This is a genomic window from Streptococcus porci DSM 23759 (genome assembly GCF_000423765.1).
In the GTDB taxonomy this organism is placed as follows: Bacteria; Bacillota; Bacilli; order Lactobacillales; family Streptococcaceae; genus Streptococcus; species Streptococcus porci.
Map to the genome: position 1 here is coordinate 171,832 of NZ_AUIP01000001.1, position 97,451 is coordinate 269,282.

The window sequence follows — 97,451 nt, forward strand, 5'->3', positions numbered from 1 at the left end:
TTCAATACTGCGGATGCTTTTTCACAATTTTCTAATGTTGGTTTGAACACTAAGCACTTAGGTAAAATTATCGAAGGGAGTACTGAAACAAAGTTTGGGCAGGTTGAAAAATACCATGCTGTGACCGTTGAAGTGACTAATTCAAACTATCCTCAGGTCAAATACGCAACTTTTTTGGTGAGTGTCAAACAAATTGAGGAGTCCACGCAACGTTCATGCACCATAATCATCACTGTTATGATTATATTTTGGTTTATCTCAATCGGCGCAAGTGTCTATTTAGCTCACTGGTCTCGCAAGCCTATTGTTGAAAATTATGAAAAACAAAAGAGTTTTGTCGAAAATGCCAGTCACGAATTGCGGACACCTCTTGCTGTTTTACAAAATCGGTTAGAATCTCTTTTCAGGAAACCTGAGTCAACCGTTATGGAGAATAGCGAAAATATTGCTTCAAGTCTAGAAGAAGTTCGCAATATGCGGATTTTGACGACCAATCTTCTCAATTTGGCGCGTCGAGATGATGGGCTATATTTAGAAATGACGGACATCAATCCAGAATTTTTTTCTGATATTTTTAGCAATTATCAGATGATAGCGGATGAAGCGAACAAGGGTTTTGTCGGAAAAAATTTGGTAAATCGACGAATCAGGTCTGATAAAACATTGCTTAAGCAGTTGATGACCATTCTTTTTGACAACGCGGTCAAGTACACAGGCGATGACGGAAAGATTGATTTTGAAGTTAGAACGACGGAAAGACACCTTTTTATCCGTGTGGCTGACAATGGCTTTGGTATTAATGATGAGAATAAAAAGAAAGTTTTTGACCGTTTTTATCGGGTTGATAAGGCCAGAACGCGACAAAAAGGAGGTTTTGGTCTCGGACTTTCGTTAGCCAAACAAATTATTGATTCACTTGGAGGACAGATTACCATCAAAGATAACAAGCCTCAAGGAACAATTTTTGAAGTTAGACTATAAAAAGGCAACGCACTAAATAAGCGTTGCCTTTTTGACTGAATTTAGCCTCTTACTGACCTAGAGGATGAAAGTTTTACTTGATGACTGAAGTTTAAATCAATAACGTAATCTGCCTCTACCAGCCTTTCCTCAAACAGATATCTAGGATAAACACTGTTTCAGCAGATTTTTGAGAGTGTTGAGAATCTTTTTAGATAAGATGGTTTCCTTGAGATACTGATACTAGTCATCAAGGGATTAAAAAACGACCACAAGGGGTCGTGCGAATTAGCCAAGTTTAGCTGCAAGACGAGCTTTATCACGGCTAGCTTTGTTTTTATGAATCAAACCTTTAGTTTCGGCTTTGTCAATGCTTGAAGAAGCAGCACGGAAAAGCTCTTCAGTTGGGTTTGCTTCGAATGCCTTGATAGCAGTACGCATAGCTGATTTTTGAGCTGAGTTTTTAGCGTTTTCTTGAACGTTTTTCTCAGCGCGTTTGATAGCTGATTTAATGTTTGCCAATGTTCTTACCTCCATTTTTACTAACTTCCTTATTATATAGAAAAAGCAGTCATTTGGCAAGCTAAAATTACTTTTTCAGGTAAATTTCATCAATTTTATGATTCTTAGACTTATGTAAAATAAGCTCTGCACGATTTCTAGTTGGCTCGATATATTTTTCAAGATTGACTAGATTGATGGTTTTCCAAATATTTTTAGAAAAAGCTAGCGCTTCTTTAGCTGACCATTTGGTAAACTTGTGGTAATAGTTGCTAGTATCTTTCTCTGCCAAAGCCAGCAGAGCTTGAAAACGTTCCAAGTACCAATTTTCGATGTATTTACTGTCTGCATCAATATAGATAGAAAAATCAAAATAATCGCTCATGTAGAGACGTTCATTTTGCGGATTCTGAAAAACATTAATCCCTTCGACAATCAAAAAGTCAGGCGCAGACAAGGTCTGTAACTTATCTGGAACGATATCATAAATCTCATGAGAATAGACAGGAATAGAAGCGTCAGCTCCATTTTTCATAGCATCCAAGAAATTAATGAGAAGTTCCATATTATAGCTCTCTGGAAAGCCTTTTTTATCTAAAATATTGCGTGCAATGAGTGTTGCATTTGGATAGAGAAAACCATCAGTCGTGACCAACTCAACACGACTGTCCTTATAGGTACGAGTCAGAAGTAACTGCAAGAGGCGACTAGTTGTTGATTTTCCAACAGCAACTGAACCCGAGATACCGATGATAAAGGGACGTTTTCCCACATATTTTTGCAGGAAAATCCCTTTTGAAAAGGCCAGATTTTCTTGATTGTGTTTGTAAATTTGGATAAGGCTAATCAGTGGAAGATAAACATCAATCACATCTTGAATGTTGATTTTATCGTTTAAAGATTTGATGCTCTCTAGTTCTTCTTCCGTTAAAAGCGGAGCAGTAGTTTGATGGAGTTCCTGCCATCGGCTTCGAGAAATTTTTTCAAAATTAATAAATTCATTTGTCATAGTGATATTATAGCATTTTTCACGTTTAATCCGAGCTTTAACTATGTATTTTCGATAAAAATCGAACAACTTTTATAGATCAAAGAAGAACATCGTAAATGACAGGATAAATGTTCGGAAATTGCTAAAACAGAATAAATTTGGGAAGATTGCAACCGTTTACTGGGTGTGATATAATTAGAATCCGGGCTGAAAAGAAACTGAAGTAAGAGTTTCTATTGCCCTGTTTGAATGGAGAAGATATGGCTAATATGTACTATACAGAAAATCCAGATAGCGCTCACGACTTGCATGAACTGAGAGTGACGCTTTTAGGTGAGTCCTTTTCATTTATGACTGACTCAGGAGTATTTTCAAAAAAAATGATTGATTATGGAAGCCAGTTTCTTCTTAACTGCTTAGCATTTGAGTACGGTGATAGCCTTTTAGATGTTGGTTGTGGCTATGGACCTCTAGGAATTGCTCTTAGCAAGGTTCAAGGCGTTTCAGCGACGATGGTGGATATCAATAATCGTGCTTTAGATTTGGCAAAACAAAATGCAGCTAAGAATGGTGTTGCGCCAGCTATTTTTCAATCAAATCTTTATGAAAATGTGGAGGGGGCTTTTAATCACATCATCTCAAATCCTCCTATTCGTGCTGGTAAGGCGGTGGTTCATGAAGTTCTACAAGGAGCTTATGAGCACTTGGTAGATGGCGGTGACTTAACCATCGTTATCCAGAAAAAGCAAGGCGCACCCTCTGCAAAAGCCAAGATGGAGGATGTTTTTGGAAACTGTGAGGTTGTCAAAAAGGACAAAGGTTACTATATCCTTAGAAGCATAAAAGAAGGAAATTAAAGACACCTAAGAAATATGATAGGTATGTTTTGAAGAAAGGAGCTGTTGATAAATGATGAGAACTGTCGATTTAATTCAGAAAAAAAGAGATGGCTTGGAACTCACCACTGAGGAAATCCAGTGGTTAATTGCTGAATATACGAAAGGGGTTGTTCCTGATTATCAAATGGCGGCTTTTGCGATGGCGGTTTATTTCCGTGGCATGAGCATGAGAGAAACTCGGGATTTAACCATGAGTATGGTTGCTTCTGGTGAGCAAATTGATCTGTCTGCAATTCCGGGAATTAAGACAGACAAGCACTCCACGGGTGGTGTTGGCGATAAGGTTACTTTGATTTTAGCACCGCTAGTAGCTTCTTTTGGTGTGCCAGTGGCTAAGATGAGTGGTCGTGGCTTGGGTCACACAGGTGGTACTCTTGATAAATTAGAATCAATCAAAGGATATCAAATCGAGCGTACTCAAGAAGAATTTATCAAGCAAGTACAAGATATTGGTCTGGCGGTCATCGGCCAGTCTGATAACATGGTCAAGGCTGATAAACTTCTCTACGCTCTGCGTGATGTGACTGCAACCGTAGATATTATTCCTTTAATCGCTAGCTCTGTCATGTCTAAGAAAATCGCAGCAGGTGCAGACAGCATCTTGTTAGATGTCACGGTAGGTGATGGTGCCTTCATGAAAACTCTCGAAGATGCGGAAAAATTGTCTGAGACCATGGTTGCACTTGGCAGTGAAGTAGGTCGTAAAACCATTGCAGTCATTACAAACATGAGTCAACCAGTTGGACGGGCAATAGGAAATCGTTTAGAAGTTCTTGAAGCGATTGAAATCATGCAAGGCAAGGGTCGCAAGGATGTCACCCATTTTATCTGCGAATTAGCCCAAATCATGCTGAAACTAGCAGGTCTTGATAAGTCTTTGGATGAAATTCACGACGCCTTGGTTAATGGCAGAGCTCTACAAAAATTTGAAGACATGGTTGTAGCACAAGGTGGTGATTTAGAGGATCTGTATCGTCCATCCAGCGCAGCTTTTATCACAGAAGTGAAGGCCGAAAAAGAAGGCTATATCACGGCTTTGCCAGCCCTGGAATTTGGACTTTTCGCTATGAGACTGGGAGCAGGTCGAGCTGTAAAAACCGACTCTTTAGATTATGAAACAGGAATAGTGTTCGATAAAAAGGTCGGAGATGCTGTGAAAATCGGTGAAACGATTGGAAAAATTTACACAAACGAAATTTTGTGTGATGAAATGCTTACAGAATTTCAAAAAAATGTTAAAATAGATGATGAACGGGTTGAGTCACAAGAAATTCTAAAAATTATTAGTTAGTTACGAGGAAACATAATGTCTATTAACAAATATATTGACCATACTCTATTAAAACCAGAAAGCACTCAAGAACAAATTGATCAGTTATTGAAAGAAGCAAAAGAATACGATTTTGCTAGTGTTTGTGTCAATCCAACTTGGGTAAAATATTCAGCTCAAGCGCTTGCTGAATCAGATGTTAATGTTTGTACTGTAGTTGGTTTTCCCTTGGGGGCAACAACTTCGGCGGTAAAAGCCTTTGAGACAAGAGACGCTATTGCAAACGGTGCCGATGAGATTGATATGGTCATCAACATCGGAGCCTTGAAAACCGGCAACCTTGAACTTGTTGAAGAAGATATTCGTTCGGTGGTTGAAGCAGCGAATGGAAAACTGGTTAAAGTCATCATTGAGGCCTGCCTATTGACATACGAGGAGAAAGTAACGGCTTGCCAACTGTCAGTTAAAGCGGGAGCTGATTTTGTCAAGACATCAACTGGTTTTTCAACAGGTGGTGCGACAGTAGCGGATGTGGCTCTTATGCGTCAAACTGTTGGCCCAGATATTGGTGTCAAAGCAGCCGGTGGAGCACGCTCTCTAGCAGATGCAAAAGCTTTTATTGAAGCAGGAGCAACTCGACTTGGAACTTCATCTGGTGTTGCTATCATCAAAGGAGAGAAAGTCAATGGAGGCTACTAATCTAGTTGAGTTGGCTATTGAAGCGAGCAATCGAGCTTACGTGCCCTATTCGCATTTTCCAATCGGCGCAGCTCTTTTGACCGCAGATGGGACAGTCTATACAGGCTGTAATATTGAAAATGCTAGCTTCGGTTTAACAAACTGCGGGGAACGAACGGCTATTTTTAAAGCCGTATCAGATGGACATCTCAAATTATCTGAAATTGCTATCTATGGCCAAACATCCAAGCCTGTATCACCTTGTGGCGCATGCCGACAAGTTATGGCAGAGTTCTTTGAACCAACTGCCAAGGTGACCTTAATTGCTAAAAATGGTCAGACGGTCGAGACGACGGTCGGGGAGTTATTACCATACTCTTTTACAGATTTGACCTAATCTGTGTCTAACCTTCGGGTTACTTTATCATTTTAACTTGCAACTCTGTTGCATAAAATAATTTAGGGGGGTTCATAAACATGAACAAGAAATTTGTTGGACTTAGTCTAGCTACTGTTGCAGCACTATCTCTTGCTGCTTGTGGAAGTCGTACAGCTAAAAAAGATGCTGATTCTTCAGCGGATGCTAAAACAAGCGTAAAAGCTGCTATTGTTACCGACATCGGTGGTGTTGATGACCGTTCGTTTAACCAATCAGCTTGGGAAGGTCTTCAAGAGTGGGGTAATGCCGCTGGTCTTTCTAAAGGTAACGGTTATGACTATTTCCAATCACAAAGTGAATCAGACTATATTACGAACCTTGATTCTGCAGTTTCAGGTGGTTACAACCTAGTATTTGGTATTGGTTTTGCTTTGGAATCTGCGATTAAAGAAGTAGCTCCTAATAACACTGATACTAAATATGTTATTGTAGATAGTGTTGTCGCTGACCAAGATAACGTTGCTAGTGTTGGATTTGCGGATCACGAAGCTTCATACCTTGCAGGTGTAGCAGCAGCTAAATCAACTAAAACTAAAAAAGTTGGTTTCGTAGGCGGTATGGAAGGTGAAGTTATTGACCGTTTTGAAGCAGGTTTCGTAGCAGGTGTTAAATCTGTTGATAAATCAATCAAGATTGATGTTCAATACGCAGGTTCATTTGGAGACGCAGCCAAAGGTCAAACAATCGCTGCAGCACAATATGCAGCGGGTGCAGATGTCATCTTCCACGCATCAGGTGGTACAGGTAACGGTGTCTTTGCAGCAGCAAAAGCTGAAAACGAAACTCGTAAAGAAGCTGACAAAGTTTGGGTAATCGGTGTTGACCGTGACCAATCAGCAGAGGGTGCGTACACTTCAAAAGACGGTAAAGAGTCTAACTTTGTGTTGGCATCTACGTTGAAACAAGTTGGCGCTGCCGTTAAAGATATTGCAACTAAGGTAGCAGATGGTAAATTCCCTGGTGGCGAAATTGTCCGTTATACACTTGCTGATAAAGGTGTAGAATTGGCTGAAACTAACCTTTCAGAAGATGCTTCTAAAGCCGTAGCTGACGCTAAAAAAGCAATTCTTGATGGTAAAGTTGAAATACCAGAAAAACCTTAATTATAGTTCGAATAAGAATTCACATTCCGAAGAGGCGGCTGGCATCGGTCGCCCTTTTTTGGGAAAACTGGGAGATTTTCTCTCAGTAAAGCCTATCAATCTTGGTAGGTTTTACTGACAAAAAATGACAGTTTGAAAGGAATAGACTATGACACAGGATTATGTCATCGAGATGCGAGACATAACAAAGCGATTTGGTGAATTTGTTGCAAATGACCAAATCAACTTGAATGTCAAAAAAGGTGAAATCCATGCTCTTCTTGGCGAGAATGGTGCTGGTAAATCAACCCTTATGAATATGTTGGCAGGTCTCTTAGAGCCAACCAGTGGTGAGATTGTAATTAACGGTCAAACTGTTTCTATTGAGTCTCCGTCAAAGGCTTCTCAACTCGGAATCGGTATGGTGCACCAACACTTTATGTTGGTTGATGCTTTTACAGTTACTGAAAATATTATTTTAGGTAGCGAGACAACCAATCCAGCGGGCATGATTGATTTGAAAAGGGCTGCGGAGGAGATTACAGCCCTTTCTCAAAAATATGGACTAGATGTTGACCCTGCTGCAAAAGTCGCTGATATTTCGGTCGGCGCACAACAACGTGTTGAAATTTTGAAGACTCTCTATCGTGGTGCAGATCTTCTTATTTTTGATGAACCAACAGCGGTGTTGACTCCTGATGAAATTGCAGAGCTGCTAAAAATCATGAAAGTTTTGGTGTCTGAAGGAAAATCCATCATTCTGATTACTCATAAACTTGACGAAATTCGTGCAGTTTCAGATCGTGTAACGGTTATCCGACGTGGAAAATCCATCAAGACAGTTGAAGTCGCAGGTGCAACAAATGATGATCTGGCTGAATGGATGGTTGGACGCTCCGTTTCTTTCAAAACAGAAAAAATTGCACCAAATCCAAAAGAAGTTATCCTGTCCATAGAAAATCTTGTTGTCAATGAAAACCGAGGTATTCCAGCTGTTAAAAATCTTTCTCTTGAAGTTAGGGCAGGTGAGATTGTTGGTATTGCTGGGATTGATGGTAATGGTCAAAGCGAACTTATTCAAGCTATCACCGGACTCCGAAAAGCTAAATCTGGTAAGATTACCATTAAGGGTGAGGATGTCACGCACTACTCACCGCGTAAGATTACAGAGCTCAGCGTTGGACACGTACCCGAGGATCGCCATCGTTATGGTATGATTTTGGATATGACTGTGGCTGAAAATTTTGCCCTTCAGACTTACTATAAAGAGCCGATTTCTAAAAACGGCATTTTGAATTACTCTAAGATCAATGAAAAAGCTCGCCAACTCATGGCTGAGTTTGACGTTCGTGGTGCTGGAGAGCTCATCCCTGGAAAATCCCTTTCAGGGGGGAACCAGCAAAAGGCTGTTATTGCCCGTGAAATTGATCGAGATCCCGACTTATTGATTGTTAGCCAACCAACACGTGGACTAGACGTTGGAGCGATTGAATACATCCGTAAACGCTTGATTGCTGAGCGTGATAAAGGAAAAGCGGTTCTTGTCGTCAGCTTTGAGCTTGATGAAATTCTTGATGTATCAGACCGTATCGCTGTTATTCATGACGGAAGTATTCACGGCATTGTGTTGCCGGCTGAAACAAGTAAACAAGAACTTGGTAAGCTTATGGCTGGTGGCCATCTCAAGTAAGAAAGGAAATCAATATGCTAAAAAAATATGAAAGTATCCTGATTCCCTTGATGGCAGTCTTCTCTGGTCTGCTACTTGGGGCAGTGATTATGTTAGTCTTCGGCTATGACCCAATTTGGGGTTACGAAGAGCTCCTCTACACCGCTTTCGGATCTGTAAAGAGTGTCGGAGAAATTTTCCGAGCAGTGGCTCCGTTAGTCTTTACTGCACTTGGTTTTGCTGTGGCAAGTCGTGCAGGCTTCTTTAACGTTGGTCTATCAGGTCAAGCACTGGTAGGTTGGGTGTTTGCTGGTTGGTTTGCCCTAGCAAATCCTGATATGCCACGTCCTCTCTTAATTTTGGCAACTGTTGTTATCGCCATGATTGCTGGAGGAATTGCTGGCGCTATTCCAGGATTCTTAAGAGCATTTCTTGGGACCAGTGAAGTTATCGTAACCATTATGATGAACTACATCCTGCTCTATTTTTCAAACCATATTATCCGTGAGGTCTTTGCGGATGAATTGATGAAAAATACTGACTCAAGCATCAATGTTTCTGCCAATGCTTCCTACCAAACCGAATGGCTGCGAGCTCTAACAGATAATTCTCGTATGAATATTGGTATCTTCTTTGCCATCATTGCAGTTTTTGTTATCTGGTTTTTGTTTGCCAAAACGACTCTTGGATTTGAAATTCGTGCAGCAGGTCTTAACCCAACAGCTGCTGACTATGCTGGTATGAGTACAAAACGCACAATCGTTATGTCAATGATTATCTCTGGTGCTCTTGCTGGACTGGGAGGAGCAGTACAGGGACTTGGAACATTCCAGAATGTCTATATCCAGTCAGCTAACCTAGACATTGGTTTCAACGGGATGTCAGTTGCTCTCCTAGCATCGAATTCACCACTGGGAATTCCATTTGCGGCCTTCTTGTTTGGTGCCCTTTCAGTTGGATCATCAGGTATGGTTCGTGCCCAAATTCCACCAGAGTTGGTAAATGTTGTGACGGCTTCAATCATCTTTTTCATCGGTGTGAAATTCATTTTTGAGCAGCTATTAAAATCTAAACGTTTTGCGAAAGGAGATAAATAAGATGAGTTTAAACTTGTTAGCTTTACTAATTTCGCAGATGTTGATTTATTCTGCACCGCTTATTTTCACCAGTCTTGGAGGAGTTTTTTCGGAACGTGCGGGTATCGTAAACGTTGGTCTTGAAGGAACTATGGTTATTGGAGCTTTTGCGGGCGTCGTTTTCAATCTCGAGTTTGCACAGCAGTTCGGTAGTATAACTCCACTACTAGCTGTCTTAGTCGGCGGTATTGTAGGAATTCTCTTTCAAATGATTCACGCAACAGCAACCATTATCTTCCGTGCAGACCATGTGGTGTCTGGTACCGTGCTTAATCTTTTGGCGCCAGCTTTCTCAGTTTTCTTGGTAAAAGTTATCTATGGTAAAGGGCAAACGGACTCTATCCGTCAGTCATTTGGTAAGTTTTCATTTCCAGGTTTGGAAAAAATTCCAGTTCTTGGAGAGCTTTTCTTCAAGAACACTAGTTTGATGGGCTATGTTGCTATCGTAACAGCCTTTGTGGCTTGGTTTGTTCTTTATAAGACTCGCTTTGGTCTTCGCCTGCGCTCCGTCGGAGAACACCCACAAGCAGCAGATACACTTGGAATCAACGTCTATAAAATGCGTTTTGCTGGTGTCATGATCGCTGGATTCCTTGGAGGAATAGGAGGAGCCGTAAGCGCCCAATCTGTTAACATCAATTTCTCAGCAACGACAATCGTTGGTTCAGGATTTATTTCTCTTGCCGCAGTTATCTTTGGTAAGTGGAACCCACTTGGTGCGATGCTTGCTAGCCTTTTCTTTGGATTATCTCAAAGTTTGGCAGTTATCGGAGGGCAGTTGCCAGGATTGCAAAATATTCCAACTGTCTATCTTCAAATGGCACCTTATTTGATTACAGTAGTTGCCCTTGCTGCTTTCTTTGGAAAAGCAGTCGCTCCTAAGGCAGATGGTGTTAACTATATCAAGTCTAAATAATAAGAGGATGAGATTAACAAGAAGTTAATCTCATTTTTGTATAACAGATAATACAATGATATCGTGTTAAAAATGAGCTTCAGAGAGTTTTTAAACTTTACTATATAACAGTGAGCAAATTATTAGAAAGCGCTTTTGTTTTATGTTAAAATGACTAAGTAAACAAAATTTATTTTTTTGAAAGAGGATTTTACTATGTCTAAAATCGTTGTTATTGGTGCAAACCACGCAGGTACTGCCGCAATTAAAACTATGTTGACGAATTACGGTGATGCTAATGAAATCGTTGTTTTTGACCAGAACTCAAACATTTCTTTCCTAGGCTGTGGTATGGCACTGTGGATTGGTGAGCAAATTGCTGGTCCAGAAGGACTATTCTACTCAGACAAAGCAGAGTTGGAAAGCCTTGGAGCTAAAGTTTACATGGAATCACCAGTTGAGTCTGTTGACTACGACAAAAAAGAAGTAACAGCTATTGTCAATGGTGAGAAACACGTTGAAAGCTACGACAAACTTCTTTTTGCGACAGGTTCACAACCAATCTTGCCTCCAATCAAGGGAGCCGAGATCAAAGAGGGTTCACTTGAATTTGAAGCGACTTTAGAAAATCTTCAATTTGTAAAACTTTACCAAAACTCAGCTGATGTTATTGAAAAATTGAAAAATAAAGACATCAACCGTGTTGCAGTAGTAGGAGCAGGTTATATCGGTGTTGAGCTTGCTGAAGCTTTCCAACGTAAAGGTAAAGAAGTTGTTCTTATCGATGTTGTTGATACTTGCTTGGCAGGTTACTACGATAGAGATTTGACAGACCTTATGTCTAAAAATCTTGAAGAACATGGTATCCAACTTGCTTTTGGTGAGACTGTTAAAGAAGTTGCTGGTAACGGTAAGGTTGAAAAAATCATCACTGACAAGAACGAATATGATGTGGACATGGTAATCCTTGCCGTTGGTTTCCGTCCAAACACAGCTCTTGCGAATGGTCAAATCGAGCTTTTCCGCAATGGCGCTTTCCTTGTAAATAAACGTCAACAAACATCAAATCCAGATGTTTACGCTATCGGTGACTGTGCGACAATCTATGATAACGCAACTCGCGACACAAGCTATATCGCACTTGCTTCAAACGCAGTACGCACTGGCATCGTAGCAGCTCACAACATTTGTGGTACGGATCTTGAAGGTATCGGTGTACAAGGATCAAATGGTATCTCAATTTATGGACTTCACATGGTATCAACTGGTTTGACACTTGAAAAAGCAAAACGTCTTGGTTTTGATGCAGCTGTAACTGAGTATACTGACAATCAAAAGCCAGAATTTATTGAACATGGTAACTTCCCAGTGACCATCAAGATTGTTTATGATAAAGAGTCACGCCGTATCCTTGGTGCTCAAATGGTAGCACGTGAAGATATCTCAATGGGCATCCACATGTTCTCACTTGCTATTCAAGAAGGGGTGACAATTGAGAAACTTGCTTTGACAGATATCTTCTTCTTACCACACTTCAATAAGCCATACAACTATATCACAATGGCAGCACTTAGTGCAAAGGATTAAAAATGTCTGTAATCCTATTTTTAACCCTACCTTGCCAATTAGATAACTAGGCTATTCTAGTAGAAATTTTAAATCACCTCTAAGAAACTAGTAAGAAGGGGAACAGTCTAGTTGACTCTTTTAGGTTATTATTTAAATACTAGAAAGAATTGCTAGTATTTAGGCATTTATGTCAATACAAAAGTAATCAATGAAAAAAGCTGAACAGACATTCAGCTTTTTTTGCGGTTTAGGTAAAGAATATATAGAATTGCGAGAAAGTAGATGGAGAGAGAATAGTAGTGTGTCGTAGGTTTTCCAATTCCAATAACAAGCATCATTATTGGATAGCTTAATATTAAGGCTAGGCTTACTAAAAGATATTGAATACTATCTGTTGAAATAGCTTTCCAATCATGCCGCGTCATACCGAGTAAGGGAGTGAATAGTATCACGGAACTTGGAGTCTCTTTCATCAGAAAAGCCACAACATATAGAATAGTCATGAGTAGTAGAACGACATAAAATAATCTCTTACTAATAATTTTAGTAATCGGCTCTTTTTTCATCTCTAAAACCTCCAATTAATATAACATTATAATACAAAAATAGGTCATGTCAAGAAGAAAAGGAGATTCCATTATGGAAATCCCCTTTATACTGTTCTCAGACAAAATTAATTTTTGCAGGCTGCTGCAAACTCTTCTTTAGCAAATGCTTCATCAATGATTGCTTTCAATTCAGCCGCAGATGCTTGCATTTTTTGCAATTCCGCATCGCTAAGTGGGATATTGACTGGACGTACGATACCGTGTGCACCGATAATTGCTGGCTGTCCAACAAAGACATCTTCAACACCAGTGTATTGACCTGCTTGGAAGACTGACAATGGAAGCACCGCTTTTTCATCGTCAAAAATAGCTTTTGTGATACGAGCAAGGGCTACTGCGATACCGTAGTAGGTTGCACCTTTTTTATTAATGATTGAGTAAGCTGCGTCACGAACTGAGATAAAGAGATCAACAAGACCTTGTTCATCAATGTCGCGGTTTGCTTGAAGCCAGTCATAAAGTTTAACACCGGCAACGTTAGCGTGTGACCAAACTGCAAATTCTGAGTCGCCGTGTTCACCCATGATGTAAGCGTGAACTGAACGTGCATCAACCCCAATTTTATCAGCAAGTGCTTGACGGAAACGAGCTGAGTCAAGTGAAGTACCTGAACCGATAACGCGTTCTTTAGGGAAGCCTGAGAATTTCCAAGTTGAGTAAGTCAATACATCAACTGGGTTAGCTGCAACGAGGAAAATTCCGTTGAAACCTGACTCAACGATAGAAGTAACAACTTCTTTGTTAATACGCAAGTTTTTTTCAACCAAGTCAAGACGAGTTTCACCTGGTTTTTGTGGCGCACCAGCTGTCAAGACAACAAGGTCAGCGTCGTGGCAATCAGCATAGTCAGCTGCATAGATTTTTTTCGGTGAAGTGAAAGCCAATGCGTGAGAGAGGTCTTCTGCATCACCTTGAGTTTTTTCTTTAAAAATATCAATGATTCCAAGCTCTTGACCAATATTTTGTGTTACCAAAGCAAAAGCGTAAGATGATCCAACGGCACCATCACCGACAAGGATAACTTTTTTGTGTTGTTTAGTTGCAGTCATGTCTAAACATCTCCTTATTTTTTCTTCTGGGACATTCCCATACACCAATTATTTTATCACGTTCTCTGTAGTTTGTCACGGAAGAAAGGCTAAAAATGAAAATTGCTTACAGAAAGCGATGCCAATACTGAATTTTCAGGAAATTTATGATATAATAATAAAGACTTTTGGAAAGAAAAGAGGCATTTTTTCAAATGCAAGATAGAAATTTAGTAGATGTTAATTTGACTAGTGAGATGAAGACTTCCTTCATTGATTATGCTATGTCAGTTATCGTTTCACGGGCTTTACCAGATGTTCGTGATGGTTTGAAGCCAGTGCATCGCCGTATTCTTTATGGGATGAATGAGCTGGGTGTGACACCAGATAAACCACACAAGAAATCTGCCCGTATCACCGGTGATGTTATGGGTAAATACCACCCACATGGCGATAGTTCAATCTATGAAGCTATGGTTCGTATGGCTCAGTGGTGGTCTTATCGTCACATGCTTGTTGATGGGCATGGAAACTTTGGTTCCATGGATGGAGATGGTGCTGCAGCCCAGCGTTATACTGAGGCGCGGATGTCAAAAATTGCTCTGGAAATGCTACGTGACATCAATAAAAATACCGTTGACTTTCAAGATAACTACGACGGTTCAGAGCGTGAGCCACTAGTTCTCCCAGCACGTTTTCCAAATCTTTTGGTCAATGGCGCGACTGGTATTGCGGTTGGTATGGCGACCAATATTCCACCTCATAATTTGGGGGAATCTATTGATGCTGTGAAATTGGTTATGGACAATCCTGAGGTGACTACACGTGACCTGATGGAAGTCTTACCTGGTCCTGACTTCCCAACAGGTGCCCTTGTGATGGGGAAATCAGGTATTCATCGTGCCTATGAAACTGGGAAAGGCTCAATCGTCTTACGTTCTCGTACAGAAATTGAGCTAACTAAGACTGGCCGTGAGCGTATTGTGGTAACGGAGTTCCCTTACGGTGTCAATAAGACAAAGGTGCATGAGCACATTGTCCGTCTTGCTCAGGAAAAACGTATTGAGGGAATTACCGCAGTCCGTGATGAATCTAGCCGTGAAGGGGTTCGTTTTGTTATCGAGGTTCGCCGTGATGCATCAGCTAACGTTATCCTGAATAATCTCTTTAAACTAACTAGCCTACAAACTAACTTCAGTTTCAATATGCTAGCTATTGAGAAGGGAGTTCCAAAAATCCTCTCTCTTCGCCAAATCATCGATAATTACATTGAGCACCAAAAAGAGGTTATTGTTCGTCGTACTCGCTTTGATAAGGAAAAAGCAGAAGCTCGTGCTCACATTTTGGAAGGATTGCTGATTGCTCTCGATCATTTAGATGAGGTCATTGCTATCATCCGAGGCAGTCAGACGGACTCAGAAGCGCAGGCTGAGCTCATGTCACGTTTTGACTTATCAGAACGTCAAAGTCAGGCCATTCTTGATATGCGCCTGCGCCGTTTGACAGGACTGGAACGTGACAAGATTCAGTCTGAATACGATGACTTATTGAACTTGATTGCTGATTTGGCTGATATTTTGGCTAAACCTGAGCGCGTTGTGACTATTATCAAGGAAGAACTTGATGAGACCAAGCGTAAATATGCGGATGACCGTCGTACTGAACTGATGGTTGGAGAAGTGCTAACACTTGAAGATGAGGACTTGATTGAGGAAGAAGATGTCCTTATCACCCTTTCAAATAAGGGTTATATCAAGCGTTTGGCTCAGGATGAGTTCCGTGCTCAAAAACGTGGCGGACGTGGTGTACAAGGTACGGGTGTTAATGATGATGACTTTGTTAAGGACCTGGTATCGACTTCAACCCATGATCATCTCTTCTTCTTTACAAACTTTGGTCGTGTTTATCGTCTCAAGGCATATGAAATTCCAGAATACGGGCGAACTGCCAAGGGACTTCCGATTGTTAATTTGTTAAAACTTGATGAGGGTGAAACGATTCAAACAGTCATTAACTTGACCAAGGAAGATTTTCAAGGTAAACATTTCTTCTTCACAACTCGACAAGGGATAGTTAAGAGAACTAACGTTGCCGAATTTGCCAACATTCGTCAAAATGGCCTGCGCGCTCTTAATTTGAGAGAGGAAGATCAGCTGATTAATGTTATTTTGACAAGTGGAGAGGACGATATTATTATCGGTACTAGGACTGGTTATTCTGTCCGATTCCGAGAGGATAGCGTGCGCGGCATGAGCCGTGTTGCGACTGGCGTTAAAGGAATTACCCTTAGAGATGGAGATATCGTTGTTGCTGCCTCTGCCATTTCTCAAGACCAAGAAGTCCTAGTCATCACTGAAAAAGGATATGGAAAGCGTACTGCTGCTAGCGAATACCCAACTAAAGGTCGTGGTGGTAAAGGTATCAAGACTGCCAATATCACAGAGAAAAACGGTCCTCTTGCGGGGCTTCTGACGGTGTCTGGTGATGAGGATATTATGATTATCACTGACACAGGGATCATCATCCGGACTAGTGTTGCCAATATTTCACAAACAGGACGTTCAACGCAAGGGGTTAAAGTTATGCGTCTGGCTGATGAGGCTAAGATTGTAACCTTTGCTTTGACTAAATCAGAAGTGGCAGAAGTTGGTGGTGCTGATGAGGAAGAATAAGAAATCCTTTGGCAGATTTTTTCATAATTTGATTATTTTCCTGCTTCTGGTTGCTGGTTTAGCCTTGGTTTTTAATAAATCTATCCGCAATACCTTGATTGCTTGGAATTCAAATAAGTATCAAGTTTCACAAGTTTCTAAGGAAACGATTAATAAGAATAAGTCTGCAAAAACGAGTTTTGATTTCGAGGCAGTTCAGTCGATATCAACAGAATCTATTTTAAAAGCGCAAATGGAAGCGCAAAATCTCCCTGTTATTGGAGGCATTGCCATTCCAGATTTAAAAATTAACTTACCAATTTTCAAAGGGCTAGGTAATACAGAACTTTCATACGGTGCAGGAACCATGAAAGAAGATCAGATTATGGGACAGGGAAATTATACTCTGGCCAGTCACCATGTTTTTGCTATGGTTGGTGCTTCGCAGATGCTCTTTTCTCCGCTAGAAAATGCCAAAAATGGCATGTCCATCTACCTGACCGATAAAGACAACATCTATACTTATGTGATTACCAGCGTGGAAATCGTAGCTCCAGATTCAATTTATGTGTTAGCAGATCATGAAGGTATCAGTGAGGTGACCCTAGTGACTTGTACAGATGCCGAGGCAACTCAGCGTACGATTGTCAAGGGTGTTCTCGAAAATCAAACTACTTTCGACGATGCTGATCAGACTGCAAAAAAAGCCTTTGAACAAAGTTATAACCAAGTTTCTTGGTAAATCATTCGAATTGCTCCTTGTAAAAGGAGCTTTTTTATCTGAATATACTCCTTTCAGGAAGTGAACATTCTTGTGAAAACCCCTTGCAAATTTTCTGAATCAAGTATATAATATTAACACGCTATTCTGAATAGTCAGAAAATTAATTTAGGAGATGTTTTATGACAGAAAATAAGCAAAACTCAGTCTCAACTTGGCAAACGAAATTAAAAGCTATGGGACCTGGTGTCCTGATGGCCTCAGCCGCAGTAGGAGGGTCACACATTGTTTCATCGACTCAAGCTGGAGCCCTTTATGGCTGGCAACTAGCAGTCTTAGTGCTATTGATTAACCTTTTTAAATACCCGTTTTTCCGATTTGGCTCACAATACACAGCAGAAAATGGTAAAAACTTAGTTGAAGGTTATGCAGAGAAAGGAAAACTAAACCTCATTGTTTACTTCTTACTAAATGTTTTTTCAGCTATGGTTAATACAGCAGGCGTTGCGATGATCTGTGCAGCTATTATTTCTAACTTTTTCCCTAATTCACTTGGACTAAATGCGTCTCAGTGGACAGCTATCATTATTGTTGTTGTTTGGGGGATGCTTTTACTTGGAGGCTACAAGTTCCTCGATGGTTTATCTAAGTGGATTATGATTTCTTTGACAATCGCAACTGTAACAGCAGTTGTTGTTGCTCTCTTCCAGCACCGTGAATACGCTCCTGATTTTGTTGTTACCTCACCTTGGCAAATGGCTTCGCTTCCATTCCTAGTGTCTCTGATGGGCTGGATGCCAGCACCTATCGAAATCTCAACCATCACTTCCCTTTGGTCAGTAGAAAAAAGTAAGGAAGTTGACTTCAACGAAGATGATGCGACATTTGACTTCAACGTTGGTTATATCGGAACAGCGATCCTTGCATTGATTTTCCTAGCCCTTGGAGCCCTAATTCAATACGGAAATGGTGAACCTGTACAGGGAGCATCAGCAGCCTACATTGCGCAGTTTGTACAAATGTATGCTTCTGTATTGGGGGATTGGTCAAAACTTCTCATCACATTTATTGCCTTTCTCTGTATGTTTGGTACCGTGATTACAGTTGTTGATGGTTATTCACGCGCCAATAATGAAGCCCTACGTTTGTTGATGGGACGAGAAAAAGCTTCCCAAAAGGTTCTGACAGTTTGGATGACTTTAACCTCTCTTGCGGGTATTATCATTGCCTTTGCTTTTGCAGGTTCGGTTGCAACCATGCTTCGTTTTGCAATGGTGGGCTCTTTTATCACAACACCGTTCTTTGCCTATCTAAACTATAAATTGGTTGATAATGAGAAGCACCATATTGCTCCTTGGTTGAAATACCTTTCATGGGCAGGTCTTATCTATCTTTTTGGATTTGCTATCTTCTTTGTCTATGCTTGGTTTACAGGAGCAATCTAATACCACAAAAGCCTCCTTTTGGGAGGCTTTTTGATATGCAAAATACAAATAGTAAAACCGCTGAAACAACAGGTTTCATGCGGTTTGTTGAGTAACTTATTCTATTCCCACTCAATAATTAAAAAATAGCACAAGTAATAGATTTATCAATAGCTAATAATGAATGTGGCAGGGAAATAGGCAGGGATATTTTAAGAATAGAAAGTGAGGCTCTATGAACCAAAAAACAATAGTTATAAATTATTTATCTAAATATATAAAAGGGGAGATTCAAATTGAAGAAATTAGCAATGAGAGTAATGTTTTTGACTTTATAGAGTTAGATGTAGATTTACTTCCTAGTGAGTATCTCAATCTTTTTCTAGAGAAGAGGGTTAAAGTAGATGGTTACATGTATGGCCTATTCTATATCTACTTTATAAGTTCACTAGATGCTACTCAAACAGGCATTCTGGTTGGAATAGTAAAAGAACATCTGTTACTAGAATATAAATTTTTACAGAAAGGGAAAGAAGATGTTTAGTCTGACATTGGTTCTAGAAGTGATAGCATTAATTGCTAAGTCTGTTTCAAACGAATTAAAGAAAAAGAAATAAAACGTCTAAAATAAGTGTATCTATAATTGACAATGATAAGCTAAGTAAGTTATCTATCAGAATTGTAAAAAATACATGACAAAAAAGGAGGACAGATGAAAATAGGATATATAAGAGCATCTACTAAAGACCAAAACTTAGCTAGACAAATTGAAATGATGAAACAAGTCTGTGCCGATAAAGTTTTTAGTGAAAAAGTCAGTGGTAAAGATATGAATCGTAAGGAATTAAAGAATCTATTGAAATTTGCGAGAGAAGGTGACGAAATTATAGTAGCTTCTCTTGATAGACTAGGTAGAGATTACCAAGACATAAAAGAAATTGTTAGACGATTACAGCAAAGGTGTATCAAGTTAACTATACTAGATGCGCCTTTTTTAAATTTCAATACAGGTAATAATACACTTGATACAGCAATGTTTGATATGTTTCTATCATTATTAGGATATATAGCACAAAATGAGCGTGAAAAAATCTTAGAAAGACAGCGCCAAGGAATCCAATTAGCTAAACAGCGTGGAGTTTATAAGGGACGCCCCATACAGTATCATGAAAATGCTAAAAATGCTAAGGACAGACTAATCTATCATAATATTAAGCGAATGCTTGAAGAAGGACTACCAGTTACACAAATAGCTAAAGAGAACGGTATATCAAGGCAGACAGTCTATATTATACAGAAAAGAATGAGATAAAGAGAAATACTTAATGACAAATATCAGACTTTTATGAAACCTTTGTCTAGGTCATTATACTATTGATTTGTCTTAGAAAGGATAGTTTAATTTAGATATAGGAGAAATCAAGAATGGCATTAGAAGAGACAAAACCTGATGACTGGAGTAAACTTTATATGGAGTTAGCTATATTAATAGGGAAAGAAAATGCTTTTCGTCTATACACTCATTACAAAGGAGCTTATATTAGTTTCCCCATGAGATTATTATCAAAGGAGGGGCTACAAAGAATAGTATCTTCCGAGTATGACGGAAGTAATTCAAGAGACATTGCAAAGAAGTATGGCTATTCTACTAGGCATATTAATAGAGTTATACAAGAAGTAAATCATAGAAAATAAAAATGGAGCGTGAAAAAGATGTTTTGTAAAACATGTGGTAAAGAAGTAAATAAAAATGCTGAATACTGTTTAAGTTGTGGCGTAAACCCACAACATGGAAATGCATACTGTTATAATTGTGGGGTAACTACTAATCCTGAACAAGAAATTTGTATTTCATGTGGGGTAAATCTCAGAAAAAATATAGTAAATAGCTCAGATATTAACAATTTGCCTAAATCTTTTTGTAGAAGTTGTGGTAATGAAGTAAATGAAAAAGCTGAAATTTGTACGAATTGTGGTATAAAACCATTAAATGGCGAAAATTATTGTCAAAATTGTGGTGCACATACAAGAGTTGGTCAAGAGATTTGTACATCATGTGGCTTTAGACTAAAGCAAACGCAGTTTAATCAAAATTTTCAATCTACAAGGGGTAATTTTTCATTTGAAAATTATTCTACTTACTACCAAGAAGAATTTACTAAAATACAAAACTCCAATGAAGAGTATCAAGGAAAATTTAACTGGGCTACCTTTTTTATTCTACCAATATGGTTTTTCTCAAAAGGAATGATACCGATGGCAATTGCGAGTTTTGTAATTTGGCTTATTCCATATGGTGGTCTTATTGCTGGTGCATTAATAGCGCGCAAAGCAAATTATTTACTTTATAGAAAAGAAAAATACGGAGAAGATCTGCCAAACGATTGGATGATTTTCTTTAACTTTAGCAAAAAATAGCAATCTTTAAAAGAACACCGAACTTGTACGGTGTTCTTTTATTGTTAGTTAACGTTGAAAGTGAATGCAAATGAACCATAGAGAATTAATAGAAAAACTAAAATATACTAAACATTTTTTAATAGATTATAATAAAATAGCCTACGAGAGTCATGAGCTATCTGTGTCTGAGTTAGATACTGAGCTTTTACCAGCTAATTATAAAGAGGTACTTACAGATAGTTCCGTAAGAGTCTATTATTATGCCTACGAAGAATTGATTGTGTATGTTATTACTAACATAAAAACCGATATACCACTTCTAACTGGGTTGTTGATTGAAAACAAACTTCAAGCATATATTATTGAATAGGAGGGATTAGATTTGTTCTTGGAACAATTATGCTTAGATGTAATTATTGTAATTGTATCTTCTTGTTTAAATGAGATTCAACAAGCTAGAAACGAACAGAGAAAGGAGTATTATGGCAAAAAAACAGTCAAGCGTTGATATCAAGATAGAAATCATTGAGTCTAGTAATAAACAACATCGCTACGTTCTTAGTAAACAATGGAATAGTAATAAGCCTATGGTTACTGTTCTAACTCTCTACCCTAGCTCCAGTGATTTGGTAGGTGATGACATGACAATGATGTTAATTACTAAAAATGTCTATAAGTTGGGATATGGTGGCTTTTATAGTGTAAATCTATTTTCCAAGTATGATATTGATAAGAAAAATTACAGAAAGGCAACGAATGTAGATAATGACTATCATATAGTAGAATGCGTCAAACAATCTAGCGAGGTAATAGTTGCTTGCGGTTCGTTACCATTTAAAAATAAACAAGTTGCTAAACGAATGCTTGAAATCAACCGAATATTAGAGGAAAATCAACTAAATCAGAAAGTAAGATACTTGACAGACGAATACCAAGAAATAAATTTCCATCCATTAGCCAGTCAGGTGAGAAAAAGTTGGTCTTTAAGATACTGAGCTATTTTTCTTAATCAAAAATTGTTATAATTATAAGGTATGAATCACAGATTTAAAGGAGTATTTTAACAATGACTATAAGATTTCAAGACATTATCGATAATCTTTTTTATGTACATATAACATACAATAAACAGACGAATACGAGGAAAGTAGTTGTATACAATAATGAATCTGCTAATAAAATGAGTTCTATTCAAAAACGTCTACTTTCTAGTGTTATAATTCTATGCTTTTCACAGGAATTTACTACTCATTACAAAAAGGTGCGAGACTTGTTTGATTTTTATGAAAACCAAGGAAATGAACTGACTACTCCTAAACATGTAAATAAATTTGCAAAATTTAAAGTACCTATCAATCGTCAGGAAGTTCCTGATAGATGTATAGGATACCTCGTCTACATGCTATCTTCATTTTTTCACTTAAATGATTTATTGAACGATTTTTATTATATTTTTGGTCGTAAGCTGGTCTATGAAAAACAACAATTTGAAGAGCAAACATGGGAAAGCATTATAAAAGATGATTTTTTATTTTCCATGCTTCTTTTTGGATTAGATAATTTAATTATCATACAAAAAACGTCAAAATCCTCAAAAGAATATTTTGACAACTTAATAACTACCTATAGTAAATATCAAAAAGTTTATTTAGACACAATAATTGACTCAAAGATTCCTGTTAAGGATAGTTTTAATAGAGAACTGAAAGCGAAACTTGAAGTGGAAGAGCAAGTGGTACTAAATGATAATAGTTATTTTGATTATATTATAGATATGAATTCCAAAGAAATTCAAAGGACTAAGCAAATAATATTGAGCTTATTTGCATTAACAGTCTCACCTGAGTTAGTAAAGAAAATACACGAGGATTCAATTCTCAGAACACAAATAAAAGAAGGCGTTGTTACGATTGACCAAGCACTAGATTTCCTCTTTCTTCAATCAAGAAACCTAGATGAGTACCAAAAATTCGCACTAGAAAACAAGAATTATCACTATATAAACTCTGCAATAGCATCCTCTTTAAAAGACGCAGTATATAATAAAATCTTATCACCATTCCCACTCCCTTTTGCTCCCGAATAGATTTTCTAAGCATAAAAAAAACAAAATGTCAACCCCAACTCTAGGAGTTGGGGTCGTTTTTGTACTCAATCTCCTTTATAATAAAACCATAGTCAATGAGCGACTAATAAAGCTAGCGAGCCATACGCATTCTCAGTACTAAGTACTGTCTTGTATTTTAGTTCACAGTTTTTATAGTTAATCTGTCGACTATACTCTTTTGCAAAAGAAAACACAAATAAAATTATAAAAGGAGTGTTACCATGAGTAATAACTATGTTAATAATTTAGTGTATCAAGTGTCACAAAATGAGATTGATAACGAAACTATCATCTCTGAGACAGGTCGAACACTAGATGTTTTAAGGGATTATGGGATTCAGAAAATCAATTTACGTTTCTTAGGGAAACAAACCACTAAAAACTTAGTGTCTCAAATTGAGTGCTTTGATGTAGCTCCCCATGTGTCTGATGATACTAAATATGCCTACTATACCACCTTTAACATGATTAGTGATGATTGTGATTTAGGTAAGCAGGCGATAAAAGATAGCGATGTTACTGCCTACCGCTTTATGCTAATAGATATTGACCCTGAGCGACCAAGCGGAACTTGCGCTACAGAAATAGAAAAACAATCTGCCGTTACATTAGCTGATGAGATTCTAGACTGGTTTGTGACCAACGAGGTATGTGGCAAAGATAGAGTAATTATTGCAGATTCGGGAAATGGTATTCATTTCTTGGTACCTTTAAACTTTCTACCAGCCGATACAACAAAAAGTAAAGTTAAAAAAATCCTAGGCCTGTTAGATAAGAAATTCTCCAATCAGCAAGCTAAAATTGATGTTACAGTTTACAATCCAAGTCGAATAACTCGACTATATGGTACATTGAACTGTAAAGGGGGCGACACTCCTGAGCGACCATACCGTCAAAGTAGACTTCTATGGGTACCTAGTGAGATAGAGACTGGTTTGACAGAAGAAAACCTGAATACACTCATCACGCGCTTACAGATAGCAACTGTGGAGCTGACGAACGAAACAGTCGAACAAAAAAACGAAGTGGAAGAGGTGAGACCGTATATCTCGGCAAAAGGAGAAGAATGGCTAAAACATTACAATTTAGAGTGTAGTTCATATAAAGAAGATGAACATGGCACTAAATTATATCCATTCAAGTCTTGCCCTATGAAAGATCATTCAAATACGGATAGTGGAGCATGCTTCACTATCACAAAATATGGAAGATGTAGGTTTAGGTGCCTCCATGCTAGTTGCTCAAGTAACACTATTGAGGATTTCATGTCTAAATATCCATGTCCCGAGGAGTATTTATTAAAAGAATCTTCGATAAGAAGTAGAGAGGTACCAACCCTAGAGGACTTAATGAATGGAAAGAGATACACCTATGGAGATTATCAACTTAGTAAATCTGGTATCTATAAAGTCTCTGATAAAAAGACAGAGACTATATCATCCACCCCATTCTTTATTTCCCGAAGTTTCTTTAACGCTGATACAAAGCAATTTCAATATGAGTTACAGTATCTAATTCAAGATAAAAAGAATACCCAAAAAATATCTGGAGGCACTCTAACACCTTATAAGATTTCGGACTTAACAAATTTTGGTATTATTTTAGCTTCAGTACCTCAAAAAGTTATAGAATATCTGAGTTATCAGGCTAAAACAGCCCCTATTCAGAATATCCATTCATATGTTGGCTGGAAAACAAACGATACAGACAGAGTAACTTTCAGGTTGAAGAGGAATTATGGAGATACAGAAGTCAGTCTCCTAGCAGATGACTCTCTATTTAATTTGCCATCACGTGGTACATTTGAAGACTGGAAACAAATAGTCCTTAATAATGTACTTGGTAGCAATATGGAGATTGCATTGTGTGTGGGCTTCAGTTCAATCGTACTAGGATACCTAGCAATTACGGATAAGCCAGATATAGGAAGTCTAATCGTAAATTTTTACGGGCAATCAACAAGCGGTAAGACAACTGCACTGCATTTAATTAACAGTATTTACTGCAACCCAGCAACTAACATGTATTCATTCAGTGCTACGCAGAATGCACTGCTTGCAATATTGAACGAGAATAGAGGAGTAGTGACTACAATTGACGAGTTGTCAGCTTCAAGAAGTACAGATTTATCTGAACTATTGTATCAAATCGGACAAGGTAGAAGTCGCTTACGACTAAGCTCTTCTTCTACGTTATCTGAACAGCTACGGTTCAATACTGTAATCGCTACAACATCGGAGGTATCAATGGCAAACTATCTTAATTCAAACCAAGGATTACATATGAGATATATAGAACTCTCTTCAGAAGAAGGTTGGACCAGAAACGGAACTACTGCTGATGATATCAAACTAAGATGTTCTCAGCAGTATGGAGTAGCCAGTGATGTATTCATGGAAAAAATTTTTAAACATGAACAGGGAACTGGATACATAAAAGAAGTATATCAAACAGCCTATACTGAACTACTAGAGAAACTTCCAGAAAGTAACTTTAAAACACGAATAGGCACTCTATATGCTATTATTTATAGTTCTGCAATTCTGGTTAGAGAATTACTGGGCATAGATATTGACAGCAAGAGGGTTTGCGAGTTTTTAATAAAGACAGAGAAAGAAGCTCTAGAAAAAAGAGGGGAAATCCCTTCTGATTTATACAATAAGATAGTGGAATATACTTTATCTCACGCTGGACTATTCAACATCAAGGAGGGATGCTCAACAGGTGGAACGAAAATCGGAATGATTAAACCTCACAACGGAGTATATAGAGTCTTTTTCTTCAGAGAGGAGTTCAAGAAGATGTTGAAAAAAGAGTTCTCTATTTCAAACGTTGAAAAAGCTATCCAATTTTTGAAGAGTCAGGATAAATGGATAGCAGATACGAGACGGAATGTAAAATATGTAACCTATGAAAATCATAAAATACCTATGTATTGCATAGAGTTACCAATGCAATGGAGAAATTTTGCGGTAGAAGCAGATATAATAAGGGAGTATAAAAATGCAAACAATGGATTACACTTTACTCATTAAATTGGGCTATAAAAAACATACGGCACAAAACATTATTCGACAAGCCAAAATTTGGCTTGTTGAAAATGGATATGAATTTTATCTCAATAAGAGGTGTGGAATAGTACCTATGTATGCTGTTGAAAAAGTGATAGGAATAAAGATTGAGGGGGAGGTCAAATGAGTCGAACAAAATATCCGTGTGTGTTCAAAAATGAGAAAACTGGTTTTTTCTATTATAGTGTAGAACTAGGGGTAGATAAAATCACAGGAAAGAGGATTCAGAAAAAATCCTCTAAATCAACACACGGTAATCCTTTTCGTACTGCTAAAGAAGCATATGAGGAAGTTACAAAAATTAAGCTTGAGTATCATAAGGTAAAGAATTACAGTGACTATGATATTACCTATAAACGATTTATGCAAGAGCATTATTTACCTATGTATGAACGAAGTGTTGAAATGGGTACATGGCGGTCAAGACAACCAACTCTTAACTTGTTGATACAGAGATTTGGTAAAACTAAATTAAGAGATATAACTTTGACAAGCTGTGAGAAATTTAGAGTCTACCTATTGAATCATAACAGGTATTCACAAAGTTACGCTTCTATGATATATGGAGCATTTAGAAAATCTTTGGATTATGCAGTAAAAATACAGTACTTAGAAAAGAATATCTCTAAGCAAACTGAGGCAATTTCCAAGGGAAGAACAACAGTAGCTTATTGGACAAAGCAAGAGTTCGAAAAGGTACTGACTAGCTTTTGCTTAGATGACTTATATGAACACATGTCTTTTGTCGCAATTTGGCTATACTATATGACTGGGATAAGGGTATCCGAAGGACTAGCCTTAAAATGGTCAGATATAGACTTAGTAAATAAAAAAATGCGAATACATGGTACTCTAGAAAGAGAGGGGCAGGCAGAGTATAGAGTAAAAAACTATACAAAGACCGTCAATAGTCAGCGTATTGTTTCTTTGGATGATACAACAGTCCAACTGTTAACAAATTGGAAACAGAGACAAGAGAAACAACATATAGCCCCATTCGTTATCAGTTACTCAAAAGCACCACTATATCGCTCGACGATTAATAGAATAATAAAACGCCACGCTGAGATTAGTGGAGTTCATCCAATACAGGCTAAAGGACTAAGACACAGTCATGCAAGTTATCTTATTAATGAGCACAATATTGATGTCCTAGTTATTTCAAGGAGACTAGGACACTCAAGCCCTGAAATTACACTAAAGCACTATGCACATCTATGGTCAAGAAATGATGAAAGTGTAGCTAATGCAATAGAGGGAGACATAGCTATCAAACATAGCATAGAAACCCAAGTGAAATTTAACGGCAATCAGAGTGTTAAGAAAAAAGAAACATAAAACAACACCCCCCAACGCATAAAGATTGGCGTTGGGGGGTTAAGGCAGGGAAATTGGCAGGGAATAACTTAGCTAAAAATTAAGATAAGTGGTTTAACTAAGCGATAAATCCCTGTAAATTCAACAAAATAAAGCTTAAGATAGATAGTATCTTACTCCCACTCAACCGTTGCAGGTGGTTTACTTGTTATATCATAGACGATGCGGTTGACATGGTCAACTTCATTGACTATGCGGGTTGAGATTTTCTTGAGAACATCCCATGGAAGTTGAGCGAAGTCTGCGGTCATGCCATCAATAGAAGTAATAGCGCGGATGGCGATGGTGTAGTCGTAAGTACGACCATCTCCCATAACACCAACTGAACGAACACCTGTATTGACAGTAAAGTATTGCCATACATCGCGGTCAAGGCCGGCTTTGGCGATTTCTTCACGAAGGATAGCGTCTGATTCACGGACAGTTTCTAGTTTTTCTTCGGTGATTTCCCCCATGACGCGGATAGCGAGCCCTGGTCCTGGGAAAGGTTGGCGCCAAACCACTTCATCAGGCATACCAAGAGCAGTTCCAAGGGCACGGACCTCATCTTTGAAGAGCGTATTAAGTGGCTCAATCAATTCAAATTGCATATCTTCTGGAAGGCCGCCAACGTTGTGGTGTGACTTAATTGTTTGCGCTGTTTCTGTTCCAGACTCAATGATGTCAGTATAAAGAGTACCTTGTGCCAAAAAATCAACGCCTTTGAGCTTGCTTGCTTCATCATCAAAGACATAAACAAATTCATTACCGATGATTTTGCGTTTTTTCTCTGGGTCTTCAACACCAGCCAGCAAATCAAGGAATCGCTTCGAGGCATCAACTCGGATGATGTTAAGCCCAAATTTACCACCCAGCATGTCCATGACCTGATTACCTTCATTTTTGCGAAGAAGTCCGTGATCAACAAAGATACATGTTAATTGGTCACCAATAGCTTTTTGTAAAAGAACTCCAACGACTGAAGAATCCACACCACCAGACAGTCCAAGAAGAACCTTGCGGTCGCCAACTGTTTCACGAATTTTCTTGATTTCCATCTCGATGAAATTGTCCATTGACCAGTCGCCACGCCCACCACAGATATTGACAGCAAAATTTTTCAGAATGTCATTTCCATAAATAGAATGACGCACTTCTGGGTGGAATTGAATACCATAGAAATTTTTCTCGGTATTTTCCATTGCAGCGTAAGGGCAGTCTACTGAGTCACCGACTAAGTGGAAACCTTCTGGAATTTCAGTAACCGCATCGCCGTGGCTCATAAGGACTAGTTGCTCCTCAGGTGTACCTGCAAAGAGTTTTGATTCCGTGCGAAGTCGGAGGTTTGATTGACCATATTCACGATTTCCAGCTTCGCCAGCAGGAACAACCTTACCGCCAAGTTTGTGCGTAATCAACTGCATACCATAGCAAATCCCTAGAATTGGGATACCTAACTCAAAGATTTCCTCATCGATACCAAAAGCATTGTCGGCATACACAGAGTTTGGTCCTCCTGAGAGGACGATTCCGATAGGATTGATGGCACGGAGCTCATTGGCTGTGATTTTGTGGCTCTTGAGTTCTGAAAAGACACCGAACTCACGGATACGGCGGGCAATCAGCTGATTGTACTGGCTACCGTAGTCCAGAACGATGATTTTTTGAACATCTGTCAAATTTTCAGTCATGGGTTTCCTTTCTATTGACGACCTTAGGTTAGACCGTATTCCTCTCTATTTTAGCACAGTTCTTATTTTTTTGCAGTCCTTTTCTTGAGAATATGCTAAAATATAAACATGGTTACAATTACAAATTACAGTAGCTAATATGAAAAATCTGTGGTCTATTACAAGCTTGTTGGCTTACCTTTTTCTGACTGAGTCTGACAAAGGACGATTTTAGCGTCTGGTGCGCCGATAACATTGAACTGCTTGCTTTAGATGGGGATACAGTTGTAGGGATTTTAGACATTGGGATTTATTGTTTGGAAATAGCAGAGCTGACGTCTATTAGTCTTGTGATAAGGTAGTTTATTTTGCTAACGTAGTGGTTTAGTTTGATTATCAAGGGCAGAGCCTTACAGACAAACTTTTCAAGGAGACTGAAAGCCGGCTCTAGGAAAAAGAGGTAGAAGCGCTAGCTATTTTCACAAGAGGGGACGAGAAAGTTAATCACCTTTATCAAAAAGTGGGGGCAAGCTAATCAGTCAAGATAGGCTGGTGGTAGGAAATCATAAGATTTGAAACAGAATTTTAGGCTTGATCTTTTACCAGAGGAGTAACACTTGTCCTTCGAAGCACGGAAAGTTACCCTATTATCAACGAGAGGGGTAGCGTACTGTATCAAAGAAAGAATCCCCAGCGCTTTTTGACTGCGACAACCTATATCAAGGACGTACCTATTTGAAAATTTATAAGGAGACATCATGCCAGCATATATAGATATCCATAACGCTATAAAAAGTCAGATTGATCAGGGCGTCTGGAAAATTGGCGACCGACTGCCTAGCGAGCGTGATTTAGCAGATGAATTTCAGGTCAGCCGTATGACTCTGCGCCACGCCGTGACAATGCTTGTGGACGAGGGAATTTTAGAGCGACGACTTGGTAGCGGTACTTACGTCTCAGGCCATCGCGTTCAAGAAAAAATGCGAGGTACCACTTCGTTTACAGAAATCGTTCGCTCGCAAGGAAAGGTTCCGTCAACCAAATTGATTTCCTATCAGCGCAAGCTGGCAAGCCAGACTGAGATGCAACGACTAAATTTACATAAAAATAATTACGTCATTCGCATGGTGCGTGTTCGTTACGCAGACAATATTCCTGTTGTATTTGAGGAAACTTCAATTCCAGAAAAACTTATCGTAAATTTTAACCAAACAGATATTACTGAGCATTTCTTCCAAGCGTTAACTGATAATGGCTATGAAATTGGAAAGAGTCAACAAACCATTTATGCTAAAAATGCTAGCGACCGCGTGGCAAGTTACTTGAATACAGCAAAAGGCCAAGCCCTTTTGGCTCTCACTCAGGTCTCTTACTTTACAGATGGACAACCCTTTGAATACGTGCGCAGTCAGTACGTTGGAGATCGTTTTGAATTTTATCTGGAGAATAACTAGATGGGAACAATTAAGCGTCCCTATTGTGGCTTATACACTCCATATGGCGCATGTGATTACTATGAAATTCTTCGCGGGCTAGAGTCTAGCTTCTCAATCAAGCTGGAAGACATTTTAAAGACGTCACTACAAAAAGTCATTATCTGGTTGTACCTTTTTCGGCAGAGTTCTATTTTACATAATTAAAGCTATGTAAAATATTAGACGGTCCAAGTTTGAAACGGATTCTCTTATTTATTAACTCTGAAAAATTTGGTATAATGAAGCTTATGGAAATTGAGAAAACCAATCGAATGAATGCTTTGTTCGAATTTTATGCAGCCCTGTTGACAGATAAGCAGATGAATTACATTGAACTTTATTATGCCGACGATTATAGTCTTGCTGAGATTGCGGAAGAATTTGGCGTGAGTCGCCAGGCGGTTTATGACAATATCAAGCGCACAGAAAAAGTCTTGGAAAGCTATGAGATGAAGTTACATATGTATTCTGATTACATCGTCCGTAGCCAAATTTTTGATGAAATAGCTGAAAAGTACGCTAACGACAGTTTTATTCAAGAAAAACTATCAATTTTATCTAGTATTGATAATCGCGATTAGTCACAGTAGCATTTAAAAATTAGAGAGGAAATTAGAACGAGCTAATAAGAACTGGCTGAACGGCTAGTAATTAGATGCTCTAGGTATCTTGTATTATGGCATTTGAATCTTTAACCCAACGCTTGCAGGGCGTTTTTAAAAATCTGCGTCGTAAAGGAAAACTTTCTGAAAAGGAAGTTCAGGAAGTCACAAAGGAAATTCGTCTGGCTCTCCTAGAGGCCGATGTCGCCCTTCCGGTTGTTAAAACCTTCATCAAACGCGTACGTGAGCGTGCCATTGGTCATGAAATTATCGATACCCTAGACGCCTCTCAGCAAATCATCAAAATCGTCAATGAAGAATTGACAGAAATATTGGGTTCTGAGACAGCGGAAATCATCAAATCACCTAAAATACCTACTATCATCATGATGGTTGGTCTTCAGGGGGCGGGTAAGACAACCTTTGCTGGCAAATTAGCTAACAAGCTCATAAAGGAAGAGAATGCCCGACCTCTTATGATTGCGGCTGATATTTATCGTCCAGCAGCTATCGATCAACTCAAAACTCTAGGGGGTCAAATTGGCGTTCCAGTCTTTGACATGAGGTCAGAAGTTCCAGCGACCGAAATCGTTCGTCAAGGTTTGGAAAAAGCTCGCGCAGATCACAATGATTACGTCTTGATTGATACAGCAGGGCGTCTTCAAATCGATGAAAAACTCATGCAGGAGCTTCGCGATGTCAAGGCTCTAGCGCAACCAAATGAAATTCTCTTAGTCGTTGACTCCATGATTGGTCAAGAAGCGGCCAACGTTGCCCGAGAATTTAACGAACAGTTGGAAGTGACAGGGGTCATTCTGACCAAGATTGATGGTGACACCCGTGGTGGTGCTGCCCTATCAATTCGTGAAATCACTGGTAAACCGATTAAATTCACTGGTACTGGTGAAAAAATCACGGACATTGAAACTTTCCACCCAGATCGTATGGCGTCACGCATTTTGGGAATGGGGGATCTCTTGACTCTGATTGAGAAAGCCTCTCAGGAGTATGATGAGAAAAAATCATTGGAACTAGCTGAAAAAATGCGTGAGAACACCTTTGATTTCAATGATTTCATCGATCAATTGGATCAAGTGCAGAGCATGGGACCTATGGAAGACCTTCTTAAAATGTTACCTGGTATGGCCGGTAACCCAGCACTAGCAAATTTGAAAGTAGATCAAAAGGAAATTGCTCGCAAACGTGCTATCGTGTCCTCCATGACACCTGCCGAGCGTGAAAATCCAGACCTTTTGACACCTAGTCGTCGGCGTCGCATTGCTAATGGTTCTGGAAATAGTTTTGTAGAAGTCAATAAATTTATCAAAGATTTTAACCAAGCGAAATCCATGATGCAAGGTGTTATGTCAGGTGATATGAACGCTATGATGAAACAAATGGGTATCAATCCAAATAATCTCCCTAAAAACATGCCAAATATGCCCGCTGGCATGCCTGATTTAAATGGCATGGACATGTCTGCGCTTGAAGGGATGATGGGCGGTTCAGGTATGCCTGACATGTCACAGATGTTTGGTGGCGGACTGAAAGGTAAGATTGGAGAATTTGCCATGAAATCTGCTATGAAACGTCAAGTAAACAAGATGAAAAAAGCTAAGAAAAAGCGCAAATAGTTTTAAAAAAGTTACATAGATTTATTTATGTAACTTTTTAGCTTTTTTTGATTGAATTTCCCTTTTGATGGAAATTTCAAATAATTTCCGCTATAATAGAAATCACTGGAGGTGAGTTCATGTATCTAGCTCTCATTGGTGATTTAGTTTCATCAAGGAATATACAAAATCGGCAACAGATTCAGAAGCAGCTTTTGCAACTGATGGATGAGATTAATCAGCGCTATAAAGAAGTGATTATCTCACCGTTTACAGTGACTACAGGAGATGAATTTCAAGCCTTGCTAAAGATCGATGCCAAAATTTTTCAGCTCATTGATGATATTAGTTTAAGTTTCCTTCCCTATGTTATCCGTTTTGGTGTAGGAAGTGGCCAAATGCTAACTGATATCAATCTCCAGCAGAGTATCGGATCCGATGGACCGGCTTTCTGGAATGCACGAAAAGCGATTAATCTTATCCATCAAAGAAATGATTATGGAGCGACGCAGATAGCTTTCTGTTTAGGAGATGAGGAGGCTTCAAAGCAACTCAATGCTCTGACAGCAGCTTGCGAATTCATCAAATCGCGGTGGACTGATAACCAAACAGAGATATTAAAAACATTATTAACAATGAACCTTTACCAGGAAGAATTTGAAAATAAGATGATTGCCCATATAATGAAAATTAGCCCGAGTGCCTTTAATAAGCGTTTGAAGGCTAGTGGTCTTAAAATTTATTTACGCAACAAAGAATTTTCAGGGCAACTCTTCCTAGAAGCAGTAAAAGAGGAGAAATAACATGACTGAACTGAACAATTTTGCGCCATATGATCTATCTCTGTCTTCCTTTCTTTCAATTATCCTCTGGCCCTAGCCCTGATTTGCCATTTTGTGGGCGATTTTCATCTTCAAAGTCAAAGGCTAGCAGATCAAAAGAGAACACAGTGGAAAGCATTAGTGATTCATGTGTTCCTAGTGGGCTTGCCGTTATTGATGACCTACCTGATGCTAGGGTTAAAACCTGAACTGGGCTTGTATTTTTTGAAAATTTGGTTGCTTCATGCCGCGATTGACTACACTAAATATTTTTTTAATAAAAAGGGGTACATAAAGAAAACTTGGGAAAAATATGTTTTTCTAGGAGATCAACTTCTCCATCTCCTGGCGATTTACTACCTGTATGATCAGGGTTTGGTGGAAGTGATACAGTCAGACATTCACGTTTATCCTATCCTCAATGTCATTCTCTTTTTAACGCTAATCAGTAAGCCAGTCAATATTATTTTCAAGCTCTTTTTCAGTAAATACCAACCTGATGAAGGAGGTATAGCAACAAAGGCTGGTGCAGGGGCTTTAATTGGTCAGTTAGAACGATTGGTTATGGGGATATTCCTTATCTGGGGGCAGTATGCCGCTATAGGATTAGTATTTACAGCAAAATCGATAGCGCGTTTTGATCGTATTTCCAAAGATCAAATTTTTGCTGAATATTATTTGATTGGATCTTTATTCAGCATTATTAGTGTTCTTGTGTTGTATGCTTTACTGATTTTATAAAAATAATCCCTTGGAGAAAATTTCCAAGGGATTATTTGATATGCCAGCCATCTGGTAAATCCTCTTGGAATTCTTGCAGGGGCTTTATTTTTTGCAACAGGTAATTTCCTGTCAATCCGACAAAGAAACCTGATAGGATACCACTAAAGGATAAGATGGGAAGGTAATTCAGAACCAGCCAGGATTGACCTATAAGAGCAAAAACAATAAGCTGGCCAACGTTATGCATAACTCCACCCATGACAGAGATGCCAATTACACTGACGCGTTTAGGCCCTAGCTGTTTCAGTACTAACATCATACCGTAGCTCAGCCATGTTCCTACAAATCCATAAAGAAATGTCGAAAAGGATCCAGCTAGAAAAGTTGAAATACCTAGTCGGAGGAGGACAACTTTGAGACTATCCTTAGGCGGAAGCGTAAAAATAGCGACAATACTGACCAGATTTCCAAGTCCTAGCTTTGCGCCTGGAGCAAAGGGAAAAGGAGTTGGTAAAAAACGTTCAAAAAATGAAATAATGACAGCCTGGGCTGCCAGCATGGTCATAAAGACCAATTTACGATGGGAAACCATAAGACTATTTTATCACAAATTAGTGAAAAATTCTAAATATGATTGAAAAAATCAAACTATTTTGTTAGAATAATAGCGATTACAGATGCTTTTATATATTTGTAACTTATCTAAAGGAGATGTCGAAATGACGAAGAATATCGTTATCGTCGGAGCTGGTTATGCTGGTGTCACAGCAGCTCGTTCGTTGGCGAAAACATTTAAGAAAAACGATGAAGTGACTATCACTCTTATTGACAAGAACTCTTTCCATACTTATATGACTGAGTTACATGAAGTTGCAGCAGGTCGTGTTGAGCCTGAAGCAATCAAGTACGACCTTCAGCGAATTTTCAAAAAATACCCTAAAGTTGATTTGGTTACTGATAAAGTTGTTAGCATCGATTATGACAAAAAAGAAGTTGTGGCTGAGCATCAAGTTTTACCATTTGACTATCTTTTGCTTGCTATGGGTGGTGAAGCCAATGACTTCGGTATCCAAGGCGTTAAAGAACATGGCTTCAGCCTATGGTCAATTGAGGCTGCTGAAAAACTTCATGATCATATCGTTGACGCATGCTACCGTGCTATGCGTGAACATGATGAGGCTAAGCGTCGTGCTCTCCTTACCTTTACAGTCATCGGTGCTGGTTTCACAGGAATTGAGATGGTCGGTGAGCTGATTGATTGGGTTCCCATTTTGGCTAAACAATTCAAACTTGATCCGAAAGAGTTTTCGCTTAAGGTTGTTGAGGCTATGCCAAAAATCCTTAATATGGTGACCGATCGTGAACAAGTAAAAGCGACAAAATACCTTGAAAAACATGGTGTAGAGCTAGTTCTTAACGATGGCGTTACTAGTGTGACAGAAAAAACGTTACATTTGTCATCAGGACGTACAATCCCGACCTACACGTCAATCTGGACAGCTGGTGTACAAGCGACAACAGATGCTAGTAACTTTGATATTGAAAAAGCTCGCGCTGGACGCCTAATTGCCAACGAATACATGGAAGCTAAAGGCAAGGAAAATGTGTACGTAGCTGGTGATTTGGTTTACTTTGAAGAGTCAGAAGGTCGCCCAACACCCCAAATTGTTCAAGCCGCTGAGCAAACTGGGGACACAGCAGCAGTGAATATTGCAGCTGCCATTAAAGGTGGCGAGAAGCGTGCTTATAAAGGTAAGTACGATGGCTTTATGGTCTCAATCGGTGCCAAATACACGGTTGCTTATGTTTATGATAAATACCATGTTTCAGGCTTTATCGCAAGCGCCATGAAGCACTTCACAAACTTGCTTTACTTCTTCACAATCAGCTCATTCTTCAACATTGGTGCTTATCTCCGTCATGAATTTTTTGATGTCAGGGACGGCCGTAACATGTTTGGTAGCCACACATCAAGTAAAGGAAACCGTATGTGGCTAGTTCCGCTCCGTGTTTTTTATGGGTCTGTTTGGCTCTATGAGGGAATTAAAAAAGCCCTTGGTCTCTTTGGAACCAACTCTTGGTTTGGTGATAAAGTTGTCTTTCCGTTCCCTTGGTTGCAACAGGCTGCAGAAGCGACTTCAGGTGCCTCTGAAGCAGCTACTGAAACTGTTTCAGCTGCCTCAGGCGCAGCAGAAGCAACTACTGAAGCCGCTCATCAAGTCTTCAGCTTGAGTTATGCATACGGTGAGGAACCAATGCAAGTTTTGAAAGATATGCCAGACTGGTTTGAAGCGATTATGAAATTCATGCTCCCTAACCAAGATGTGGCACTCTTTATGCAAAAATTTATGACTGTCCTTGAGATTGCTATTGGTCTTGCCCTTATCGCTGGTGCCTTCGTTTGGTTAGTTAGCGCTGTTACAGCAGCTTTCGTTGTCATGTTCAGCTTATCTGGTATGTTCTACTGGGTAAATATCTGGTTTATTCCAGTCGCTATCGCTCTCATGGCTGGTGCTGGTCGCAGCTTTGGTTTGGATTACTGGATTCAACCTTGGATTGGTAGGTTCCTTGATAAGTGGATTTATGGAACTCCAAGGCATATCTATCGAAAAAAATCCTAAAGAACGACACATTTTAGAAGCATTCATGCTATAATTGACAGAGTTACTTCTTACTATGTAGAGGTAACTCTGTTTTCATACTGAAACCAAAAAGTAATAACTTTATCTGACAGACAGATTTTATAACCTAATAGTAGCAAAGGAGTTTAGGTGGTACATCATATTTGGGAACCCTATCCCCATATTCAAAAAAATCTTAACCGTGTCAAAGAAATCATGATTTCAGAGATGACCGTTATTCATCCTGATGTAAAAGCAAAGATTCTAGACTACATCAACGCTCCAGGGAAGTATGTCCGAGCTGGTCTTTGTTTGTTATTTTCAGCAGATAGTGAAGGAAATATCCCTGAGGGTAAGCTCTATCTAGCAGCTTATATCGAGTTGCTTCATCTTGCGACTCTTCTTCATGATGATGTCATTGATGAGGCAAATAGCCGTCGTGGAATCATGGTTATCAATAAAAGCCATTCGAACCGCATTGCCATCTATGCAGGGGACTACCTCCTTGTCTATGCTAATCGTTTGGGTGTTAAAGGTGCGGAGCTTTTGGAAGTAACTCAGAAAGATGTTCAAATCACTAATCGCAATCTCTTGGAGCGTATTTTGGCTGGTGAATTGTCTCAGTTGATGAATCAATTTCGTTCCGACATGACTATGAAGGACTACCTGAAACAGATTAAAGGGAAGACCGCTTTTCTCTTCGCTCTGGCTTGTCAGATCGGTGATTGGCGACCAAATATGAGTAGAAGAAGAAGTCACATCGCTTTTCAACTAGGACAGCATATCGGCATGGCTTTTCAAATTTCAGATGATTTGATTGATTACCGGATTTCTCAGGATAATTCTGGCAAACCTCGCATGCAGGATATCCAAAACGGCATTTATACAGCACCATATCTTTTTGCGCAACACCTTTCCAAAGACTTTCAAAATCAACTGAAGACCCTCAATCTCAGAGAACTTGGAGAGGATGATTTAGTAAAACTTTATGACTTGATGAACAAAGCAGGCGCTTTCGAGAAGACAGAGGAACTTGTTGACGCTTTTTTGAAAAAAGCCTTTGCTAGCTTAGATAAAATGGCTATCACAGAAACTGACACGATAAAACATTTCTTAGCTCAGTTGATGGATAGACAGTTCTAATCAAATTGTTTGATGTTTTTATAATAATATTTCAAATGTCCGATATAGGCTAGACAGCGCTTGCATTTTATGTTACAATTACCACTATAAAGAAGGAAGGAATTTTTCAAAATGAAAAAGAAAATTGTTTTAGCATCTATGCTATTTGCTTCAGTTTTGACATTAGCTGCATGTGGTAACTCATCAGAAAAAGAAACAACTACAGAAGCTACAAAAGTTGAACAAACAACTACAGCTGCAGCAACAGAGCTTAAAGATGGTACTTACAGAGCAGAAACAGACTTTGATGAACGTGGTTGGAAAGCTGTACACACAATCACTGTTTCAGGTGGTAAAGTCACTGAGTCTACTTTCGATTATGAAAACAAAGATGGTGCTTTAAAATCTGAAGATGAAGAGTACAACAAAAATATGGAAGCAAAATCTGGCATCTCATCAAAAGATGCAACTGATAAATTGGATGCTGAGTTCCTTGAAGCACAATCAGCAGATATTGAGGTTGTATCAGGTGCAACTCATACTTCTGAAAACTTCAAGAAAACCGCAGAAGCTCTTTTGAAAGCTGCAGCAGAAGGTAATACTGAAACTATTCTTGTTAAATAAGTGTTATGCCACTAACCAAGTACCTCTTGCGAGAGAGGTACTTTTTGCATTAAGGAAAGGAACATGAAAAATTATTTTCTCAAGTTGCTGATACTGGCTTTCGTCATACTTTTGCCCTTATCAGCTTGTCGTTCTGAAAAAAAAGCAGAGCTGGAAGTTATTGATAAACCTGAAACACGAACAGAATCGTTACTTCATACGGTGGTTCAGCTCAGCATTTACCACGAAAATCAAGACAAAACGATGGCTGATGCCATCGCCTATATCAAAGATATGGAAGCCCTTCTCTCAACGAATCTTGAGGGTTCCGATGTCTATAAAATCAACCATGCCGCTGGCAAAGAGGCTGTTAAGGTGCGTAAGGAAACCTTTGAAATCCTAGAAGCTGCTATTGGTATGTCCCAAAATAGTCAGGGCAAATTTGACGTCACTATAGGTGCTGTCAGCAATCTTTGGAAAATTGGTGATACAGACGCCAGAGTTCCAGCTCCCGAGGAAATCAGCGCTGCACTAGCTAATATTGATTATCGCAAGATTAAGCTAAATAAGGCAGAGCAGACCGTTTATATCGAGGAGGGAATGACTTTAGAACTTGGAGCCATCTCAAAAGGCTTTATAGCTGATGGAGTTAAGGATGTATTTGAAAAACATGGTGTGACCAGAGCCATTATCAATTTAGGTGGTAATGTTCTGGTTATGGGAACATCTCCCAAATCCCCAGATGGCTGGACAGTAGGTGTTCAAAACCCTGACGCCGTACGAGGAGAGACAGTTGGAGCGGTCAAGGTGATTGATAGCTCTGTGGTGACGTCAGGCATTTATGAACGCTACATTGAAGGCAAAGATGGTACCATTTATCACCATATTTTAGATCCAAAGACCGGTTATCCAGTCGAAAATAATATCTCTGGCGTAACGGTTTACACAAAAACTTCTCTTCAGGGCGATGAGTTGTCCACCAGCATCTTTTTATTAGGAATTGAAGAGGGTATGAAATTGGTAAATAAGACAGCAGAAGTAGAAGCTGTTTTCATTGATAAAGACGGCGGAATTCACCTTAGCAAGGGATTGAAAAATAGATTTGAATTAAGAAATGAGGATTACCGCATTGTCGACTAAATACAACACAATGACTCTGCCTATTTTTCTAGAATTTGTTGAGATACGTACCAAAGTTGCTAGCGTTTTTCCGATGTTTATTGGAATTTTTTGGGCAAGTTATCATTATCACGCTTTTAATTTACTAAACACTTTTTTGTTTATCTTAGCAGTTATCAGTTTTGACATGTGTACAACAGCTATCAACAATACTATGGATTATATAAAAGCACTAGACGAATCTTATAAAGAGAAAGATAATGTTATTGGGGCTAACCAGCTAAACTTTCAACAAATGGTGCATATTATTCTCGGCTTGCTAGCTTTTTCAATAGTTGTATCTCTCGGTTTGGTTTGGCGAACAGATTTAATTCTTTTACCCATGGGCGTTCTTTGCTTTTTAATTGGTATTTTTTATACCTTTGGTCCCATGCCCTTATCGCGCTTACCATTAGGGGAGATTTTTTCCGGGACTACCATGGGCTTCGGCATTTTCTTTCTAGCTATCTTTATTCAAAAGCCTGAGTTGCTGATATCAAGCCATTTTTCAGCAAATATCTTCCACGTTAGCCTGGCCTGGTTTGAACTACTGAAAACGATTTTCCTCAGTCTCCCTCTAGTGTTTCTGATTGCTAATATCATGTTGGCTAATAATCTTTGTGATTACGAACAAGATATTAAAAATGGCCGTTTCACCCTTGTTCATTATATTGGAAAAAGCAGGGGCATCACACTTTATACCCTTTTAAACCTTTCCTCATGGCTTCTGTGGCTTGTTTACCCATTAGCAGGGCTTTTACCTAAATGGACTTATCTAGGTCTGATTTTGATTGTTGCTGACCTCAAATTTTTACAAGCTTTTCGCAAAGAGCAAGTCAAGCGACTGACATTTATCAACGCCATCAAGAGTTTCGTTCTATTCTCGACCCTATATCTGATAAGCCTTATCCTAGCAACGCTATTATAAAAATGCTGAGTTTTCTCAGCATTTTTGTTTTTAAAGAGGTAAGATCAGCTCCTCATCGTCAGAGTCAGTTCCCTCAGGAGCAATAATCTCGATAATAAGCTGATGAGGAAGACAGATGGATAGCTGATGTTCCTTGCTTATCCAGCCTGTATTAACCGCAATCTGGTCGGGGCTATTGTCTTCTTTAACTCGGATACGATCACCGTCAATTTCCACAATATTATATTGGCCTTCAGCGGGATAATAAGTCTTTTCCAGATGTTTGCCACCAGGAATTAAGTCAAATTCGTCAACAATATCACCATGGATTTTCACGACAGCAACTAGGTGAGTTTCGGTAGAAACCGTTTGATGACTTTGGCGATACCAAGTATATGCTAAAGGTAAAAATGATAACATGATAGACAAACCGATAAATACATAATCAAAAGGTTTGAAATTTGATAAGATGTTTTTTTTAGAAGATTTCATCTTATTTATTGTAAAGGAAAAAAGATGAAAAGTAAAGATAGGAACATTTGTTACATAATTATATTTACGCAATATAGGTTGGACTATTATCTATTATAATGGAAGAAACCCACAAACATCTTTCCGAAAAACTATAATTTTCTTGAAACTTACATAAGGTTATGCTATACTACTCATATAGCTAAAAATCAGGAGAACATCATGCGTCGTGAGTTATTACTGGAAAAAATTGAACAGCTAAAAGAAATCATGCCTTGGTATGTCTTGGAATATTACCAATCAAAGCTGGCTGTGCCTTACAGTTTTACAACCTTATATGAATACTTGAAAGAATACCGTCGTTTTTTTGAATGGTTGCAGGATTCAGATTTGGTATCTGTGGAACGGATTGCTGACATTCCGCTGAATGTTTTGGAACACCTGACCAAAAAAGATATGGAGGCCTTTATTCTTTATCTGCGGGAACGTCCCCTGCTGAACGCCAATACCACGCAGAATGGTGTGTCGCAGACCACCATTAACCGTACCCTGTCGGCACTTTCTAGTCTCTTCAAGTATTTAACCGAAGAAGTGGAAAATGATCAGGGCGAGCCCTACTTCTACCGCAATGTCATGAAAAAGGTATCTACCAAGAAGAAGAAGGAAACCTTGGCGGCTCGGGCGGAGAATATCAAGCAGAAGCTCTTTTTGGGCGATGAGACTATGGAATTTTTGGACTATGTGGACAAGGAATACCAGGTCAATCTCTCCAAACGTGCCCTCTCCTCCTTCCAAAAAAACAAGGAACGGGACTTGGCAATTTTGGCACTTCTCTTGGCATCTGGTGTTCGTCTGTCTGAGGCGGTCAATCTAGACCTCCGTGATGTCAACCTCAAGATGATGATTATTGAGGTGACGCGTAAAGGTGGCAAGCGGGACTCAGTCAATGTGGCTAGTTTTGCAAAGCCCTATCTGGAAACTTACATGAGCATCCGTCAGCAACGCTACAAGGCTGAAAAAACGGATACAGCCTTCTTCCTGTCCGAATACCGTGGTCTGCCCAATCGTATTGACGCATCTTCTATCGAAAAAATGGTGGGCAAGTACTCTGCAGACTTCAAGATACGCGTAACCCCCCACAAACTCCGTCATACGCTGGCAACACGGCTCTACGACGCCACCAAGTCGCAAGTTCTGGTCAGTCACCAGCTGGGCCACGCCAATACCCAGGTTACCGACCTCTACACCCATATCGTCAACGATGAGCAGAAAAATGCTCTGGATAAATTATAATTTTACGTAATATTAATTATGTAACACAACACGAGTAAGCTCAAACTTACTCGTGTTTTCAATTATAGCAATTCTTTCAATTTTTCCTGATTGACAGCTGGGTACTGGTCCAAAAAGGCTGACAAGGTTTTCAAAACGGCAGGAATATAGCCAGTCTGGTCATTTTCCACCTGCAAGACCAAGAGTGGCTCGTGGAGGCTCATGCGGAGCAAGAGCCAGCCTTCACCATAAGGCTCAGTCAGGTCAAACCGCACTCCTTCTTCGTTTTCTGGGTTAAAAGCAAAGCCTTCAAGGCTGGTTTGACGGAGGTCAGCAATGACCTGCTCACCAAGTGCTCGATAATCTGCCGCTTCTAGTTTGAACCGCACTTCTTGGGTTTCCAGCGGTTGTTTAAGCTGGGCAATCAAGTCGTCCAAGGACTTGCCTTCCGCTTGAAGTTTTGGTAAGAGCATGAGAATCTTAGCCGCCACATAGGTTCCGTCATCGAGGAAGTAATTTTCCTTAAAGGCAGCGTGTCCTGAGGTTTCGATAGCCAACTGGCAATCAACTCCTTCTTGATTAGCTAAAATAGCACGGTTGATGACATTACGGTAACCTGAAATATAGCGAATTTGTTTGCCTCCCAGGCTTACTATAAAGACCTTAAGGTGTTCGGTCGTTGGGGAATTGGTCACAATACTGGTTCCTGGATGTTCAGCTAGGACAATCTGACTGAGAACGGCAATCAGGTTGTTACGATTGAGAATTTGACCTGACTTGGTCACTAGCGCGGCACGGTCAACGTCGGTATCAAAGATAATACCTAGGTCTGCACCTAGCTTCAAGACAGCCTGGCGAATGCTTTCCATTGCTTCCTTGTTATCAGGGTTTGGAACATGGTTTGGGAAGGTGCCGTCTGGGTCTAGGAATTGTGAGCCTGTGGTATCTGCTCCTAGCTCTGCCAAAACTTTCTCAGCAAAGAATCCTCCCGCACCATTTCCAGCATCAACGATAATGTTGAGATTGGCAAGTGGTTTTTCTTGTCCGTCACAGGCGGTACGAATTTTACCCACCAAGTCTTGGGAATAAGGCGTAATTAGGTCTGCACTGGTGATACTTCCAAGGGAAGAAGCTGGCAAGTCTTCGCTATGTGAGAGGATAAAGTCAATATCTTCATGCTCTGCTCCGCCATTTTCCGAAAAAATCTTAATGCCGTTGAAGCAATAGGGCAGGTGGCTGGCAGTGATCATGACACCAGCGTGGCACTTGAACTGCGGGTACTGGGTGCTCATGAAGAGAGCTGGCGTGGTGGCCATGCCAAAGTCAATCAGCTGAACCCCCCAGACGAACGGCTTCTTCTGTAAAGGCTGAAACCAAATCTGGACCGCTGAGGCGACTGTCTCGACCGATACCAATCTTGAGCTGTCCTTCTTGATAGGCTCGAGCCAGTTCTGGCTTCTGAGTTAGCCAATGAATCAGGCCACGGACGATTTCCTTGGTGGCTTGTGGAGTGAGATTGACAGCATATTCGTCTGTAGCGATAGCAATTCCACAAATATCTGATCCATTTTGCAAGGCGTGATGATGGGACATAGTGACCTCCTAATTCAAACTAAATTTAGTATATCATATTTTCGAAGCGGTTTCAAAATGAAAAAAGCACAGCTTTTACTGTACTTTAGTGATGCTTACAGTTGTACCAACTTCCAGTTGACTTTCGACGGAAATAGCTAGTTCCAACTGATTCAAGACCCGCTTGGTCAGATACAAGCCAAATCCTGTGGCTTTTTGGTGTTCACGGCCATTAAAACCTGTAAAACCTTCGTCAAACAGGCGTGGAATGTCTTCTGCCAAAATGCCAATTCCCGTATCGGAAATGGAAATTCCCTTATTCAGTTCAATGGCTACCTTACCACCATTCTTATTGTACTTGAGGGCGTTGTCGATTATCTGTGACAGGGCAAAACTAAGCCACTTTCTGTCGGTCTTCAGTAGCCAATTTCCATCGATGGTCACTGAAATGTCCTTTTGCAAGAACTGATTGCGGTATTTTTTGACCAAATCGACCACTACTTCTCTCACTTCCACCTGCTCAAATCGAAAATCACTGGCATGGTTGGTCAGCTTGAGGTAGTTGAGGAGGTTTGCCATATAATTGTCCAAGCGTAAGAGCTGGTGATTGACATCCTGCTGGTTGAGATTGTCAGTCTGGCTCATCAAAGACAAGGCAGCCAAAGGTACCTTCATCTGATGGGACCACATTTTGACCATAGCTTGCAGGTCCTCTTCCCGTGATTTATAGACCAAAAGCTGCTCCCGTGTCGCCTCCTTCTCTGCCTCAATCAAGTTGAGATAGGCAAGGTCCACAGGCTTATTAAGTAGGGGCAGAGCTTCTTCATGGACATAGTCTTCCAAGGCTTTTATGCGGTTGCGAAATTTCCAGAAAAGGCCCACTGTCAGTAGGATTAAGAGAGTTAGGGACAATAGCAGAGCGTTTTGCAGGAATTCTGTGGGGAGTTGGTAAAGATAGAAGAGCAAGATAAAACTAGTAGCCAGAACAATGTAGGAGAAGTAAAAACTCCGGTATTCACGGATAAATTTTGCTATCATTTGACCAGGTACCCCACGCCACGAACGGTATGAATACGGTCAAAACCAACTTCACTCACCTTCTTACGCAGACGAGTCATGTTGACATTAAGGGTATTCTGGTCGATAAATTCTTCATTTTCCCAGAGTTTTTCCAAGAGTTCTTCCTTGCTGACAATCTGCCCTTGTCTTTCTAGTAAGGCGGACAAAATCTTGGTTTCTGTAGGAGACAATTGAACCTGTTCCGATTCGTTTGAAAATCGCCCGTCCAAACTAAGCTGGAACTGGTCGATAGACAAATCAGTTGATTTGCTGAATTGATTAACCCGACGCAAGAAGGCACCGATTTTGGCATCCAAAATTCCCAGTGAAAAAGGCTTGGACACAAAATCATCACCACCCATGTTCATGGCCATGACCGCATTCATCTCATCATCGCTAGAGGAGATAAAGATAATGGGCATGGTCATGCTTTTACGGATTTCTGTCGTCCAGTAAAAGCCGTTGTAATAGGGTAGGCTAATATCCATCAGCACCAAGTCTGGTTTGATTTCCGCCACTTCCTGACTGACAGCTCGGAAATTCTGCACACTTTCCACCTGATACGATTTGCCTAGGTGCTGCTTCAAGAGCTGGACAATCATCTCATCGTCTTCAACAATATAAATCTTTGCTTTTTTCATCTTCTTCATTCTGCAAAAGCCAGGACACAGGTCTTGGCTTTTTATATACTTCCATTTCTCATTTTGAGGCTTGTAATAATCACTTTGTCGTCCTCAATACTGACGATAACCCTGTAGTTACCGATACGGTACCGCCATTGGCCAGAACGATTGGCAGTCAAAGCTTTTCCGTATTGTCTAGGGTTGTCACACCCGTCAATATGCTTATAAAGATACCGCAAAATCAAACTTGCAGCAGTTTTATCCAACTTTCGAATTTGCTTTTGAGTCTTAACGGACAAAATAACCTTATAACTCAATACCCAACTCCTCAGCCATTTGTTCTAGTGTTAACGGCTCAATTCCATTCGCCAAGTCTTCTTGGTATTCTGCCCAAGCTATGTCTGCCACACGGGCATCGTATTCATCTTCAAGGGCTTCAAGGGTTTTAGTCCGAATGAGTTCTGACAAACTGACACCTTCAAACTTTGCCATAGCCTGCATAAAGAGCTTGTCCTGCTCAGAAACTTTCAATGTAATAGCTGCCATTTTCTCACCTCTTCGAGTATTCCTTTGGTATTACCATTGTAACACCATTTCCCTGAAAAAGCAAGAAATCTCGCACAAGGCGAGACTTCTGCTACCGTTCAATAATGCGGTAATAGGTGCGACTGGTCCACTTGTAAATGACAAAGTAAATCAAGGCAACTGCAAGCAAAGTAATTCCACTAACCGTATAAATCATTAGTGATGAGGTAACACCAAAACTCAGTAGCATTTGCTTGAGCATGACAAGGGCGATGATAAAGTGTAGGGTCGCCATGACCAAAGGCATAAAGAAGACCGTAAGTGTTTGGGAGTTAATGGTCTTTTTGACCGCTGCTGCACTCATGCCCACTTCTTGTAAAATCTTGTAGGATTTCTTGTCCTCATGCCCTTCCGAGTACTGCTTGTAGTAGATAATCAAGGCTGCCCCCAGTAGGAAACTAATGCCCAACAAGAAACCAGTGAAGAGGAAACCGCCTGTAAAGCCCATCAGTAAATTGTTGAAATCCGTACGTTGCATGACATTTCCAAGATATTCTCCATTTTCATCGAGAATTTCATATATTTCACCAGATTGCTCTCCAAGAGTGAGTACCTCTTCATCAGTCAAGTCAGTAAAGACACGGTAGTCCATGCTAACCTGATAGCCTTGTGGATTATTGGACTCATAATACTCACGAACAGCATCCAACACAGTGTCATCACTGACTACCATAACGGCGGCATTTAGCGTATTGTAGATGTCTGGGAAAATAGCCTGGTCAAGATTGGCTACATTCTCAAAGGTTTGATCGCCCAAAACAAGCTTCTTCAGCGATGGTTTTTCGCTCGGACGCATAAAGACCATTTGATTGGCAGCAAGCTCTGGCAGTTCATTCCCCAATTTCCTGAAATCATCTTGGGTGATGAAGTAGGTAAAGGCCATTTTGTTAAAATCTGGATTAGAAATGGTTTCTGGGCTAATGACAATCTCTTCACCACCATCATAGACCAGACCAGCTTGGTAGGTCAGGTAGGATAGTTTGTCATCGGCTTTTTCTGGAAAATGGCTGAGCACCGATTGCTGATAGGCAGCTTCACCTTGACTTCTATCCGAAACAGGATAGGTAATAGATGTTTCCTTGGGATATAGTGCACCTGTCATACTGCTCATACCTGTATAAAGGGAGGTTGTGGTCGCAATGGTCACAAAGGCCATGACTGCAAGCAGTGTAATGTTGGCCAAACCCGTTGCGTGCTGTTTCATCCGAAAAATCATCTGCGATGTGGTAATGAAATGCTCTGGCGTATAGAAATACCGCTTGTTTTTCCGACGAGTCTTCAAATACCAAGTCATAAAGCTGATGTAGAACAGATAGGTCCCCGCAATGACAAAGAGCACAGCGATAAAGAACCGATAGATAACAGCTAGACCTTCTGCTTTAGATGAAAGTGATAGGTAGTATCCAACACCCAGTCCCACTACACCAAGGGCAGCCAGAAGGACATTGCCACGTGGCTCCTTCTCACCTTTCTCACTAGCTCGGAACAAAATCAGCGGACTGGTCTTGCCAATGGTTCGAATGGCCAGCAATTCCAAGAGGAAAAAGAAACCAGCAAAGAGAAAGGCAGTCATGACAAAGGCCAGAGGCTCTATTCCAAAATGCAAATCACTATAATGTGTTATATTGACAAAAATCAAGTAGAGAACATTTGAAAACACACCTGCTAAGACAGAACCAAGAACCACAACTAGCAAGAAAATCATCATCAATTCGAGGCTAGCTATCAAGGCTACTTTTTTCTTGTTCATCCCCAGCATGTTATAAAGACCAAATTCCCTCGCCCGTTGTTTCATCAGGAAATTAAAACTATAAATCTCCATAATGACCGAGAAAATGGTTAGAACAACGACACCAAGACCGATAGATATGGCACCAGAACCCATGGTCTTCATAACTGGACTTAGCATGAGTAAGAACATGGAACAAATCAGAGTAAATAGCACAAGACTGGCTAAAACAAAGGGAGCAAAAACACCCATGGATTTTCGGATATTTTGCCCAGCAAGTTTGAGGTAAAACATCTACTCACCCCCTAAAAGTGCAGACATATTGAGCGAAATCTCCTTGGCAAAGTCTTGATTGCTCTTGTCTGCTTTGTACAGTTGATGAAAAATGCGACCATCTTTGATAAAGAGTACCCGTTTGGCGTGGCTGGCTGCGTTGGCCGAGTGGGTCACCATGAGAATGGTTTGACCGTCACGGTTAATCTCTTCAAACAAATTCAACAAGTCTTCCGAATTGCGATAATCTAGGGCAGCCGTCGGTTCATCCGCTAGGACAATCTGTGGCTGGGTAATCAAACTACGAGCAATGGCCACGCGCTGCTTTTGTCCACCAGATAGTTCAAAGGGACGTTTTTTCAGCAAATCTTGAATGCGCAGTTTGGGAGCCAGCACTTTCAAACCTTTCTCCATTTCTTGGTGACTAGTGCGTGCCAATACGAGAGGTAAAAAGATATTGTCTTGGATGGACAGGGTGTCCAAGAGATTAAAATCTTGGAAGACAAAGCCTAGGTTACGCAAACGGAAATCGGCCAGCTTGCTTTCCTTGATTTTCGTAATATCTTGATTATTTAAGATAACCGAACCTCTCGTCGGCTTGTCCAAGGTTGCTAGAATATTGAGCAAAGTCGTCTTACCTGAACCACTTTCACCCATGATGGCGATAAACTCACCCTCTTCTACCTTAAAATCCACATCTTGCAAGGCACGAGTTTCCTCTTTTGAAAAACGTGTTCGATAAACTTTTTCTAAATGATTGATTTCTAATAACATAGTTACTCCTACTTTTCTTTATTTATTCATCTGCTTGATCAAGTACTTCTTGATATTGATCAAGTACTTCTTGATAGTTGATATGGTCTGATTCAGCAATATTATCCTCTAAATCTACCTTATAATAACCATCCTGGACACCGATGGCCCATTCCTTGTTAGAAGTAGTGTAAAGATTATTCAAGGAAACTGTTTCTTTGACAGAACTCTCTTCTTTGACAACGGGCCATTCCATAAACTTGGCTTCTGTTCCTCGAATACTATCTTCGGCAACTTCCTGCTTGCTAACGGCATAGTCTTTTCCCTTGTAATGGAAAGTTTGATAGCCCTCATCAAAGCTAAGACCTGCTGAAGAGGAAGAACAAGCAGTTAGCATTATACTGCCCAAAGCCAGCAAACCAAATACTTTCTTTTTCATAGTTTCCTCCCTCTAGTATGCCATAAATCTTATACTTTGCAAATCATGGGCGAGCTCTTCTAAGAATGAGGCTTGTTCCATGAGTTCAGCCTTTTCTTTTTCTGAGAATACTTTTTCTTCTATTCTCTTTGCTTGTAAAAATTTGAATGACATATGATTTCCTTCTTTCTATTTCTTATGAGTCTATTATAGAAAATATTCCTCCTGTGCTCTCTTACAGTTCTGATTAAAAAACTTACAGCTTTGTAAGGAAAGAAAAAAGACACCATTTCTGGCGTCTTACAGTTAGTTTTATTTTGTTAGACCAATGTAGGCAATCATTTCATCTAACTCTTTCTTGCTTTCCGTTACAAGTAGATAGGCATCATTTCCCTGAAGTTCCGCAAAGGCGTCTGGCATACGTTTGACTGTCTTAATCTTACCAGCGAATTTCTGATGAATATCATCTGCTGAATTAACGTAATCAGTTGTATCTCGACGAGTTGCCACCAAGCAGTATTGTGAATCGAATCGTCTTTCTTCAACATCACCACCTGTTACAATGTTTGCATAATCACGGAAAAGGTCGATAGAATGTGCATAGTTGTAAGCTTCAACAGTAAAGCCACCTGCCATGCGGTTGTTGTATTCAATCGCGATGTAATCTTTGCCGTTCTTGAAAAATTCAATATGGAAGAAACGTTCTTTCATACCAAAGGCCGTGATAATCGCGCGACCATATTTTACTAATTTAGGATCCAACTCCTTCTCTATGAAATAAGCATTGTCTTTCTTGCTTTGCATGAGTTCAAACGGTGTGTGTACATATGTCAAGCCTGTTTCGAAAACAACATTTCCCTTGCTGTCCACCAATCCATCATAGGTTGTGATAATGCTTGAGTTGACAAATTTCTCAAAGAAATAGGCTGTTTGACCATCCCAAGCTTCTTTAAAGGTTTCCAAATCTGCTTTCTTTGTGAGTTTAAAGGTACCGGATGCCCCAACGCCGTTGTCAGGCTTAGCAATCATTGGAAAACCAATTGTCTTAACAGCCTTATCAATATCTTTTTCAGTCTTGACAACCATTCCTGGAACGACTGGAACCCCTGCTTTGGAGAAGAATTTTTTCATCTCTGACTTAAATTTTGTCTTTTTCAGGTGTTTGGGTTTGGCACCAAAGATATTAAATTGTTCACGGAGGGCTGCATCATTTTCCAACCAATGTTCATTGTGGGATTCTACACGGTCAATTGGACCATGTTTGTAAATTAGGAAGGCTGCCGCACGCTTGACTTCGTCAATATTTTCCAAATCATTGACACGGAAGTATTCTGTTAAGGCATTACGAAGTTCTTCAGGCAATTGATCGTAAGGTTCTTGCCCGATACCTAGAACCGTAACGCCTTCTTTTTTAGCCAATTCAATGGTGAACGGTTGAAAATTTTCTGGATAAAAAGGTGAAATAACGAGATAATTCATAGGTAGTCCTTTCTAACTTAAAGTCCAATAGAATGAAGGAAGAATGGCATTTGCTTTCTCCACCACACCCAGTCGTGGGCCACATCTGTTCCCCAAGTGTCAAACCAAGCTGGGATATTCTTTTCTTCAAAGGCACGTTTTAGGTTGTAGAATGAGTCCAGACCGTCTTGTTCCCAATCGCCCAAACCGGTACAAACGATAATATCAGCTTGACGGTATTTGTCAATAAACCAACCGTCATTCTGATTCCAAATGTAGTCAGATGGTGAGTTTTGATAGACAGCATCATCATTGCCATAATCTTGATTGTTGTTGAAGAAACGAGCATCATAGACACCTGAAAGGGCGATGACTTTTGTGAAAACATCCGGATGCTGGAGGAAGAAATTCAGCGCGTGGTAGGCCCCCATTGAGCAACCAGTTGTCATCATACCATCGAACCAGCCAGTTTTATGTTTGATAAATGGAATCGCTTCTTCAATCACATACCGTTCATAGGCGCGGTGAGCTTCTGCTTTGTCATGAATAGATTTCCAGTCTGCCAACCAGCTTTCACTATCGTAACTCGTTAAGGTGAAAAATTGAACATGACCTGCCTCGATAGATCCACGGCAAGCTTCAATCATCCCAAAATCCGCATACTCATTGTAAGAACCGCCTGATGAGGCAAAAACTACCACAGGAATACCTGCGTGACCATAACGATTTAGGTTCATCTCACGCCCAAGATGACCTGACCAGTGACTAAGTGCTTCAAAATGCATCATTTATAATACAGAGAGGATAATACAGTAAGCTATCTTTTTTTCTTAAACAGCAGTTATATTAAGCTCGACTTTGCTATCTGCTAAACCGAACTACTGACCTCTCTTTCCTTTCTCTATATTTATTTTACCAATTTTCACTTAAAAATCTGAAACAATCGGGCAAATAAGCTGCCCAAGCTTCTTCATTATGAATGGCGCCTGAGATGACTTCCAGTGCCAGATTATCCAACTCAACTCCTCCTGAAATTAGTTGTCGGTAGTAGCTAAGGGATGTGTTAATATAGGCTTGCTTGATGTTGCCTGCCATTAGCGTTTTATCTGTATCATCAGCCTCTTCTGTCCCTACATAGATGTAAACTTTTTGATTTTTATTTAAAGGCTGACGCTCGATATAGCGGTCAAAAGCATCTTGATGAAGCCAGTTGGCAGATGAGAAGACTCCAAGCCCCCCAATGTGATCTTGGTATGCTAATCCCATAAACTGCGTAATATTGCCGCCTAAGGAAGAACCAATCATAGCAGTATATTCTTTATCAGGTTTAGTTCTGTATTCCTTATCTACAAAAGGCTTGACCACATTCATAACAAATTCGGCATATTCAGTACCCTTACCACCGAACTGCACACCGGGAATGCCAGTTTCTTGGAATTTCCAAGCTGAGTATTCAAACATACGATTATAACCGTCATTATCTATGGCAACGATAATCATTTTAGCTATGTCAGGATTACGCTTAATGGTTGGAATGACTTTCCAAGAGTGTCCGGAAAAGGCTTCTTTGCTATAAAGAACATTTTGCCCATCATGGAAATAGACAACTGGGTACGAACGCTCAGTTTCTTTATCGTAATCCTTGGGCAGGAGAACACGAACTCTACGCATTTTCCCTGTATAAGGGACTTCAAGCTCATGCGTCCGCATCTCTAAATAAAAATAAGATTTGTTCATAAACCCTCTTTCAATAACGTTTTTAACATTATATCATATTTTTACGGAATTTTCAGAAAATTTTTAATCTAACTCCAAAAATAATGGAAATATCTAGCATTTCATATCAAAGATAGTTGACCTGCTTCTCATTTTATTAGTCAGAGAAAGACAAAGCACAGCTTCTTAAAACTTGTTTGGCTTTATCTGACTATCTACCGAGGAATTTTTTATGTTTTCTAATTGCTACGACGGTTGGTTAATAGTCTCTTTACCCCAATATGCTATTTAGGGCACCTCATTTTTAGACTTATAGTCAGTCACTTTGGTTATTTAAGTTTAATTGATTTTCTAAAATCTATCAACAGAAAAAAGGCTAAGAATTTCTTCCTAACCTTTTAAAATTAGTTGACATCAATGCTGACTGTCACATTTTGCACAGGAACATCGTAAAATGGATCTTCACGACGGCCGAGGAAATCACGAGCCTGTTTGGGGAAGGAAGCGTAGCTGAGCACATCTTCTTCACTTCTCGCGTAGTCGGCGATTTCCTCACGGAGAGTTGGCATTTGAGGTTCAATCAAGTCGGCAGGACGGACGGTGATGACTTCCTCATCGCCGATGATTTTTTCCTTGATTCCTTCAGCAAGTGGTGCTGGAGACTGACCATAGAGACCACGGACATAGTCTTTGATTTCGTTTGGAACGACCTTATAGCGTTCTCCTGAAATGACATTCATCAAAGATTGAGTCCCTACCATTTGTGACAATGGGGTCACTAGAGGTGGATAGCCAAGGTCTGCACGAACACGTGGCACTTCTGCCAAAACTTCTTCGTATTTATCAGCTAAACCTTGTTCTGTCAACTGGCTAAGGAGATTTGATAACATACCTCCAGGTACTTGATAGATCAGGGTTTTAGGTTCAACATCCTTAACTTTTGGATTGAGAATACCTTCTTTGCGATAGTGATCACGTACCTTGTTAAAGTGCTCTGCTATTTCTTCAACTTTAGCCAAGTCAATGCCAGTCTCGAAACCAAGTTCTTCAAGGGCGATGACCAGTGACTCTGTGGCTGGTTGGCTAGTTCCGCCAGCAAAACTTGAAACAGCTGTGTCTATAATGTCGGCACCAGCTTCGGCCACTTTGAGGTAGGTCATTTCTGAAATACCTGAGGTTGCGTGAGTGTGAACTTCAAGTGGTAAATCAACCGCTTCTTTGATACGCTTGACCAAATCATAGCCAGTTTGAGGGGTCAAAACTCCAGCCATATCTTTGATACAAATAGAATCTGCACCAATTTCAGCATATTTCTTGGTTAATTCTACGAAGTAGTCTACAGTGTGCACTGGGCTTGTGGTGTAGGAAATGGCAACTTGAGCATGTCCTCCCGCTTCCTTAGTAGCTTTAACAGCAGTTTGCAGATTACGTGGATCGTTAAGGGCATCGAAGATACGAACGATATCAATACCATTTTCAACTGATTTTTGGATAAAACTTGTCACCACATCGTCAGCATAGTTGCGATAACCGAGCAGGTTTTGACCGCGGAGTAGCATCTGAAGTTTGGTGTTTTTAACTGCCTTACGAATAGTGCGCAGACGTTCCCACGGATCCTCGTTGAGGAAACGTAGGCAGGAGTCAAAGGTCGCTCCTCCCCACATTTCCAAGGCATGATAACCCGCTTGATCTAATTGCTCAAGGACTGGCAACATTTCTTCAGTCGTCATGCGAGTGGCAATTTGACTTTGTTGTCCGTCACGCAAAACCGTTTCGGTGATACGGATTTTTGTCATGGATTCCTCCTATAATTTTTTCTGTTGACAACTCTGATATTCGTGATTGTCTTAATCAAGGTAACTTGTCTCACCTTGCTTTCCTCTAAAGAGGTTATTATGATTGTTTTAAAATGTCTGCGATAGCTTTTTGCATGTCTTCAACGCTGTGTTTTCGACTTCTACTACACTCTTTGGCAATGGCAGAGCAGATGTAACACTTACGAGGAGACAGTCCTAGTTGAGTGCGGCTGATTGGAGTAACTTGATTGCCTTTTAATTGAACCACATCCAAATCCATTAAACGTCCGTAGACAGTCCCCTCCTCTATGGCGATTAAAGTTCTTTTCAATTCCATAGGTGTCATGTCAGCAACCAAATAATATTCCCAGCCGGTTTTGAGTTCTAACTTTTTACTGAAAAGTCTTTTTTCTGATATAAGACTTTCTATTTGGCTGATTATTTGATCAAAAGCTAAACCAAGGTCTTGCGAGGTTTTGACAGGTCCTGGAATGTTCATAGTTGCCGATAGGACAGCAGCGCCAGCATATTTTTCTAAAAGAGAACGTTGACGAAGGCTTCGTCTCTCTCGTGCTTCTAGCATGTCTTGTAAATCAACTATCGGTCCATCAAATACTTTTTTAGACATTGCGGACAACGTCAATCAAGCTACCATCACGGTACTCAATGAGGGCAACTACTTTATCACCGTATTGGATTGGTTCTGGGTTGCCAACAATAGCATAAGCTTTTTCTTGAAGTTCTTTGATAGTGTATTGAGGAACTTTGAGGTCTTTAAAGTGCTCAATCAAATCAGGGCGGTTAGGGTTGATAGCAATACCAATTTCAGTTACAACAACGTCCACAGAGGTACCAGGTGTAATAACGGTATTAACTGACTCTACAAAGGTTGGGATGCGTCCACGAACCAATGGAGAAATAACCATTGACATTTTAGCTGCAAAAGCTGTATCGCAGTGACCGCCAGAAGCACCACGAATAACGCCATCAGAACCTGTCATAACGTTAACGTTAAAATTAGTATCCACTTCAAGCGCTGACAAGATACATGTGTCCAACATATTGATAGCAGACCCCTTGCTAAGTGGAGAAGCGTACATGTTAGCGTCGATTTCCAAGTGCTTACCAGCGTTGCGGTCAAGTGAGATTGCAGATGGGTGGTCAAAATCTTGAACGTCAATAATACGTTCCACTAGGCCTTCTTCAAGCAATTCAACCATAGCATTTGTGATACCGCCGAGTGCGAAACTTGCTGTGATGCCATCTTTAATCATGGCTTCACGCATAAAACGTGTTACAGCAAGTGACGCACCACCTGTACCAGTTTGGAATGAGAACCCTTCCTTATAGTATGGTGAGTTTGTGATAACTTTAGCTGCATATTCAGCGATGAGAAGTTCTTTTGGATTCTTGGTGAAACGCGTAGCTCCTTTGGCAATACCTTTAGGATCACCGATAGATTCTACTTCAACGACATAGTCAACGTCTGTTTGCGGAATTGAAATTGGTGAGTTTGGATATGGTACAAGCGTATCGGTAATGATAACAACCTGGTCTGCGTACTTGGCATCAACCATGGCATAGCCAAGAGACCCACATGTCGCTTTGCCTTTGACACCGTTGGCATTACCATAAGCATCAGAAGATGGTGCTCCAAGGAAAGCCACATCAATGTGAATATCACCAGCTGCAATAGCACGAGCACGACCACCGTGAGAACGGATTACGACTGGATTTTCCATAATACCAGCAGAAATAGCTGCCCCTACTTTGTCACGAAGTCCTGACGAAGTGATGTTTGTGACAACACCGTTTTTGATGTGTTCAATCAAAGGCTCATGCACATTTGCGATAGAACTTGGAGCGATAGAAAGATTTTTAATTCCCATCTTGGCAATCTCGTCCAAAACCATATTCATGACATAATCACCTTCACGGAAATGGTGGTGGAATGAGATGGTCATACCATCTTTAAGACCAGTTTTTTCAATCGCTCCACGGATAGAACCAAGGAGTTTTTCATCGCGTGGGTTAACAGGTTTGATATGGCGACTTGACTCGTTATAAGGTTTGATATTTGTTAATTCGGACTCAAATACGCCATATTGTTCAGCGTATTCAGTTGGAATGTCACGACCTAAAGAATTTTTAACCATCTCTTAAATCTCCTCCTCTGTAAGCACACCTGCGGCTTTAGCTAACATGATGACGCGTTCTGCACGTTCTACGATTGGTTTATCAACCATCTTACCGTTAAGTGAGATAACTCCCGAACCTTTACTTTCAGCTTCTCGGATTGCCCAAATAACTTGTTTAGCATTATCAATTTCTTTTTCGGTAGGTGTGTAGATGTCGTTGACCAAAGGAATTTGACGTGGGTTAATAACAGATTTACCATCAAAGCCGAGTTGTTTGATATGGCTAACTTCAGCTTGGAAGCCTTCAGTATTGTTGACGTCAGAGTAAACTGTGTCGATAGCTGCAATTCCAGCAGCACGTGCGGCATGAAGAATCATACTTCGTGCAAAGAACAGTTCTTGACCATCAGGATATCGACGTGTTTTCATGTTGGTCACATAGTCTTCGGCACCAAGAGCGATACCGATGAGACGGTCAGAGGCTTTGGCAATATCACGAGCATTCAAGACACCTTCTGCAGATTCGATAGCAGCCATCATGCGAGTACGACCAACAGGAATCCCATACTCACGTTCTACGCGTTCAATTTCTTTTTCAACATCAATAATGTCTTGAGCAGTTTCTGTTTTTGGCAGACGAACCACATTGACACCTGCCGTTACCACTGCTTCGATATCCAAAGCTCCACAAGTGTCCAAGCCATTGATACGGACAACCGTTTCAACTGAGCTATAATCAAAAGTCTTCAGTGCAAAATGTACCAGAGCACGTGACGTGTCTTTTTCCTTCAGAGAAACAGAGTCTTCAAGGTCAAACATGATTGAATCAGCGCCATATAGTGGTGCATCACGCAACATACCAGCATTAGCACCAGGGACAAACATCATCGTTCTTCTTAGACGTTCCATGAGTCAATCTCCTTCCAGTTCATTACTTCCAAGCCAGCAGCGCGGTGGACAGCAGCAATTGTACGTGCTTGAATGGTACAATCAAGCGCACCCTTGTCCACAGCAGTTACTTCTGCAGCTTCGACACCAAGATGTTGTAAGGTTTTGGTAATTACTTTACGAATTTGATTACCAAATTGTTTTTCAACGTTAGAATCAAGGTCAATCGTGATACCTTGATTGCTTGGAGCAACTGTCACTTGGATGTCACTTGATTCAAGTGAACCTGCAACAGCAGTTTGTTTAATGTCCATAAAGTCACCTCTTATTTGTTAGGATAATAGGCGGCGCGAGCGAGCGGACGGCTCGCAGGGTCGCACGATGTTTAACTGACTATTTTTTTACAGGGAAAATTTTCAGCAAAGCTACTGCTGAAGCATACAAAATTCCCAAAACAAGGAAGACGCCAGCCATGCCAAGAACCATCAGTTCAAGAGATTGGTATAAATGATCTATATTAATATTCATGTGATACTCCTCCTACTTAGCTAAAGAATGCAAGGAGCAAGCCACCTGCGATTACTGAGGCGATTTGTCCAGAAACGTTGGCGCCGACAGAGTACATCAAGATAAAGTTTTGAGGGTCCTCGTCAGTAGCCATTTTTTGGATAACACGACTTGACATTGGGAAAGCTGAGATACCAGCAGCACCAATCATTGGATTGATTTTATTGCCTTCTCTGCGGAAAATATTAAGAATTTTGGCAAACATCACACCTCCAATTGAGTCCATGATGAAGGCTAAGAGTCCAAATAGAATGATCATCAAGGTTTGAATGTTCAAGAATTGATCGGCTTGCATTTTCACAGAAATGGTTAAACCGAGCAAAATTGAAACGATGTTGACCAATTCATTTTGTGCTGTTTGAGACAAACGATCAAGCACCCCACATTCACGAAGCAAGTTCCCAAACATAAGGAAACCAACAAGTGGCAATGAGATTGGTGAGATAAATCCTGCTACGAAGGTGATAACAATCGGGAAAAGAATTTTAGTCAGCTGAGATACGTTTTCTGACTTATAAGTCATACGAATACGACGTTCTTTTTTCGTTGTTACCAATTTTATAGCAAATGGTTGAATAATTGGAACCAAAGCCATGTAAGAGTAAGCGGCTACGGTTATTGGTCCAAGTAGATTTGGCGCAAGCTGATTGGCAACAAAGATAGATGTTGGTCCGTCAGCTGCTCCGATGATACCGATTGACGCTGCTTCTTTGATGTCAAATCCAGCAAGAACGGCCACGACAACAACGAAGAAAATACCAAATTGTGCTGCTGCACCAAAAAGCATCATAAATGGATTTTGGAGAAGAGGACCAAAATCTATCATTGCCCCAATACCAATGAAAATCAGGAGCGGGAAAAGTTCTGTTCCGATACCAAACTTAAAGAGTTCCTCGAAAACCCCTGCCTGTTCGATACCGTTTACAGTTTGGTTCAAAACCCCAGATGATGGGAAGTTAACCAAGATGGTTCCCAAGCCCATTGGGACTAAAAGAGTCGGTTCGTATTCTTTTTTGATTCCCAGATACATCAATAGTGCACCAATAAGCATCATGATGATTTGCGGGAAAGTAATGGATGTAATTCCTTCAATTAAGATATGCACGCTATCACTTCCTTCTAAATGTTTACATTGTACTCTAATCTATTCGCTTAACCGATAGTAATCAAACCATCGCCTGGGTTTACGCTTTGTCCTTGGCTGACGTGAATGCCAGTTACAGTACCCGCTGAGGTTGCAACGATTTCATTCTCCATCTTCATAGCCTCAAGAATCATGAGAGGTTGGTTTTCAGAAACAGCATCTCCAACGTTTACAAGAATACGCAGGATAGTTCCTGGCATTGGAGCTTGTAAAGCATCTGCACCTGCAGCAGATGATGGTGCTGCAACTGGAGAGGGAGCTTCTTCAACTACTGGAGCTGCTGGTGTTGCTGTAGCAACTGGTGCAGGTGCTGGTGTACCACCGATTTCTTCCATTTCAACTAGGTATTCTTTCCCGTCGATAGCGATTTTAAATTTGCGTAACATAAAATTCTCCTTAAATTATTTTTTTGTATAAATCGATTTGACAGCAAATTGACTGTCTGGATAATCGCCTGCGGCGATGCTGGACGCAATAAGCGAAACCGTCAAAGCTTCAGGATTTCGCTGCAGGATTCTCTTGACGACGAATTGACTTTCTGGTCTATCCCCTGCAGCAATAGCTGTCGCGATGACGCTAACTAATTCGTAATCTTCCTGACTTGCTGGTATATACCCCGAAAGTGCTTGCCATTCATCTAAGTCGTTTTTGACAGGTGAGGTGACAGCTGAAGATTTCTCATCTTGAGATTTTCCAAATAAACGTTGAAAGAATCCCATAATTTCCTCCTTTCATTTTATAAATATAGAAAGTAAGTAACTTTTCTGAGTTGTCAGTTACTAGCTCCACGTTTCTAAGACTATTATATAATAAGGTCTGAAAAAGTAGTTGATTTTTTTGTGTTTTTTTCGTAACGCTTTCATTTGCTGAAATTACGGAACTTTGGCTAAGATGACGATTTTTATATCATCACATCTTAGATAAAAATCTATTACATAATAGGTCGAAGCAATATTATAGAAGAAATAAATAAGCAACATCCGATATACTCATTTTTGTGTTTTTTTTGTGTCTTTTATTGAAAAGGCTCTTTTTATTTCAAGCGCTTTCATTTATACTTATGTCATAAGGTCTAGTAAAACTTCATATTTTATTCAAGTTCAATAGACCGTATTGAATTTACAATATTAATAAAGGGGAGAAATAACTTATGTTATTGACTATTTTGGCTTATGCCATGATTATCGTCTTCATGTATGTCGTGATGACGAAAAAAATGTCGCCATTCACGTCACTGGTTCTAGTTCCGCTCGTTTTTGCAGCTGTGCTTATCATTACGGGTTCGGCAGATCTGACAGCTGATGCAAAATTTGTTGAATTTGTCGGTGAAGAAGGAAGCCTTAATGGCTTGACGGCCATGGGTGATATGGTTATGTACGGGGTAAATACAACTGCCAAAACAGGTATCATGTTGCTCTTTGCCATTCTTTACTTCTCAACAATGCTTGATGCTGGTCTCTTTGACCCAATTACTGAGAAAATGATTCGCTTTGCTAAAGGCGATCCGATGAAAGTGCTTATTGCCACAGCAGTTGTTGCAGCAGCAGTTTCTATGAACGGTGATGGAACAACAACAACCCTTATCGTTGTTTCTGCTTTCTTGCCAATCTACAAGAAACTTAACATGAAAATCATGAACCTTGGTGTCTTGATTATCCTCCAAAACACTATCATGAACCTCCTCCCTTGGGGTGGTCCTACAGCTCGTGCCATGTCGGTTCTTGGTGTAGGTGCTGAAATTCTTGGCTATCTAGCTCCTGGTATGGTTCTCTCACTCCTTTATGTAATCCTCTGGGTTGCTCCAAGCATGGGGCGTAAAGAGCGCGCTCGTCTTGGTGTTGTTGAGTTCTCTGAAGCTGAATTGCAAGAATTAACCAACATCACAGACCCTGATACACTTGCTATCCGTCGTCCAAAGAACTTCTGGTTCAATGCTATCTTAACAATTATTCTTATCGGTTGGTTGGTTGCTGGATCATTTATCGAAACAATCGAACTTGCACCACTTCTTCTCTTTGCTGTAGGTACAGTAATTGCTCTTATGGTTAACTACCCAGTTCTTAAAGACCAATCTAAACGTATTGGTGACAACGCTGGGGATGCTGTCCAAGTAGTTATCTTAGTATTTGCTGCAGGTATCTTCATGGGTCTTTTCCAAGGTTCAGGTATGGCAACTGCACTTGCAAATAGCTTTGCAACTATTATTCCTAAACAATTAGCTGGATTCTGGGGGCTTATTATTGCTCTTGTATCTGCACCTGGTACCTTCTTCATCTCAAATGATGGTTTCTACTACGGTATCTTACCAGTTATGGCAGAAGCTGGTGCTTCTTATGGCTTCTCTCCAGAAGCTATGGCACTTGCTTCACTGATGGGACAAGCGTTCCACTTGCTCAGTCCGCTTGTAGCTTTCATCTATCTTCTCCTTCGTTTGACAGGTCTTGATATGGGTGAATGGCAAAAAGAATCAGCTAAATACGCCGCCGTTATTTTCGTTATCTTTGTTGTTACTATTATTGCGACAGGACATATGCCGCTCTACATTCCACAATAAGATTAATAAACTTGAATAAATGAAATATGAAGTAACCCCTCGAACCACCGAGGGGTTTGTTTTTAAAAGCTAACAAATTTCAATAAAATCAGGTATAATAACAGAGATATTTGAAAGGAGAATATGAACAATGAATCCTATTATTGAAGCTGTAAAAGCTAATCTTGATCTCTCAAAAAATGTTCCGTTGAAGCAAGCGTTTTATGAAGCGCTTAGAAAAACCATTATTTTAAGTCAAATTCCAGCAGGTAGTCGTATCAATGAAAAAGAGTTCTCAACTGAGCTCAATATCAGTCGCACACCTATCCGTCATGCTATAAGCGTTTTGATTGAAGAAAAGTTGGTCGAGCACACTCCTAAAAGAGGGATTATCGTGCGTGGAATCAGCGCTAAGGATGCAGTTGAAATCTTTGATATTCGTAAAGCACTGGATACTCTGGCAACAACAAAGGCCATGTACAAAATGACCGAAGCAGACTTTAAAGAAATGAAAGCTGTATTAACTGAGTGTGAGGAGATGATTTCCGATGATAAAAATATCGAGAAAATCCTTGCTAATTTTAACCAGTTTAATAATCTTATTTACGAGAAAAGTCAGATGCTTCGTCTCCGCGAAATTGTGACTGAATTGCAAACTTATCTGATTTATTTCCGAGAAATCTCTATTTCTTCTCTAGAACGTCGGACAAAGGCTTTGGAAGAACATTGGATTATCTACCGTGGTATGAAAACTCAGGATATCGATCAGGTCACTCTCATCACACACGAACATCTTAACCGCTCTCTAGATTTCATCCTCAAGGAAATGGAAGAATTAGCTAATGTCTGAGGAACTTCTACAATATTTTAGTCAGATGGGGACCAAGGCTCTCTTTTATGAAATTGCACTTAGCCCAAAACCAGGTCTTGTCGATCGGTTTGACGATGGTTCCCATAAAGACATGACTTTTTCCACCTTCATTGATAGTAGCCTAGCACTAGCACCTCACTTCTTTTCCTACCTCAAGGCAGGATTTGACCATGTAGGAGACAATCCACGCCAGCTGTTTGATCAATTACGTTCCCTAGGGATAAAAGCAGAGCAAGATATGTTTTCGGCGACTGAGGGCGTGAATACCCACAAAGGAGTGAATTTTTCTCTCGCTGTGCTTCTTGGTGCGACCGGATTTTATCTAAAAAAACATCCCAAACTCTTAGAAAATCCACAACTATTTTCAGAAAGTGATACGATAGCCATCTGTCGTCTCGTTGCTCCTATCTGCCAACATTTGATAGAAACAGATTTGGGACACTTAAGTTCCAAAAAAGAATTAACTTACGGTGAAAAACTTTATTTGGAACATGGCATCAAAGGCCCGCGTGGCGAAGCTAGCGAAGGTTTCCCTACTCTTACAGAAAAAGCCCTACCATTTTTACGTGAACGGCTTAAACAGGGAGATAAGGAGCTAGCCCAACTACAACTTCTTCTTTATTTAATGACTTTTGTGGAAGATGGCAACCTTATCCATCGTGGTGGTATCGAAGCTTGGCAGCAAGTCAAGACGGAATGCCAAAGCCTCCATCAACTTAATCTTTCAAAAAAGGAACTAATTCATCAACTCAGCCTTTATAATGATAGCCTAATCTTCAGACATCTCAGTCCAGGTGGGAGTGCTGATTTATTGGCTTTAACGTTTTTCTTTGCTATGCTAGAAGGTATACTTTAGTGAGTCTGGGATAGGGGGTTCTACTCAAGTATAAAAGCGAGCAAAACTAGTTTTCTGATTTAAAACTCAGTAGTGTTCGCTTTTTTTATTGTATCAATTGTAGAGTTATGGATAGGGAATCTCCAAACTCAAAATCTATTTGCTTCTGGCTATTGTTAATCCTTTCAGAAAAAAACGAGCAGAACCTTAACCAGAAGTGGCATGATAATAACTGTGTAGAGTGTACGACAGATTTGAATGCCTGCAATTTTAGGCATATCTGCTCCCAATTCACCAGCCATAAGAGTCAGGTCAGTCGCTCCAGCCGGTGATGAAGCAAAAAGCGCCGACTGCAAATCAAGAATCCCTGTCTGATACATCCAAAAACCAAAAGCAGCATTAATCATCAGATAACTGACAAGCAAAATCAAAATCGGAACAATCAAATTCACGATTTGTCTCAGGCTATCGTGAGTGAAGTTAGCTCCGACGATTGAGCCAGCAAATATCTGAGCGATATAACGAATACCGCTCGTCAACTGTACTGTATTAACTGTCATTTTCAACGCGGATGAAAAGATAAGGGCAATAATCAAAGCACCTACGGGAATATCTAACCAGAGTCCTATGAAACCACCGATGGTAGCAACAAGTAAAACCAAGATATTATTGAACCATTGTTTTACTGGCGACAGCGAATTTGTCGTCTGCTGTGGTGTTGATAAAAATACATCAGACTTTTCAGGCTTACCTATAACCCTTTTAACCCAAAAAGAAATCCAAAGAGGTAAAATCATCAAAATCCCCATCAATCGAGCTGTCTGTATGGTTGCGACAATGTCCGATTGTGCCCCCATATCAATCGCCATGAGTGAAACATCCATAATCCCCCCTGGTAGGCAACAGAGAAAGGCGGTGACGGGTGTCATCTTGAAAAAGGTCACAAAAATCAACCCTATCACCACCATATTGATAGTGAAAATCCCCATCAATCTTCCAATAACCTTCCCCAGCTTTGGAAGATTTTTTAAATCCTCTTTTTTAATATTCTGCCCAATATAGGCGCCACTGACAATCTGTGCAAAAATCTTCATAACCTTTGTAGTTTCCATATTACCAGTCATAATAGAGGTTATTGCAACAGCAGTCATACTACCAATCATAAAAGGGGCAGGAAACCTTAATTTTTTAGCTACAAAACCACCAATAGTTCCCACTAAAACCGTAATAAGAAGTGATTGCATCGTTCTTTCTCCCTGACTAAATTTTTGCTTATTATAGCATATTTTAGGAGTAAAAAAAGGAGTTTCTAAGTGGAAAAACCAATGAAAGTACATACTATCTATATCAAAACTGATATAATAGTAAAAAAATAGGGGAGTTTACCATGTCTGATTACACCGTTTCAAAGATTTTTCCCTTTGACAAAAATACTAACATGAAAATTGACGCTCTGCTTTTTGAAGAAGGAATTCGCCGTGACGCCAACTTAGACTATACTTGTGCCATTTTAGATGACAAAGGCAGAGCTATCGCTACAGGCTCAACCTTTGGAAATACGCTACGTTGCCTTGCTGTATCAAGTGAACATCAAGGAGAGGGGTTGCTGAACAGCATTGTCAGCCACCTCATTGATTTCCAATATGAACGTGGTAATTTTCATCTTTTTCTCTATACCAAGACTTGTACTGCAAAATTTTTTAGTGATTTAGGTTTTCACGAAATTGCTCGGATTGACGGGCTTATAAGCTTCATGGAAAATAAAAAAACAGGATTTCAAGATTACCTTAAAAATCTTGAAAGGCCTCAAAAAAATCCTTCTAAAGTTGCAGCACTCGTTATCAACGCCAACCCTTTTACACTTGGTCATCAGTACTTGGTTGAAAAAGCTAGTCAAGAAAATGATTTGTTGCATCTTTTTCTGGTTAGTGAGGATGCAAGCTTGGTTCCTTTTGCTGTCCGAAAGAACTTGGTAGAAAAAGGCACTGTCCATCTGAATAATATCATTTACCATGATAGTGGCCCCTATATCATTAGCCAATCCACCTTCCCTTCCTATTTTCAGAAGGACGAGTTTTCCGTTATTGAAAGTCAGGCAAGGCTAGACTTGGAGATTTTCATTCGCATTGCTCATGAGCTGGGTATTACCCGTCGCTATGTCGGTAACGAACCGACTAGCCTCGTCACTAATCTCTATAACCAAGTCATGACTGAAAAACTCCCTGAACAAGGCATCGACTGTCTAATCATTCCTCGAAAGACTTTTGATTCTGCACAGCCTATTTCGGCTTCTACTGCTAGACAGGCAATCAAAGACGGAGATTGGGAGCTTTTGGCAAAATTACTGCCACAGACCTCACTTGATTACTTCACATCTGATCAAGCCAAACCAGTTATCTCCCGAATCCGTGGAGAAGAAAATGTTAGCCATTACTAAAAAGCTATCTGATCAACTCAGATAGCTTTTTTTTTTAACCTCTAAAGTAGGAAACCATGTTCCCTTCTTCTAATGTTCTCATGCCAAAAGATTGGTAAAAATGATTATATATGACATCTTCTAAGTCAGTATTGACTTGAAACATGTGAACGTCCTTGAAAGTATCCCAAGCTGCCTGAAAAAGCTTTTTACCAATACCTTGACCTTGGTAAGCTTTTTGCAATAATCAAATCCTGCACTAAAAGAATATGCTCGCTATCACCCACACAGCGGACAAATTCAATCAACTTCCCCTTATTAAAAATACACCCAAAATCCAAAGAGATTTTTCAAAAGCTCGCGTCAGCTTTTCCTCATCAGACAGGTAAGCCAGCCAGTTAGCTTCAAGATAAGGCTCTTGGACACCTGCCTGTGAATTTTCTATAATCCATCAGGTACTCCCAAACAAAAGAGAAGCCGCGCGACTTCTCTTCTACATATTAGACAATACCTTGTGCTGACATTGCTTCAGCAACTTTAAGGAATCCTGCGATGTTTGCACCAACCACTAAGTTACCTGGAGCTCCAAACTCCTCAGCCGCTGCTGCTGCACTTGCGTAAATATTTTTCATGATGTCATACAATTTGCTATCAACTTCTTCAAATGTCCAAGCAGTACGTCCACTGTTTTGTGCCATTTCCAGAGCTGATACTGCTACACCACCAGCATTTGCTGCTTTTGCAGGTCCAAATGAAACACCAGCAGCATGGAAAACATCAATCGCTTCCAAAGTTGAAGGCATGTTGGCACCTTCTGCAACAGCAATAACACCGTTACGAACAAGTGCGCGTGCATCTGCATCGTTAAGTTCGTTTTGTGTCGCACATGGGAAGGCAAGGTCGGCTTTGACCGTCCAGATTGATGAGTCAGGACCAGCTGGGACAAATTTTGCATTTGGATGATGTTCAAGATATTGAACGATGCGGGCGCGTTCAACTTCTTTAAGTTGTTTCAAAGTAGCTACATTGATACCGTCTTCATCAATGATATAACCTGATGAATCAGAACATGCAATAGCTTTAGCACCCAATTGTTCGAGTTTTTCAATAGCATAGATAGCTACGTTACCAGAACCTGAAACAATAGCAGTCTTGCCTGCAAAATCTTCACCGCGAGCTTTTAGCATTTGCTCTGCAAAGTAAACAGCACCGTAACCAGTTGCTTCTGTACGCGTGAGAGAACCACCGTAAGTCAAACCTTTACCTGTGAGAACTCCTGTATACTCATTGCGAAGACGTTTGTACTGACCGTAGAGATAACCGATTTCACGCCCACCAACACCGATGTCACCAGCAGGAACGTCCGTGTCAGCACCGATATGTTTGCTTAGCTCGGTCATAAAGCTTTGGCAGAAACGCATGATTTCGTTGTCTGATTTTCCTTTTGGATCGAAGTTTGATCCACCTTTACCACCACCGATTGGTTGTCCAGTCAGGGAGTTTTTAAAGATTTGCTCAAATCCAAGGAATTTAATGATTGATTGGTTTACAGATGGGTGGAAACGAAGGCCACCTTTGTATGGTCCAATGGAAGATGAAAATTGAACACGGAAACCGCGATTAACTTGAACTTGTCCTTTGTCATCAACCCAAGGAACTCGGAAAGACACAATGCGTTCAGGTTCTACCAAACGCTCAAGAAGATTTTCATCAATGTATTTAGGATACTTATCAAAAACAGGTACCAATGATTCAAACACTTCTTCAACAGCTTGTAGAAACTCTGCTTCATGTCCATTTTGGTCTTTTACTTTTGAAAAGACACTTGCAACGTATTCTTGACCTTTTGTCATGGTATTTTCCTCCAAAATGTTAATACTTGAATAGTATAAATTTTCTGACAACTAATGTCAAGTATTTTTTTATAAAAATTTTAAAACAATGTCAGAAAATCTGACATGGTTTTCCTTTTATAGGCGGATAACCTCAATTTTATAGCCGTCAGGGTCTGTTACAAAATAATAGTGAGGTTCTTGTCCTGGTAAACCCTTGAGATCAGTTACGGTGTAACCTGCTGCCTTGTGGTCTGCGTAAGCTTTTTCTAAATTTTCGACACCAACAGCCAAATGACCATAGCCTGTTCCCAAATCGTAGCCTGGATGATCATAATTATAGGTCAATTCAAGTTCAAAGTCCTCACCATCTATTTTCATAAAAACAAGGGTGAATTTTGCCTCAGGAAAATCCTTCCTACGATCTTCATAGAAGGGAAAGGCTGTTGAGTAGAATTTAATGGACTCCTCCAAATTTTTTACTCGAATGCAAGTATGTAGTAATTTCACCGCTATTCCTCCAGATTATAGTACTTACATAATAGAATAAATGACAACTTTTGACAAGTTTTTGAACTTTACTTATAATAAATGGATAACAAGAAAAGGAGTTTGTCATGAAAAATGTCTCTCTCACCTCAGGAATTTTCTTCCTTTTAGCAGGTCTTTATCTTTTTTACAATCCCTTCGCTGCCGTAGGTACCATCGCTTGGATTGTAGCTCTTTTTATCTTTATCTCCGGAATAAGCAGTCTCCAATACTACCTAAGCCAGCCTTCAGGCTATCGTCCACTGCTACTCCTCATTCAGTCCCTCGTTTCTATCTTTTTAGGGCTCTCCCTAATGGCTAGCTCCGCATTTTCACGTAGCAATTTGGCTATGCTTTTTGTTTCTAGCTGGTTGATTATCCTTGGTTTTGCTCGCTTTTTGGGGAAAGGGCAGAGCTATACAACCAATCATGTCCAAAATAATGGTTTGGTTCTGATTGGAATCGGCTTGCTCCTCTTTCTTGCCCCAGTGTTTTCATCCGTCTTTATCGGAAAATTTCTCTCGCTCATTTTTATCATGATAGGAGCATCGGCTCTGCTATTTGCCATAAGACAGTAAAAGGTTGGGGATTCCCAACCTTTTTATATCATATAAAAGACGATAGCAATGTAGTGAAGCACGGATGCTAGGATGATAAAGAGATGCCAGATCATGTGATCGTAAGGGCGCTTGCGCGCATAGAACATTGCTCCGATGGTGTAAGCGAGTCCACCTGCTAACATGAGAAACCAGAAGACGGGTTCAGTTTTTGTGAGAATAGCTGGTAGGATAAAAATAACTAGCCAGCCCATAATCAGGTAGAGAGTCAGACTGAATTTTTCATTAATTTTCTTTGCAAAAATCTTATAGAGAATCCCAAAAATAGTAATTCCCCACTGGAGGACAATTATCAAGTAGCTCAGCCATCCTTCCAAAAGTGACAAAGCCACAGGTGTGTAGGAGCCCGCAATAGCAATGTATATCATGCTATGATCAATAATCCGTAGAATATACTTATGAGTCGAACCATAAGCCATGGAATGATAGATAGCCGAGGATAAAAACATGAGGAATAGGCTAATGACAAAGATTGACATACCAACAGCCGCCTTCGTATTATAAGCCTGATAAGCATGGATGGCCGTGACAGGCAAGAGGGTCAACATGGCTATTGCTCCAACAGCATGAGTCACACTGTTGGCAATTTCTTCACCAAAAGAAAGGCGTTTACTGAGTTTAAAGGTCTGATTCATGATTTCCTCCTTCTAGCTGACTATTAAGCCGATGGGTTTCAAAGTAGTACATCACAGTCTGACAAGCCATCTGAATAATTTCGGGAATTTCGGTCTGCTTTTTTCTCATGCAAGACACAAAATGATTATAAAGCATTTCTGAATCCCCTACTTCCTGCAAACGATTTAAGACTTGGCTAATCTCCTGAATGGAGAAGGTATTCTTCAAGAAGGTAATAGCAATCAGTCGTGCGACTTGATGCTTCTGGTATTTTTTCTTGATGGGTTTACCAATATAGCCGTGCTTAACATAGTTATTAACCATGGCAGCCGTTAGTCCTTTGTCAGCTGGCATAAATTTAGGTTGCGCAATTTGATTAACCAAGAGTAGCACCTGATCTAAGTATAGTTCCAAATCAGGCAGGTCTTTCCAATAAGGAATAGCATCAAACATTTTTAACTTCCTATTATCTAGTTTTGATAACTAGATAATATCATTTTCTAAAAATGATTGCAAGGAAAAATATGACTTTTATGCAAATCATGACCACCCGTCTAACGGGTGGTTTGAACAGGGGCTATAAGCCCACATCACCAGCCAGCGCCTAAAGACGCTGGCTTTCACTTTGTTCAAGCCTCACTGCTTTTGACTCGTCACTTGCCTCTTAAAGAGGCGTTGGTATTACTTGCCATCATCCCTAAAGGGATCTTCGTATTCTTTCACACTCAGTTTATCAAGTGTGATATCATGCTTTTCCTGTTCTTGAATATATTTCTTTATTGTGGCTTCATTAAGTCCGACTGTACTCACGTAATAACCCTCTGCCCAAAAATGGCGATTCCCAAACTTATATTTGAGATTGGCGTGTTTGTCAAACATCATGAGAGCACTTTTGCCTTTCAAATAGCCCATGAAACTAGATACGCTAATTCGCGGAGGAATACTGACCAACATATGAACATGGTCCGGCACGAGATGTCCTTCAATGATTTCTACACCTTTGTAGCGACATAAACGGTGGAATATCTCGCCTAGACTGCTTCGATATTAATTATAGATGATTTTTCGTCTATACTTAGGGATGAACACAATGTGATATTTACACATCCACTTTGTGTGTGATAAACTATGTGCCTTTTGTGCCATACTTTTCTCCTTTCGCTTTACAGTGGGCTTGAACACCTCTATTGTAGCGCGTTTGGAGTTTTTTTGGTATAACCAGCGATGCGCACCCGCATAGCGGGTGGTTTATTTGTCTCGCACCTTACGGAGCGAGACGGACTTAAAGTCACATAAAAAAAAAACAAGTCTAACCAGTAGGTTAGACTTGTCTCTTTAGGAGATTTATGAAAAAGAATAAAGTTTGGATGTCCTATTTCTAGGATAAGACAAGTATAGCGAAGCTTTCTTAAGGAAAACTGAAACTTTTCTTAGAAAAGACTTAATTTACTCCAACCTCTCACTCAACTCTTCCCACTCTTCCATGAGAGTCATTTGTTCTTCTTGGATAGCGTCAAGTTCTTTTTGGAAATTGGCGAGTTGTCCTAGATCATTTGTTGCTAACATGTCATCGTTAATCGCAGTTTCACGCGCCTCAATTACTTCTAGACGTTCCTCAATTTCAGTGATGCGACGTGTTATTTTTCGGAGCTCTTTTTGATTGGCTTTTTGGTCTTGGTAATGGCTGGCGCCAGATGATGGGGCATCAGCTGTAACAGTCATTTCTTCTGTCTCTAATCTTGCTAGCTCTTCTGCTTCCGCTTTTTTCTCCAAATAATAATCGTAATCACCAAGATAAAGGGTACTGCCAGTTTTTGAAATCTCCAGCACTTTTGTAGCCACGCGATTGATAAAATAGCGGTCGTGACTGACAAAAAGGAGGGTGCCGTCAAAGTCTATAAGGGCATTTTCTAGCACTTCCTTGCTATCAATGTCCAAGTGGTTGGTCGGCTCGTCCAGGATAAGAAAATTGTTATTTTCCATGGAGAGTTTGGCGAGAAGCAAGCGAGCTTTCTCACCACCAGACAGCATGGAGACGGACTTTTTAACATCATCTCCAGAGAAGAGGAAAGCACCTAGGCGATTTCTAATCTCCACTTCTGGTGTGGTCGGAAAGGCATTCCATAGCTCGTCAAGGACGGTATTGGTGCTAGTGAGCGCTGACTGAGTCTGGTCATAGTAGCCGACTTCGACATTGGCACCGTAAGTCGATGTACCCGCAATAAAGGGAATCTTACCCACCACAGACTTGATAAAGGTAGTCTTTCCAATACCGTTAGGTCCGACAATCGCTATAGCATCCATCTTTTTGACATCTAGAGAAATAGGCTGCGCTAAAATATCACCATCGTAGCCGATAGCTGTATCTGTCACGGTCAAAACGACATTGCCTGATACTTTCTCCGAATGGAAGGTCATGTGTGCGGATTTGTGTCCGGCAGAGGGTTTGTCTAGACGCTCCATTTTATCTAACTGCTTGCGACGGGCTTGGGCACGTTTGGTCGTCGAAGCGCGGACGATGTTACGTTGGACAAAATCTTCTAGCTTAGCAATTTCTTTGGCTTGTTTTTCAAAATTCTTTTCCTCAGTAGCTAACTTTTCAGCTTTTAAATCCATGAACTTGGAATAGTTACCTGCGTAGCGGTCAAGGCTGTGAGGATTGAGGTCAAGCGTGATAGTGGTCACCTTATCAAGGAAATAACGGTCGTGACTGACAATAATGAGAGCCCCTTGATAGTTGATCAGATAATTTTCCAGCCAGGCAATGGTCTCGATATCCAAGTGATTGGTTGGCTCGTCTAGCACTAGGAGTTCTGGTTTTTCAAGCAGCATTTTAGCCAAGGCTAAGCGGGTATTTTGCCCACCAGAGAGCTGGTCAATAGTCATACCCCACATGCTCTGATCAAACTTAAAGCCATTGAGAATGGCTCGAATGTCAGACTCATAAGTAAAACCGCCTCGCTGCCTGAAATCTTCAGACAAACGATCGTAGTCGGCCATGACTTTATCTAGGTCGCTTCCAGTCAGCTCTGCCATTTTCAATTCCATCAACCGAAGTTTTTTCTCATCATTGCGTAGATCATCGAAAACATGAAGCATTTCATCATAAATAGTATTTCGAGATACAAAACGACTGTCTTGCGCTAGATAAGAGAGGCTGAGGTCGCGCTTGGTATTGATTTCACCAGAAGTCGGTGTCTCTTCTCCTACCAAAATCTTAAGAAGTGTCGACTTCCCCACACCATTTCGACCAACAAGGGCAATGCGGTCTCGTTCATCGACTTGAATGTTAATGTTATCGAAAAGAACGTCACCTGAAAAGGAACGCTCAATCTTGTTTCCACTTAGTATAATCATAGTTTTATTATAGCAAAAATCAGCTAGATTTCGCAGCTAGCTGATAGTTTTTTTAGATAAATTGTCTAATAAGCTCTTGGTTTTGCCAGATGAGATAAAAACCACCTGCAAGAATGATAAGGAAGAGGATAAATTTTATCACACCTTTAACAAAACGAATGAGTAAAGTCAAAATAACTGAAATAACTAGCCATGACCAAGCAGAGCCAGCCATGAAAGCAGAGACTTGTTCATAACTATTTCCCACAAGGTGGATTAACCAATCAGGAAGATGAGCAGATAAATCCGCAGTCGAAAAACCTGTCAGATTAGCCACTTGGTGCTTTAAATTCTGTAAATAACCAAAGACACCAGCATTAAAGAGCAAGAGACCGGCTTGCTCAGGGTATTTTTTCATCAATTGAAACATATTAATCCTTTCACATTAAGCGTAGAGGGCATTGACAGCTTCAATATCTGAAGCCTGAATACCAAAGTAGGAACCAGCTGATTGCATGACTGAGTCCTGACTATCATTATGAGCAAGTCCAATAGCATGTCCCAGTTCATGACTGGCAGTATTGACAATACGCTCAAAGCTGTAACCATAATCCTCATCGAGCAGAAAATAGCTGTTGAGGTAAACATCGGCGTGAACCAAATAATTGGTCAAACTGTTTGTCTGGGTATCAGCAAGTCCAGCAGCCTTAGTATTCGCATCGGACATATCGGTAGCGATGATATCAGCCGTGCTTTCTTGATCAACAAAAACAAAGGTAAAGACTCCTGTTGCATTCCATTGCGCAATAGCTTCTTGATAGGCTAAACGCAAGGTTTCATCCGTTGATTTCAGGTAAACTGTTGCTTGTCGATTGGACCAGCGGGCGCTTGTATCATTTTCATGAGTGTCAGTTGCCAACTGACTGACCGCATCTATGGTGTCCTTAGTGGCTCTGCTATTGACAAAAAAGGATACTTTAGAAAAAACTTGATCGATAGATTGGGCGAAAGATGAATTGCTTGTTTGAGTATAGGTAAAAAGCAGGGCAGCTACCAGAGCGAGGAAGAGTATTGTCTTAAAGACCCCTAAAACTAATGACCAAATCAAACGTAACATTAGCCTAGGTATCAGAAAAAGATAATCTAGAAATTTCCGCATAAATCCCTCCTTTAAGATGAATTTCTCTCAGTATAGCAAGCTCCAATTAAAAATTCAAGGCAAAAGTCAGCTGTTATTAATTTGTTATCTTTTGTAAAAACATCTCAAAAGCATTGCAATATTGGTCCTTTCTGTGCTAGAATGAATAGGTAAGTTTTTCTTACACAGAGTAGGTGATTCGCGTTAAGTGTGTGTGAATGGGATGTTGTCACACAACGAAGCCAGTAGGCGCGGTGAATCATTGCATCCGCTGTTAAATCAGATAATCTGATTTAACAGCTCCAAAACAAAAAGGAGCCTTATACATGAAAACTTTTTTCAAAACACCAGCGCTTTCAACACAGCGCTTGGTTACCCTTGCTATGTTGATTGCCATTGCCTTTGTCATTAGCCAATTTGACATTCGCATCATTCCCAATCAGCTTCAAATTACTCTCACTTTCCTTGTGAATGCAGTCATCGGTGCTATCGCCGGTCCTATTTGGGGCTTTGTCAGTTTAGCCGTCCTCGATTTATCAACTATCTTCCTTTCGCCTGATGCAGCAAATTTCCTACCTGCCTGGACTTTGATGGAAGCTGCAACTGGTTTTCTGTATGGACTTTTCTTTTATGGAAAAGAGCTGAGCTGGTCTTCTAAAAAGAGTTGGCTTTATGTCAGCTTTGCCATTATGATTATCATGCTTTTTAGTACCTTTATCATGACACCTCTGCTTCTTCAGGTCTACTTTAAGTATGATTTTGTGGCTCAATACATCGCAGGCCGCTGGCTAAAAATCTTTGAAATTCCTATCCGGATTATTGCCACCATGGCTATCCTTCCACAGCTACAACGCATTCCTGAACTGCGCAAGTTGATGGGACTTACAAAATCATAACATAACAAGAGCGTTCATCCCCGCTCTTTTTTATATAGCAAAAAAGTCTGGAATATCCAGACTTGAGGTTCTATAGTCGAATGAATTGGCTTTCAGACAAGGAGCTGAGGTGCAGGCAGTACTAGAGTATGGAAAGCCGAAAGTGACACTGTATCAAAGCTAATGCAAATGACTATATTCTAATTTTAATAGTTGTTCTTGGTTGCAAGATTAATTCTGCCAATTTTCTTGATTTTCTTTAAATTTTTTGAGAAGTTGTAGACCGTCTGCGGTAATGTAACCTTGAACCTTTGCTACTTTGATGAGCTCTGAATAATTTGACAGAGTAACCAATTTAACACCAGCCTTTTCAAAATTTTCAGTGGCTTTTGGTAATTCATAGGTGAAGATAGCTGCGACACCCAATACCTCCACACCAGCTTCCTGCGCAGCTTTGACCGCTTCAAGAACAGAACCACCTGTCGAAATCAAGTCCTCGATGATGACCATTTTTTGCCCCTTAACGACACGACCTTCAATCTGATTGCCAGCTCCATGAGCTTTCGGTTTTGAACGGATATAAGAAAAAGGCAGGTTCATTTTATCTGCAATGATAGCCCCGTGTGGGATACCTGCTGTTGCGGTACCTGCAATCACTTCCACCTCAGGAAAATGTTCTTTGATTTTTTCTACAAAGCCATCCTCAATAAGGGTACGTGTCTCAGGATAAGAAAGGGTAATACGATTGTCGGTATAAATAGGTGACTTAATACCTGATGCCCATGTAAAAGGCTCCTCTGGTTTGAGATATACTGCTTTTATATCTAATAGATCAGATGCGATGTGAGTTGCGAGTGTCATAATGTTCTCCATTTCTTTTATAATAATTCAATCCAAGAATCAAAGTATTGCTCAATAAACTGTGTATCTTGCCTGATGTCCTCTAAACTAAGTTCTTCCCCAGGCGAGGTCAAAACCCATTTATCCTCAACATCATTTGTTCGATGAATGATGGCCACCAGCTCTCCGTCAAAGGTTTCTATGGGCTTAATAACTTGCTTAGAGAGGATGTAGACATCTTGTTCTTCCCCATCACCAGCAATCCTATCAGGGATGTAGCCATAATTGACTGAATAGATATTGCCATAACTATCCTGATAGCCCATAGGCCTATCAACGATTACTTTGAAAAAGTCTCTAACCATTCCATTCTTCCTTGATAGCTAGATAAGCAGCTACTGGATCCTGAGCTCTTGTAATCGGTCTCCCAACCACGATATAGTCAGAGCCAATTTTTCTAGCTTGGCTTGGGGTCATAACCCGTTTTTGATCGCCAATAGCAGAGCCCAAAGGACGGATACCTGGGGTTAAACAGATAAAGTCTGACTGGGTTGTTGATTTGATTTGATCTACTTCATGTGCAGAGCAGACAACCCCGTCAAGACCTGCAATCGCTGCTTTTTTAGCATAGTGACAAACAGCGTCAGATAGGCTAGTTTGAATATTTTGGTCTTCTCGCATTTGTTCTTCGGATGTTGAGGTCAACTGGGTTACCGCAATCAGTTTTGCAGAACTTCCTAAACCTTCTCTGGCTGCTCTCATCATCTCTACACCGCCTGCTGCATGGACGTTGGTCATATCTACACCTAATTGGCTTAGCACCGCCATAGCTGACTTTACAGTATTAGGAATATCGTGAAGTTTCAAGTCCAAAAAGACTGAATGCCCCTGGCTTTTGACAAAGTTAACAATCTCTGGACCGAGTGCATAGTAGAGTTCCATGCCAATCTTGACATAGAGCTTCTCCTCTGCTGGAAAAAGAGCCAAGAAGGTCTTGACCTCGTCAAAGGTCGAAAAATCTAGAGCGATAATGGGACGTTTTTCGTACATGTGGCCTCCTTTTGCCTAAGAAAAGAACCCCGCCAGAGGGCAGGGTTCGACAAAAGAGTAGGCAAAGAGCCTTTATTTTTATCGTGAACCTTGCAAGCCTCTCTGGACTCGGTTAAAGGTTTTTCTCAATTATAGGTTAGTTTGTGAGGAAAGTCAAGGAAAAATTGGTTAATCGACCATCTTCTCTGCATCTTTGAGTTTTACAGAGACAATTTTTGATACACCAGATTCCTGCATAGTGACACCATAAATACTGTCTGCGGCAGCCATCGTCCCTTTGCGGTGTGTAACGACGATAAATTGACTATTCTTATCAAAACGGTTGAGATAGTCGCCAAAACGCTTGACGTTAGCCTCGTCCAGGGCAGCCTCTACCTCGTCTAAGATGACGAAAGGTATGGTTTTGACACGTATGATGGCAAAAAGCAGAGCCAGGGCTGAGAGAGCTTTTTCGCCCCCTGACATGAGATTGAGTGATTGAATTTTCTTACCAGGTGGTTGGACGGAAATTTCCACACCGGCCGTTAGCAGGTCTCCTTCAGTCAGAACCAAATCGGAAGAGCCTCCACCAAACATTTGGGTAAAGGTCTGCTTAAAGGACTCACGGATGGCTTCAAAGGTTGATTTAAAGCGCAGCTTGACCTCATCATCCATATCATTGATAGTATCAAGTAAGAGATTTTTTGCGTGAACCAAGTCATCTCTTTGTGTGTTGAGGAAGGTCAAACGTTCTGAAACCTCATCATACTGGGTAACAGCATCTAAATTGACTGGACCAAGTGCCTTGATTTGTCGGTTCAAATCTGCCAGTTCTTGACGTGCCTGAGGCAGATTTTCAAGTGGTTTTGCCTGAGCTTTTGCTTCGTCAAAACTCATTTGATAATCGTCGACTAAAGTACGGGCAAAGCTCTGCAATTTTTCACCAAAATTGTCAAGTTCTGCTTCTAACTGGGCTTGCTGACGGATGAGGCCTTCATTTTTATGACTGGCCTTTTGCATCTGCTCATCAATATCCTCAAGGCTGCCCTCGCAATCTTCCAACTCGAAACGTAGGCGAACAAGGGCTTGCTCAGTCTGAGTCTGACGAGCTTTACTTTCTTCCAACTGCTGAGTAAGTCTAGGTAATCGGTCAATGTCGGCCTCTGAAAGATCAGTCGTCAGCCAATTTTCAAGGGTTGACATTTCTTTGGTAAGTGTGCTGATTTCAGAAACGATACGGTTAAGATTGGCACGTTCAAAACGCTCCTCACTGGCCTTCTCTCGCTCCTCAAGGCGGAACTGTGATAGACGCTTGTTCAAATCGGCAACCTTAGCAGTAATGCTATCCTTGTCTCGCTTAATTTCCGTCAAATTGTCAGAGACTTGCTCTTTCTGTTTTTGAATAGATAGGAGCTGACCAGACAAGGCTGCTTTTTTGTCTTCTAGTTCATGTGTGTCCTCTTGAGCTGATTGTTTTTGAAGTGCAGAGCAGAGTTGACTGACGCGGTCTAGGCGCTCCGCCACTTGTTCGTAAGTAAACTGAGCTGTCTGCTCCTCAAGGCGAGCTTTTTCGCCAGCTTCTTTAATTTGAGTTAGTTTTTCTTCAGTTTTTTGAAGTGACTGCTGAGCCGCTTCAACCGCTTTTTCTTGATTGCGCAAGCTTTCTTTTAAAAGAGAAAGCTCCTGTGCAAGGGTATCAAGCTCCGGCTTGATGAATGTTGTTGCGTTTTGACGATTTGAACCACCGGCGAAGGATCCGCCTGGACGAATTTCCGAACCATCAAGGGTGACTAGTCGAATCTGAAAGTTAATCAGACGAGCTGCCTGATTTGCCTGATCAAGGGTCTCAAAAATAGCCGTGGTAGCCAGTAAGTTTTCAAAAATGTTAGCCAACTTTGGTTCAAAAGTAACTAAATCACTAGCAAAACCTAGAAAGCCAGTTGCTGTTTCCAATTTCTGACGATTTGGACCAGCAACTTCACGAGGCTTGATGGTTGTCAGAGGCAGGAAGGTTGCGCGACCTGATCGATTGCGCTTCAGGAAGTCGATTGACCGCTTAGCTGCATTCTCGTCTTCTACAATGACATGCTGACTAGAGCCACCAAGGGCAATCTCGATAGCTGTTTGATAAGTTGGCTCAAAAGTGACATGCTCTGAAACGGCACCAATAATGCCACCAATTTTCTGGCTATTTTGCAAGATTGCCTTGACACCAGCAAAGAAGTTACTGTGACTTTTTTGAATAGCTAAGAGAGAGTTTTGACGAGCTTCCTTATCTTTGACCCGATCCAACAATTCAAACATCTCTGCTTGCTTAGTTTGGTAATCTCTTTGAAGTCTTTCTAATTCTTGAGCAGAGCTTTGATAGTTTCCTAAGAGCTCTTGAACTTGAGCGATAGCCTCATCATGTTGCGCTTTTTTAGTAACTACATCGCTTTCAAGTTCGGTTTTTTCGGTCAAAAGCTGAGCTAATTCAGCTGATTTAGTCTCTAGAGTTTGGGTTCGGCTGTCGATTTCAGCTTGTATAGCAGTCAGACTATTGGAAATCTCTGCTTCTTCCTGCATGAGTGTGACAAAGTCTTCACGAAGATTCTCAATAATCTGATCTGGGTTGGTTGAGAATTTTTCCAGCTGTTCTTCAAGCGACTGGATAGCAGATTGGCTGTCCTCTAAGTCTTTAGCAAGCTGAGTCAGCAGACCTTCTTTTTCGACTTTTGAACTTTGAAGTTTGTCCAAATCTGACTTCATTTGAGACAAACGCTCACTAGCATCTGCTTTTTTCTCCTCTTTCTGGCTTGATTCCAGAGCTAAAAGGTCAATTTGACGCTCCAAATCTGCTCTGAAACGGGTCAAATCCATAAGCTCAGCTTGTGTTTTAGAGACTTCTTGAGTGAGTTGTTGGCGCTTTTCCTTGAGTTTTTGGTTGTCCTGCTCTAGCTGGTCCCGTTGCTGGTAATAAACAGAAAGTTCTTCCTTAGTTTTCGCTAACTCTTTTTCTCTGCTCTGCCATTTTTCCCGAAAACTGACAATATCTTCCACCAATATATCAAGATGGAGCGACTTGCGTTTGTCCTCTAAAGCTAGGAAACGCTTGGCTGTCTCTGCTTGCTTTTCGAGTGGCTTGAGCTGATTATCCAGCTCATAGATGATGTCCTCCAGACGATCCAGATTGTCCTGAGTCTGGTTTAGCTTGGTCTCAGTCTCTTTCTTTCGGGTCTTGTACTTGAGAACACCTGCCGCTTCTTCAAAAATCGCGCGACGTTCCTCAGGTTTTGAGTTGAAAATAGCCTCAACACGCCCTTGGGAAATAATGGAAAATGAGTCTCTTCCCAAACCTGTATCCATAAAAAGATCATGAATATCACGAAGACGAACTTTCTTGCCATCAATCAGGTAATCGCTGTCTCCATTTCGGTAAATATGACGTTCAACTCGGATTTCTTCAGGTTTATCAGGGATAAAACCGTCGGAATTATCCAAAGTAACGGTGACTTGGGCATAGTTTAAAGGTTTACGATTTTGAGTACCAGCAAAGATAACATCAGGCATCTTGCCACCACGTAGACTTTTGGCAGATGATTCCCCTAGCGCCCAACGCAGACTTTCAGTAATATTGGATTTTCCAGAACCGTTTGGTCCCACAACTGCTGTTACTCCTCGATCAAATTCAACCTTGGTTTTATCAGCAAAGGATTTAAAACCCTGCATTTCAATTTTTTTTAGAAACATAAATTCCTCAGTTATGAAAGTGATGTTTTTTCAACCACCACATTGCTTTTATTGCATTTTTTCTATGGCATTTTTAGCTGCTTCTTGCTCGGCTAGCTTTTTGGATTTTCCTTTACCCTGACTAAGTTTTTTTCCATTGACAAAGACCTCAATTTCAAAAATCTTATCATGAGCAGGACCGGTTTCCTTAACCACCTGATAGTTAATAGCAACATCACCATTGACCTGGAGTAGCTCTTGTAAGGTTGTTTTGTAATCTTTAACTCGGTCATAATTGCCAATTTCAACCTGAGGAATCATAACTTGATTGATAAAGCTCTCGACTGCTGTTACACCCTTGTCCAAAAGCAGAGCTCCCAAAAAGGCTTCAAATAAATCTCCCAAAATGGCTGGACGTTGGCGTCCACCAGTTTTCTCCTCACCGCGACCAAGTTTAATATGCTTATCAAAGTCACACTGACGAGAAAAGCCGGCCAAAGACTCCTCACGCACAATCATGGAGCGGAGTTTTGACATATCGCCCTCAGGCATGTCTGGATATTTCTGATACAAATAACGAGAAATCGTTAATTGCAGAGCAGCGTCTCCTAAAAATTCCAAGCGCTCATTATGTGAAATATTTAGGGCACGATGCTCATTGGCATAACTAGTGTGCGTAAAAGCTGTCTCCAGCACCGTTTTATTCTCAAAAACGATGCCGAAACGCGTCTTCAAAAGTTCATCTAAGTTGTTCATATCTTATATCTTACTCTTTCTTTGGAGAAAGGCTACGCAGAGCAGCGTCGTAGGTCTGTTCTAAAAGCATGGTAATGGTCATAGGACCTACACCTCCGGGAACTGGGGTGATAAGACTTGCCACCTCTGACACCTCATCAAATGCGACATCACCAATCAGCTTGCCATTGTCATCACGATTCATACCAACATCAATGACAACCGCACCTTCTTTGACAAAATCCTTAGTAACAAAGTGACCCCGACCAATGGCAACCACCAAAATATCAGCTGTTTTAGCAACTTCAGGTAAATTTTTTGTTCGCGAATGGGTCAGGGTAACTGTAGCATTTTTTTCCAGTAGCAAGTGAGCCATAGGCTTGCCGACAATGTTACTACGACCAATAACAACAGCTGTTTTCCCCTCAAGGTCCACCTGATAAGCTTCCAACATCTTCATAATTCCAGCTGGCGTGCAAGGCACCATGACACGATTTCCAGACCAGAGATTTCCCATGTTGGTCGGATGAAAACCGTCAACATCCTTGTCAGGATTGATGGTCAGAAGAACCTTCTGCTCGTCAATATGGTCAGGAAGAGGTAACTGCACTAAAATACCATGAAAGCGACTGTCAATATTGAATCTTTCGATTTGGGACAAAAGCTCCGCTTCACTTATTGTATCAGGCAAGCGCACTGTTTCGCTGATAAAACCAGCAGCAAGTGCTGCGCGTTCTTTATTACGGACATAAACCTGACTAGCAGGGTTCTCTCCAACTAAAATAACAACCAAGCCAGGAACAATATCGTGTTGGTTTTTCAAATTTTGAACTTTTTCTGCTAACTCAGCTTGCATCCGTTGAGCTAGTCCCTTTCCATCAATCACAGTCGCCATAATTACCTCCTAAAAACACAATCGCTTTATTATATCAAAAAAGTCTGAAAATATCATCTTCTGGTAACATTTAGACAGGAAACTGCTACTGATATTAAGCTTTGCTTAATCCAACTAAAAAGAGAGATTTATCAACAATTTTCCGATTGTTTTTAGATTTTTTTGCCTTATAATATAATCATCAAGAGCTCGTGATATATTAACTAAAAGGAGAAAACCATGACAACTATTGGTGAAAAAATTAGAAAACTGAGGCTCAGTAAGGGGTTAAGTCAGACGCAACTGGCTGAAAAGTTGGCTATTTCAAATCAAGCCGTTTCAAAGTGGGAAACAAATATTGCCCAACCTGATATCATGCTTCTGCCTGAACTTGCTATCATATTCGGTGTCAGTATTGATGACCTTTTTGACTACAACAAGGATAAAATGTATGACAAAATCACCAGTCAGCTTGAGAGCGGCTACCTGTTATCTCATCAAAAATTTCTGACTTATGAAAGTTTTTGCTTGATGAACTTGGCCATAACCCAACAAATTACCGTGCTAATAGTGAGCTAGGTTACCTCTATGATTCTCACGCTAACCATCTTCGGAAAAAAGCAGTGCAGTATAGCAAAAAAGCCCTAGAATTGCGGCCAAATACTAAGACAGATATCAATATTATCAATAACGCTTCAGACGGTGCTCGCTATGACTGGAATACTGCTAGCCATCATGACCTGATTAAATATTATCAAAGGACTCTAAAGGTCGCACCCGAAAACAAGCGCCTCTACTTCTATCTTTTGGATAATCTGATTGCCGACGGACGTTTGGAAGAAGCCAAAGACACTCTTGAACAATCATTTGAAGAAAAACCTGATTCCTTAAATAACTTTTATCGTATCTTAATCATGGAAAAAGAAAAGGGGTTTGTACAGGTTAAAGAGCACTATCTCAGCCTAGTTGACCAGCATTCGGATGACTGGCGAGTGCTCTTCTCCATTGCCAATGAATTTTGCCGAAATGCAGACTACCGCTCTGCCATTCCCATCTGGGAAAAAGCCTTTGAGGCTCAAGAAAAGCCACGCTACACCGACTGCCACGACTCTATCGCTCTTTGCTACCTTCATTTGGGAGAGACTGATAATGCTATAGGGACTTACCGCAAGATTCTTGATATCCTACACGACGAATGGAGCATCCGCTTCAGCTCCTATATTGACCGTGTCAATCAAAAAATAGCCGACTTATCATAAAATAAATCCCCTATCCGTTAGAAAGGGGCTAAGACCAAATATAAAAGGACTGGTTCTCATTTTCCGAGCAGCTCTTTGAGATGATACAATCAGGTTGAAAACCTTACAGGTCAGCTTCTATGCGATTCAAAATTTCTAGCCATAACAAGCTATCAAGAGGCACTGGCGTCCGACACACCTAAGGAAGTGTCAAATGATAGTACTCGTCTCCAACCTCACGCCCTTTCATTGGAAAGGGTTTCTTTGTATTAAAAGAAAATTCTCTGCAGAATGCCCTCGTCGTCTCGGACATAGAATAACTCTGAGCTGCTCTTGTCATCAAAAATAGAAAGGATATCTTCCATAGAATCAGCGAGTTCAATCTTATTTATATCAACTTTAGAAACCCACTTAATCTCCCCCTCCTCTGAAGAGCGGATTTCCCCCTCAAACTCAGTTGCTTTATAGAGAAAAACGAGGTAACGAATTCCTTCTTCTCGCGTGTGAAAATGCTTAATGCCAATCAAAAGAGGATTTTTAATCGTCAATCCTGTTTCCTCATAAACCTCACGAACCACGGCTTCATGCAGACTTTCCCCAGCCTCGATATGACCACCTGGTAAAGCTGCACCATCCCAAGCATAACGTTCAGAATCTCGGATTTGCATAACAATGTTGCCTTGATTATCTTCGATGAGACACATATTGGTTAAAATAACCTCTTGACTTCTTGCCATAATAACTCCTTTTATATCTGACAGCAAAAGAGCGCCCTAAAGCGCTAGTATTGCTTAATAGTACTCCCCTTGGCGATAGTTCCAAGAGTTAAAGTGGTCTGACAAATGCATCATGATTTTGTCGATATCAAGACCTTTACGGATGACTACTGGACAGTTGTTGATAGAACGGCTACCTTGACCTTGCTCTGGAATGAGCTTACCATCAGCATCAACCATTGAGACCATAACCCCTTGCTCGTAGCGAGTTTCGATAGTTTTGTCAGGTTGGATTGAAGCCACATAATCGTCAGCTTCGATAACCAAGTCAACCATTGTTTCAATACGCTCACCGATACCCTCTACTTTACCGCGGTTACCTTTACCAGATGGGTTGGCAGATGAGGCGTAAACCATTTTACCTTCTTTTTCCCACATTTCCTTGGCAATTTGCTCACCAGCCACACCAAACTTGATAACGAAGCAAGATGTGCCACGCACGTCAGTCATGAGTTCTTCACGTCCATCGCCAAAAGCTTTCAATTTTGCGTAAGCTTCTGGTTTCCAAGGTAAGATGCAACCAAGAAGAATATCTTCATCCCAATGTTTTTGGTAGAAAGCATCGATTTCTGGCGTCAGTTGAGCCAATTCACGAAGTTCTTCCATGCTACCACAAAGAACGACTCCTGGTTTGTTGCGGTTACGCTCTTTAGCCTCAAACTTGCGCTCCAGGCCTTTGCGATCGCTGGTCATGATGATGTAACCAACCTTAGTCGGTGTTACGATACAGCCACCCTCACCGTTCAAAATCTCAAAACCTTCTTTGTTGAGGTTTCCATCCCAATGTACGTGTTTAGTCATAATTTTCTCCAATTATTATTGATATTGTTTTATTGTAACATAGCAGAGCTATGTTTTCAAGTATTTTCTGAATATTCAAACTTAATCTTACCAGTAAGCTGGCCGATTTTTCTCATACTCAGCAATCAAATCTTCATACTGCATAGTGATACCAATGTCATCCAGACCCTTTAGTAACTTATTTTTCCAGTCTGCATCAATATCAAAGTAAAATTCGCCAACGGGTGATAAAATTTTTTGCTCATACAAATCAACTGTAATCTCGTCTGTCGATTTAAGTGTAGCTAATTTTTCTCGAACATCACGTGGCTGGACGATAGGTAAAATCCCATTGTTAAGGTCATTATTGTAATGAATGTCGCCAAAAGATCCTGCAATGATAACCTTGAATCCATAATCAGCCAGAGCCCAAGCGGCATGTTCACGCGACGAACCCGCCCCAAAATTATCTCCAGTAATCAGGATAGTTGCCTTTCGATACGGCGCCGTATTAAAGATAAAATCAGGATTCTCGGTATAGTTATCATCTAGATAACGCCACTCGTACATGAGATACTTGCCAAAGCCCTTTTTATCAATCAATTTGAGAAACTGTTTGGGCAAAATTTGGTCGGTGTCAATGTTGTCATTCATAAGGGGAACCGACGTTCCCGTATAAACAGTAAAAGCCTCCATCAAAGTACCTCCTCTAATTCTCGAACATCAACAAAGCGTCCTGTGATAGCTGCTGCTGCTGCCATGGCGGGGCTACAGAGGTGAGTACGCGAGCTCACACCTTGACGATCCTCAAAGTTGCGATTACTTGTCGAAGCACAGTGTACCCCTATTGGTACTTTATCAGGGTTCATCCCCAAGCACATGGAACACCCCGGGTCTCTCCACTCAAAGCCAGCTTCTAGGAAAATTTTATCCAATCCCAATTTTTCAGCTGCCGTCTTGACAGGACGTGAACCTGGAACCACAATGGCCGTCACCCCATCTGCTACTTTTTTCCCTTTGACAAATTTAGCAGCAATTATCAAATCAGATAATCGAGCATTGGTGCAGGAACCTAGAAAAACATAACCAATCTCGATATCTTTAGGATTCTGCCCCGGCTTTAAGTCCATGTAAGCATAGGCGCGCTCATCATTCATGTCCCTAATTTCAGGGAAAGTCTCTTCAACAGAGACACCCATGGAAGGATTGGTTCCCCAAGTCACCATAGGTGCAAGGTTCGACACATCCATTTCAATGACTTTATCATAGACAGCGTCTGAATCTGAAACCAAGTTCTTCCAATCTGCCACTGCTGCTTCAAAATCTTTTGGCTTATGCTCTTTGTCCGCTAAATAATCAAAGGTAGTCTGATCAGGGTTCATAATACCCATTTTGGACCCAAACTCGATTGACATATTACAGATGGTCATGCGTTCTTCCATAGTTAGAGCCTCAATAGCTTCACCGACGTATTCCACCACATAACCTACACCCAGAGCAACACCGTGTTTAGCAATCAACGCTAGCACATAGTCTTTGGAATAAACTCCTTTTTTAGGCTTACCAGTAAATCTTACTAGGAGTTTCTTGGGTTTAACTTGCCAGAGGGTTTGAGTGGCAAAAACATGTTCAACCTCTGTCGTTCCAATACCAAAGGCAATGGCACCAAAAGCGCCGTGTGTAGCCGTATGACTATCGCCACAGACGATGAATTTCCCAGGTTGAGTCAGTCCCATTTCAGGCCCGACCATGTGTACAATTCCTTGATTTTTTGATCCGTGAGGTGCATGTGGAATCTCAAATTCTTCAACATTACGAGCCAGAGCATCCATTTGCGCCTTAGAAATCAAGTCACGAATATCATAAATATTTACCGTTGGTACATTGTGGTCAAAGGTACCAAAAGTTAAATCTGGACGTCGCACCTTACGTCCGGCCTCACGAAGCCCATCAAAAGCTTGAGGACTGGTCACTTCGTGGATATAGTGCTGATCTACATACATGAGCTGGGGTTCACCTTCGTTGCCAGTAATGACATGTCGTTCCCAGACTTTATCAAAGATTGACTTTCCAGACATCCTACTCTCCACTTCTAATTACAAATAAGTTAAAACAAAATAAATCAAACCAGCAATGGTCAGGTAGCCTAGATACCAGGATAACTGAAAATACCACTTTCTTGTTTTGTGATGAAAAATTCTACCACCAAGCGTAGCACCGACACCACCGAAAAGAATACTCATCAGCAATAAGGTCTTCTCGGGGGTCCGCCATGCCCCCTTTACAGCTTTATGTTTATCAATACCAAAAGCGGCAAAAACAATCGCATTCCACACCACAAGGGCAATCACTAGATATTTCATCATAGATTACCGATAATTGCTGCGGTCATTTGATCAGTTGTAGCATCTCCACCAAGATCTCGGGTCAGGATACCTTGAGCTAAAGTTTTGTCAACTGCCTTCTCAATCATGGCTGCGCCAGCATTTTCTCCGAAAGAATCGCGGAGCATCATAGCTACCGAGAGGATCATGGAAATAGGGTTGGCAATACCTTGCCCAGCGATATCAGGGGCAGAGCCGTGAATAGGCTCATAAAGGCTAGGGCCATCAGCCGAATGACTGGCAGATGGCATCACACCAAGGGTTCCAGGGAGAACAGAAGCCTCATCCGACAAGATGTCTCCAAAGAGGTTTTCGGTCACAATAACGTCAAAACGAGCTGGATTCGTAATCATAATCATTGCTGCGCTGTCCACCAACTGATGTTCCAAAGTCACGTCTGGATAGTCTTTGGCAACCTCAGTAGCCACTTGACGCCAGAGCTTTGAAGTAGCAAGGACATTTTGCTTGTCAATGCTGGTCACTTTTTTGCCACGGCCTCTAGCAATCTCAAAAGCCTTGACCATAATACGACGAATTTCTTCAGCCGTGTAATCATTGTGATCGCGTGCCTTATCCGCCTCTAGAATATGATCGCCGAAGTAAATGCCTCCCGTCAACTCCCGAACCACGATAAAATCAACCCCTTCAATACGCTCTGCCTTAAGTGGAGACAAATGTTTGAGAGCATCGAAGATTTTTACTGGACGAATATTGGCAAAAAGATTGAGTTCTTTGCGAATGGCAAGTAAACCTTGTTCTGGACGAACAGGTGCCCCATCGTATTGCGGACCACCAATAGCAGCTAAAAGGATAGCATCCGCAGTCTTTGCTGCTGACAGGGTTTCCTCAGGCAGTGGGTGACCAGAGACGTCAATTCCTGCACCACCGAAGGGTTTATCTTCTAAGTCATAGTCAAAATCAATCTTTTCAGCCACAGCTTTTAGAACCTGAAGTCCCGCCGCCATAATTTCTGGTCCAATACCATCACCTGCTAAGGTTACAATTTTTTTCATAGTCACCTCTTTTTAAATATCTCGGTAAGAGATTTTGCGACCAATCTCGCCAGCATTTTCTTTTTGGACAAAAGTATTTGCGTTGACATAAGCAATAGCCCCTGCTTTCAGAACGTCAAAATCAATACCAGACGCATTGAAGATAGTTCCTGTATCAACATTTTCAACTGAAACAGACACACGAGCTTGAGCATCAATTCCTCCGGTTACAGCATCGATATTGTAGCTCAGCAGTTTAACCGTTTGATTGAAGAATTTGTCAACGGCGTTAAAGACTGCCTCAACTGAACCCTTACCATTAGCAATCACATCAACACTTTCAGCTTCTTCGTTTATCATATTAACAATAGCGGTTACAGTATCATCGTCATTTGATGTCACTTTCAAATCGTTGAAGTGGAATCCTTCAGGGTTTTCAATCTCATTTCCATCAACGAGAGCCACAATATCAGCATCCGTGATATCTTGTTTTTTATCGGCCAATTTCTTGAATTTGGCAAAGAGCACAGCAATTTCTTTTTCCTCAAAATCCAGTTGCAACTCTTTAAGTTTTTCGACAAAAGCATGGCGACCAGAAAGTTTGCCAAGGGGCAGAGAATTTTTCTTAACACCAACGAGCTCTGGGGTGATGATTTCGTAAGTGAGTGGGTTTTTGAGAACACCGTCCTGATGAATCCCAGATTCGTGAGAGAAGGCATTACCGCCAACCACCGCCTTGTTTTTTGGAATTGGAATACCTGAAAAGCGTGACACCATTTCAGAGGTGTTGATGGTTTCTTTTAGGACAATGGCAGAGCTGGCTTGATAGTAATCCTCACGAATATTGAGAGCAACAGCTACTTCTTCCAGAGCTGCATTCCCCGCACGCTCGCCGATGCCATTAATCGTCCCTTCAACACGTCCAGCACCGTTTTTAATAGCTGCAAGAGTGTTGGCAACAGCCATTCCCAAATCGTTATGACAATGTGGACTGAATATCACCTGATGATCTGATGTCACATGTTCAATCAGATATTTAAAGATATATCCATATTCTTCTGGCGTCGTAAAACCTACCGTATCTGGAATATTGATATAGGTTGCCCCTGCATCGACCGCTGTCTGAACCACCTGAAGCAAAAAGTCCAGTTCCGTTCGTGTCGCATCTTCTGGTGAAAATTCCACAATGTCAAAGAATTGACGTGCATAAGTCACATGTTCTGTGATAATATCTAAAATCTCTTCTTTGGATTTTTTCAGCTTAAACTCACGATGAATTGGACTTGAAGCTACAAAAACATGAATTTGCGGAAATTTAGCATCCTTGATTGCTTCATAACACGCGTCAATATCAGCTTTCACACAACGAGCCAAACCAGAAACCGCTGTTTTCGTCATTGCTGCTGAAATCTGCTTAACTGCTTCAAAAGAATCTGGACTAGCTGCTGGAAAACCTGCCTCAATCGTGGAAATTCCCCACTTTTCCAACTGTTTAGCGATAGCAACTTTTTCTTTAATCGAAAAATTGACTCCTGGTGTCTGCTCTCCATCACGGAGTGTCGTATCTAGAAATTCAACTTGGTGCATAAAAGACCTCTTTCTAAGCTAAAAATGTAAAAAACTCACTTGGAAATCCAAGCGAGTTTTACTTTCCCGCTTGGTATGCCAAACAGGACTAATGCTGATGCACTAGCCCTCTATCCTCAATAGCAAAACTGTTGTCATTGAAAATGGCATTTACTGTCTCCTCTTATGTAAGTTACTAAATATTCTACAATTTTCAGACTATTCTGTCAAGATAAAATCTTATTTTTCGCAAAAATAAAAGCACACTCTCTGCAAGTGCACTTCTATTGATATTATTTTCGGTACATTTTGAATTGTAGATAGAGATCGTTGTAGACACCTAACCAGTGTGAGCCTAGATTATCATAGACTTCTAAGTTCTTAAGTGTATCTTGATCTGGGTAGAAAGCCTTATCAGAAGTCACATCCTCAGGCAACAGTTCCCTTGCCTTTGAGTTTGGTGTGGCATAGCCAATATATTCGGCGTTCTGCGCAGCATTTTCAGGGTCAAGCATAAAGTTGATAAAGGCATAAGCCTCGTCGTAGTGCTTAGCAGTCTTTGGAATAACGATATTATCAAACCAGAGGTTAGACCCCTCATTTGGGACAACATAGACCAAATCTTCGTTACCATCAAGCATTTCACTGGCTTCACCCGAGAAAGAAACACCTATAGCCGCATCACCCTGAATCATGTACCCCTTGAGTTCATCACCAACAATAGCTTTAATATTCGGCGTCAGTTCATTGAGCTTGGCTTCAACAACCGCCAGTTCGACCTTATCTTTACTATTTAGGCTGTAACCAAAAGAATTGAGACCCAATCCCATAACTTCACGGGCGCCGTCAACCAGAAGAATATCGTTTTTGTATTCCGGTCGCCATAAGTCTTCCCAGTGTGCTGGAGCTTTGTTGACCATGGTTTTATTGTAAACAATTCCCAGAGTTCCCCAGAAATAAGGGATAGAATAATCATTATTGGGATCAAAACTAAGGTTTTTAAACTCATCACCGATGTTATCAAAGCCGATAATTTTTGACTTATCGAGCTTAACTAGCATGTTTTCTTCCAGCATTTTGGAAATCATGTACTCACTTGGTACGGCTAGGTCATAGGTGGTACCGCCCTGCTTGATTTTGGTATACATGGCCTCGTTTGAGTCAAAAGTTTCATACTGAACGTCGATGCCCGTTTCTTTTGTGAATTTTTTTATAAGATCGGGATCAATATAATCTCCCCAGTTGTAAATGACTAGCTTTTCAGCAGCTGAGCCTGAGCTATTTTTCATAATCAGACTCGTCGTAAATAGCAGAACGACGATGGCTAAGATACCTGCGATAAAAGAATACAGTCTACGCATGCTTTTCCTCCTTCTCCTGTGAAATGAAGTAATAACCAATCACCAAAATGATTGAAAAGAGAAAGACGACAGTTGATAGAGCATTGATTTCTAAAGACACTCCCTTTCGGGCGCGTGAGTAAATCTCAACCGCCAAGGTCGAAAAGCCATTTCCTGTGACAAAGAAGGTCACCGCAAAATCATCCAGCGAATACGTAAAGGCCATAAAATAGCCCGCAATAATTCCCGGAGTCAAGTAGGGTAACATAACTTCTTTCAACATTTGAAAGCGTGTCGCACCCAAATCGTAAGCTGCATTAACCATGTCATAATTCATGCCCTTGAGGCGGGGAAGAACCATAAGCACCACAATCGGAATGGAAAAGGCCACATGACTAAGTAAGACCGATAGAAAACCCAGTTGCCACTTGATTTGTGTAAAAAGAATCAAGAAACTGGCACCAATCATAACATCTGGTGCTACCATGAGCACATTATTGGCAGATAACAACCCCGTTTGTAAACGACGGCGGGTCTGATGGATGTAAATAGCTCCAAAAGTACCGATAATGGTCGCTAATAATGCAGACAGAAAGGCTAAGAAGAAGGTTTCAACCAAGATTAACATCAGGCGACTATCCCCAAACATGGTCTGATAATGCTCTAAGGTAAAGCCTGTAAAGCCATTCATATCCCCACCTTGATTGAAGGAATAAACAATCAAGTAAACAATCGGAATATAAAGGATCAGAAAGACCAGCGCCAAATAAAGATTTGCTAATTTTTTCATTGGCGTCTCTCCTTTGTAAACCACATGGTGGCAATCATAGCCCCAATCAAAATCACACCGATGGTTGAACCCATTCCCCAGTTTTCAGTTGTGAGGAAATGCTGCTCGATAGCGGTCCCTAGCGTAATCACGCGATTACCACCAATCAAACGTGTCAACATAAAGAGGGATAAACTCGGAATAAAGACCGATTGAACGCCTGAGCGCACCCCGTTGAGAGATAGTGGAAAAATCACTTTCCTAAAGGTTTGCGCCTCAGTCGCACCAAGATCGCGACTGGCATTGATCACATTACCATCGATATCATCAAGGGCATTGAAAATTGGCAAAATCATAAAGGGCAACTCAATATAGGCCGCTACAAAAATGAATGAAAAATCCGTAAAGAGGATTTGTTGCGATCCAATTCCCATGAAGGATAAGAAAGCATTGACACCACCTTGCTGTCCAAAAATTCCCATAAAAGCATAAGCCTTTAACAAAAGGTTTACCCAGGTCGGTAGAACAACTAGCATTAGCCAAAGTTGCTTGTGCTTGAGTTTTGTCAAGAGTAAGGCTGCTGGGTAAGCAATCAAAAAGGTTGCTAAGGTAATGATGACTGCGTAGAGTACCGAGTTAAAACTCATGCGCAGATAGGTCCAACTGGAGAAAAAAGTTCCATAGTTAGCTAAGGTAAAGTTCCCTGACTGATCAAATAAGGATTTCCAGAGCAATAGCGTTACGGGAGCCAGAACAAAAAGCAAAAGCCAGAGAATATAGGGAGCTGAAAAAGCAATATTAGAGGTTTTCTTCATGACGTTCCTCCTCAATGGCATTGATGAGGCCGTCTTCTACTTCCTCCACTTCCACGTATTCTTCGATACGGGCATCAAATTCTTCTTCCGTTTCATTTAGGCGCATAATGTGGATGTCTTCAGGTTCGAAGTCTAGACCGATAATTTCACCGACAATAGCCTTTCGAGTCGAATGAATCATCCATTCATTTCCTAGGTTATCGTAGGCAATGATTTCATAGTGTACTCCACGAAAAAGTTGAGTGTCCACCGTTACTTGTAACTTGCCCTCCTCTGGCAAAGTGATACGCAAATCTTCAGGACGGATAACCACTTCAACCGGTTCATTTGGACGCATACCACCATCCACAGCTTCAAAGCGTTTGCCATTGAACTCAACCAAATAGTCTTCAATCATGACTCCCGGCAGAATGTTTGATTCCCCAATAAAAGTCGCTACAAAATGGTTAATTGGTTCGTCGTAAATATCAACAGGTGTTCCGGACTGAACAATCTCACCATCGTTCATGACAAAAATCCAGTCAGACATAGCAAGAGCTTCTTCCTGGTCGTGAGTAACGAAAACAAAGGTAATGCCCAATCGTTGTTGCAATTCGCGAAGTTCGTACTGCATTTCCGTACGTAATTTGAGATCCAAGGCTGATAATGGTTCATCAAGCAAGACCACGCGAGGCTGGTTGATGATGGCGCGAGCAATGGCAACACGCTGACGTTGGCCTCCAGATAATTTCTGAATAGAACGTTTTTCATAACCTTCCAAACGCACCATTCTCAGAGCTTCCGAGACACGCTCTGCTATTTCCTTTTTATCTATCTTTTTTATTTTTAGAGGAAAAGCCACGTTTTCAGCCACAGTCATGTGCGGAAAGAGAGCGTAATTTTGGAATACTGTGTGCACATCACGCTGGTTGGTTGGGACATCATTGATACGTTTTCCATCCAGATAAACGTCCCCGCTAGAGGCATCTAATAGTCCTGCAATGATGTTTAAAATGGTTGATTTCCCAGAACCAGAAGCCCCGAGTAGAGTGTAAAACTTCCCTTCTTCAAGCTCAAAATTAATATTTTTTAGCACCTGTGTGCCAGAGTCCTCAAATGTCTTAGTGACATTTTTAAAGGCGATAATAGGTTGTTTCAATAAACTTCTTCCTTTTTACGTATTGCAGATTAAGTAGGCTCTGCTAGGCCTTTTGGACATAGTGGTTAGTATTCTCACCCTTCATACTTTCTGAGACGATAGGCTCCACCCCCTTTGCTTAAACGTCGCTAGAATTGTTATTTTTCCCCGATAATTCTCACTTCTGGCTCTAAAGTCACGCCAGAATGAGCCTTGACCTTCTGGATAACATCAGCAATCAAATTTTCATAATCGCTGGCAGTACCACAATCAACATTGACCATAAATCCAGCATGTTTGGTAGAAACTTCCACTCCACCAACGCGGTATCCCTTAAGTCCTGCTTCTGTGATTAAAGCTCCCGCAAAATAGCCATTTGGACGTTTGAAAACAGACCCGCAAGATGGTAATTCAAGTGGCTGCTTGAGCTCACGTAGATGGGTTAATCTTGCCATTTCTTGAGTGATTTGAGTGTAGTCGCCAGGTTTAAGAGCAAATTTTGCTGACAGGACAATAGCATTTGACTCCTGAACTGACGAATGACGGTATCCAAATCTCAAATCGCGATTATCAATCGTAATGATCTCACCGTCTTCGGTCAAAAGCTGAGCAGATATAAGAACATGAGCAATCTCGCCACCGTAAGCACCTGCATTCATGAAAACAGCTCCGCCAATAGAGCCCGGAATCCCGCAGGCAAATTCAAAACCAGTCAAACTGTGGCGACTGGCAACTTTGGTTGTTTCAATCAGATTAGCGCCTGCCTCTGCTTCAATCACATAACCGGACACGGTTATTGTGGACATTTTTTCCAGCATGATAACCATGCCACGGATTCCACCGTCACGGACTATTAAATTACTGGCATTTCCAAGAACCGTCCAATCCAGCGCGTGCTTTTTGGCAAAAGCCAAAAGACGCTGTAACTCGTAACGCGAGCGTGGAAACGCTAAGAGGTCAGCAGGTCCGCCAACCCTCGTATAAGTATAGTTACTCAGAGCCTCATTAAGACGAACGTCAACGCCGTCAAGCTCTGTTTTAATCAAATCTTTCATTATTTCTTCCATACATCAAAAAAATCAGCAAATAGCTGACTTTTATTATATCAAAAATAGCCCTATTTGACGATAGCTAGGAATCACTTTAGCAAAAATGTTCTCACCTGACTGATAAAGTAAAGCGACCCTGTTACCACAAATAACTGCTCATCATTTTCTTCACTCACTTGTTCTAACCATTGGGTGAAATCTGTCGTCCGCTGATACTTAGTTGGATAGGCTTCAAGCGCGACCGCATTAGGATAGTCAAAAGTAGTCACTGTTAAACTGTCAAAGTCTGATAACTGTTCAAGCATGGTGTTAATTGGCTTAGTGTCAATGGCAGCAAAAAGAATATGAACCTTCTTATCTGCATAGTCAGACTTAAGCAGATTAACTAGGACAGCCACACTCTCATCATTATGAGCGCCATCAATCATAAGATTGTCAGCAATCATCTCAGTTCGTCCAAGCCATTTGGCCTCAGCAAGCGCCTCTTTGATGACTGCTGTGGTGACTTTGGGATAAGCTGGCGCTAGGATTAGGCTAGTCATAATAGATAGGCTTGCATTTGCCACCTGATGCTGTCCAGGCATGGCAAGTTTAACAGCTGATAAGGTCTCCTCGCGATAGGCAAAGTCAAAGGCTCTGCTATTTCCCAAAGCTTCAAAATCCTGACCTAGACGATACATGGGGCAAGAAAGGGTTGTCGCTGTCTTGATGAAGACCTCTAAAACATCCGTTTTGTCCTCGGCAAAGATAAAGGGAGTTTTCTCTTTTAAAACACCAACCTTTTGAGCCGCTATCTCTGCATAGGTTTCTCCCAAAATAGCCTGATGATCTAATCCGATTGAGGGACAAACTACTGCCAGAGGTTGGAAAACATTAGTGGAATCGTGGAGACCACCTAGCCCTGCCTCAATCACTGCGATATCAACTGGATGAATCTCACCAAAATAGACAAACATCATAGTCGTAATGATTTCAAATTCTGTCGCTGATTTCAGGTCAGTTTCTAAAGGCAATCGGTCAACAACAGGCTTAACCATTTCGGCTACTTTGACCAAATCTTCCTTAGGAATCATGACACCGTTGAGAGAAATCCTTTCACGGAAGTCCATAATGTAAGGCGAGGTAAAGGTCCCCACCTCATAACCTGCCTTAGTAAAAATACTTTGCAAATAATTGGTGGTAGACCCCTTACCATTTGTCCCCACAACGTGAATAGCTTTCAGATTATCTTGTGGATTCCCCAGCTCGGCAAGCATCCACTCCATACGCTTTACACCCGGTTTAATTCCGAATTTTAACTGACCATGAATCCAATCCAAGGTCTCTTGATAAGTCATTTTTGTCATAAGTATAAGTATAGCAGAAGATTAGAGGTAAAGCAAAAGGTTGGAAAACCAACCTTTTACTTCTAAACATTTGTAATTTTTATAAATGGCACACCTACGCCTGCTGTATCAATGACATCTCGACTTCGTTCTCTAAATAGATTAGAGATAGGGTACCAACCAGATAAATGTGGACTGTATGGATCCGTCATGTAAGTCATTCCATCCTTATACCCCTTGGCAACTAATTGATGTGCTCCTGTGGTAAATTTATTATGTTCCACAGCTGCAACTACATAATGTCCTTCCGCAAGAGCAGATCTTAATTTTGTCTCTGTTTTCAAAACTTCTGTTTTAAAACCATAAGCTTTACTTACTTGTAATATACCAATACCACTAGTTCCCCATACCCTTCTATTAAATTCTGAGGTCTTATTATAAAGGTAATCAGCAACATTATTTGGCTTAATATCTTTTCCAGTTAAAGCAGAATACACCATACTTAGTACTGTAGGAACACATCCTGTTCCAGCCATTTTCCAGAGGCCGTAATATTTACCACCCCATCTGCTATCCCATTGTGTGTAATAAGGCATATCATTATAGGCTGTGCGGTTAACCTCAACTTGAGCCTTGGCTAAGAAAATTTTCTATCCATTAACTTCCTGATAGGCGTGAATGTGATAAATACCTGTATCTGAATGATTAACGACATTGAAGACACCGTGAGCCATATCATCATCATTTTTTGTAGAATACCAGCGTAAATCGTTTTGACCATTCTTCTCGGACCAAACTGCATAGACTACCTTCTCATTATTATAAATATGCTTAACTTTAACATAGTGGACACCTGTTCCAACATGTTCTACAATCACTTCTTGAACAACAGGAACATCTTTCAATTCAACTGTCTGAGCTGCCACAAAGGTTCTGGTATTACGCTTATCTGTCACATACAGGTGCACATGGTATTTGCCATTCGTGTACTTGTGGTTGCTAGCCCTGACCGTCAGCTTGTAAGTGCCGTCGGCTTGTTTGGTCGGTTGATACCATTTGAGATCGTCTTGACCCTTGCTCTCAGACCACGTTGGCAACTGAACCAATGTGACACCTGCTATCGACTTAAGGTCAGATACAATCACATCAAAGGTGCCTGTTTGGTTGTTGACATTCTTAATGGTCAGCGTCGCTGTTGGTTTGGGCAGTTCTTTAACGGTCGTCTGGTCTCCTTTGAGGAAGACCAATTTGCCATCCGCTGCTCGGCCATAGGTGTGAATGTGATA

99 protein-coding genes, 2 pseudogenes and 1 riboswitch (1 of these 102 running past the window's edge) are annotated in these 97,451 nt (G+C 40.6%); of the genes and pseudogenes, 42 read left to right on the forward strand and 59 right to left on the reverse strand.

Annotated elements, in window-relative coordinates; translation table 11 throughout:
- A protein-coding gene (locus G576_RS0100965) for a sensor histidine kinase (RefSeq protein ID WP_027972962.1) crosses the window boundary here: on the forward strand, nucleotides 1-981 show its 3' portion. It extends 327 nt beyond the left edge of the window; the window shows 981 of its 1,308 coding nt (coding positions 328-1,308); its start codon lies off the left edge, out of view; its stop codon occupies nucleotides 979-981.
- A gap of 267 nt (nucleotides 982-1,248) precedes the next feature.
- Here the strand turns inward: G576_RS0100965 and rpsT are convergent, their stop codons facing one another.
- Both rpsT and coaA read right to left on the reverse strand, forming a co-directional pair.
- Nucleotides 1,249-1,497, reverse strand: a complete 249-nt coding sequence (gene rpsT / locus G576_RS0100970) for a 30S ribosomal protein S20 (protein WP_027972963.1) — start codon at nucleotides 1,495-1,497, stop codon at nucleotides 1,249-1,251.
- A 52-nt stretch (nucleotides 1,498-1,549) separates the two neighbouring features.
- On the reverse strand, nucleotides 1,550-2,470 hold the full coding sequence (gene coaA, locus G576_RS0100975) for a type I pantothenate kinase (protein ID WP_027972964.1): 921 nt from the start codon (nucleotides 2,468-2,470) through the stop codon (nucleotides 1,550-1,552).
- A gap of 242 nt (nucleotides 2,471-2,712) precedes the next feature.
- Between coaA and G576_RS0100980 the strand changes: the two genes are divergently transcribed.
- From G576_RS0100980 to nox, 9 genes are all read left to right on the forward strand, one after another.
- Nucleotides 2,713-3,309 (forward strand): class I SAM-dependent methyltransferase, encoded by a 597-nt coding sequence (locus G576_RS0100980; RefSeq protein WP_027972965.1) that lies wholly within the window; start codon nucleotides 2,713-2,715, stop codon nucleotides 3,307-3,309.
- A gap of 55 nt (nucleotides 3,310-3,364) precedes the next feature.
- Entirely contained in the window at nucleotides 3,365-4,642 is a 1,278-nt protein-coding gene (locus G576_RS0100985; protein ID WP_027972966.1) for a pyrimidine-nucleoside phosphorylase, read from the forward strand.
- Nucleotides 4,643-4,657: 15 nt separating this feature from the next.
- Nucleotides 4,658-5,320: a deoxyribose-phosphate aldolase gene (deoC, locus tag G576_RS0100990; RefSeq protein WP_027972967.1), complete on the forward strand. Its 663-nt coding sequence runs from the start codon at nucleotides 4,658-4,660 to the stop codon at nucleotides 5,318-5,320.
- Nucleotides 5,226-5,696 (forward strand): cytidine deaminase, encoded by a 471-nt coding sequence (locus G576_RS0100995; RefSeq protein WP_083959896.1) that lies wholly within the window; start codon nucleotides 5,226-5,228, stop codon nucleotides 5,694-5,696. Before deoC ends, G576_RS0100995 begins: the two co-directional genes overlap by 95 nt.
- An 80-nt stretch (nucleotides 5,697-5,776) precedes the next feature.
- A complete protein-coding gene (locus G576_RS0101000; RefSeq protein ID WP_027972969.1) occupies nucleotides 5,777-6,841 on the forward strand; it encodes a BMP family lipoprotein in 1,065 nt (354 codons plus the stop codon).
- A gap of 148 nt (nucleotides 6,842-6,989) precedes the next feature.
- The gene (locus G576_RS0101005; RefSeq protein WP_027972970.1) at nucleotides 6,990-8,510 is read left to right on the forward strand and encodes an ABC transporter ATP-binding protein; all 1,521 of its coding nucleotides are present in this window, start codon (nucleotides 6,990-6,992) and stop codon (nucleotides 8,508-8,510) included.
- A 14-nt stretch (nucleotides 8,511-8,524) separates the two neighbouring features.
- Nucleotides 8,525-9,586: an ABC transporter permease gene (locus G576_RS0101010; protein ID WP_027972971.1), complete on the forward strand. Its 1,062-nt coding sequence runs from the start codon at nucleotides 8,525-8,527 to the stop codon at nucleotides 9,584-9,586.
- Nucleotide 9,587: 1 nt separating this feature from the next.
- Nucleotides 9,588-10,541, forward strand: coding sequence for an ABC transporter permease (locus tag G576_RS0101015; RefSeq protein WP_027972972.1), 954 nt, complete (start codon nucleotides 9,588-9,590; stop codon nucleotides 10,539-10,541).
- Nucleotides 10,542-10,736: 195 nt separating this feature from the next.
- Nucleotides 10,737-12,107, forward strand: coding sequence for a H2O-forming NADH oxidase (gene nox / locus G576_RS0101020; protein WP_027972973.1), 1,371 nt, complete (start codon nucleotides 10,737-10,739; stop codon nucleotides 12,105-12,107).
- 212 nt (nucleotides 12,108-12,319) lie between these two features.
- Here the strand turns inward: nox and G576_RS0101025 are convergent, their stop codons facing one another.
- Both G576_RS0101025 and G576_RS0101030 read right to left on the reverse strand, forming a co-directional pair.
- Entirely contained in the window at nucleotides 12,320-12,655 is a 336-nt protein-coding gene (locus tag G576_RS0101025) for a hypothetical protein (protein ID WP_027972974.1), read from the reverse strand.
- A gap of 107 nt (nucleotides 12,656-12,762) precedes the next feature.
- Nucleotides 12,763-13,746, reverse strand: coding sequence for an L-lactate dehydrogenase (locus tag G576_RS0101030; RefSeq protein ID WP_027972975.1), 984 nt, complete (start codon nucleotides 13,744-13,746; stop codon nucleotides 12,763-12,765).
- A gap of 194 nt (nucleotides 13,747-13,940) precedes the next feature.
- On the opposite strand from G576_RS0101030, the gene gyrA reads away from it, so the two are divergent.
- The 13 genes from gyrA to G576_RS0101105 all read left to right on the forward strand — a co-directional run bounded on the left by gyrA (nucleotide 13,941) and on the right by G576_RS0101105 (nucleotide 27,437).
- On the forward strand, nucleotides 13,941-16,397 hold the full coding sequence (gyrA, locus tag G576_RS0101040; RefSeq protein ID WP_027972977.1) for a DNA gyrase subunit A: 2,457 nt from the start codon (nucleotides 13,941-13,943) through the stop codon (nucleotides 16,395-16,397).
- Nucleotides 16,384-17,118 (forward strand): class A sortase, encoded by a 735-nt coding sequence (locus G576_RS0101045; RefSeq protein ID WP_051177936.1) that lies wholly within the window; start codon nucleotides 16,384-16,386, stop codon nucleotides 17,116-17,118. The genes gyrA and G576_RS0101045 overlap by 14 nt, the downstream gene beginning before the upstream one ends.
- A 161-nt stretch (nucleotides 17,119-17,279) precedes the next feature.
- A complete protein-coding gene (locus G576_RS0101050) occupies nucleotides 17,280-18,542 on the forward strand; it encodes an NRAMP family divalent metal transporter (protein ID WP_027972979.1) in 1,263 nt (420 codons plus the stop codon).
- 214 nt (nucleotides 18,543-18,756) lie between these two features.
- On the forward strand, nucleotides 18,757-19,065 hold the full coding sequence (locus G576_RS0101055; RefSeq protein ID WP_027972980.1) for a hypothetical protein: 309 nt from the start codon (nucleotides 18,757-18,759) through the stop codon (nucleotides 19,063-19,065).
- 168 nt (nucleotides 19,066-19,233) lie between these two features.
- Nucleotides 19,234-19,833 (forward strand): recombinase family protein, encoded by a 600-nt coding sequence (locus G576_RS0101065; protein WP_027972981.1) that lies wholly within the window; start codon nucleotides 19,234-19,236, stop codon nucleotides 19,831-19,833.
- 113 nt (nucleotides 19,834-19,946) lie between these two features.
- On the forward strand, nucleotides 19,947-20,216 hold the full coding sequence (locus G576_RS0101070) for a Mor transcription activator family protein (RefSeq protein ID WP_027972982.1): 270 nt from the start codon (nucleotides 19,947-19,949) through the stop codon (nucleotides 20,214-20,216).
- An 18-nt stretch (nucleotides 20,217-20,234) separates the two neighbouring features.
- A complete protein-coding gene (locus G576_RS0101075) occupies nucleotides 20,235-20,939 on the forward strand; it encodes a double zinc ribbon domain-containing protein (protein ID WP_027972983.1) in 705 nt (234 codons plus the stop codon).
- Nucleotides 20,940-21,009: 70 nt separating this feature from the next.
- The gene (locus G576_RS0101080; RefSeq protein WP_027972984.1) at nucleotides 21,010-21,291 is read left to right on the forward strand and encodes a hypothetical protein; all 282 of its coding nucleotides are present in this window, start codon (nucleotides 21,010-21,012) and stop codon (nucleotides 21,289-21,291) included.
- A 112-nt stretch (nucleotides 21,292-21,403) separates the two neighbouring features.
- The gene (locus tag G576_RS0101085) at nucleotides 21,404-21,916 is read left to right on the forward strand and encodes a DUF1643 domain-containing protein (protein WP_027972985.1); all 513 of its coding nucleotides are present in this window, start codon (nucleotides 21,404-21,406) and stop codon (nucleotides 21,914-21,916) included.
- Between the two features lie 71 nt (nucleotides 21,917-21,987).
- Nucleotides 21,988-23,007, forward strand: a complete 1,020-nt coding sequence (locus G576_RS0101090) for a hypothetical protein (protein ID WP_027972986.1) — start codon at nucleotides 21,988-21,990, stop codon at nucleotides 23,005-23,007.
- Nucleotides 23,008-23,249: 242 nt separating this feature from the next.
- The gene (locus tag G576_RS12040; RefSeq protein WP_051177938.1) at nucleotides 23,250-26,063 is read left to right on the forward strand and encodes a DUF927 domain-containing protein; all 2,814 of its coding nucleotides are present in this window, start codon (nucleotides 23,250-23,252) and stop codon (nucleotides 26,061-26,063) included.
- Nucleotides 26,032-26,226 (forward strand): DUF3173 family protein, encoded by a 195-nt coding sequence (locus G576_RS0101100; RefSeq protein WP_027972987.1) that lies wholly within the window; start codon nucleotides 26,032-26,034, stop codon nucleotides 26,224-26,226. Before G576_RS12040 ends, G576_RS0101100 begins: the two co-directional genes overlap by 32 nt.
- Nucleotides 26,223-27,437, forward strand: coding sequence for a tyrosine-type recombinase/integrase (locus G576_RS0101105; RefSeq protein WP_027972988.1), 1,215 nt, complete (start codon nucleotides 26,223-26,225; stop codon nucleotides 27,435-27,437). The genes G576_RS0101100 and G576_RS0101105 overlap by 4 nt, the downstream gene beginning before the upstream one ends.
- A gap of 152 nt (nucleotides 27,438-27,589) precedes the next feature.
- Here G576_RS0101105 and guaA read toward each other — a convergent pair whose 3' ends face one another.
- Nucleotides 27,590-29,146 (reverse strand): glutamine-hydrolyzing GMP synthase, encoded by a 1,557-nt coding sequence (gene guaA, locus G576_RS0101110; RefSeq protein ID WP_027972989.1) that lies wholly within the window; start codon nucleotides 29,144-29,146, stop codon nucleotides 27,590-27,592.
- A 734-nt stretch (nucleotides 29,147-29,880) separates the two neighbouring features.
- On the opposite strand from guaA, the gene G576_RS0101115 reads away from it, so the two are divergent.
- From G576_RS0101115 to G576_RS0101135, 5 genes are all read left to right on the forward strand, one after another.
- Nucleotides 29,881-30,579, forward strand: coding sequence for a GntR family transcriptional regulator (locus tag G576_RS0101115; RefSeq protein ID WP_027972990.1), 699 nt, complete (start codon nucleotides 29,881-29,883; stop codon nucleotides 30,577-30,579).
- A gap of 269 nt (nucleotides 30,580-30,848) precedes the next feature.
- On the forward strand, nucleotides 30,849-31,181 hold the full coding sequence (locus G576_RS0101120) for a putative DNA-binding protein (RefSeq protein WP_027972991.1): 333 nt from the start codon (nucleotides 30,849-30,851) through the stop codon (nucleotides 31,179-31,181).
- Nucleotides 31,182-31,276: 95 nt separating this feature from the next.
- Nucleotides 31,277-32,836: a signal recognition particle protein gene (ffh, locus tag G576_RS0101125; RefSeq protein ID WP_027972992.1), complete on the forward strand. Its 1,560-nt coding sequence runs from the start codon at nucleotides 31,277-31,279 to the stop codon at nucleotides 32,834-32,836.
- 119 nt (nucleotides 32,837-32,955) lie between these two features.
- Nucleotides 32,956-33,618, forward strand: coding sequence for a SatD family protein (locus tag G576_RS0101130; RefSeq protein ID WP_027972993.1), 663 nt, complete (start codon nucleotides 32,956-32,958; stop codon nucleotides 33,616-33,618).
- Between the two features lie 36 nt (nucleotides 33,619-33,654).
- The gene (locus G576_RS0101135) at nucleotides 33,655-34,377 is read left to right on the forward strand and encodes a DUF3307 domain-containing protein (protein WP_027972994.1); all 723 of its coding nucleotides are present in this window, start codon (nucleotides 33,655-33,657) and stop codon (nucleotides 34,375-34,377) included.
- Nucleotides 34,378-34,408: 31 nt separating this feature from the next.
- Here G576_RS0101135 and G576_RS0101140 read toward each other — a convergent pair whose 3' ends face one another.
- Nucleotides 34,409-34,951 (reverse strand): Gx transporter family protein, encoded by a 543-nt coding sequence (locus tag G576_RS0101140; protein WP_027972995.1) that lies wholly within the window; start codon nucleotides 34,949-34,951, stop codon nucleotides 34,409-34,411.
- A gap of 127 nt (nucleotides 34,952-35,078) precedes the next feature.
- Between G576_RS0101140 and G576_RS0101145 the strand changes: the two genes are divergently transcribed.
- The 5 genes from G576_RS0101145 (at nucleotide 35,079) to G576_RS0101165 (ending at nucleotide 40,791) form a co-directional block, all read left to right on the forward strand.
- On the forward strand, nucleotides 35,079-36,980 hold the full coding sequence (locus G576_RS0101145; protein ID WP_027972996.1) for an NAD(P)/FAD-dependent oxidoreductase: 1,902 nt from the start codon (nucleotides 35,079-35,081) through the stop codon (nucleotides 36,978-36,980).
- A 150-nt stretch (nucleotides 36,981-37,130) separates the two neighbouring features.
- Complete coding sequence (locus tag G576_RS0101150; RefSeq protein WP_027972997.1) at nucleotides 37,131-38,123, forward strand: polyprenyl synthetase family protein; 993 nt, start codon at nucleotides 37,131-37,133, stop codon at nucleotides 38,121-38,123.
- A gap of 111 nt (nucleotides 38,124-38,234) precedes the next feature.
- Nucleotides 38,235-38,726, forward strand: a complete 492-nt coding sequence (locus G576_RS0101155) for an FMN-binding protein (protein ID WP_027972998.1) — start codon at nucleotides 38,235-38,237, stop codon at nucleotides 38,724-38,726.
- Nucleotides 38,727-38,789: 63 nt separating this feature from the next.
- A complete protein-coding gene (locus tag G576_RS0101160) occupies nucleotides 38,790-39,845 on the forward strand; it encodes an FAD:protein FMN transferase (RefSeq protein ID WP_027972999.1) in 1,056 nt (351 codons plus the stop codon).
- On the forward strand, nucleotides 39,820-40,791 hold the full coding sequence (locus G576_RS0101165; protein ID WP_156875096.1) for a 1,4-dihydroxy-2-naphthoate polyprenyltransferase: 972 nt from the start codon (nucleotides 39,820-39,822) through the stop codon (nucleotides 40,789-40,791). Before G576_RS0101160 ends, G576_RS0101165 begins: the two co-directional genes overlap by 26 nt.
- Before the next feature lie 30 nt (nucleotides 40,792-40,821).
- Here G576_RS0101165 and G576_RS0101170 read toward each other — a convergent pair whose 3' ends face one another.
- Nucleotides 40,822-41,262: a NusG domain II-containing protein gene (locus tag G576_RS0101170; protein WP_027973001.1), complete on the reverse strand. Its 441-nt coding sequence runs from the start codon at nucleotides 41,260-41,262 to the stop codon at nucleotides 40,822-40,824.
- A 201-nt stretch (nucleotides 41,263-41,463) separates the two neighbouring features.
- On the opposite strand from G576_RS0101170, the gene xerS reads away from it, so the two are divergent.
- Complete coding sequence (gene xerS / locus G576_RS0101175) at nucleotides 41,464-42,534, forward strand: tyrosine recombinase XerS (protein WP_027973002.1); 1,071 nt, start codon at nucleotides 41,464-41,466, stop codon at nucleotides 42,532-42,534.
- A 62-nt stretch (nucleotides 42,535-42,596) separates the two neighbouring features.
- Here the strand turns inward: xerS and G576_RS12045 are convergent.
- The 21 genes and pseudogenes from G576_RS12045 to G576_RS0101280 form a co-directional block, all read right to left on the reverse strand.
- Nucleotides 42,597-44,106 (reverse strand): annotated as a pseudogene (locus G576_RS12045) (phosphohexomutase domain-containing protein).
- A 75-nt stretch (nucleotides 44,107-44,181) separates the two neighbouring features.
- Nucleotides 44,182-45,123 carry a sensor histidine kinase gene (locus G576_RS0101185; protein ID WP_027973003.1) on the reverse strand — a complete coding sequence of 314 codons (942 nt, stop codon included), beginning with the start codon at nucleotides 45,121-45,123 and terminating at the stop codon, nucleotides 44,182-44,184.
- A complete protein-coding gene (locus G576_RS0101190) occupies nucleotides 45,120-45,785 on the reverse strand; it encodes a response regulator transcription factor (RefSeq protein WP_051177941.1) in 666 nt (221 codons plus the stop codon). The genes G576_RS0101185 and G576_RS0101190 overlap by 4 nt, the downstream gene beginning before the upstream one ends.
- 41 nt (nucleotides 45,786-45,826) lie before the next feature.
- Nucleotides 45,827-46,084 carry a type II toxin-antitoxin system RelE family toxin gene (locus G576_RS0101195; protein ID WP_027973005.1) on the reverse strand — a complete coding sequence of 86 codons (258 nt, stop codon included), beginning with the start codon at nucleotides 46,082-46,084 and terminating at the stop codon, nucleotides 45,827-45,829.
- The gene (gene relB, locus G576_RS0101200) at nucleotides 46,074-46,313 is read right to left on the reverse strand and encodes a type II toxin-antitoxin system RelB family antitoxin (RefSeq protein WP_027973006.1); all 240 of its coding nucleotides are present in this window, start codon (nucleotides 46,311-46,313) and stop codon (nucleotides 46,074-46,076) included. Before relB ends, G576_RS0101195 begins: the two co-directional genes overlap by 11 nt.
- Nucleotides 46,314-46,404: 91 nt before the next feature.
- The gene (locus G576_RS0101205; protein WP_027973007.1) at nucleotides 46,405-48,375 is read right to left on the reverse strand and encodes an ABC transporter permease; all 1,971 of its coding nucleotides are present in this window, start codon (nucleotides 48,373-48,375) and stop codon (nucleotides 46,405-46,407) included.
- The gene (locus G576_RS0101210) at nucleotides 48,376-49,128 is read right to left on the reverse strand and encodes an ABC transporter ATP-binding protein (protein ID WP_027973008.1); all 753 of its coding nucleotides are present in this window, start codon (nucleotides 49,126-49,128) and stop codon (nucleotides 48,376-48,378) included.
- Nucleotides 49,129-49,150: 22 nt separating this feature from the next.
- Complete coding sequence (locus tag G576_RS0101215) at nucleotides 49,151-49,546, reverse strand: NisI/SpaI family lantibiotic immunity lipoprotein (protein WP_027973009.1); 396 nt, start codon at nucleotides 49,544-49,546, stop codon at nucleotides 49,151-49,153.
- Nucleotides 49,547-49,558: 12 nt separating this feature from the next.
- Nucleotides 49,559-49,699: a hypothetical protein gene (locus tag G576_RS13480; protein WP_032497991.1), complete on the reverse strand. Its 141-nt coding sequence runs from the start codon at nucleotides 49,697-49,699 to the stop codon at nucleotides 49,559-49,561.
- 138 nt (nucleotides 49,700-49,837) lie between these two features.
- Nucleotides 49,838-51,004, reverse strand: coding sequence for an ATP-grasp domain-containing protein (locus G576_RS0101225; RefSeq protein ID WP_027973010.1), 1,167 nt, complete (start codon nucleotides 51,002-51,004; stop codon nucleotides 49,838-49,840).
- A gap of 17 nt (nucleotides 51,005-51,021) precedes the next feature.
- The gene (locus G576_RS0101230) at nucleotides 51,022-51,768 is read right to left on the reverse strand and encodes an esterase family protein (protein WP_027973011.1); all 747 of its coding nucleotides are present in this window, start codon (nucleotides 51,766-51,768) and stop codon (nucleotides 51,022-51,024) included.
- A gap of 127 nt (nucleotides 51,769-51,895) precedes the next feature.
- Entirely contained in the window at nucleotides 51,896-52,720 is an 825-nt protein-coding gene (locus G576_RS0101235; RefSeq protein WP_027973012.1) for an alpha/beta hydrolase, read from the reverse strand.
- Between the two features lie 383 nt (nucleotides 52,721-53,103).
- The gene (locus tag G576_RS0101240) at nucleotides 53,104-54,495 is read right to left on the reverse strand and encodes an oxaloacetate decarboxylase subunit alpha (RefSeq protein ID WP_027973013.1); all 1,392 of its coding nucleotides are present in this window, start codon (nucleotides 54,493-54,495) and stop codon (nucleotides 53,104-53,106) included.
- A 97-nt stretch (nucleotides 54,496-54,592) separates the two neighbouring features.
- Complete coding sequence (gene citX, locus G576_RS0101245) at nucleotides 54,593-55,123, reverse strand: citrate lyase holo-[acyl-carrier protein] synthase (RefSeq protein WP_027973014.1); 531 nt, start codon at nucleotides 55,121-55,123, stop codon at nucleotides 54,593-54,595.
- On the reverse strand, nucleotides 55,116-56,651 hold the full coding sequence (gene citF / locus G576_RS0101250) for a citrate lyase subunit alpha (RefSeq protein ID WP_027973015.1): 1,536 nt from the start codon (nucleotides 56,649-56,651) through the stop codon (nucleotides 55,116-55,118). The genes citX and citF overlap by 8 nt, the downstream gene beginning before the upstream one ends.
- A 3-nt stretch (nucleotides 56,652-56,654) precedes the next feature.
- A complete protein-coding gene (citE, locus tag G576_RS0101255; RefSeq protein WP_027973016.1) occupies nucleotides 56,655-57,542 on the reverse strand; it encodes a citrate (pro-3S)-lyase subunit beta in 888 nt (295 codons plus the stop codon).
- The gene (gene citD, locus G576_RS0101260; protein WP_027973017.1) at nucleotides 57,530-57,835 is read right to left on the reverse strand and encodes a citrate lyase acyl carrier protein; all 306 of its coding nucleotides are present in this window, start codon (nucleotides 57,833-57,835) and stop codon (nucleotides 57,530-57,532) included. The genes citE and citD overlap by 13 nt, the downstream gene beginning before the upstream one ends.
- A gap of 79 nt (nucleotides 57,836-57,914) precedes the next feature.
- On the reverse strand, nucleotides 57,915-58,049 hold the full coding sequence (locus G576_RS14010) for an OadG-related small transporter subunit (protein WP_027973018.1): 135 nt from the start codon (nucleotides 58,047-58,049) through the stop codon (nucleotides 57,915-57,917).
- Between the two features lie 16 nt (nucleotides 58,050-58,065).
- Nucleotides 58,066-59,193, reverse strand: coding sequence for a sodium ion-translocating decarboxylase subunit beta (locus G576_RS0101270; RefSeq protein ID WP_027973019.1), 1,128 nt, complete (start codon nucleotides 59,191-59,193; stop codon nucleotides 58,066-58,068).
- A gap of 47 nt (nucleotides 59,194-59,240) precedes the next feature.
- Nucleotides 59,241-59,618: an acetyl-CoA carboxylase biotin carboxyl carrier protein subunit gene (locus G576_RS0101275; protein ID WP_027973020.1), complete on the reverse strand. Its 378-nt coding sequence runs from the start codon at nucleotides 59,616-59,618 to the stop codon at nucleotides 59,241-59,243.
- A gap of 15 nt (nucleotides 59,619-59,633) precedes the next feature.
- Nucleotides 59,634-59,951, reverse strand: a complete 318-nt coding sequence (locus G576_RS0101280) for a hypothetical protein (protein WP_027973021.1) — start codon at nucleotides 59,949-59,951, stop codon at nucleotides 59,634-59,636.
- Between the two features lie 431 nt (nucleotides 59,952-60,382).
- Here G576_RS0101280 and G576_RS0101285 point away from each other — a divergent pair, with 431 nt between their 5' ends.
- The 3 genes from G576_RS0101285 to citG all read left to right on the forward strand — a co-directional run bounded on the left by G576_RS0101285 (nucleotide 60,383) and on the right by citG (nucleotide 63,492).
- Nucleotides 60,383-61,786: a CitMHS family transporter gene (locus tag G576_RS0101285; protein WP_027973022.1), complete on the forward strand. Its 1,404-nt coding sequence runs from the start codon at nucleotides 60,383-60,385 to the stop codon at nucleotides 61,784-61,786.
- A gap of 130 nt (nucleotides 61,787-61,916) precedes the next feature.
- Entirely contained in the window at nucleotides 61,917-62,615 is a 699-nt protein-coding gene (locus G576_RS0101290; RefSeq protein ID WP_027973023.1) for a GntR family transcriptional regulator, read from the forward strand.
- Nucleotides 62,608-63,492, forward strand: a complete 885-nt coding sequence (gene citG / locus G576_RS0101295; protein ID WP_027973024.1) for a triphosphoribosyl-dephospho-CoA synthase CitG — start codon at nucleotides 62,608-62,610, stop codon at nucleotides 63,490-63,492. The genes G576_RS0101290 and citG overlap by 8 nt, the downstream gene beginning before the upstream one ends.
- A gap of 164 nt (nucleotides 63,493-63,656) precedes the next feature.
- Here the strand turns inward: citG and G576_RS0101300 are convergent, their stop codons facing one another.
- A complete protein-coding gene (locus tag G576_RS0101300) occupies nucleotides 63,657-64,715 on the reverse strand; it encodes an AbrB family transcriptional regulator (RefSeq protein WP_027973025.1) in 1,059 nt (352 codons plus the stop codon).
- Between the two features lie 143 nt (nucleotides 64,716-64,858).
- Between G576_RS0101300 and citC the strand changes: the two genes are divergently transcribed.
- A complete protein-coding gene (citC, locus tag G576_RS0101305; protein WP_027973026.1) occupies nucleotides 64,859-65,908 on the forward strand; it encodes a [citrate (pro-3S)-lyase] ligase in 1,050 nt (349 codons plus the stop codon).
- 34 nt (nucleotides 65,909-65,942) lie between these two features.
- On the opposite strand, the gene G576_RS13485 is transcribed toward citC, so the two are convergent.
- The 3 genes from G576_RS13485 to gloA form a co-directional block, all read right to left on the reverse strand.
- Nucleotides 65,943-66,131 (reverse strand): GNAT family N-acetyltransferase, encoded by a 189-nt coding sequence (locus G576_RS13485; RefSeq protein WP_156875097.1) that lies wholly within the window; start codon nucleotides 66,129-66,131, stop codon nucleotides 65,943-65,945.
- 256 nt (nucleotides 66,132-66,387) lie between these two features.
- Complete coding sequence (gene gdhA / locus G576_RS0101315) at nucleotides 66,388-67,740, reverse strand: NADP-specific glutamate dehydrogenase (RefSeq protein WP_027973027.1); 1,353 nt, start codon at nucleotides 67,738-67,740, stop codon at nucleotides 66,388-66,390.
- A gap of 117 nt (nucleotides 67,741-67,857) precedes the next feature.
- On the reverse strand, nucleotides 67,858-68,229 hold the full coding sequence (gene gloA, locus G576_RS0101320) for a lactoylglutathione lyase (protein ID WP_027973028.1): 372 nt from the start codon (nucleotides 68,227-68,229) through the stop codon (nucleotides 67,858-67,860).
- Nucleotides 68,230-68,336: 107 nt separating this feature from the next.
- On the opposite strand from gloA, the gene G576_RS0101325 reads away from it, so the two are divergent.
- Nucleotides 68,337-68,825, forward strand: a complete 489-nt coding sequence (locus tag G576_RS0101325) for a DUF308 domain-containing protein (RefSeq protein ID WP_027973029.1) — start codon at nucleotides 68,337-68,339, stop codon at nucleotides 68,823-68,825.
- 23 nt (nucleotides 68,826-68,848) lie between these two features.
- Here the strand turns inward: G576_RS0101325 and trhA are convergent, their stop codons facing one another.
- The 6 genes and pseudogenes from trhA to G576_RS0101355 form a co-directional block, all read right to left on the reverse strand.
- Nucleotides 68,849-69,499, reverse strand: a complete 651-nt coding sequence (gene trhA, locus G576_RS0101330) for a PAQR family membrane homeostasis protein TrhA (protein ID WP_027973030.1) — start codon at nucleotides 69,497-69,499, stop codon at nucleotides 68,849-68,851.
- Nucleotides 69,483-69,932: a DUF1836 domain-containing protein gene (locus G576_RS0101335; RefSeq protein ID WP_027973031.1), complete on the reverse strand. Its 450-nt coding sequence runs from the start codon at nucleotides 69,930-69,932 to the stop codon at nucleotides 69,483-69,485. The genes trhA and G576_RS0101335 overlap by 17 nt, the downstream gene beginning before the upstream one ends.
- Nucleotides 69,933-70,160: 228 nt before the next feature.
- A pseudogene (gene tnpA, locus G576_RS12055) lies at nucleotides 70,161-70,625 on the reverse strand (IS200/IS605 family transposase).
- A 300-nt stretch (nucleotides 70,626-70,925) separates the two neighbouring features.
- Nucleotides 70,926-72,836: an ABC-F family ATP-binding cassette domain-containing protein gene (locus G576_RS0101345; protein WP_027973032.1), complete on the reverse strand. Its 1,911-nt coding sequence runs from the start codon at nucleotides 72,834-72,836 to the stop codon at nucleotides 70,926-70,928.
- Nucleotides 72,837-72,888: 52 nt separating this feature from the next.
- Entirely contained in the window at nucleotides 72,889-73,245 is a 357-nt protein-coding gene (locus tag G576_RS0101350) for a hypothetical protein (protein WP_037618134.1), read from the reverse strand.
- 15 nt (nucleotides 73,246-73,260) lie between these two features.
- Nucleotides 73,261-73,974: a M57 family metalloprotease gene (locus G576_RS0101355; protein ID WP_027973034.1), complete on the reverse strand. Its 714-nt coding sequence runs from the start codon at nucleotides 73,972-73,974 to the stop codon at nucleotides 73,261-73,263.
- A 163-nt stretch (nucleotides 73,975-74,137) separates the two neighbouring features.
- Nucleotides 74,138-74,229: riboswitch (THF riboswitch) on the forward strand.
- 50 nt (nucleotides 74,230-74,279) lie between these two features.
- Here G576_RS0101355 and G576_RS0101360 point away from each other — a divergent pair.
- On the forward strand, nucleotides 74,280-74,849 hold the full coding sequence (locus tag G576_RS0101360) for a folate family ECF transporter S component (RefSeq protein ID WP_027973035.1): 570 nt from the start codon (nucleotides 74,280-74,282) through the stop codon (nucleotides 74,847-74,849).
- A 210-nt stretch (nucleotides 74,850-75,059) separates the two neighbouring features.
- On the opposite strand, the gene pyrE is transcribed toward G576_RS0101360, so the two are convergent.
- From pyrE to G576_RS0101390, 6 genes are all read right to left on the reverse strand, one after another.
- On the reverse strand, nucleotides 75,060-75,689 hold the full coding sequence (pyrE, locus tag G576_RS0101365; protein ID WP_027973036.1) for an orotate phosphoribosyltransferase: 630 nt from the start codon (nucleotides 75,687-75,689) through the stop codon (nucleotides 75,060-75,062).
- Nucleotides 75,690-75,706: 17 nt separating this feature from the next.
- Nucleotides 75,707-76,033 (reverse strand): inorganic diphosphatase, encoded by a 327-nt coding sequence (locus tag G576_RS0101370; protein ID WP_027973037.1) that lies wholly within the window; start codon nucleotides 76,031-76,033, stop codon nucleotides 75,707-75,709.
- Nucleotides 76,026-76,718, reverse strand: coding sequence for an orotidine-5'-phosphate decarboxylase (gene pyrF, locus G576_RS0101375; RefSeq protein WP_027973038.1), 693 nt, complete (start codon nucleotides 76,716-76,718; stop codon nucleotides 76,026-76,028). The genes G576_RS0101370 and pyrF overlap by 8 nt, the downstream gene beginning before the upstream one ends.
- Nucleotides 76,719-76,886: 168 nt before the next feature.
- Nucleotides 76,887-80,426, reverse strand: coding sequence for a chromosome segregation protein SMC (smc, locus tag G576_RS0101380; protein ID WP_027973039.1), 3,540 nt, complete (start codon nucleotides 80,424-80,426; stop codon nucleotides 76,887-76,889).
- A 48-nt stretch (nucleotides 80,427-80,474) separates the two neighbouring features.
- A complete protein-coding gene (gene rnc, locus G576_RS0101385; RefSeq protein ID WP_027973040.1) occupies nucleotides 80,475-81,161 on the reverse strand; it encodes a ribonuclease III in 687 nt (228 codons plus the stop codon).
- 10 nt (nucleotides 81,162-81,171) lie between these two features.
- Nucleotides 81,172-82,035 carry a bifunctional methylenetetrahydrofolate dehydrogenase/methenyltetrahydrofolate cyclohydrolase gene (locus G576_RS0101390; RefSeq protein WP_027973041.1) on the reverse strand — a complete coding sequence of 288 codons (864 nt, stop codon included), beginning with the start codon at nucleotides 82,033-82,035 and terminating at the stop codon, nucleotides 81,172-81,174.
- 219 nt (nucleotides 82,036-82,254) lie between these two features.
- Here G576_RS0101390 and G576_RS13765 point away from each other — a divergent pair, with 219 nt between their 5' ends.
- The gene (locus tag G576_RS13765; RefSeq protein ID WP_211218861.1) at nucleotides 82,255-82,593 is read left to right on the forward strand and encodes a helix-turn-helix domain-containing protein; all 339 of its coding nucleotides are present in this window, start codon (nucleotides 82,255-82,257) and stop codon (nucleotides 82,591-82,593) included.
- Nucleotides 82,539-83,273, forward strand: a complete 735-nt coding sequence (locus G576_RS12060; RefSeq protein WP_211218862.1) for a tetratricopeptide repeat protein — start codon at nucleotides 82,539-82,541, stop codon at nucleotides 83,271-83,273. Before G576_RS13765 ends, G576_RS12060 begins: the two co-directional genes overlap by 55 nt.
- A gap of 248 nt (nucleotides 83,274-83,521) precedes the next feature.
- Here G576_RS12060 and G576_RS0101400 read toward each other — a convergent pair whose 3' ends face one another.
- From G576_RS0101400 to G576_RS12925, 15 genes are all read right to left on the reverse strand, one after another.
- Nucleotides 83,522-83,989, reverse strand: coding sequence for an 8-oxo-dGTP diphosphatase (locus G576_RS0101400; protein ID WP_027973042.1), 468 nt, complete (start codon nucleotides 83,987-83,989; stop codon nucleotides 83,522-83,524).
- A gap of 54 nt (nucleotides 83,990-84,043) precedes the next feature.
- A complete protein-coding gene (locus G576_RS0101405; RefSeq protein ID WP_027973043.1) occupies nucleotides 84,044-84,829 on the reverse strand; it encodes an L-threonylcarbamoyladenylate synthase in 786 nt (261 codons plus the stop codon).
- Between the two features lie 87 nt (nucleotides 84,830-84,916).
- Nucleotides 84,917-85,504: a 3-isopropylmalate dehydratase small subunit gene (gene leuD, locus G576_RS0101410; protein WP_027973044.1), complete on the reverse strand. Its 588-nt coding sequence runs from the start codon at nucleotides 85,502-85,504 to the stop codon at nucleotides 84,917-84,919.
- Nucleotides 85,504-86,886 (reverse strand): 3-isopropylmalate dehydratase large subunit, encoded by a 1,383-nt coding sequence (leuC, locus tag G576_RS0101415; protein WP_027973045.1) that lies wholly within the window; start codon nucleotides 86,884-86,886, stop codon nucleotides 85,504-85,506. The genes leuD and leuC overlap by 1 nt, the downstream gene beginning before the upstream one ends.
- 18 nt (nucleotides 86,887-86,904) lie before the next feature.
- Nucleotides 86,905-87,174 (reverse strand): DUF1294 domain-containing protein, encoded by a 270-nt coding sequence (locus G576_RS0101420; protein WP_037618137.1) that lies wholly within the window; start codon nucleotides 87,172-87,174, stop codon nucleotides 86,905-86,907.
- On the reverse strand, nucleotides 87,171-88,205 hold the full coding sequence (gene leuB / locus G576_RS0101425) for a 3-isopropylmalate dehydrogenase (protein ID WP_027973047.1): 1,035 nt from the start codon (nucleotides 88,203-88,205) through the stop codon (nucleotides 87,171-87,173). The genes G576_RS0101420 and leuB overlap by 4 nt, the downstream gene beginning before the upstream one ends.
- Before the next feature lie 12 nt (nucleotides 88,206-88,217).
- Complete coding sequence (locus tag G576_RS0101430; RefSeq protein WP_027973048.1) at nucleotides 88,218-89,771, reverse strand: 2-isopropylmalate synthase; 1,554 nt, start codon at nucleotides 89,769-89,771, stop codon at nucleotides 88,218-88,220.
- A gap of 272 nt (nucleotides 89,772-90,043) precedes the next feature.
- Nucleotides 90,044-91,111, reverse strand: coding sequence for an ABC transporter substrate-binding protein (locus G576_RS0101435; RefSeq protein ID WP_027973049.1), 1,068 nt, complete (start codon nucleotides 91,109-91,111; stop codon nucleotides 90,044-90,046).
- Nucleotides 91,104-91,880: an ABC transporter permease gene (locus G576_RS0101440; RefSeq protein ID WP_027973050.1), complete on the reverse strand. Its 777-nt coding sequence runs from the start codon at nucleotides 91,878-91,880 to the stop codon at nucleotides 91,104-91,106. The genes G576_RS0101435 and G576_RS0101440 overlap by 8 nt, the downstream gene beginning before the upstream one ends.
- Nucleotides 91,877-92,674, reverse strand: a complete 798-nt coding sequence (locus G576_RS0101445; protein WP_027973051.1) for an ABC transporter permease — start codon at nucleotides 92,672-92,674, stop codon at nucleotides 91,877-91,879. The genes G576_RS0101440 and G576_RS0101445 overlap by 4 nt, the downstream gene beginning before the upstream one ends.
- Nucleotides 92,658-93,812, reverse strand: a complete 1,155-nt coding sequence (locus tag G576_RS0101450) for an ABC transporter ATP-binding protein (RefSeq protein ID WP_027973052.1) — start codon at nucleotides 93,810-93,812, stop codon at nucleotides 92,658-92,660. Before G576_RS0101450 ends, G576_RS0101445 begins: the two co-directional genes overlap by 17 nt.
- Before the next feature lie 137 nt (nucleotides 93,813-93,949).
- On the reverse strand, nucleotides 93,950-94,846 hold the full coding sequence (gene murB / locus G576_RS0101455) for a UDP-N-acetylmuramate dehydrogenase (protein WP_156875098.1): 897 nt from the start codon (nucleotides 94,844-94,846) through the stop codon (nucleotides 93,950-93,952).
- An 83-nt stretch (nucleotides 94,847-94,929) separates the two neighbouring features.
- Entirely contained in the window at nucleotides 94,930-96,177 is a 1,248-nt protein-coding gene (locus tag G576_RS0101460; RefSeq protein WP_027973054.1) for a bifunctional folylpolyglutamate synthase/dihydrofolate synthase, read from the reverse strand.
- A gap of 71 nt (nucleotides 96,178-96,248) precedes the next feature.
- Nucleotides 96,249-96,761, reverse strand: a complete 513-nt coding sequence (locus G576_RS12920; protein WP_083959900.1) for a C39 family peptidase — start codon at nucleotides 96,759-96,761, stop codon at nucleotides 96,249-96,251.
- Between the two features lie 54 nt (nucleotides 96,762-96,815).
- The coding region (locus G576_RS12925) for a GBS Bsp-like repeat-containing protein (protein ID WP_027973056.1) at nucleotides 96,816-97,451 on the reverse strand (636 nt) is incomplete at its 5' end.

What these genes read in the sequence shown, in the direction of transcription:
- G576_RS0101355 (WP_027973034.1), bottom strand. Translation starts at nt 73,974, where the DNA reads ATGCGGAAATTTCTAGATTATCTTTTTCTGATACCTAGGCTAATGTTA.
- G576_RS0101390 (WP_027973041.1), bottom strand. Translation starts at nt 82,035, where the DNA reads ATGGCGACTGTGATTGATGGAAAGGGACTAGCTCAACGGATGCAAGCT.
- G576_RS0101435 (WP_027973049.1), bottom strand. Translation starts at nt 91,111, where the DNA reads ATGCGTAGACTGTATTCTTTTATCGCAGGTATCTTAGCCATCGTCGTT.
- citF (WP_027973015.1), bottom strand. Translation starts at nt 56,651, where the DNA reads ATGGTTAAAAATTCTTTAGGTCGTGACATTCCAACTGAATACGCTGAA.
- G576_RS0101280 (WP_027973021.1), bottom strand. Translation starts at nt 59,951, where the DNA reads ATGGGATTCTTTCAACGTTTATTTGGAAAATCTCAAGATGAGAAATCT.
- citX (WP_027973014.1), bottom strand. Translation starts at nt 55,123, where the DNA reads ATGTCTAAAAAAGTATTTGATGGACCGATAGTTGATTTACAAGACATG.
- G576_RS0101210 (WP_027973008.1), bottom strand. Translation starts at nt 49,128, where the DNA reads ATGTTATTAGAAATCAATCATTTAGAAAAAGTTTATCGAACACGTTTT.
- gyrA (WP_027972977.1), top strand. Translation starts at nt 13,941, where the DNA reads ATGCAAGATAGAAATTTAGTAGATGTTAATTTGACTAGTGAGATGAAG.
- G576_RS0101170 (WP_027973001.1), bottom strand. Translation starts at nt 41,262, where the DNA reads ATGAAATCTTCTAAAAAAAACATCTTATCAAATTTCAAACCTTTTGAT.
- relB (WP_027973006.1), bottom strand. Translation starts at nt 46,313, where the DNA reads ATGGCAGCTATTACATTGAAAGTTTCTGAGCAGGACAAGCTCTTTATG.
- G576_RS0101160 (WP_027972999.1), top strand. Translation starts at nt 38,790, where the DNA reads ATGAAAAATTATTTTCTCAAGTTGCTGATACTGGCTTTCGTCATACTT.
- citG (WP_027973024.1), top strand. Translation starts at nt 62,608, where the DNA reads ATGTCTGAGGAACTTCTACAATATTTTAGTCAGATGGGGACCAAGGCT.
- G576_RS0101165 (WP_156875096.1), top strand. Translation starts at nt 39,820, where the DNA reads ATGAGGATTACCGCATTGTCGACTAAATACAACACAATGACTCTGCCT.
- G576_RS0101290 (WP_027973023.1), top strand. Translation starts at nt 61,917, where the DNA reads ATGAATCCTATTATTGAAGCTGTAAAAGCTAATCTTGATCTCTCAAAA.
- nox (WP_027972973.1), top strand. Translation starts at nt 10,737, where the DNA reads ATGTCTAAAATCGTTGTTATTGGTGCAAACCACGCAGGTACTGCCGCA.
- G576_RS0101325 (WP_027973029.1), top strand. Translation starts at nt 68,337, where the DNA reads ATGAAAAATGTCTCTCTCACCTCAGGAATTTTCTTCCTTTTAGCAGGT.
- G576_RS0101445 (WP_027973051.1), bottom strand. Translation starts at nt 92,674, where the DNA reads ATGAAGAAAACCTCTAATATTGCTTTTTCAGCTCCCTATATTCTCTGG.
- gdhA (WP_027973027.1), bottom strand. Translation starts at nt 67,740, where the DNA reads ATGACAAAAGGTCAAGAATACGTTGCAAGTGTCTTTTCAAAAGTAAAA.
- G576_RS0101085 (WP_027972985.1), top strand. Translation starts at nt 21,404, where the DNA reads ATGGCAAAAAAACAGTCAAGCGTTGATATCAAGATAGAAATCATTGAG.
- smc (WP_027973039.1), bottom strand. Translation starts at nt 80,426, where the DNA reads ATGTTTCTAAAAAAAATTGAAATGCAGGGTTTTAAATCCTTTGCTGAT.
- G576_RS0101345 (WP_027973032.1), bottom strand. Translation starts at nt 72,836, where the DNA reads ATGATTATACTAAGTGGAAACAAGATTGAGCGTTCCTTTTCAGGTGAC.
- G576_RS0101080 (WP_027972984.1), top strand. Translation starts at nt 21,010, where the DNA reads ATGAACCATAGAGAATTAATAGAAAAACTAAAATATACTAAACATTTT.
- guaA (WP_027972989.1), bottom strand. Translation starts at nt 29,146, where the DNA reads ATGACTGAAAATTTGACAGATGTTCAAAAAATCATCGTTCTGGACTAC.
- G576_RS0101130 (WP_027972993.1), top strand. Translation starts at nt 32,956, where the DNA reads ATGTATCTAGCTCTCATTGGTGATTTAGTTTCATCAAGGAATATACAA.
- trhA (WP_027973030.1), bottom strand. Translation starts at nt 69,499, where the DNA reads ATGAATCAGACCTTTAAACTCAGTAAACGCCTTTCTTTTGGTGAAGAA.
- G576_RS0101055 (WP_027972980.1), top strand. Translation starts at nt 18,757, where the DNA reads ATGAACCAAAAAACAATAGTTATAAATTATTTATCTAAATATATAAAA.
- G576_RS0101075 (WP_027972983.1), top strand. Translation starts at nt 20,235, where the DNA reads ATGTTTTGTAAAACATGTGGTAAAGAAGTAAATAAAAATGCTGAATAC.
- G576_RS0101120 (WP_027972991.1), top strand. Translation starts at nt 30,849, where the DNA reads ATGGAAATTGAGAAAACCAATCGAATGAATGCTTTGTTCGAATTTTAT.
- G576_RS0100980 (WP_027972965.1), top strand. Translation starts at nt 2,713, where the DNA reads ATGGCTAATATGTACTATACAGAAAATCCAGATAGCGCTCACGACTTG.
- G576_RS0101010 (WP_027972971.1), top strand. Translation starts at nt 8,525, where the DNA reads ATGCTAAAAAAATATGAAAGTATCCTGATTCCCTTGATGGCAGTCTTC.
- G576_RS0101430 (WP_027973048.1), bottom strand. Translation starts at nt 89,771, where the DNA reads ATGCACCAAGTTGAATTTCTAGATACGACACTCCGTGATGGAGAGCAG.
- G576_RS0101440 (WP_027973050.1), bottom strand. Translation starts at nt 91,880, where the DNA reads ATGAAAAAATTAGCAAATCTTTATTTGGCGCTGGTCTTTCTGATCCTT.
- G576_RS12040 (WP_051177938.1), top strand. Translation starts at nt 23,250, where the DNA reads ATGAGTAATAACTATGTTAATAATTTAGTGTATCAAGTGTCACAAAAT.
- G576_RS0101105 (WP_027972988.1), top strand. Translation starts at nt 26,223, where the DNA reads ATGAGTCGAACAAAATATCCGTGTGTGTTCAAAAATGAGAAAACTGGT.
- deoC (WP_027972967.1), top strand. Translation starts at nt 4,658, where the DNA reads ATGTCTATTAACAAATATATTGACCATACTCTATTAAAACCAGAAAGC.
- G576_RS0101185 (WP_027973003.1), bottom strand. Translation starts at nt 45,123, where the DNA reads ATGATAGCAAAATTTATCCGTGAATACCGGAGTTTTTACTTCTCCTAC.
- ffh (WP_027972992.1), top strand. Translation starts at nt 31,277, where the DNA reads ATGGCATTTGAATCTTTAACCCAACGCTTGCAGGGCGTTTTTAAAAAT.
- G576_RS0101005 (WP_027972970.1), top strand. Translation starts at nt 6,990, where the DNA reads ATGACACAGGATTATGTCATCGAGATGCGAGACATAACAAAGCGATTT.
- G576_RS0101370 (WP_027973037.1), bottom strand. Translation starts at nt 76,033, where the DNA reads ATGGTTAGAGACTTTTTCAAAGTAATCGTTGATAGGCCTATGGGCTAT.
- G576_RS0101025 (WP_027972974.1), bottom strand. Translation starts at nt 12,655, where the DNA reads ATGAAAAAAGAGCCGATTACTAAAATTATTAGTAAGAGATTATTTTAT.
- G576_RS0101100 (WP_027972987.1), top strand. Translation starts at nt 26,032, where the DNA reads ATGCAAACAATGGATTACACTTTACTCATTAAATTGGGCTATAAAAAA.
- G576_RS0101145 (WP_027972996.1), top strand. Translation starts at nt 35,079, where the DNA reads ATGACGAAGAATATCGTTATCGTCGGAGCTGGTTATGCTGGTGTCACA.
- G576_RS0101000 (WP_027972969.1), top strand. Translation starts at nt 5,777, where the DNA reads ATGAACAAGAAATTTGTTGGACTTAGTCTAGCTACTGTTGCAGCACTA.
- G576_RS0101235 (WP_027973012.1), bottom strand. Translation starts at nt 52,720, where the DNA reads ATGAACAAATCTTATTTTTATTTAGAGATGCGGACGCATGAGCTTGAA.
- G576_RS0101460 (WP_027973054.1), bottom strand. Translation starts at nt 96,177, where the DNA reads ATGACTTATCAAGAGACCTTGGATTGGATTCATGGTCAGTTAAAATTC.
- leuD (WP_027973044.1), bottom strand. Translation starts at nt 85,504, where the DNA reads ATGGAGGCTTTTACTGTTTATACGGGAACGTCGGTTCCCCTTATGAAT.
- citC (WP_027973026.1), top strand. Translation starts at nt 64,859, where the DNA reads ATGTCTGATTACACCGTTTCAAAGATTTTTCCCTTTGACAAAAATACT.
- G576_RS0101225 (WP_027973010.1), bottom strand. Translation starts at nt 51,004, where the DNA reads ATGAATTATCTCGTTATTTCACCTTTTTATCCAGAAAATTTTCAACCG.
- G576_RS0101300 (WP_027973025.1), bottom strand. Translation starts at nt 64,715, where the DNA reads ATGCAATCACTTCTTATTACGGTTTTAGTGGGAACTATTGGTGGTTTT.
- G576_RS0101190 (WP_051177941.1), bottom strand. Translation starts at nt 45,785, where the DNA reads ATGAAAAAAGCAAAGATTTATATTGTTGAAGACGATGAGATGATTGTC.
- G576_RS0101275 (WP_027973020.1), bottom strand. Translation starts at nt 59,618, where the DNA reads ATGTTACGCAAATTTAAAATCGCTATCGACGGGAAAGAATACCTAGTT.
- G576_RS0101350 (WP_037618134.1), bottom strand. Translation starts at nt 73,245, where the DNA reads ATGTTTCAATTGATGAAAAAATACCCTGAGCAAGCCGGTCTCTTGCTC.
- G576_RS0100995 (WP_083959896.1), top strand. Translation starts at nt 5,226, where the DNA reads ATGCAAAAGCTTTTATTGAAGCAGGAGCAACTCGACTTGGAACTTCAT.
- G576_RS0101030 (WP_027972975.1), bottom strand. Translation starts at nt 13,746, where the DNA reads ATGACTGCAACTAAACAACACAAAAAAGTTATCCTTGTCGGTGATGGT.
- leuB (WP_027973047.1), bottom strand. Translation starts at nt 88,205, where the DNA reads ATGAAAAAAATTGTAACCTTAGCAGGTGATGGTATTGGACCAGAAATT.
- G576_RS0101140 (WP_027972995.1), bottom strand. Translation starts at nt 34,951, where the DNA reads ATGGTTTCCCATCGTAAATTGGTCTTTATGACCATGCTGGCAGCCCAG.
- G576_RS0101230 (WP_027973011.1), bottom strand. Translation starts at nt 51,768, where the DNA reads ATGCATTTTGAAGCACTTAGTCACTGGTCAGGTCATCTTGGGCGTGAG.
- G576_RS0101090 (WP_027972986.1), top strand. Translation starts at nt 21,988, where the DNA reads ATGACTATAAGATTTCAAGACATTATCGATAATCTTTTTTATGTACAT.
- G576_RS0101360 (WP_027973035.1), top strand. Translation starts at nt 74,280, where the DNA reads ATGAAAACTTTTTTCAAAACACCAGCGCTTTCAACACAGCGCTTGGTT.
- G576_RS0101050 (WP_027972979.1), top strand. Translation starts at nt 17,280, where the DNA reads ATGACAGAAAATAAGCAAAACTCAGTCTCAACTTGGCAAACGAAATTA.
- pyrE (WP_027973036.1), bottom strand. Translation starts at nt 75,689, where the DNA reads ATGACACTCGCAACTCACATCGCATCTGATCTATTAGATATAAAAGCA.
- G576_RS0101285 (WP_027973022.1), top strand. Translation starts at nt 60,383, where the DNA reads ATGTTATTGACTATTTTGGCTTATGCCATGATTATCGTCTTCATGTAT.
- G576_RS0101205 (WP_027973007.1), bottom strand. Translation starts at nt 48,375, where the DNA reads ATGTTTTACCTCAAACTTGCTGGGCAAAATATCCGAAAATCCATGGGT.
- G576_RS12920 (WP_083959900.1), bottom strand. Translation starts at nt 96,761, where the DNA reads ATGCCTTATTACACACAATGGGATAGCAGATGGGGTGGTAAATATTAC.
- G576_RS0101405 (WP_027973043.1), bottom strand. Translation starts at nt 84,829, where the DNA reads ATGACTAAACACGTACATTGGGATGGAAACCTCAACAAAGAAGGTTTT.
- xerS (WP_027973002.1), top strand. Translation starts at nt 41,464, where the DNA reads ATGCGTCGTGAGTTATTACTGGAAAAAATTGAACAGCTAAAAGAAATC.
- pyrF (WP_027973038.1), bottom strand. Translation starts at nt 76,718, where the DNA reads ATGTACGAAAAACGTCCCATTATCGCTCTAGATTTTTCGACCTTTGAC.
- G576_RS0101065 (WP_027972981.1), top strand. Translation starts at nt 19,234, where the DNA reads ATGAAAATAGGATATATAAGAGCATCTACTAAAGACCAAAACTTAGCT.
- rnc (WP_027973040.1), bottom strand. Translation starts at nt 81,161, where the DNA reads ATGAACAACTTAGATGAACTTTTGAAGACGCGTTTCGGCATCGTTTTT.
- G576_RS14010 (WP_027973018.1), bottom strand. Translation starts at nt 58,049, where the DNA reads ATGAATATTAATATAGATCATTTATACCAATCTCTTGAACTGATGGTT.
- G576_RS0101400 (WP_027973042.1), bottom strand. Translation starts at nt 83,989, where the DNA reads ATGGCAAGAAGTCAAGAGGTTATTTTAACCAATATGTGTCTCATCGAA.
- G576_RS0101015 (WP_027972972.1), top strand. Translation starts at nt 9,588, where the DNA reads ATGAGTTTAAACTTGTTAGCTTTACTAATTTCGCAGATGTTGATTTAT.
- G576_RS0101215 (WP_027973009.1), bottom strand. Translation starts at nt 49,546, where the DNA reads ATGAAAAAGAAAGTATTTGGTTTGCTGGCTTTGGGCAGTATAATGCTA.
- coaA (WP_027972964.1), bottom strand. Translation starts at nt 2,470, where the DNA reads ATGACAAATGAATTTATTAATTTTGAAAAAATTTCTCGAAGCCGATGG.
- leuC (WP_027973045.1), bottom strand. Translation starts at nt 86,886, where the DNA reads ATGTCTGGAAAGTCAATCTTTGATAAAGTCTGGGAACGACATGTCATT.
- G576_RS0101335 (WP_027973031.1), bottom strand. Translation starts at nt 69,932, where the DNA reads ATGTTTGATGCTATTCCTTATTGGAAAGACCTGCCTGATTTGGAACTA.
- G576_RS0101240 (WP_027973013.1), bottom strand. Translation starts at nt 54,495, where the DNA reads ATGACAAAAATCCGTATCACCGAAACGGTTTTGCGTGACGGACAACAA.
- rpsT (WP_027972963.1), bottom strand. Translation starts at nt 1,497, where the DNA reads ATGGAGGTAAGAACATTGGCAAACATTAAATCAGCTATCAAACGCGCT.
- G576_RS0100985 (WP_027972966.1), top strand. Translation starts at nt 3,365, where the DNA reads ATGAGAACTGTCGATTTAATTCAGAAAAAAAGAGATGGCTTGGAACTC.
- G576_RS13480 (WP_032497991.1), bottom strand. Translation starts at nt 49,699, where the DNA reads ATGTCATTCAAATTTTTACAAGCAAAGAGAATAGAAGAAAAAGTATTC.
- citE (WP_027973016.1), bottom strand. Translation starts at nt 57,542, where the DNA reads ATGGAACGTCTAAGAAGAACGATGATGTTTGTCCCTGGTGCTAATGCT.
- G576_RS0101155 (WP_027972998.1), top strand. Translation starts at nt 38,235, where the DNA reads ATGAAAAAGAAAATTGTTTTAGCATCTATGCTATTTGCTTCAGTTTTG.
- G576_RS0101420 (WP_037618137.1), bottom strand. Translation starts at nt 87,174, where the DNA reads ATGATGAAATATCTAGTGATTGCCCTTGTGGTGTGGAATGCGATTGTT.
- G576_RS0101045 (WP_051177936.1), top strand. Translation starts at nt 16,384, where the DNA reads ATGAGGAAGAATAAGAAATCCTTTGGCAGATTTTTTCATAATTTGATT.
- G576_RS13765 (WP_211218861.1), top strand. Translation starts at nt 82,255, where the DNA reads ATGACAACTATTGGTGAAAAAATTAGAAAACTGAGGCTCAGTAAGGGG.
- citD (WP_027973017.1), bottom strand. Translation starts at nt 57,835, where the DNA reads ATGGACATTAAACAAACTGCTGTTGCAGGTTCACTTGAATCAAGTGAC.
- G576_RS0101070 (WP_027972982.1), top strand. Translation starts at nt 19,947, where the DNA reads ATGGCATTAGAAGAGACAAAACCTGATGACTGGAGTAAACTTTATATG.
- murB (WP_156875098.1), bottom strand. Translation starts at nt 94,846, where the DNA reads ATGAAAGATTTGATTAAAACAGAGCTTGACGGCGTTGACGTTCGTCTT.